The organism is Petrimonas mucosa, from assembly GCF_900095795.1.
In the GTDB taxonomy this organism is placed as follows: Bacteria; Bacteroidota; Bacteroidia; order Bacteroidales; family Dysgonomonadaceae; genus Petrimonas; species Petrimonas mucosa.
The window spans coordinates 675,001-790,343 of record NZ_LT608328.1 but is presented as its reverse complement, the minus strand read 5'-3'; the positions used below and the strand labels follow the sequence as shown (position 1 = coordinate 790,343).

Annotated in this window: 81 protein-coding genes and 4 pseudogenes (2 of these 85 only partly in view); 49 read left to right on the top strand and 36 right to left on the bottom strand. The window is 49.9% G+C overall.

Annotated features, from left to right (window positions below; all coding sequences use genetic code 11):
* Both ruvB and queG read right to left on the bottom strand, forming a co-directional pair.
* Positions 1-442 carry the 5' portion of a Holliday junction branch migration DNA helicase RuvB gene (ruvB, locus tag ING2E5A_RS03105; RefSeq protein WP_071136147.1) on the bottom strand. 584 nt of this gene lie to the left of the window's left edge, so only the first 442 of its 1,026 coding nucleotides appear in the window; the start codon lies at positions 440-442; the stop codon falls past the left edge of the window.
* 35 nt (positions 443-477) lie between these two features.
* The gene (queG, locus tag ING2E5A_RS03100) at positions 478-1,413 is read right to left on the bottom strand and encodes a tRNA epoxyqueuosine(34) reductase QueG (RefSeq protein ID WP_071136146.1); all 936 of its coding nucleotides are present in this window, start codon (positions 1,411-1,413) and stop codon (positions 478-480) included.
* Positions 1,414-1,567: 154 nt separating this feature from the next.
* Between queG and ING2E5A_RS03095 the strand changes: the two genes are divergently transcribed.
* On the top strand, positions 1,568-3,019 hold the full coding sequence (locus ING2E5A_RS03095) for a lipopolysaccharide biosynthesis protein (RefSeq protein WP_071136145.1): 1,452 nt from the start codon (positions 1,568-1,570) through the stop codon (positions 3,017-3,019).
* Positions 3,016-3,723: an O-methyltransferase gene (locus tag ING2E5A_RS03090; RefSeq protein WP_071136144.1), complete on the top strand. Its 708-nt coding sequence runs from the start codon at positions 3,016-3,018 to the stop codon at positions 3,721-3,723. Before ING2E5A_RS03095 ends, ING2E5A_RS03090 begins: the two co-directional genes overlap by 4 nt.
* Here ING2E5A_RS03090 and rnr read toward each other — a convergent pair whose 3' ends face one another.
* The gene (gene rnr / locus ING2E5A_RS03085) at positions 3,724-5,868 is read right to left on the bottom strand and encodes a ribonuclease R (protein WP_071138165.1); all 2,145 of its coding nucleotides are present in this window, start codon (positions 5,866-5,868) and stop codon (positions 3,724-3,726) included.
* Positions 5,869-6,024: 156 nt separating this feature from the next.
* Between rnr and ING2E5A_RS03080 the strand changes: the two genes are divergently transcribed.
* From ING2E5A_RS03080 to ING2E5A_RS03050, 7 genes are all read left to right on the top strand, one after another.
* Positions 6,025-7,038 (top strand): NAD-dependent epimerase/dehydratase family protein, encoded by a 1,014-nt coding sequence (locus tag ING2E5A_RS03080; protein ID WP_071136143.1) that lies wholly within the window; start codon positions 6,025-6,027, stop codon positions 7,036-7,038.
* Between the two features lie 151 nt (positions 7,039-7,189).
* A complete protein-coding gene (gene dapB / locus ING2E5A_RS03075) occupies positions 7,190-7,912 on the top strand; it encodes a 4-hydroxy-tetrahydrodipicolinate reductase (RefSeq protein ID WP_071136142.1) in 723 nt (240 codons plus the stop codon).
* A 107-nt stretch (positions 7,913-8,019) separates the two neighbouring features.
* Positions 8,020-9,465 (top strand): signal peptidase I, encoded by a 1,446-nt coding sequence (lepB, locus tag ING2E5A_RS03070; RefSeq protein ID WP_071138164.1) that lies wholly within the window; start codon positions 8,020-8,022, stop codon positions 9,463-9,465.
* Positions 9,462-10,121 (top strand): WbqC family protein, encoded by a 660-nt coding sequence (locus tag ING2E5A_RS03065; protein ID WP_071136141.1) that lies wholly within the window; start codon positions 9,462-9,464, stop codon positions 10,119-10,121. Before lepB ends, ING2E5A_RS03065 begins: the two co-directional genes overlap by 4 nt.
* A gap of 314 nt (positions 10,122-10,435) precedes the next feature.
* Positions 10,436-10,711, top strand: coding sequence for a DUF4372 domain-containing protein (locus tag ING2E5A_RS03060; protein ID WP_071136140.1), 276 nt, complete (start codon positions 10,436-10,438; stop codon positions 10,709-10,711).
* A gap of 16 nt (positions 10,712-10,727) precedes the next feature.
* Entirely contained in the window at positions 10,728-12,257 is a 1,530-nt protein-coding gene (gltX, locus tag ING2E5A_RS03055; protein ID WP_071136139.1) for a glutamate--tRNA ligase, read from the top strand.
* A 23-nt stretch (positions 12,258-12,280) separates the two neighbouring features.
* Positions 12,281-14,368 (top strand): HD family phosphohydrolase, encoded by a 2,088-nt coding sequence (locus ING2E5A_RS03050; protein ID WP_071136138.1) that lies wholly within the window; start codon positions 12,281-12,283, stop codon positions 14,366-14,368.
* On the opposite strand, the gene ING2E5A_RS03045 is transcribed toward ING2E5A_RS03050, so the two are convergent.
* The 4 genes and pseudogenes from ING2E5A_RS03045 to ING2E5A_RS15945 form a co-directional block, all read right to left on the bottom strand.
* Entirely contained in the window at positions 14,357-15,346 is a 990-nt protein-coding gene (locus ING2E5A_RS03045) for a TlpA disulfide reductase family protein (protein ID WP_161941942.1), read from the bottom strand. The two genes, ING2E5A_RS03050 and ING2E5A_RS03045, sit on opposite strands and share 12 nt — an antisense overlap.
* A 2-nt stretch (positions 15,347-15,348) precedes the next feature.
* A complete protein-coding gene (gene guaA / locus ING2E5A_RS03040) occupies positions 15,349-16,869 on the bottom strand; it encodes a glutamine-hydrolyzing GMP synthase (protein WP_071136136.1) in 1,521 nt (506 codons plus the stop codon).
* 72 nt (positions 16,870-16,941) lie between these two features.
* Positions 16,942-19,185: a GH92 family glycosyl hydrolase gene (locus ING2E5A_RS03035; RefSeq protein WP_071136135.1), complete on the bottom strand. Its 2,244-nt coding sequence runs from the start codon at positions 19,183-19,185 to the stop codon at positions 16,942-16,944.
* A gap of 408 nt (positions 19,186-19,593) precedes the next feature.
* Positions 19,594-20,308, bottom strand: a pseudogene (locus tag ING2E5A_RS15945) (IS110 family transposase).
* A 371-nt stretch (positions 20,309-20,679) separates the two neighbouring features.
* Here ING2E5A_RS15945 and ING2E5A_RS03025 point away from each other — a divergent pair.
* The 5 genes from ING2E5A_RS03025 to ING2E5A_RS03005 are packed head-to-tail and all read left to right on the top strand — an operon-like array spanning position 20,680 to position 27,289.
* Positions 20,680-22,044 carry a PD40 domain-containing protein gene (locus tag ING2E5A_RS03025; protein WP_161941940.1) on the top strand — a complete coding sequence of 455 codons (1,365 nt, stop codon included), beginning with the start codon at positions 20,680-20,682 and terminating at the stop codon, positions 22,042-22,044.
* Between the two features lie 11 nt (positions 22,045-22,055).
* Positions 22,056-22,538 carry an NfeD family protein gene (locus tag ING2E5A_RS03020; protein WP_071138163.1) on the top strand — a complete coding sequence of 161 codons (483 nt, stop codon included), beginning with the start codon at positions 22,056-22,058 and terminating at the stop codon, positions 22,536-22,538.
* Positions 22,539-22,565: 27 nt separating this feature from the next.
* Positions 22,566-23,558: a flotillin-like protein FloA gene (floA, locus tag ING2E5A_RS03015; protein ID WP_071136133.1), complete on the top strand. Its 993-nt coding sequence runs from the start codon at positions 22,566-22,568 to the stop codon at positions 23,556-23,558.
* A 10-nt stretch (positions 23,559-23,568) separates the two neighbouring features.
* Complete coding sequence (locus ING2E5A_RS03010) at positions 23,569-24,435, top strand: nucleoside phosphorylase (protein ID WP_071136132.1); 867 nt, start codon at positions 23,569-23,571, stop codon at positions 24,433-24,435.
* A gap of 55 nt (positions 24,436-24,490) precedes the next feature.
* Positions 24,491-27,289: a M16 family metallopeptidase gene (locus ING2E5A_RS03005; protein WP_071136131.1), complete on the top strand. Its 2,799-nt coding sequence runs from the start codon at positions 24,491-24,493 to the stop codon at positions 27,287-27,289.
* A 66-nt stretch (positions 27,290-27,355) separates the two neighbouring features.
* Here the strand turns inward: ING2E5A_RS03005 and ING2E5A_RS03000 are convergent, their stop codons facing one another.
* The 7 genes from ING2E5A_RS03000 to dut all read right to left on the bottom strand — a co-directional run bounded on the left by ING2E5A_RS03000 (position 27,356) and on the right by dut (position 35,825).
* Positions 27,356-29,566, bottom strand: coding sequence for a heavy metal translocating P-type ATPase (locus ING2E5A_RS03000; protein ID WP_071136130.1), 2,211 nt, complete (start codon positions 29,564-29,566; stop codon positions 27,356-27,358).
* 83 nt (positions 29,567-29,649) lie between these two features.
* Entirely contained in the window at positions 29,650-30,168 is a 519-nt protein-coding gene (locus ING2E5A_RS02995) for a helix-turn-helix domain-containing protein (RefSeq protein ID WP_083373401.1), read from the bottom strand.
* Between the two features lie 38 nt (positions 30,169-30,206).
* Positions 30,207-31,442, bottom strand: a complete 1,236-nt coding sequence (locus ING2E5A_RS02990) for a nucleoside permease (protein ID WP_071136129.1) — start codon at positions 31,440-31,442, stop codon at positions 30,207-30,209.
* Between the two features lie 41 nt (positions 31,443-31,483).
* Complete coding sequence (locus tag ING2E5A_RS02985; RefSeq protein ID WP_071136128.1) at positions 31,484-32,806, bottom strand: murein hydrolase activator EnvC family protein; 1,323 nt, start codon at positions 32,804-32,806, stop codon at positions 31,484-31,486.
* Positions 32,803-33,648 carry a DUF4292 domain-containing protein gene (locus ING2E5A_RS02980; RefSeq protein WP_071136127.1) on the bottom strand — a complete coding sequence of 282 codons (846 nt, stop codon included), beginning with the start codon at positions 33,646-33,648 and terminating at the stop codon, positions 32,803-32,805. The genes ING2E5A_RS02985 and ING2E5A_RS02980 overlap by 4 nt, the downstream gene beginning before the upstream one ends.
* Positions 33,645-35,375 (bottom strand): tetratricopeptide repeat protein, encoded by a 1,731-nt coding sequence (locus tag ING2E5A_RS02975; protein WP_083373162.1) that lies wholly within the window; start codon positions 35,373-35,375, stop codon positions 33,645-33,647. Before ING2E5A_RS02975 ends, ING2E5A_RS02980 begins: the two co-directional genes overlap by 4 nt.
* Before the next feature lie 15 nt (positions 35,376-35,390).
* A complete protein-coding gene (gene dut / locus ING2E5A_RS02970; protein ID WP_071136125.1) occupies positions 35,391-35,825 on the bottom strand; it encodes a dUTP diphosphatase in 435 nt (144 codons plus the stop codon).
* 176 nt (positions 35,826-36,001) lie between these two features.
* Here dut and ING2E5A_RS02965 point away from each other — a divergent pair, with 176 nt between their 5' ends.
* The 13 genes and pseudogenes from ING2E5A_RS02965 to ING2E5A_RS02905 all read left to right on the top strand — a co-directional run bounded on the left by ING2E5A_RS02965 (position 36,002) and on the right by ING2E5A_RS02905 (position 55,282).
* Positions 36,002-36,727 carry a hypothetical protein gene (locus ING2E5A_RS02965; protein WP_071136124.1) on the top strand — a complete coding sequence of 242 codons (726 nt, stop codon included), beginning with the start codon at positions 36,002-36,004 and terminating at the stop codon, positions 36,725-36,727.
* A gap of 38 nt (positions 36,728-36,765) precedes the next feature.
* A complete protein-coding gene (locus ING2E5A_RS02960) occupies positions 36,766-39,639 on the top strand; it encodes a helix-turn-helix and ligand-binding sensor domain-containing protein (protein WP_083373161.1) in 2,874 nt (957 codons plus the stop codon).
* Positions 39,640-39,849: 210 nt separating this feature from the next.
* The gene (locus ING2E5A_RS02955; RefSeq protein ID WP_071136123.1) at positions 39,850-42,906 is read left to right on the top strand and encodes a SusC/RagA family TonB-linked outer membrane protein; all 3,057 of its coding nucleotides are present in this window, start codon (positions 39,850-39,852) and stop codon (positions 42,904-42,906) included.
* A gap of 90 nt (positions 42,907-42,996) precedes the next feature.
* Positions 42,997-44,535, top strand: coding sequence for a RagB/SusD family nutrient uptake outer membrane protein (locus ING2E5A_RS02950; protein ID WP_083373160.1), 1,539 nt, complete (start codon positions 42,997-42,999; stop codon positions 44,533-44,535).
* Between the two features lie 21 nt (positions 44,536-44,556).
* A complete protein-coding gene (locus tag ING2E5A_RS02945) occupies positions 44,557-45,369 on the top strand; it encodes a LamG domain-containing protein (RefSeq protein WP_161941938.1) in 813 nt (270 codons plus the stop codon).
* 2 nt (positions 45,370-45,371) lie between these two features.
* Positions 45,372-46,739, top strand: coding sequence for a glucoamylase family protein (locus ING2E5A_RS02940; protein WP_071136120.1), 1,368 nt, complete (start codon positions 45,372-45,374; stop codon positions 46,737-46,739).
* A gap of 22 nt (positions 46,740-46,761) precedes the next feature.
* A complete protein-coding gene (locus ING2E5A_RS02935; protein ID WP_071136119.1) occupies positions 46,762-49,056 on the top strand; it encodes a glycoside hydrolase family 3 N-terminal domain-containing protein in 2,295 nt (764 codons plus the stop codon).
* 124 nt (positions 49,057-49,180) lie between these two features.
* A pseudogene (locus ING2E5A_RS02930) lies at positions 49,181-49,555 on the top strand (PaaI family thioesterase); the annotation flags it as partial.
* Positions 49,552-50,625: an isochorismate synthase gene (locus ING2E5A_RS02925; protein ID WP_071136117.1), complete on the top strand. Its 1,074-nt coding sequence runs from the start codon at positions 49,552-49,554 to the stop codon at positions 50,623-50,625. The pseudogene ING2E5A_RS02930 and the gene ING2E5A_RS02925, both read left to right, overlap by 4 nt.
* A 7-nt stretch (positions 50,626-50,632) precedes the next feature.
* A complete protein-coding gene (gene menD, locus ING2E5A_RS02920; protein WP_071136116.1) occupies positions 50,633-52,309 on the top strand; it encodes a 2-succinyl-5-enolpyruvyl-6-hydroxy-3-cyclohexene-1-carboxylic-acid synthase in 1,677 nt (558 codons plus the stop codon).
* On the top strand, positions 52,306-53,127 hold the full coding sequence (gene menB, locus ING2E5A_RS02915; protein ID WP_071136115.1) for a 1,4-dihydroxy-2-naphthoyl-CoA synthase: 822 nt from the start codon (positions 52,306-52,308) through the stop codon (positions 53,125-53,127). Before menD ends, menB begins: the two co-directional genes overlap by 4 nt.
* Before the next feature lie 12 nt (positions 53,128-53,139).
* Positions 53,140-54,204: an o-succinylbenzoate synthase gene (locus tag ING2E5A_RS02910; protein ID WP_071136114.1), complete on the top strand. Its 1,065-nt coding sequence runs from the start codon at positions 53,140-53,142 to the stop codon at positions 54,202-54,204.
* The gene (locus tag ING2E5A_RS02905) at positions 54,185-55,282 is read left to right on the top strand and encodes an AMP-binding protein (protein ID WP_071136113.1); all 1,098 of its coding nucleotides are present in this window, start codon (positions 54,185-54,187) and stop codon (positions 55,280-55,282) included. Before ING2E5A_RS02910 ends, ING2E5A_RS02905 begins: the two co-directional genes overlap by 20 nt.
* On the opposite strand, the gene ING2E5A_RS02900 is transcribed toward ING2E5A_RS02905, so the two are convergent.
* Genes ING2E5A_RS02900 through ING2E5A_RS02890 form a run of 3 tightly spaced genes read right to left on the bottom strand, consistent with a single transcriptional unit; the run spans position 55,241 to position 60,356 of the window.
* Positions 55,241-56,656 (bottom strand): THUMP domain-containing class I SAM-dependent RNA methyltransferase, encoded by a 1,416-nt coding sequence (locus tag ING2E5A_RS02900; RefSeq protein ID WP_231960426.1) that lies wholly within the window; start codon positions 56,654-56,656, stop codon positions 55,241-55,243. The genes ING2E5A_RS02905 and ING2E5A_RS02900 overlap by 42 nt on opposite strands.
* A gap of 41 nt (positions 56,657-56,697) precedes the next feature.
* The gene (locus ING2E5A_RS02895; protein ID WP_071136112.1) at positions 56,698-58,230 is read right to left on the bottom strand and encodes a glycoside hydrolase family 10 protein; all 1,533 of its coding nucleotides are present in this window, start codon (positions 58,228-58,230) and stop codon (positions 56,698-56,700) included.
* Positions 58,231-58,274: 44 nt separating this feature from the next.
* Positions 58,275-60,356 (bottom strand): cation:proton antiporter, encoded by a 2,082-nt coding sequence (locus ING2E5A_RS02890; RefSeq protein ID WP_071136111.1) that lies wholly within the window; start codon positions 60,354-60,356, stop codon positions 58,275-58,277.
* Between the two features lie 128 nt (positions 60,357-60,484).
* Between ING2E5A_RS02890 and uvrA the strand changes: the two genes are divergently transcribed.
* A complete protein-coding gene (uvrA, locus tag ING2E5A_RS02885; RefSeq protein ID WP_071136110.1) occupies positions 60,485-63,280 on the top strand; it encodes an excinuclease ABC subunit UvrA in 2,796 nt (931 codons plus the stop codon).
* 4 nt (positions 63,281-63,284) lie between these two features.
* On the opposite strand, the gene ING2E5A_RS02880 is transcribed toward uvrA, so the two are convergent.
* The 4 genes from ING2E5A_RS02880 to dgt form a co-directional block, all read right to left on the bottom strand.
* On the bottom strand, positions 63,285-63,680 hold the full coding sequence (locus tag ING2E5A_RS02880) for a DUF2752 domain-containing protein (protein ID WP_071136109.1): 396 nt from the start codon (positions 63,678-63,680) through the stop codon (positions 63,285-63,287).
* The gene (locus ING2E5A_RS02875) at positions 63,649-64,212 is read right to left on the bottom strand and encodes a GYF domain-containing protein (protein WP_071136108.1); all 564 of its coding nucleotides are present in this window, start codon (positions 64,210-64,212) and stop codon (positions 63,649-63,651) included. Before ING2E5A_RS02875 ends, ING2E5A_RS02880 begins: the two co-directional genes overlap by 32 nt.
* A gap of 15 nt (positions 64,213-64,227) precedes the next feature.
* Complete coding sequence (locus ING2E5A_RS02870) at positions 64,228-64,626, bottom strand: hypothetical protein (RefSeq protein ID WP_071136107.1); 399 nt, start codon at positions 64,624-64,626, stop codon at positions 64,228-64,230.
* Positions 64,627-64,888: 262 nt separating this feature from the next.
* Positions 64,889-66,217 (bottom strand): dGTP triphosphohydrolase, encoded by a 1,329-nt coding sequence (dgt, locus tag ING2E5A_RS02865; RefSeq protein WP_071136106.1) that lies wholly within the window; start codon positions 66,215-66,217, stop codon positions 64,889-64,891.
* Between the two features lie 152 nt (positions 66,218-66,369).
* On the opposite strand from dgt, the gene ING2E5A_RS02860 reads away from it, so the two are divergent.
* From ING2E5A_RS02860 to ING2E5A_RS02840, 5 genes are read left to right on the top strand one after another with little or no spacing between them, the layout of a single operon-like run.
* Complete coding sequence (locus ING2E5A_RS02860; RefSeq protein ID WP_071136105.1) at positions 66,370-68,298, top strand: amidophosphoribosyltransferase; 1,929 nt, start codon at positions 66,370-66,372, stop codon at positions 68,296-68,298.
* Positions 68,295-69,260, top strand: coding sequence for a PhoH family protein (locus tag ING2E5A_RS02855; RefSeq protein WP_071136104.1), 966 nt, complete (start codon positions 68,295-68,297; stop codon positions 69,258-69,260). Before ING2E5A_RS02860 ends, ING2E5A_RS02855 begins: the two co-directional genes overlap by 4 nt.
* Positions 69,261-69,289: 29 nt before the next feature.
* Entirely contained in the window at positions 69,290-70,234 is a 945-nt protein-coding gene (locus ING2E5A_RS02850) for a phosphoribosylaminoimidazolesuccinocarboxamide synthase (protein WP_071136103.1), read from the top strand.
* Positions 70,235-70,261: 27 nt separating this feature from the next.
* Positions 70,262-70,999: a bifunctional demethylmenaquinone methyltransferase/2-methoxy-6-polyprenyl-1,4-benzoquinol methylase UbiE gene (gene ubiE / locus ING2E5A_RS02845; protein ID WP_071136102.1), complete on the top strand. Its 738-nt coding sequence runs from the start codon at positions 70,262-70,264 to the stop codon at positions 70,997-70,999.
* Positions 70,999-71,757, top strand: coding sequence for a shikimate dehydrogenase family protein (locus ING2E5A_RS02840; RefSeq protein WP_071136101.1), 759 nt, complete (start codon positions 70,999-71,001; stop codon positions 71,755-71,757). Before ubiE ends, ING2E5A_RS02840 begins: the two co-directional genes overlap by 1 nt.
* Positions 71,758-71,864: 107 nt before the next feature.
* On the opposite strand, the gene ING2E5A_RS02835 is transcribed toward ING2E5A_RS02840, so the two are convergent.
* The gene (locus ING2E5A_RS02835; protein ID WP_143102493.1) at positions 71,865-72,239 is read right to left on the bottom strand and encodes a hypothetical protein; all 375 of its coding nucleotides are present in this window, start codon (positions 72,237-72,239) and stop codon (positions 71,865-71,867) included.
* A gap of 275 nt (positions 72,240-72,514) precedes the next feature.
* On the opposite strand from ING2E5A_RS02835, the gene ING2E5A_RS02830 reads away from it, so the two are divergent.
* The gene (locus ING2E5A_RS02830) at positions 72,515-74,947 is read left to right on the top strand and encodes an ATP-binding response regulator (protein WP_143102494.1); all 2,433 of its coding nucleotides are present in this window, start codon (positions 72,515-72,517) and stop codon (positions 74,945-74,947) included.
* A gap of 2 nt (positions 74,948-74,949) precedes the next feature.
* Here the strand turns inward: ING2E5A_RS02830 and ING2E5A_RS02825 are convergent, their stop codons facing one another.
* The gene (locus ING2E5A_RS02825; protein WP_154670013.1) at positions 74,950-76,299 is read right to left on the bottom strand and encodes a sigma-54-dependent transcriptional regulator; all 1,350 of its coding nucleotides are present in this window, start codon (positions 76,297-76,299) and stop codon (positions 74,950-74,952) included.
* Between the two features lie 170 nt (positions 76,300-76,469).
* Here ING2E5A_RS02825 and ING2E5A_RS02820 point away from each other — a divergent pair, with 170 nt between their 5' ends.
* Complete coding sequence (locus ING2E5A_RS02820) at positions 76,470-77,642, top strand: M24 family metallopeptidase (protein WP_071136097.1); 1,173 nt, start codon at positions 76,470-76,472, stop codon at positions 77,640-77,642.
* A gap of 20 nt (positions 77,643-77,662) precedes the next feature.
* Here the strand turns inward: ING2E5A_RS02820 and ING2E5A_RS02815 are convergent, their stop codons facing one another.
* From ING2E5A_RS02815 to xerA, 9 genes are all read right to left on the bottom strand, one after another.
* Positions 77,663-78,379 carry a hypothetical protein gene (locus ING2E5A_RS02815; protein WP_071136096.1) on the bottom strand — a complete coding sequence of 239 codons (717 nt, stop codon included), beginning with the start codon at positions 78,377-78,379 and terminating at the stop codon, positions 77,663-77,665.
* 4 nt (positions 78,380-78,383) lie between these two features.
* Positions 78,384-83,078 carry an efflux RND transporter permease subunit gene (locus tag ING2E5A_RS02810; protein ID WP_071136095.1) on the bottom strand — a complete coding sequence of 1,565 codons (4,695 nt, stop codon included), beginning with the start codon at positions 83,076-83,078 and terminating at the stop codon, positions 78,384-78,386.
* A gap of 10 nt (positions 83,079-83,088) precedes the next feature.
* On the bottom strand, positions 83,089-86,169 hold the full coding sequence (locus tag ING2E5A_RS02805) for an efflux RND transporter permease subunit (protein WP_071136094.1): 3,081 nt from the start codon (positions 86,167-86,169) through the stop codon (positions 83,089-83,091).
* A gap of 25 nt (positions 86,170-86,194) precedes the next feature.
* The gene (locus ING2E5A_RS02800; RefSeq protein ID WP_071136093.1) at positions 86,195-87,247 is read right to left on the bottom strand and encodes an efflux RND transporter periplasmic adaptor subunit; all 1,053 of its coding nucleotides are present in this window, start codon (positions 87,245-87,247) and stop codon (positions 86,195-86,197) included.
* Positions 87,248-87,278: 31 nt separating this feature from the next.
* A complete protein-coding gene (locus ING2E5A_RS02795) occupies positions 87,279-88,790 on the bottom strand; it encodes a TolC family protein (RefSeq protein ID WP_071136092.1) in 1,512 nt (503 codons plus the stop codon).
* Between the two features lie 48 nt (positions 88,791-88,838).
* Complete coding sequence (locus ING2E5A_RS02790; RefSeq protein WP_071136091.1) at positions 88,839-92,531, bottom strand: golvesin C-terminal-like domain-containing protein; 3,693 nt, start codon at positions 92,529-92,531, stop codon at positions 88,839-88,841.
* An 18-nt stretch (positions 92,532-92,549) separates the two neighbouring features.
* Positions 92,550-93,443, bottom strand: a complete 894-nt coding sequence (locus tag ING2E5A_RS02785) for an ABC transporter ATP-binding protein (RefSeq protein ID WP_071136090.1) — start codon at positions 93,441-93,443, stop codon at positions 92,550-92,552.
* Positions 93,444-93,755: 312 nt separating this feature from the next.
* Positions 93,756-94,085 (bottom strand): GNAT family N-acetyltransferase, encoded by a 330-nt coding sequence (locus tag ING2E5A_RS02780; RefSeq protein ID WP_177223637.1) that lies wholly within the window; start codon positions 94,083-94,085, stop codon positions 93,756-93,758.
* A gap of 113 nt (positions 94,086-94,198) precedes the next feature.
* On the bottom strand, positions 94,199-95,041 hold the full coding sequence (xerA, locus tag ING2E5A_RS02775) for a site-specific tyrosine recombinase/integron integrase (protein WP_071136089.1): 843 nt from the start codon (positions 95,039-95,041) through the stop codon (positions 94,199-94,201).
* 258 nt (positions 95,042-95,299) lie between these two features.
* Here xerA and ING2E5A_RS02770 point away from each other — a divergent pair, with 258 nt between their 5' ends.
* A complete protein-coding gene (locus tag ING2E5A_RS02770; RefSeq protein ID WP_071135803.1) occupies positions 95,300-95,857 on the top strand; it encodes a hypothetical protein in 558 nt (185 codons plus the stop codon).
* 527 nt (positions 95,858-96,384) lie between these two features.
* Positions 96,385-97,068 carry a 5'-nucleotidase gene (locus ING2E5A_RS02765; RefSeq protein ID WP_083373159.1) on the top strand — a complete coding sequence of 228 codons (684 nt, stop codon included), beginning with the start codon at positions 96,385-96,387 and terminating at the stop codon, positions 97,066-97,068.
* Positions 97,069-97,295: 227 nt separating this feature from the next.
* Here ING2E5A_RS02765 and ING2E5A_RS02760 read toward each other — a convergent pair whose 3' ends face one another.
* The 3 genes from ING2E5A_RS02760 to ING2E5A_RS02750 form a co-directional block, all read right to left on the bottom strand.
* On the bottom strand, positions 97,296-97,484 hold the full coding sequence (locus ING2E5A_RS02760) for a hypothetical protein (RefSeq protein WP_071136088.1): 189 nt from the start codon (positions 97,482-97,484) through the stop codon (positions 97,296-97,298).
* Positions 97,485-97,638: 154 nt separating this feature from the next.
* Positions 97,639-99,033, bottom strand: coding sequence for a group II intron reverse transcriptase/maturase (gene ltrA, locus ING2E5A_RS02755; protein ID WP_154669989.1), 1,395 nt, complete (start codon positions 99,031-99,033; stop codon positions 97,639-97,641).
* A gap of 283 nt (positions 99,034-99,316) precedes the next feature.
* Entirely contained in the window at positions 99,317-100,516 is a 1,200-nt protein-coding gene (locus ING2E5A_RS02750; protein WP_083373158.1) for an IS1380 family transposase, read from the bottom strand.
* Between the two features lie 72 nt (positions 100,517-100,588).
* Between ING2E5A_RS02750 and ING2E5A_RS02745 the strand changes: the two genes are divergently transcribed.
* The 12 genes and pseudogenes from ING2E5A_RS02745 to ING2E5A_RS15880 form a co-directional block, all read left to right on the top strand.
* Positions 100,589-100,903 carry a 5'-nucleotidase gene (locus ING2E5A_RS02745; RefSeq protein ID WP_197678514.1) on the top strand — a complete coding sequence of 105 codons (315 nt, stop codon included), beginning with the start codon at positions 100,589-100,591 and terminating at the stop codon, positions 100,901-100,903.
* Positions 100,903-101,553, top strand: coding sequence for a restriction endonuclease subunit M (locus tag ING2E5A_RS02740; RefSeq protein ID WP_071136085.1), 651 nt, complete (start codon positions 100,903-100,905; stop codon positions 101,551-101,553). Before ING2E5A_RS02745 ends, ING2E5A_RS02740 begins: the two co-directional genes overlap by 1 nt.
* The gene (locus tag ING2E5A_RS02735) at positions 101,534-103,039 is read left to right on the top strand and encodes an Eco57I restriction-modification methylase domain-containing protein (protein ID WP_071136084.1); all 1,506 of its coding nucleotides are present in this window, start codon (positions 101,534-101,536) and stop codon (positions 103,037-103,039) included. The genes ING2E5A_RS02740 and ING2E5A_RS02735 overlap by 20 nt, the downstream gene beginning before the upstream one ends.
* Positions 103,040-103,116: 77 nt before the next feature.
* A pseudogene (locus tag ING2E5A_RS02730) lies at positions 103,117-103,377 on the top strand (KilA-N domain-containing protein); the annotation flags it as partial.
* Entirely contained in the window at positions 103,377-105,986 is a 2,610-nt protein-coding gene (locus tag ING2E5A_RS02725; protein WP_231960425.1) for a GIY-YIG nuclease family protein, read from the top strand. The pseudogene ING2E5A_RS02730 and the gene ING2E5A_RS02725, both read left to right, overlap by 1 nt.
* A 608-nt stretch (positions 105,987-106,594) precedes the next feature.
* On the top strand, positions 106,595-108,175 hold the full coding sequence (gene istA / locus ING2E5A_RS02720; RefSeq protein WP_161941936.1) for an IS21 family transposase: 1,581 nt from the start codon (positions 106,595-106,597) through the stop codon (positions 108,173-108,175).
* On the top strand, positions 108,138-108,893 hold the full coding sequence (gene istB, locus ING2E5A_RS02715) for an IS21-like element helper ATPase IstB (RefSeq protein WP_071138159.1): 756 nt from the start codon (positions 108,138-108,140) through the stop codon (positions 108,891-108,893). Before istA ends, istB begins: the two co-directional genes overlap by 38 nt.
* A gap of 194 nt (positions 108,894-109,087) precedes the next feature.
* On the top strand, positions 109,088-109,318 hold the full coding sequence (locus ING2E5A_RS14945) for a beta propeller repeat protein (RefSeq protein ID WP_083373156.1): 231 nt from the start codon (positions 109,088-109,090) through the stop codon (positions 109,316-109,318).
* Between the two features lie 78 nt (positions 109,319-109,396).
* A complete protein-coding gene (locus ING2E5A_RS02710; protein WP_083373155.1) occupies positions 109,397-110,422 on the top strand; it encodes a restriction endonuclease in 1,026 nt (341 codons plus the stop codon).
* A gap of 357 nt (positions 110,423-110,779) precedes the next feature.
* Complete coding sequence (locus ING2E5A_RS02705; RefSeq protein WP_071136080.1) at positions 110,780-112,672, top strand: AAA family ATPase; 1,893 nt, start codon at positions 110,780-110,782, stop codon at positions 112,670-112,672.
* A gap of 172 nt (positions 112,673-112,844) precedes the next feature.
* Entirely contained in the window at positions 112,845-114,728 is a 1,884-nt protein-coding gene (locus ING2E5A_RS15655; protein ID WP_071136079.1) for an IS1634 family transposase, read from the top strand.
* A 44-nt stretch (positions 114,729-114,772) separates the two neighbouring features.
* A pseudogene (locus tag ING2E5A_RS15880) lies at positions 114,773-115,051 on the top strand (transposase); the annotation flags it as partial.
* A 103-nt stretch (positions 115,052-115,154) separates the two neighbouring features.
* On the opposite strand, the gene ltrA (ING2E5A_RS02690) reads toward ING2E5A_RS15880, so the two are convergent.
* Positions 115,155-115,343, bottom strand: the end of a protein-coding gene (gene ltrA, locus ING2E5A_RS02690; RefSeq protein WP_154669989.1) for a group II intron reverse transcriptase/maturase. It continues 1,206 nt past the right edge of the window; only the last 189 of its 1,395 coding nucleotides appear in the window; its start codon lies beyond the right edge, outside the window; the stop codon is at positions 115,155-115,157.

The following is a 115,343-nucleotide window of genomic DNA, read 5'->3' as shown; positions in this document are numbered from 1 at the left end:
AGCGGGCACTCGGACCTTTATCGATCATGATATCGATCCGATAATCTTCCATTGCACTGTATAGGTACTCCTCCACTACGGGCGACAAACGGTGAATCTCATCGATAAACAGCACGTCGTTTGTCTCCAGCGAGGTGAGAATCCCAGCCAGATCCCCGGGCTTATCCAGTACGGGACCAGATGTGACCTTAAAACCCACGCCCAGCTCATTGGCAATGATATTTGAGAGGGTGGTTTTCCCCAGCCCGGGAGGTCCGTGCAACAGGACATGATCGAGTGATTCGCCGCGCATACGCGCCGCGCTTACAAAAACTTTCAGATTTTCAACAAGTTTATCCTGCCCGTTGAAACCGTTAAAAGTAAGCGGACGCAACGCATTCTCATATTCCCGGTCACTCTCCTGGAAACTTCTGTTTAGATGTATGTCGAATGGCTCCTGCATAGTTGAATGTGCAAAAGTAGCTAAAAATAGTGAGTTCAGGAAATCTCGCCTCCCGATTCTCTGGAACATTTCCAGGCCTCGAGATTCCTTTTCAATCCACTGAATTTCGCTCTCTTTACGGCAGATTTGCTGAATATCTTGCGATAGGTATCTTCATCCATCTCCTGCAGACTCTCGTAATCGAGCGACAGGAACTGCTCGGAGGGGTGGAATTCCGGCGTGGTGTGCGGACGGGCATAACGGTTCCAGGGACAGACAAGTTGGCAGATATCGCAACCATACAGGTTATTGCTCATTCGAGGAATTATCTCGGGCGAAATCTCGCCCTTGTTCTCGATGGTCTGGTAGGATATGCACTTACGGGCATTCACCCATTTCGGTTTTTCGATTGCTCCGGTGGGACAGGCATCCAGGCATCGGCGACACTTTCCGCAGTGTTGAGATAGGGGGGAGTCGTAATCGAGTTCGAGGTCGACAATCAGTTCACCCAAAAAGAAGTAGGATCCTTTACCGGGAATGATCAGCAAGGTATTCTTCCCCACAAAGCCCAATCCGGCACGTGCCGCCCAGAAACGCTCCAATACGGGGGCGGAGTCTGAAAAATAGCGTCCGGAGACCCCGGGAGAACGACCCTGTATGAATTCTAAAAGCCGGCTCAACTTCTTCTTCACCACGTCGTGATAATCCTCACCGTAAGCGTAATAGGCAAACCGGGGAGCATCCTCATGCCGGAACCGGTGAGGAAAGTAGTTCAACGCAACCGAGATGATCGATTTTGCCCCGTCGACCAATAACCTGGGGTCCAACCGCTTCTCGATATTCCGTTCCAGATAGCTCATTCCTGCATGACACTCCTCAGAAAGCCATGCCATGTAACGCGCTTCCTCCCCACTCTCTTCGGCCCGGCAGATGCCGCAGGCATCAAAACCGAGCGAGCGTGCATACGCTTTTATCTCCTCGGAAAAAGTCATTGGAAAGAGATTTAAACTTAGTTTATTGAACCCCTCTTATCAGGATCAAATGTACAAAAAAGAGGGAATAAGCAGGCAATGGAGAGGGTAAAAAGAGCTTTATCCCGCTTTTTGATCCAAAAATTAGCTATTTTTGTACAGTTAAATCACCGGTATGGCCGATTCCGCACTAAAAAAGAAGACAACCGATTCCCTTTTCTGGAGTTTTCTCGACAAATTTGGGCAACAGATACTCAACTTTGCCAGCATGTTGATCTTGATGAATATCGTTGCTGCGGAGGAGTATGGTCTGGTAGGTTCGCTGGCTGTCTTTATCGCGTTTTCGTCCATTCTGATCGACAGTGGGTTCGGCCGGGTTCTACTGAATCGTAAAGAGCTGCACGAGGGCGACTATGCCACTGTCTTTTACTTTAACGTTTCGCTGAGCATAATCCTTTACCTGCTCTTTTTCATTTCAGCCCCACTGCTGGCAAGGATGTTCCATGCCCCTGCCATCACAAACATTGTCCGGATCCTATTCATATCGCTTATCTTCAATGCATTTGGCCTGATTCATCAAACCTTGCTCACCAAAAATGCAAATTTCAGAGGACTCACCCAGGTGAACACGCTGGCACTGCTGCTTTCAGGGGTAACGGCGGTCGTCATGGCCATCGCAGGATACGGTGTATGGTCGCTGGTCGCCCAGACGCTGCTCTACGCTTTTTTCCGCTCCCTCTTCCTCTGGTCCTATTCCCCCTGGCGGCCCACCGCACGATTCAACTGGAAGAGCCTGAGATCGTTCTTTGCCTTCGGCAACAAGCTGCTGGCAACGTCAGTAATTACTACTACGGTGAACAATATCTACCCGAGCCTGATCGCAACATTCTATCCGATGAACCAGGTGGCCTACTTCAACCAGGCGAAAAAATACCAGGAGATTCCCTTCCTTACACTGGGAAATGCATTCCGGTCGGTAGCGATGCTTATTCTGTCGGAAATCAACGAGCAGCATGAACGGTTAAAGAGAGTGGTCAGCAAGATCATCAAATCGATCGCATTCCTCGCCTTCCCCATCGGATTTATCATGATCGCCATTGCAGAACCTGTCTTCTACCTGCTTTTCAAGGAGAAGTGGCTACCTGCAGTCCCCTACTTCCAGATCCTCACCTTTGCGGGAATGCTCTCCCCTTTCATCCATATCTTTCAGGAGCTCTTCATAGCAAAGGAGAATGCCCGCTATTTCCTGGGAATTGAGCTGATCAAGGGAGTGATACTGGTAGTATTGATTCTCCTTCTTTTTCCACACGGCATCGCCGCCCTGGCCATCAGCTGGATCATCTATACGGTTGTCTCGCTCCTGATCTCCGTGATATTGGCGGGGAGAGTGATCCGGTACACCCTGCTGCACCTGATTAAAGATATCGGTCCCTACCTGGTTCTGGCGGCAATCAGCTCTGCTGCCGCCTACCTCACTACCCGGAAGATCGACAACAATGCGCTTTTCATACTATTCAACCTGGTTATTGCCCCTCTATTATATATCTTCATCTGCAAGCTCGTCAAGCTGGAGATGTTGAAAGAGATTGAACATTGGTTTGAAAAAAGAAAACAAGAGAAGAGATGAAGGATTTTTTACTCTATGTCCGTTTTGCGCTCGACTATGCACTAAAGAACAGGACGTTGTCTCATATCAAACAGTATAGTCGCTGGTATACCGATAAGAAATCGGGCGATTCTACCCTGAGTCGCCGCTTACCCTGGATGACCTACGATGCTGTTGATTTTCTTTCGCGGATATGTCACCCCGATATGGAGGTTTTTGAATGGGGATCGGGCGGATCTACCCTCTTCTTCGCCGCGAGGTGCAAAGAGGTGCACACCGTAGAGCATGATCCGGATTGGCGGGGTTTTCTCACTAAAAAGATGGAAAAGCTGCATGTTATGAATGTAAATATCCGGGAGATTCCGGGAAGCAGGATTGATGATTTCAACGAAAGGGATTATCGCAATCCCGACGATTTTGTGTCGAACGACAGGAAATCGGCCGGCCTCTCGTTCGAGGAGTATGTCAAAGCAATTGACCCCTTTCCTGAAGAACACTTCGATCTGGTGGTGGTGGACGGCAGGGTGAGGAACTGCTGCATTAAACGGGCCATTCCACATGTAAAGAGAGGCGGCTACCTGATTGTGGATAACACCGACAGGAGCTATTATCTGGCTCCCTTCCCAGAACTTCAGGATGCAACAAAATGGGAAAAGACCGAATTTCAGGGTCCGGTCTTTTTTCAGCATGCGTTCACCAGAACCTCATTTTTCAAAAGGCTCTGATCAGGCCAGCACGAAGTCCAGCTGCTTCCTTTCGAGGTTGGCACGTGCAACCTGAATGGAGAGTGGTTGACCAAGGCGGTATTCGCGCTTGGTACGTCGGCCTACCAGCCGGTAATTCTTCTCGTCGAGTTCGTAGAAATCGTCGTCCAGTTCGCGGATCGGGATCATTCCCTCGCACTTGTTCTCGTTGATCTCCACGTAGAGTCCCCACTCGGTAATGCCCGATACCACACCGTCATACACCTTACCCACCTTGTCAGCCATAAATTCCACCTGCTTATACTTGATGGAATCGCGTTCGGCATTGGCAGCCACCTGCTCCATGTCGGACGAGTGCTTGCACTCCATCTCCAACTCTGACTGGTCGACAGAGCTGCCTCCATTGAGATAACGCTCCAGCAGCCGGTGCACCATCATGTCGGGGTACCTTCGGATCGGGGAGGTGAAATGGGTATAGTAATCGAAAGCCAGACCGTAATGCCCCACGTTCTTGGTAGAGTAGACCGCTTTCGACATGGTGCGGATGGCAATCGTCTCGATCAGGTTCTCCTCGGGACGTCCCTGCACCTTGTCCAGCAACGAATTGATACTCTTCGCCACCTCCACCTTGCTCCCTTCTGTCTTTATCTTGTGTCCGAAGCGGAGAATAAAGGTATTCAGGGTATCCAGCTTCTCGGAATCGGGAATATCGTGGATGCGGTAGACGAATGTTTTTGCATTCTTGTTTTTCGGCACCTTTCCTATCGATTCCGCCACCGTCTTGTTGGCCAGCAGCATGAACTCCTCGATAAGGTGGTTCGCTTCTTTCGACTCCTTGAAATAGACACCCAGCGGTTTACCTTTTTCATCGAGGTTGAACTTCACCTCATAGCGCTCAAAATTGATGGCTCCATTGGCAAAACGCCTTTCCCGCATCTTCTGTGCCAGGTCGTTCAGTACCAGGATTTCCGACGAGAAATCGCCTTTACCGGTCTCAATTACGGCCTGGGCCTCTTCATAGGTAAGCCTGACATCGGAATGGATAACGGTACGGGTAATGCGCGACTTTTTAATCTCCGCATTCTCGTCGAGTTCAAAGATTACCGAAAAACAGAGCTTGTCCTCCTTCGGTCTGAGTGAACAGAGAACGTTACTCAACCTCTCGGGCAACATCGGGATGGTCCTGTCGACAAGGTAGATGGAGGTTGCCCTCCTCTCTGCCTCCCGGTCAATCAGGTCGCCCGGTTTCACATAATGGGTTACGTCGGCAATATGTACGCCCACCTCCCACAATGTGGGTGAAAGTTTACGAAGCGACAGGGCGTCATCGAAATCTTTGGCATCGGCCGGATCGATGGTCAGCGTAAATACATTTCGGAAATCCTCCCGTCGCGCAATCTCCTTCTTGTCGATCTTGTCGGGAATCAGTTCCGCCGCTTTCTCCACTTCGGCGGGATAGCTGTACGGTAATCCGTATTGCGCCAGGATGGCATGCATCTCGGTGGTATTGTTACCCGGTTTGCCCAATACGTCGATCACTTTGCCAACCGGATTGTTGGCTTTTTCGGGCCACTCCACAATCTCCACCACAACTTTGTCCCCATTCTTGGCACCGTTGAGTTCATCCATCGGAATAAAAATATCGTTGGCCAAAAACTTGCTGTCCATCACCAGGAAAGCAAAATATTTCTGTACCTCCAATACCCCCACAAACCGGGTCTGGGCGCGTTCCAGAATCTCAATCACCACACCTTCGGTGTCTGCATGTTTCCTCTTGGCAAGCAACTGAACACGGACCCGGTCGCCGTTCATTGCATGCTTGCTGTTCCGTTCGGGAATATAGATGATGTTTGCATCGTCATCGGGAACAAAGAAGTTCTTACCATTGCTTCGTCTCTCAAAACGGCCTTCAAGAATCAATCCGCGGTTATTTATCTTGTATCTTCCGCGAGAAGTCTCCAGCAATACGTCATAATCGCGTAGCCGGTCGAGGACTTTTATCAATACGCGCCGCCCCTCTTCTCCCCGGATGTTAATCGCAGCGGCTATCTGCTTGTAGTTAAACTGTTTCTCTTTATTGGCAGTCAGGAAATCGACAACAAGCTGTTCCAGCTCTTTCTTCTTCGGCTTTGACACCGATTCCGCAACTGATGTTTTTTTACTCATGTGATCAATATTGTTTCTCATATCAAATATTAAACAACGAAAAGCCGTTTTAGTTAGAACAAGGAGAGAAAAAATTATTCTTTTCCTCAGGTTGTTGAGCTCAAGCAGCTGAATCAACAGGAGAATGATTAAATTTGCAATTGAATTTTGAAAGGAATGGAGCAGAAAAGAATACTCATTACCGGAGCGAGCGGATTTATCGGTAGCACGGCTGTTGACAAGGCGTTGCAACTGGGTTACGAAACCTGGGCCGGGATCAGGGCGAGCAGCAGCAGGACCTATCTGCAGGACGAGCGTATAAAGTTTATCGATCTCAACTACGGGGATAAGGAGAAACTGAAAGGGCAACTCCTGGAGTTTGCAGGGAAATATGGACGGTTCCACCATATCGTGCACAATGCCGGAATAACCAAGGCTCGTCACAAAGCAGATTTCGACAGGGTTAACCATGAGCAGGTCCGCAATTTCGTGGATGCACTGATTGAAACCGATACCCTCCCCGACCAGTTTATCTTTATGAGTTCGCTGAGCATTATGGGGGCAGGCGATGAAGCAAACTATACACCGTTCAGGCACGACGCTCTCCCCAACCCCAATACGGCCTATGGGAAAAGTAAGTTGAAAACCGAAAATTACCTGAAGGGATTGCCCGACTTTCCCTATCTCATCCTTCGACCCACCGGCGTTTACGGACCACGCGACAGGGATTACCTGATCCTGATGAAGGCCGTAAAGAGGGGGTTGAGCGTGGGTGTCGGATTCCGCAAACAGATACTCACGTTCATTCACGCCGAGGACCTGGTGAAAGTAGTTTTCCGGTGCATCGAGAGGGGCATTATCCGAAAGGAGTATTTCGTGGCCGACGGGGAAAACTATACAGGTTCTGAATTCAATGCCATCGTGCAGCAAGCCTTGCAGAAGCGACATCTCTTCAGAATCACCCTGCCGTTATGGCTCGTAAAGCCGGCTGCACTCCTCAGTGAAACCTTCGCGGGGCTGACGGGCAGAACCTCCACATTCAATACCGATAAATACCGGATCATGAAGCAGCGGAACTGGTCGTGCGACATCACCCCACTTCAGCACGATCTCGACTTCCAACCCACCTACCGGCTGAAAGAGGGGGTTGAAGCTACCGTAAAATGGTACAGGGAGAAAGGTTGGCTCTGAGTTTGTGCCAGGAGGGGACCAACAGCAGCTGCAATTTAAGAACAAATAACTGCCTCAACCCTTCCGAACAACTTTTTTTTATACCTTTGCAATAGCCAGCAACGTACGCTGGACGACGGAAAAGGAAAACAATAAACCGGAAGATAACCATATGAAGATTGCATTGATCGGTTACGGAAAGATGGGCCGCGAGATCGAAAAGATTGCCCTGGAACGGGGACACGAGATCGCCTGCATCATCGATGTCAACAACCCCGAAAAATTTGACTCTCCCGAATTCAGGAGCGCAGACGTCGCCATCGAATTCACCTCTCCCGAGAGCGCCCTGCATAACTACAGAAAGGCTTTTGCGGCCAACATCCCCGTAGTATCCGGAACAACCGGATGGTTGGAGCGGCTGGATGAGGTAAAGGCTGCCTGTGAAAACGGGGGACAGACCTTCTTCTACGCTTCAAATTTCAGTTTGGGCGTAAACATCTTCTTCGCCCTCAGCAACTATCTGGCCAGGATCATGAACCGGTTTTCCGATTACGACGTGAAGATGGAGGAGACACATCACATCCATAAACTGGATGCGCCGAGCGGAACAGCCATCACCCTGGCCGAAGGTATTCTTGAAAACCTGGAGCGCAAGGATAGATGGGTACTCGACAAGGCGAACGGCAATGACGAACTGCAGATTAAGGCATTCCGGGAAGGGGAAGTGCCCGGCATTCATACTGTCGTCTACGAATCGGATGCCGACATCATCCGCATCACCCACGATGCCAAAAGCCGGAAGGGATTTGCCCTTGGCGCTGTCTTAGCCGCCGAGTTCACGAAAGGGAAAAAGGGGTTCCTGGGCATGAACGACATGCTCGACCTGCAATCCTGACCCAACTGTTCAACACAACTGCAAAATCATTGATGAAAATGAAAAAAGAGCGCTACGACAACAACAACACTTCGCACACCTCTTCCCGGGCAACTCTGAAAACGCGCATTTCCGCTGCCGACAAGCACCAATGGATATGGTTCGGCGTATGGACGCTCATCACCCTGCTCTTTACTGCCTGGGCCGGCATCCTGTGGATCTTGCTCTTCACTCTGCTTTTTTTCGACATATATATCACTAAATTCGTGCCTTGGTCGTGGTGGAAAAGAGCCAGGAACAAGACAGTACGGAAGACGATGGAGTGGGTGGATGCGATCCTGTTTGCACTGATAGCGGTTTACTTCATCAACACCTTTTTCTTCCAGAACTACCAGATCCCGACCTCCTCACTCGAGAAGTCGCTGCTGGTGGGTGATTTTCTTGCGGTCAGCAAAATAAGCTACGGACCCCGCGCACCCATGACCCCCCTGTCATTCCCGTTGGCCCAGCATACGATGCCACTAATCGGAGGCAAATCGTACATCGACAAGCCGCAGTGGAAATACCGGCGACTGAAGGGAGTCGGCGAGGTAAAACGCAACGACATCGTGGTGTTCAATTTCCCAGCCGGAGATACGGTTGCCCTCAACCAGCAGGGTGTCGACTTCTATACCCTCTCCAAATATAACTCCAATGGAAGCGCAGGAATACGTTCCGACCGGAGAACATACGGCGAAGTGGTCTTTCGGCCGGTAGACAGGCGCGAGAACTATGTGAAACGCTGTATCGGCCTTCCGGGTGAAACCATCGAGCTGCGCGACGATAGCGTCTTTATTGACGGGAAACTGATTCCCAGTCCGGAACTATCGCAGTTGACCTATATGATCCACACGGACGGGACGGTTATTTCGGAGCAGATCTTCCAAGAGTTGGGTATCAACAAGGATGACTATCTGATACCGAATAGCTATGGACAATTCTCTCTCAAGATGCAGGATTTGACCGGCATCGACAGCCTGACCATGGCCCATTCCGGACTGCAACGGCGGAACGGCAACAACGGCAGGATCTTCTACAACATCCCGTTGACCAGCTCCATGGTTGCAAAACTGAAAGAGAAACCTTTCGTATGGGAGGTGATTAAAGAGGTGGAACAGCCCGGATCCGGTTATTACTACCCCGTCAACTATCCCACCAACTGGACCCGCGCCGACTTCGGACCGCTATGGATTCCGAAGAGAGGGGCCACCATCACGTTCGATACCGATGTGGCGTTTAAAGCGGCAGCATACGAACGTTGTATCAAGAATTACGAAGGTAACGATTTTGCCTTCCGCGACGGGAAAGTATATATCAACGGGGAGCAGGCGGATGCATACACCTTCAAGATGGATTACTACTTCATGATGGGCGACAACCGGCACAACTCTGCCGATTCGCGCGTATGGGGGTTTGTCCCTGAAGACCATATCGTAGGCCAACCCATGCTGATATGGCTCTCGCTGGAGAAGGACAAGGGATGGCTGAACGGAAAGATCAGGTGGAACAGGCTCTTTAGAAGCGCAAAAAAATGATCTCTCCCAAAAATCGTCGTCTGCCGGTACCCGCTCCCCCTCCCGGAGGATCGGGTACTCTTTTGCTTTCAGCCCTCTACTTGGCACCCATCGAATACTACTCGCATCTCTTTCATGCCAGGAAAGTAGTTGTCGAACTGCACGAGAACTACCAGAAGCAATCCTACCGGAACCGATGCAACATTGTGGGGGCAAACGGTTTGATGCCGCTCAGTATCCCGGTGGAGAAGCCCTCAGCCGCAGAGTGCCGGATGAAGGATATCCGCATTGCCGACCATGGCAACTGGCGACACCTGCACTGGAATGCGATCGTTTCGGCATACAACTCCACCCCCTTCTTCGAATATTATGCCGACGAACTGCACCCTTTCTACGAAAAGAGAATTGAATTTCTCGCCGATTTCAATCTTCAACTGCACCAGCTCATCTGTAAATGGCTGCGAATTGATACCCCATTCGAGCTCTCCTCGGAATATGTAGCCGAAGTGACCGCAGATGTGAATGATTACAGAGAGGCCATCCATCCTAAACGGCCTTCCCGATTCACTATCCGCCCCTATTACCAGGTGTTTGGCCGGAAACTGGGGTTTATCCAGAATGCAAGCATCATCGACCTGCTGTTCAATATGGGCAATGAAGCCAGGTTATGGCTGTGAAGCCGTAAACATTTTTTAACTATATTTTGCATCAAACCTCTTTTAAATAATAAAATTTAATTATCTTTGCAAAATATTTATTGATTGCTGCTTCTATATAGTCGTTCCTTAAAAGCGTATATTTATCAGATATTCAGTAAAATAACCTCATAAACAGTTGTGTTTTTTTGCAATATTTTGTATCTTTAGGTCATTAGTGTCCACTAAAAATTAGAAAATGTTCTTTGAAATTATTGATATACTATACTTTACAGGACTTTTTTCGGCGTGACGATTTGAATTTTTATTTTTGTTCTTTTTATTATGAAGGAACAATGAACAAAGGCAAATTCGTGTATGCTCAGATTGTAGAATTTTTACCTCAGCGAGTTTTTGACACCATTGTCTTAAAGTATGATGGTAACAGATATGTAAAACATTTTACATGTTGGAATCAACTTCTTGTAATGGTGTTCGGGCAACTTACCAACCGTGACAGTTTACGTGATTTGATTGTGGCAATTGAATCTGAACGCAAGAGACTGTTTCCTGTGATCGAAACAGTCTCTTCTTTTTTTATATCTCTTGCTCATTTTTTCTTACCTTTGTAGGCTCAACACCATAATTATGAACAGAAGAACAAGAGTACGTTTCGCCCCCAGCCCCACAGGGCCGCTTCATATTGGCGGGGTTCGCACCGCACTATACAACTACCTCTTTGCAAAACAGCAGGAGGGTGATTTTATTCTCCGGATTGAAGATACCGATTCAAACCGGTTTGTACCCGGTGCCGAAGCCTACATCCAGGAAGCTTTCGACTGGCTGGGATTACCATTTGACGAGAGTCCCGCCAAGGGAGGAAAATTCGGACCCTACCGGCAGTCGGAACGAAAAGAGATCTACAAGAGGTACGTCACGCAATTGCTTGACAACAAGCTGGCTTACATCGCCTTCGACACCCCCGAGGAGCTGGAGGCAAAACGTAATGAGATTCCCAATTTTCAATACGATGCCTCTACCCGGCTTCAGATGAGGAATTCACTGACACTGCCGGCTGAGGAGGTAGCGCGGCTGATCGACAGCGGCACCCAGTATGTGGTACGCATAAAGATCGAACCGCAGATCGACATTACCGTAAACGACCTGATCCGGGGTGAGGTGGTGATCAACTCGTCGGTGCTCGACGACAAGGTGATCTACAAATCGGCCGACGAACTGCCTACATACCATCTGGCCAACGTGGTGGACGACCACCTGATGGAGATCACGCACGTTATTCGGGGTGAGGAGTGGTTACCGTCTGCCCCCCTTCATGTATGGCTTTACAACAGTCTCGGCTGGGCAGAGACCATGCCGGCGTTTGCACACCTGCCGCTTCTCCTCAAACCTGAGGGCAACGGGAAGCTGAGTAAACGCGACGGTGACAGGCTCGGGTTCCCGGTCTTTCCGCTGGAATGGAGAGATCCTAAATCGGGCGAGCTATCATCTGGATACCGTGAAAGCGGCTATCTCCCGGAGGCGGTCATCAACTTCCTGGCCTTTCTGGGATGGAACCCCGGCACGGAACAGGAGATCTTCTCGCTCGAGGAACTGGTCGCAGCCTTTTCGTTCGAACGGTGTAGCAAGAGTGGCGCCAAATTCGACTTTGAAAAGGCCAAGTGGTTCAATCACAAGCATATTCAAGCCAGACCAAACGAACAGCTGGCAGAGATGTTCCAACCTGTTCTTGCCGAAAAAAATATCTCCTGTGACATGAGCTACGTGGCCAATGTTATCGCGGTGATGAAGGAGCGGATCAATTTTGTGAGAGAGCTATGGGATCAGGTTTCATTCTTCTTCATTGCACCGGTTTCATACGATGAGAAGACGGTCAGGAAACGGTGGAAAAAAGAGAGTCCGGCGCAGCTCAACGAATTGATCGGTCTACTGGAGAGTATTGATGACTTCTCTGCCGGGAATCAGGAGAAGATCGTGAAGCAGTGGATCGAGGAGAAGGGCTACCACCTCGGCAACATCATGAATGCTTTCCGGTTGGCCCTGGTGGGCGAGAGCAAGGGTCCCCAGATGTTCGAAATCTCCTCGTTATTGGGCAGGCAGGAGACCATCGATCGCCTGAGAAGAGCCATAGAGATGATTCCGGCACCGGAAGACCAGTAACTAATCAACAACAAATCGAACGTATGAACCAGAAATCAAAAAGAAAATTCAGACTGAAAACCCACATTTTTGTCCCGACCCTCTTTATCCTGGCAATTGCGCTGGTCACACTGCTTTTTCCCCGCCAGGGAGATTTCAGGTACTCATTCAGTGAAGGAAAACCTTGGCAATACGGTCTTCTGACCGCTCCGTTCGATTTTCCCATCTATAAACCGGTGGAACAGTTGAAAGCCGAACGCGACAGCATTCTCCGCTTTTACGAGCCCTATTACACCATCGACGAGGAGGTTGAGAAAAATGCCATTGCCGAGTTTGATGCCGACGTCAACCTGAATACCAAACTGAGCAACCTTCCCCCGGACTATATCCTTTACCTCAGAAACGGCCTGCAAAAGATATACCGGTCGGGGATCATGCGCTCGGACGATTACGACAAGATCTTCGCTTCTGAAACACAATCCTTGCGGCTGAAAAAAGGGAACCTGGCCGAATCAAAGAGTGTGGAGATGTTCAGCACCATCAAATCGGCATACGAGCAGCTTCTCGACAATACTCCCAAGGGAATGGACGTTGAACTGATCCGGATGGCGGATATCAACCGGTATCTCCGCGAGAACATTGTCTACGATGCATCCACGTCGGAAAAAGCAAGGGAAGAATTTATCCAGCAAGTATCCCCCTCTTCGGGGATGGTCCAGGCAGGAGAGCGCATCATCGACCAGGGAGAGATTGTCAATGCACAGACCTACAAGGTGTTGAACTCACTGAAGCGGGTAACCGAGGAGCGGAGCGGACGAACCGGCAAAAACGGCTGGATGATTTTCGGACAACTTATACTGGTTCTCCTTCAGTTTGGAGCCTTTTATGCATTTCTGCTCTTTTTCCGTCCGAACGAGTTCCGCAACAGGAAGAATGCCACTTTCATGATGCTGGTAATCAACACATTCGTCGCACTTACGGCAATCACCTGCCAACTCAACCTCTTCAACGTCTATATTATACCCTACGCCATCGTCACCATCCTGATACGCACCTTTATCGACTCCCGCACTGCCCTGTTCGCCAGCCTGATCACCATTGTCCTCTGCTCGCTGATGGTACCTTTCCCCTTCGAGTTTATCGTGATACAGATCGCAGTGGCCATGGTGTCGATCATCATGCTGAAAGAGCTTTCAGAGCGTTACCAGTTGATTCGCAGCTCATTCTTCATATTGCTGGCCTATAGCTTGATGTATATCGGGTTGGTCATGCACCAGGAGGGAAACATCAACAAGATCGATCCGGTTGTTTTCATCTATTTCTTCATCAACTTCATCTTTATCCTCTTTTCCTATTCGCTGGTATACCTTATCGAAAAATCGTTCGGTTTCATTTCGGGAGTAAGCCTGATCGAACTGTCCAATATCAACAAGCCATTACTGAAGGAACTATCGGAAAAGGCTCCGGGAACTTTTCAACATTCGTTGCAGGTCTCCAACCTGGGCATGGCCGCCGCAATGAAAATCGGAGCCAATGCCTCCCTGATAAGAACCGGTGCGCTCTATCACGATATCGGGAAAATGGTCAATCCCGCCTTCTTTACCGAGAATCAATCGCCCAGAATGAATCCGCATGCGGGACTCCCTTTTGAAGAGAGTGCCAGGATCATTATCAACCACGTGAAGGATGGGGTGAAGATTGCACAAAAAAATAACCTGCCGAAGCAGATTATCGACTTTATCGAGACACATCACGGAACGAGCGTGCCCAAATATTTCTATATCTCCTGGAAGAATGCCAATCCCGGAAAAGAGATCAACGAAGAGCTGTTCCACTACCCCGGCCCCAATCCTTTTTCGAAAGAGACCGCCATCATGATGATGGCCGATGCGGTGGAGGCTGCATCAAGAAGTCTGCCCGAATACAGCGAAGAGAGCATCCGAAATCTGGTGGAGACACTGATCGACTCGCAAGTGGCAGAAGGGTACTTCAAACTGGCCCCCATCACTTTCCGCGACATTGCAATGATAAAGGAGGTCTTCCAGCAGAAACTCCAGACCATCTACCATACGCGTATCGCCTATCCTGCGCTGGAAAACCCGGCTCCATCCAAGCCGGAATCAGTTGAGTAGCGCCTCGATCTGCGGTATCAGCCGGCTCACCTCGATGCTTTTCGCAACAATTACCCCTTCCGGGTCAATCAGGTAGCTTGTCGGTAGCCAGCGTACCGCATACGCTTTCAGCTCGTTGCTGTTCCATCCACCCTCGGAGATTACCTGCTGCCAGGCCAGGCCATCCTTTTCAATAGCATTCAGCCAACGGCTTCTCTCCTCATCGATCGATACCCCGACAATAGTGAGGTTCTTATCTTTGAACCGTTCATGGAGTTCAACCAGTGTGGGGCTCGCTTTCCGGCAATCGGGACACCAGGAGGCCCAGAAATCTACCAACAGATACTCTCCCCGCAATGAACTCAGTGAGAGCGTATCACCCGAAACGGTCGGGAGTGCGAAATCGGGAGCGACCTTTCCGGGAAGTACATTTTCCAAACGGGCCAGGTTCTCCTCCAGCTCCTTCATGTATGAGTGGCTGTTCAATGAGGCTGAGAGCTGTTTGCGGATAAGTTTCAGCCTCTCATAATCATATTTGTAGATATTTCGGTTCAGAAAATAGAGTGCCGCCGAAGATGCCGGATTGGCCAGCAGGAGGCTGTCGGGACTCGCTGTTCCTTTCGCCATCACGGGTAACATCCGGTGAAACATCTCCGCCTCTTCCGATCCCTTGAGGAGTGCGACCTCCCAATCGTCCGTCACCTCCAGATCCAATGGACCATTATCCAGGAAAAGCTGGATCCTTTTCGACTTTTGTGACGATGTTATCGTATAGACTGCAGGTTCAGCCAGAATACCCGTAAAGATGAATCTCCCTTCCGATATCTCTGCGGAATCGAGGTCGATATATTTCCTGTTCTTATACTCCTGCAGGTAGACCTTCCCGGTAAACCCGGCCGGAACCGTCCCTGTAAGCGTGAAACCGTCACTCTTTCCGGTCGGCCGGCACGCCATGATCGACAGTGCGATCAGAAGAATATATGAGATCCTTTTCATCATGCCTATTCCCATTCTATGGTTGCCGGCGGTTTCGACGAGATATCGTAGACCACACGGTTCACCCCTTTTACCTTATTGATGATCTCGCTCGACACCTTTGCCAGGAATTCATACGGAAGATGAGCCCAATCGGCCGTCATGGCGTCGGTTGAGGTTACGGCACGCAAAGCAACGGTGTTTTCGTATGTCCGTTCGTCACCCATCACTCCCACCGATTGCACCGGCAGAAGAATGGCTCCAGCCTGCCACACCTTGTCGTAGAGCCCGGCATCCCTGAGGTTCGAGATGAAAATATCGTCAGCATCCTGTGCGATACGCACCTTTTCCGGTGTGATATCGCCCAGGATCCGGATACCCAATCCGGGGCCGGGGAAGGGGTGGCGATAAATCAGATGCGGCTTCATGCCGAGCTCCAGTCCAATCTTCCTCACTTCATCCTTAAAGAGCAACCGCAACGGTTCGCACAGTTTCAGGTTCATCTTCTCGGGAAGACCTCCCACATTGTGATGGCTTTTGATAACGGTTCCAGTAATGGAAAGCGACTCGATGATATCGGGGTAGATCGTCCCCTGTGCCAGCCACTTGATCTCTTTCAGCTTACCGGCCTCCTCCTCGAAGAGATCGATAAATCCTTTTCCGATAATCTTCCGCTTCTGTTCAGGGTCGGTCACCCCTGCCAACTCCCGGTAGAAGCGTTCACGGGCATCTACACCGATCACGTTCAGTCCCAGGTGCTCATAATTCTCAAGTACGGTTTCGAACTCATTTTTGCGCAGCAGTCCATGATTGACGAAGATGCAGGTCAGATTCTTTCCTATTGCCTTGTTCAGCAAGACGGCAACCACGGAGGAATCCACCCCCCCCGAGAGGGCCAGGATCACCTTGTCGTCTCCCAGCGTCTCTTTCAGTTCAGCTACGGTTGATTCAATGAATGAGGCGGGCGTCCAGTCTCTCCTGCATCCGCAGATGGTGAGGAAATTATCGAGAATCCTGGTTCCCTGCTCCGTATGAAATACTTCGGGATGGAACTGCACCCCCCAAGTCGGTTCATCCTTTACCTTGTAAGCGGCGATCTCCACCTCTTCGGTGGAAGCGATGACCGAAAAATCTTCCGGAATCCGCACGATAGTATCCCCGTGCGACATCCACACTTGTGAAAGTTGCGGGATATTCCCCAAGAGCAGATCTTCCGGCTCCTTCACGCTCAGGTGGGCTCTCCCATATTCACGGCTATCGCTCTTCTCTACTGCCCCACCGGATGAGTAGGCAATCCACTGTGCCCCGTAGCAGATACCCAATACCGGATAGTTGCGCCGGATCTTGCGGAGATCGGTTTTGAAGGCTGTCTCATCATTTACCGAGAACGGGCTTCCTGAAAGAATTACACCTTTCACCGTCTCGTCTTCGAACGGAAATTTGTTGAAAGGGACAATTTCGCAATAGGTATTCAGTTCACGCACCCGACGACCGATAAGCTGTGTTGTCTGGGAACCGAAATCGAGGATAATTATTTTATCGTGCATTCTAATCGAGCATTTTTATTGTGCGATGCAAAGATACAAAAAGTATGGAAAAAACAGCAGGCGCCTCCGGCGTCATTCACCCAGGCCCCACTCCCGGTTGGGCCTGTTTCCCATGACAAAGACCAGCCTCCCGCCCGCGGCAATCTCCTCATGCTCTATCCAGCTCCTGTCCAGTGCCTTTCCGTTCAAGGTAGCCGACTGGATATATTTGTTCTCAGGAGAGTTGTTTAGGGCTTCAATCTCAAAGATCTTTCCGTTGCCGAGATCAATCTCGACACGGTCAAAAAAGGGAGAGCCTATGCTGTAGCCGGGGAGTCCTGGCGTAACGGGATAGAAGCCCATTTGCGAGAAGACCACAAACGACGACATGCCTCCCCCATCTTCATCGCCGGGCAATCCCATCAGATCGTTTCTGAACCATTGCCTGATCAGGTCCCGGATCCGTTTCTGCGTCTTCCAGGGGGCACCGGCATAGTTATAGAGATAGGGAATATGGAGCGACGGCTCGTTTGCCATTGAAAACTGTCCAACATTCCCCGTATGGTCGGGCAACTGGGCAAAGAATTCATATTTACTTTTTCCCAGGGGTTCGGCAAACATCTGGTCGAGGTTCCTTATAAATTCATCCGCCCCACCCATCAGGTCGATCAGGTCGGGAATATTGTGCTGCACATCCCAGCGGTAAACCCAGCCGTTATTCTCCCCGTAATAGCCTCTGGCTCCCATCCCGCCCGAGAAGCGGTAATCGAAGGGTTGAATAAAATTACCGCTGTCGTCCTTGGGATGGAAAAACTTGGTTTCGGGATGAAAAAGGTTCCGGTAATTGAACGAACAGTTCATGAAATAGTCATGCTCTTCTGTCCGCCCCAGCTCCCTGGCCAGTTGAGCCAGGCACCACTGATCGTAGGCAGTGCCCAGTGTAACGGCAACAGGCTGTCTCCGCTCGAAGCCGTGAACCTCGGGGATGGTCTCCTCCTCACCCTCCCGCAACGCGGGAATATACCCATGCTCTCGATAGAACCGGTCGAGTTCGCCTGCCGGCTTGCCCGACCATGGTGCAAGCGTCTTCTCCATAACGGCACCCTTGCCGGCAAGGTAGGCCTTTTCCAAATCGAAATTGCCCAACCCCTTCATATGGGCATCCAATACCGAAGCAATCCCGTGATTGGAATTCATCCGTCGGCTGTCGCCCGTGATTTCCGGGAATGTAGGCATCCAGAAATGTTCCATTTGCCCGGCCATCAATACAAAAGAGTTCAGGATATCCTCCTCCCGCTTCGGGTCGATAATCACACGCAGGGGATGGTGCGCCCTGTATGAATCCCAGATCCAGTCGTCGGTATAGAAAGGACGTCCCGAATCGACATGCACCTTCCCGTCAAAGGCGCTGAAGTAACGTCCATCCTCCGAAATGGAGACGGGACGCTCAAAAGTGCGGTAGAGGGATGTGTAGAATACCACCCTGTCATCCTCTGTTCCTCCGGAGACCTTGATCTTCCCGAGCTCGTCGTTCCACAACTTCCGACCCTCCTTCCTGACACTCTCCAGACTCTTCTCCGCCACCTCCCTCTCCAGGTTTTTCCTGGCCTGGACTTCATCGATAAATGAGACACCATAGCGCAACACCACTTTTCCAAGGTTGGAAGGGAAATGCATCACCAGGCTGGCATTCCGTCCAGACACGGAGGTCTCCCCTGTCAACTCGTTATTCTTCAGTGCGGAGACACTTAGCGGAGGCTGTTCAGGAAGCAGGTAGAGATAAACTTTCGTATTATTCTCTATCAGTTGATACCCCGATAATGCCGTTCCGTCCCAGGAGAGTTCTCCTCTTCGGGAGTTGAGCACGATCCCAATCTCGTCACCCTCCTCAAAACTGAGTTCGTAGATGGCGGACTGGCGAGAGAGTCCATACTCAACGGCAACACCCTCCTCTTCCAGATAGACGGAATAGGAATAGGGGGTTATCTCTTCATTGTCGTAATGGTAGGCAATCACCGGTTTCAGCCCATGATCCTTCCGGGAGAAGGGACTCAGGTTGAATGCCGAGCTCCCCCGGTGACTGGTAACGATGATGGGAAGACCCTCCAGCAGATCACCGGTAAAGTCTCGACGCTCGGGATAGACCCTCAACATGCTGTAGGGCATGTGAACGGTAGGAAAGGTCGGGACAAGCAGATGACTGATATTTCCCATATAGGGATTGACATAGTCGACCGGCTCCATTGCCGGTTCCTTCAGGCGTGACGTGCAAGAGAAGAGCAGGCAGCCTGCAAACAACAAGCTGACGGCAAAGATCCTGTTCAATGATTGTTTCATATTATCTTTCCATTTAAAATCCCAATAAAATTGGACAATTCATTTTAATTAACTTTTAAATTTTATCTTTGCATCAGGGTGTTAAGAGGAAACAGGCTCTGCCGGGGGGCAACCTGTCAGCAATAAGCACCCTGACGGTATGCAGTAATGCTACTTTAGGAGGTGGATATTCTGCCTCCTTTTTCAGTATTACTGACACTGTCCATATGGCTAAGAAAACCCGATCCTACATCCTACGGTAAACAATCTTTCCACAGCAGACTACCCGGCCTTGCGGCGGGAGCTGCAAATTCCTGTATCAGTTTACGATAGGCGGGGGTCACATACTAATTTAAGCAGACTTCAAAGCTGCAATAATATGACAGTGTTTCCCCCGTGGAAAAATTGCTTACACTGTAGGATTGTATGTTAATTGACAACGCACGGCACATATTCCTGTCCATGTTTGAGCACGAAAAATATCCTGTTCACCAGTTTACGGGCTACCTTGACTATGGCCTTCTGGGCATTCATCCGTTTACGGTATCCCTCATAGGCCAATGTCATTGCCGGATCTTTCCTTATGGCTATCCATGCAGCCTCGATTATGTAACAGCGCAACATCGCGTGCTTGCGAACCGTGATGTTGCCGTCGCCCTGACTTTCCCCGCTGGAGTGGCACATGGGAATCAGTCCGATGTAGGAAGCCAGTGCGTCGGCGCTGGAAAACCGGTGGATATCGTCTATCTCGACCGCCAACGACATGGCGGTGGTTATCCCTATTCCCGGAACCGATGCAAGCCAGTTTCCCGCAATCAACCGCGTCGGTCTTGCGTAATTTCTCCTTGCTCATGGTCGGCACATCAGCCGGATTGACAACGATGTTGTTGATCCCTAATCCTGTCAGATTCTCGTGTATCCAGAACCCGCAGAATCCCGCTTCGTAAACCGAATGATAATCCGCTCCCGGATAATGGGTTGTCAAAAACTTGTGCAGCGATTCCGGACTCGGATCCTGCCTGAACTTCTTCAGAACAGAATGTTGGGATAACACTGCCACCGACCAACTTTTCAAATGGGCGTCGATTCCTACGTAAATATTTTGCCATTTGAAATCTAATTTGTTACTTTGTCCTCTGTTCATAAGCTATATTGTTTAAGTTAAGATTGTTATCTCTCAAAAACAAAGTTAACTAAAATGATATAGCTTTTTTACTGGACTACCTATCCGTCTTTTACAATTTCAAACATAGGAACTGATTTTTATGCTGAGACCACAATCGCTATACCGACCGACGACAAAGATAGGTAATTTTCTGTCAACCTGCTGACCGGGAGTGCTTCAGATTTAAAAAGTGGCTCTCCTGGCCCGATTGCGTTTATGTAGATTATATGGACAATCTGAGCCCATTTTACAAATTATTTTCCTATCTTTGGTGATTATATTTAAGACTGAGAATGAAAGTAGACCACCGATTATATTCATTGATTCTTTTATTTGTTCCCGCTCTTTTAATGGGCCAATCGGTCGATGATGCAAAACGATGGTACAATGAGGGGAATATTGCTGCAGCGAAACCTGTTTTCGAAGCCGAGCACCGGATCAACCCCGGCAATGCCCAGCTTAACCACTGGCTCGGCGTGATTGCATTTAACGAAGGCGAGTATCAAAAGGCACTTCAACACCTTGAAGTGGCATCGCAGAAAAACATACCGGAATCTTACCTTTACCTCGCTCGACTCTACACCATGATGTACCGGTTCGAGGATGCGGAAAAGGAGTTTGCCAGGTATGAGAGAGCCAACCGGAGAAACAAGGAGGCACTTGCGTCGCTTGCCCCACACAAGGAGTATGCAGAGAGGCTGAAACGGCTGATCAACCGCACTGAGGATGTTCAGATCATCGACAGCGTGGTTGTTCCGAAATCCGATCTTCTCTCGGTCTACAAGCTGAGCGCATCTGCCGGATCGTTACAGCCGATGAGTGCATTTTTCGAGGATCAGCCCAACAGCAACCAGGTTCTTTTTCTCAATGAACGGGGCAACAAGATCTACTATCCGAAAGAAGATGCTTCAGGTGGCAGCAGCCTCTACACCATGGAGAAGCTGCTGGATAACTTTGGTAATGAGAAGCGGCTATCTGAATCGATCAACCAGGAGGGAGACCAGGCATACCCCTTTGTCATGCCCGACGGGCTAACCATCTATTTCGCCTCTACGGGCCATGGATCGCTGGGCGGATACGACCTGTTTGTCACCCGCTACAACCTGAACTCCAACACCTACCTCACGCCCAACCAGCTGAACATGCCGTTCAACTCCCCCTTCAACGATTACATGATGGTCATCGACGAGGAGAAAGGGATTGGCTGGTTTGCCAGCGACAGGTTTCAAGCTAAAGATTCAGTCTGTATCTACACATTTATCCCCTCAACCGGCGTCACCCTGCTGGAGAGTGAGGATGCATCCTATCTGGCAAACCGGGCACGGATATCCTCAATAAAAGATTCCTGGAAGCCGGGGGCAGACTATGCCGCGCTGCTGAAAACCGCACTTGCCACTGCCGGGCAGCAGGTGATAAGCAGTGAAAAGAGGGAGTTCACATTTGTCATCAACGACACAAAAACCTACTATAGGCTCTCCGATTTTAAAAGCAACATTGCCAGATCGCTCTTCTCGCAAGCCATCAAACTGAGGGCACGTCTCTCACAACTCGAGGAGGAGCTCTCTGAAAAACGGCAACAGGTTGCCGCCGGATCCAATGCATCCTCACTGGCTGCTTCCATACTGGCTCTGGAAAACGAGACCGGGAAACTCTACAGGGAGGTGGAATCATTGGAATTTAGGGCGCGCAACGAAGAGATCAGAAACAACTATTAATGTGTAGCACCATGACTTTCAATTTAATCATTGTCGCCATTCTGGTAGTTTTGGGAATTCTGCTTCTGCTCATCGAGTTTTTCCTTCTGCCGGGAATCAGCATTGCCGGAATTGGAGGTGCGCTCTTTATGGTAGGCGGAGTTATCTATGCCTACATCTACCTGGGTTCCACAGCGGGCAACGTCACGCTGGCCCTGTCACTCTTTCTGCTCGCACTCTCGTTTGTCTGGCTGCTCAAATCAAAATCGCTGCAGAAGATAGCACTTACGGCCGACATTGAAGAGACGGTAGACAACAGCAACCTGAAAAGTCTCCGCCCCGGAGATACCGGAATAACACTCTCCCGTCTCAATCCCATCGGCAAGGTGATGATCGGTGAAGTCACGGTCGAAGGAAAATCATTCGACGGGGAGCTTATCGACGAGGATACCGAGATCGAAGTTGTGCGGGTTGAATCGTACAACGTCACGGTTAAAAGGCGAAACGGTCAATAAACTTAATCATCAAATAAATTTATTATTATGGAATTATCTTTTCCTCTGATTATCCTGATCGCATTGATTGTAATCTTTGTTCTGATCTTTTTTCACTATGTACCGTTCTTCTTATGGATCAATGCCCTCTCGGCAAACGTCCATATATCTCTAGTTCAACTCTTTCTGATGCGTTTGCGCCGGGTTCCGCCGCACACCATTGTTTATGCGATGATTGAAGCTCACAAGGCGGGGCTGAAAAATGTCACCCGCGACAACCTGGAAGCGCACTACCTGGCCGGCGGACACGTCGAACAGGTTGTCCACGCCCTGGTTTCGGCATCAAAAGCCAACATAGATCTCCCTTTCCAGATGGCCACGGCCATTGATCTTGCAGGCCGCGATGTATTGGAAGCCGTAAGGATGTCGGTAAATCCCAAGGTGATCGATACCCCTCCAGTTTCGGCAGTAGCCATCGACGGCATTCAATTGATAGCCAAGGCACGCGTAACAGTCAGGGCCAACATCAGACAACTGGTGGGAGGAGCCGGTGAAGAGACCATCCTTGCCCGTGTAGGTGAAGGTATTGTATCCTCCATCGGTTCGGCCACATCACACAAATCGGTGCTCGAAAATCCCGACTCCATCTCTAAACTTGTATTGCGAAAAGGATTGGATGCCGGTACGGCATTCGAGATACTCTCCATCGACATTGCGGATATCGATATCGGCAAAAATATCGGAGCTGTTCTGCAGATGGACCAGGCACAAGCCGACAAGAATATCGCCCAGGCACGAGCCGAAGAGCGACGCGCCATGGCAATCGCCCTGGAGCAGGAGATGAAGGCAAAAGCACAGGAAGCCCGTGCAAAGGTAATTGAGGCGGAAGCCGAAGTACCCAAGGCGATGGCCGAAGCATTTCGTAACGGCAACATGGGTATCATGGATTTCTACCGCATGAAGAATATCCAGGCGGATACTGAAATGCGCGACGCGATAGCCCGGCCACAAAGCGGAACAAAAGAGGAGAACGCCAAATAAGTAGTGAGCCATGAGAATAATCCCCAATTCTGAATTCATTGTCAATCCCGATGGCAGTGCTTTCCATCTTCATATCCAGCCTGATCAGCTTGCCGACAAGATAGTGATGATGGGCGATCCCGACCGTGTGACGCTGACCGCCTCATTTTTCGACACCATCGAGTGCGATGTGCGCAGCAGGGAATTCCACACGATTACCGGCATCTACAAAGGGAAGCGTCTTACTGCACTCTCACACGGCATCGGCACCGACAACATCGACATTGTGATGACGGAGCTGGACGCATTGGCCAACATCGATTTCCAGACCCGGACGGTGAAACCGGAATTGAGACAATTGACCATGATCCGCGTGGGCACATCGGGTGGAATGCAGCCGCACTGCCCGATCGGCTCCTATGTGGTTTCGGAGAAATCGATCGGCTTTGACGGGTTGCTCCACTACTATGCCAACTCACAACAGGTGAGGGAGGAAGATTTCGAGGAGGCTTTCCAGAAACATGTGAACTGGTCGCCCTACCACTGTTCACCCTATGTGGTGAGCGCCGACGAGGAGTTGGTAGAACGTATCGGATACGACATGATCCGAGGAGTAACAATTTCAGCCATTGGGTTTTACGGACCACAAGGAAGACACGTAAGGCTTCCACTGGCCGATCCCGATTTGAATGCAAAGATTGAATCGTTCAGGTACCGGGACTACTCCATCACCAATTATGAAATGGAGAGCTCGGCCATTGCCGGCCTGGGCAAGATGATGGGACACAAATGCATGACCGTCTGTGCGATCATAGCCAACCGGGTAGCACTGGAATCAAATGCAAATTACAGAGGATCGATAGAGGACCTGATAAAGGTTGTCCTGGAGAGAATTTGATACTAAAAATCATAAATTCAAGGTATTGAAAGACCAATTATTCAAAAGATCAACAATGAAAAAATTTCTATTTTTATCGCTGATGCTGCTGGGAATAGCAGCAATGGCGCAGCAGAATTCACCGCAGCCTGTCGACCCGAACGTTCGTAAAGGCACGTTGGAGAACGGGCTCACCTACTACATCCGTCAGAACAAGCTTCCTGAAAACCGGGCAGATTTCTATATCGCCCAGAAAGTAGGGTCAATGCAGGAGGAGGACAATCAATCGGGACTGGCCCACTTCCTTGAACACATGGCGTTTAACGGAACAAAAAACTTCCCGGGCAAAAACATGCTCAACTACCTGCAAGACAATGGAATAAAATTCGGAACAAATATCAACGCCTACACTTCGTTCGACGAGACTGTCTACTTCCTGACCGATGTACCCACAACCAACAAGAACCTGGTCGACTCGGTGCTGCTGGTCCTGCACGACTGGTCTTGCGGCATTCTGCTGGAGGATGAGGAGATCGAGAAGGAACGGGGTGTAATCCGGGAAGAGTGGCGTACCGGCGGTGGTGCACAGTACCGGTTATGGAAAAAGATGCTTCCCGTCATGTACAAAGACAGCAAATATGCCAACCGGTTACCGATTGGCAGTATCGATGTGATCAACAACTTCAAGCCGGAGGAGATCCGCGCCTATTACAAGAAGTGGTATCGTCCGGATTTGCAAGGAATTGTTGTAGTGGGCGATTTCGATATCGACAAGATGGAGGCCAGGGTCAAGGAGCTTTTCAGCCAGATTCCGGCTCAGGAGAACCCTGCCACCCGCGAATATTACCCGGTTCCCGACAACGATGCACCTATCGTCTCCATCGCTACCGACCCGGAAGCGACACGTACACAACTGATGGTGTTCTACAAGCATGATCCGATTCCTGATGAGATCAAGCTGTCGCAGGCCGGTCTTGTGCTGAATTACATCAAGGCGGCTGCAACAAGCATGATCAATGAGAGGTTCCAGGAGATGATACAGAAACCGGACGCACCTTTCACTTCAGCCTACGCATATGACGACGATTACTTTGTGGCAAAGACCAAAGATGCCTGGACGGTTGCCGGCAGCTCTGCCGACAACAAGATCAAGGATGCAGTTGCCGCAATGATCCGTGAAACTGAACGGGTAAAACGGTTCGGATTTACCGAATCCGAATACGAACGTGCCCGGACCAATATCCTGAAGCAATACGAGAACAGCTTCAACAACCGCGACAAGGAGCGGAACAGCCACTATTCGCAGAGATATGTGAACAGCTTCATCAACAACGAACCTATTCCGGGCATCGAGTATGAGTACAACATGATGAACATGATTGCACCCAACATCCCGGTTGAGGCCATCAATCAGACCGTTGCCCAGTTGATCGGCGACAAGAATATTGTCATTTCAGTATCGGGACCGGAAAAGGAGGGGTTGCTCTATCCTACTGAAGAGGAGCTGATCGAAGTGATCAACCGGGTGAAGGGAGAGGAGATTGAAGCCTACGTAGAGGAGGTATCGAATGAGCCTCTTATTGCGGAGCCACCCACACCGGGCAGGATTACCAGAATTACCAGGGACGAGAAACTGGGTGCTACCGTCTGGACACTTCAGAACGGCATGAAGGTGATCCTGAAATCGACCGATTTCAAGGACGATCAGATAGTGATGACCGGAACCAGTGCCGGCGGATACTCCCACTTTGCTGTTCAGGACCCCATCAACTCCCGGATGATGAATAACGTCATCACGTTGGGCGGGGTGGGCAATTTCAGCGCAACTCACCTGAGGAAGGCTCTTGCCGGGAAAACAGCATCAGCACGTCCGAGTGTTACGCTGACCACGCAAAACTTCAACGGTTCATCCTCCATCAAGGATTTTGAAACGATGTTGCAGCTGGTCTACCTCTATTTTACTGCCCCACGCAGTGATGACGACGCTTTCCAGTCGTTCCTGCAACGCATCGAGACGCAATTGAAGAACCAGGAGGCAGACCCGATGGTCGCTTTCAGCGACGCAGTCACAAAATCGATCTACGGTGAAAACCCGCTGACAAAGCGGGTCAAGGTGGAGGATCTTGCAAAGATCGACTACAAACGGATCATGGAGATGTACAAGGAGCTCTTCCGCAATCCGGGCAGTTTCGTCTTCACCTTTGTCGGCAACATCGATGAAGCCAAGGTCAAACCGGTGATCGAACAATACCTTGCATCGCTTCCCGGTAAAGCTGAAAAAGGGGAGTTTGTCCCTGTACCGATGGATTTCGTGAAAGGAAAAACGGACAACAAGTTCCAGCGCGAGATGCAGAACCCCAAAGCATCGGTCTTCATCGGCGCCTCCGGCAAGCTGGAGCGGAATCAGAAAAACATCCTGTTGATGAGCATTTTCGACCAGATCCTCGATATCGTTTATACCGAAAAGATCCGTGAAGATGAGGGAGGAACTTACAGTGTCTATACACAGGGCGGCATCTCCCGCTATCCCAAGGGACAGAGCACGCTACAGATCATTTACGATACCGATCCCGCCAGGATGGAGAATCTCAACGCCATAATTCACCGCGAGCTGAAGTCGATCGCCGAGAATGGTCCCCGTACGGAGGATTTCAACAAGGTGAAAGAGTATATGGTGAAGCAGCATAATGAAAACCTGAAAGAGAACAGATACTGGATGAATGTGCTCAATGCCAACTATTTCTATGGAGAGGACAATCACTCCAACTACCTGAACCTGCTCAACGCCATTACGGCAGACGATGTGAAGAACTTTGTAAAGGAGTTCCTCTCACAGGGCAACGAAGCGGTGGTGGTGATGCTGCCGAAGGAATAAACGGCCACAAAGGTTAACATCGATATCTTATTCGTCCGGCCGTTTCGAAACAGCCGGACGATTTTTTTATCTCTTCCACTTCAACCGCAGGCTGTTGCCGACCACGCTCACACTGCTGAGTGCCATGGCAGCGCCGGCAATCATGGGGTTGAGCAGAAAACCGTTGAAGGGGTAAAGAATTCCTGCAGCAACCGGAATGCCTATCAGGTTGTAGACGAATGCCCAGAACAGGTTCTGCCGGATCGTCATGACCGTTTGTCGCGACAGGCGTATCGCCTGGGGTATCTTGATCAGATCGGAGGATACGATGGTCATCTTTGCCACATCCATCGCGATATCGCTCCCCCGCCCCATCGCAATACTCACATCAGCCTGTGCTAGGGCTGTACTGTCGTTGATGCCGTCGCCCACCATGGCTACCACCTTTCCCTGTTGTTGCAATTGTTTCACAAATTCCGACTTTTCATGCGGTAACATCTCAGCCTGGAAATGGCCGATACCGGCCTGCTGGGCTACCGCTCCAGCCGTATTCAGGTTATCGCCCGTAAGCATGTAGAGTTCTACCCCCATCGCCCTCAACTGTGTAACAGCATTCGCCGACGATGGTTTTATCTTGTCGGAGATGGCCAACAGGGCCAGCACCTTCCGGCTGTCCGAGAACCAGATAACCGTTTTTGCAGATCTGCTCCACCTCTCGGCCTTCTCCTCCAGCCCAACCGGCACGGGAATCCCATTTTCGCTCAACAGTTTCCGACTCCCTGCCAGATAGGTCTCGCCACCGTAGAGACCAGACACCCCCTTTCCGGTAATGCTTCTGAAACCGGTAACGGCTTTCGGCGGTTCACCAGAGAGATGTTCGGCAATAGCCTCAGCCAACGGGTGTTCCGATTGCTGTTCCAGACTGGCCAGCAGCGGCTTGACCGTCTCGTCGAGCCACAGCTCGTCCGTCACCTGCGGCTTGCCCTCAGTTACTGTTCCGGTCTTGTCAAGGACAACTGCATTCACTTTATGCGACAACTCAAGGCTCTCTGCGTCTTTTATCAGGATACCCTTTTCGGCTCCTTTACCCACGCCTACCATGATGGCTGTGGGCGTAGCCAGACCCAGGGCACAGGGACAGGCAATGACCAGTACGGTGACAAATGAGAGTAATGCGTGAGTAAGCCCGTTCTCGTTCCCCGATAGCAGCCAGACAACAGCCGAAAGCAACGCAACCGCGATAACCACCGGCACAAAGATCCCGGCAATCTTGTCCACCAGCTTCTGAACAGGTGCCTTGCTGCCTTGCGCATCCTCCACCCGCTGGATGATCTGGGCAAGCAACGTCTCTTTCCCTACCTTGTCGGCCCGAAACCTGAAGCTTCCCTTTTGATTGATGGTACCGGCATATACCCGTTCACCGGGCTCCTTGCGGACAGCCATCGGTTCACCGCTCAGCATACTCTCATCCACAAACGACTCACCTGAAATTACAGTACCGTCTACAGCTATCTTCTCTCCCGGTTTTACCACCACCAGGTCGCCTGCCACCAGCTCTCCGACCGGAATCTCCGACAGCTCATCACCGTTTCTCAACACGGTCACCCGTTTCGGTTGCAATCCCATCAATTTTTTCAATGCCGAGGAGGTATTTCCCTTCGCCTTCTCTTCCAATAACCGACCCAGCAGAATAAATGCGATGATAACGGCAGCCGCCTCGAAATAGAGATGGGCTTCCACTCCCCGACGCTCCCAAAATTGAGGGAAAAGCAGGTTGAACAGGCTGAAAAGGTAGGCAGTGCCTGTACTTAATGCTACAAGTGTATCCATGTTGGCAGACCGCTGTCCGAGTTGCTTCCAGCCGTTAATGAAGAACTCCCTCCCCAGCCAGAAGACCACGGGAGTTGTAAATAGCCACATGACAAGACCTGCATGGGGCATCTGCATGAAAAACATCCCGATCACCACCACCGGCAGGGCAAGCAACAGTGCCCAGATACTCTTCCGCTTCAAGGCGCTGTACTTCTCCCGGTGCATCGTCTCGAGCCTGTCGGGCTGAGCCTCATCTTCGACCATCAGGTCGTACCCGATAGAGCGGACCGCCTGCTGTATTGCAGCCAGATCAATCTTGTCGGGCTGATACTCCAGTGTCACGGTAGCATTTGCAAAATTTACCGCCGCATAATTTACCCCTTCGAGTGATTTAATCTTGTTCTCCACGCTTACGGCGCAACCGGCGCAACCCATCTGTAACACGGGAAAACGTCTTTTGACGGAAGGAACAGTAGAAATAGCCATAGTTGCATCTTTTCGTTACAATGCAAAAATAGCGGTAAATGTTCGGAAAAATGTTATGGATTTTTGGAACAGATTTGTAAGATTTATATTTTGTCGAGCGGCTTCCGTTTTACCTCTCCGATCCGTTTGAAATGACTGGGGGTAAGGCCGGTCACTCTCCTGAACTGGTTGCTCAGATAGGCAACACTCGAATAGTTCAAACGGTAGGCGATCTCGCTCAGGGTGAGTTCGTCGTATACCAGCAACTCTTTGACCTTCTCGATTCTTTGTGCAATGAAATATTTCTCAATGGTGGTCCCCTCTACCTCCGAAAAGAGGTTGGAAAGATAACTGTAATCATATGCCAGTTCACTGCTGAGCAGGTCGGAAAGGTTGGTGCGCATCTGCCCCTCCTTGTGATGAACCAGGTCGATGATTATACCCTTGATCCTCTCTATGATACGACTTTTCCGGTCGTCGATCAGATCAAAACCCAGCGAGATCATCCGCTCCCTTACCCTCTCCTTTTCCGCTGCCGAGAGCTCCCCCTCCAGCCAGACCTCTCCCAGCTTGACCTCCTTCACGTCAAATCCAAGCTGCTCCATCTCGTTGCGTACAACCATCACGCAGCGGTTGCAGACCATATTTTTGATATGGAGTCTCACTTCAAAGGTTCCGGTTCATGTCTGTAGTTGAAGAAAATCATGAACAACAGGGCAATCAGCACCGAGTAGCCAGCGAAGAGATACCATGAGTGGGGCCACCCAACCAGGTCCACAACTTTTCCTGCAGCATAGGAGCCGACAAAGGCCCCAAACCCGTTGGTCATGATCATGAATACTCCTTGGGCGCTCGACCGGATAGCGGGCTCTGTAACCTTTTCGACATACAACGAGCCCGAGATGTTGAAGAAATCGAAAGCTACACCGTAGATCAGCATCGAAAGAACCAGCATCCAGACGCCGCCTCCCGGGTCTCCAGCACCCAACAGACCGAACCTCAACACCCAGGCAAACATGCTGATCAGCATTACGGTCTTGATGCCGTACCGCTTCAGGAAGAACGGGATGAGCAATATACAGAGTGTCTCCGACATCTGCGAAAGTGATATGAGAATGTTGGCATGCTCCACACCAAAGGTTCCTGCAAATTCCTCTATGTTCCCAAAATGGTTGGTCAGGTAATCGTTGGCAAAAGCATTGGTGATCTGCAAGGCGATACCCAGACACATGGAGAAAATAAAGAATGTGGCCATCTGACGGTGTCTAAACAGGGCAAAGGCGCGCAATCCCAGGCGGTCGACAAGTGACGACCTGTCGGCACTGCGGTTCACCTCGCAGTTGGGCAGGGTGAAGGCGTAGAGTCCGAGAATCAAGGAGAGCAGTGCCGAAAAGTAGAGTTGGTAAGATGTTTTGGAGAGCTGCACCCCGTCGATCCGGATCAGGTCGACAGCGATCATCGAAACGATAAATCCCACGGTTCCCCAAACCCGGATGGGGGGAAATGTCCTGACGGTATCATACCCCTTCGAACTCAGCGACGTATATGCTACGGAGTTGGACAAGGCGATAGTGGGCATATAGAACATGACCGACAGTAGCACAAAAGTATACAATGGAGCATATTCCGTCTGCGGTGCGGCCAGGAAGAGAAACAGGCCTGCTATCAGGTGGCAGAGGCCCAGCAGTTTCTGCGCCGGAATCCAGCGGTCGGCAATTATACCCATCACCCCCGGCATAAATAGCGATGCAATCCCCATCGTGGCGAAGAAACTTCCTATCTGTACGCCCGAAAACTTCAATCCGCCTCCCAGATAGGCACCCAAAGATATCAGCCATGCACCCCATACGGCGTACTGGAGAAAGTTCATGACGATGAGTCTGATTTTGATGTTCATGTTATCGTTATGTAGTTTAAAAAGTTATTCAATGATGATGATTACCGTTTCAGCCAAGGAGCCGGATCCAGTTTGGTAGTTTTCTGCCACAATTGAAAATGCATGGTAGCCACTCCCGTATCCGGATCGGTAAAAATTCTTCCCAGGTGATCGCCTGCTTTCAACTTATCGCCAGGCTTCACGAACAGGTCGTAAATGTTGCCATAGAAGGTGTAGTAATCGCCGTGACGTACAATCACACAGGTGTTGTAGCCGGGAACAGAGAAGACTTTCGACACCTCTCCTTCAAACACTGTACGGATAGCCGCCCCTTGTTGTGCCTGTATATCGATTCCGTTGCTGTTGGTGGTAATGTTCCACTCGCTATGTTTCCGTTGACCGAAACTGCCAACAATAGAGGCCGTACCTGTAACAGGCATCGGCAATTTTCCCCGATTGGCAATAAAGTTCCGGGAAAGGTTGAATGTCTCGTCAGCGGCAGCTGCCTTCTCAATCTTTGGTTCAGGTTGTTTGGCAACCGGTTTGGCAGGCTTGGCGGCTGTTTCCCGTGAAGTGGACTCCTTTCCCGTTTCACGACGTGCACGGGCAGCGGCAGCATCGGCCTCCCGCTTACGTCTGGCTTCCGCCTCCCGTTCCTGACGGGCTACCTCTTCGGCAATCAGTTTCTCTATCTGTAGATCCAGTTTGCGCGCCTGTTGCTGTTTATCCTGAAGAATCTTCTGCAGTTCCCGCTGTTTTCCCTTTGTCGTTGCCATTTCCGATTGACGAAGCTGCTCCTCTTTCTGTAGACGCATCTGCTCGGCCTTGAGGGAATCCAGCACTGCCTGCTTACTGGAGCGGGCTTTGGCCAATTCATCTTTTCTGGCACCCAACAGGAGGTTCTGCTGCTTGATCTCTTCAGCTTGACTCCTTCTCCACCTGGAGTAATCACGCAGATACTGCATCCTGCGCAACGACTCGCCAAACGATTTTCCTGAAAGGACAAAGAAGATCTCGTTCTGCCTGTAGCGGCTGGCCTGCATTACACGAATCGCTTTTGCATAGCTCTCCTGCTTCTCTTTCAACTCCTCGTTCAACCGCCTGATCTCCAATTCCAGTCTCGACTGCTCTTTCTCCAGGGCTGCAATCTCCTGATGCTGCAGTCTCATCATCTCTTTCCGGGCAGCAATCTGTTTATTGATAAGATTGATACGCTGAAGGATTGTCGTGGCTTCCTTCTTTACATCGAGAAAGAGCTTGTTGGTATTCCTGATCTCCTCCTGAAGCAGCTTCTGCTGTCTCTGAAGCTGGTCGATCTGCGGAGTTTGTGAAAAGAGGCCAGAAGCAAACACCACGAATAATCCTATCGCAACCGTTTTTTTCATCGATTGGCTGTCAACATTTTAATTACATCCGCAAGAGTTGCCCGGGTATAACTTCCGGGAACTGATATCTGGAGAGTGAAATCCTCGTCGAGCGTAATGCCTGAAAACTCCAGCCCAACATTCATTTTTCTGTTGGCAGAGACCAACACTATATCCATCTTATGGGGAAAAGGCCGATCGGGCGCCTTCACAAATTCATCATATTTCCAACTCATCGAATAGTTCTTTTCCGGTTCCATCAGGTATGCCAGTGCAACACGGTCATTTCCGTCGATCGTGAAACCGTACTCGATTCCCGATCCGTCATCTGCCGATTTCAGCAGATAGTGCATATCGGAAAGCTGACCGGTAGAAAAGTATTCGTAATCCGAGTCAACTAGATCCATCTTTCCCGAAATAAACACCCGATTGGTCAACAGCGATTGCAGCGTATGGAAATCGAAACCGACGGGATAGATCCTCCTCACATCCCCGATTGCCTCTTTCACATATCGCTTGTTCATCCTGTCCAGCAAAACTATGGTGTCTCGATCGGCATATAGCCGTATCATCTCTACTCCAAACAACGGCTGAATGGATAGCTGTATCGCCTTGTCTTTCACAATCTTCAGGTTCGCCTTGGAGCTCAGCGATCTGGTTCCCGATGAGAGCACCAGGTTGAGTTTCGATGAAAATGTGCTGAAAATAAATTGATTTTCCAAAATATCGGCAAAGAGATCCACATCCACCTTCTCTTCAACCGGCGCAGCGGCTACAATCCTCTTTTTGGCCCTGCACGAATGCAGGCCAACCACAACAACTAACAATCCGAGCAGAAAAATGATCGCTTTTCTGTAGTTCATTTCCGTATATACTCCTTCTTTCTGATTTTTTCGTTCAATGTTCTGGAATCGCTCCCCATCTCACGGGCTCTCTTCCATTGTTCCACCGCCTTGTCGATATCTCCTGTCACGGCAAGGACATCGCCATAATGTTCGAAAACTTCTGCCGAAAGCTCATCTTTCCCGTATTCAATCGCTTTTTCGATATAGATTTTCGCCATGGTATAGGCACCCTGCTCAAAGAGAATCCAACCGTAGGTATCGAGATAGGTGGGATTTGTGGGCTCAGCCTTGATGGTGATCCCGCTCATCTGTTCAGCCTTGTCCAGGTTCTTCCTTTCCAGCGACAGGTAATAACTGTAATTATTCAACACCGGCAGGTTTTGCGGGTTCAGCTTCAGCGCCTTTTCATAATTTTCGTAAGCGGCCTCGTTGTTCTTCAGGAAATGATGGATATCGCCAATCTGTCCGTAAAAGTCCGATTCAAGCATTGGGCTTTGAAATTCGGCACTCTCCAGACCCTGCTCATATGCGGCCAATGCCTCCTTGTATCTCTTCTGCTGGAACTTGGCCAATCCCAAGTAGAAGTAGAACTGCGGGGCGGTGGGTATGTTTTCTATCCCCGCCAGGGTAATCTCAACCACCTTATCGAGGGCAAGCGTGTCGGGCAGGACAATCCGTAGCATCTGCTCGTATCCCGCAGGATCGGCAGGATTCTCCCGGGTGTAGATCTCGAACTGCTTCATCGCCTCCTCCTTGTTTCCCTGCAACAGCAACAGGTCGCCATACATCATGTTGATGCGGGTATTGTTGGGATGCTGCTCGAACAATTTCTGGAAGAGCGGATTGGCTGCCACGATATCCTGTTGATTCTGACGCAGTATGTTGATGTAGCGTGCCAACAGCTGAAGTTTCGTATCCACCTCCATCTTGCTGCTGGTGATCGCTTTCTGCAACTCCTCCACGGCTGCCGACTTGTTGTTGATCTTTTCGTAGTAATTCACCATGGAGAGAATCAGTGAAGGCTCATCGGGATCGATATGTGATGCCTGGATATAGTATTCCAGTGCCCTCTCCGGCTGATTATCCTGCAGGTAGAGATCCCCCATGATAAGCTTGTAGCGGATGTTATCCGGATTCTTCTCAATCACCGACCGGATCTCGTCGAATGCCTTCTCCTTCTGGTCCATCATGTTATACAGACGGAACTTATTGAAGGTTATGCCATCCGAAACCCCGGTATATTTCTGCAGCGAGTCGAGCGACTGGATCGCTTTCTCCAGATCACCGTTATCGCCGTATGCGTTGGCGAGGTCAAAGTAGAGTTCCACCTTCTCGGGATAACTCTTCAGCAGATGGGTATATATTTCGATAACCTCCTCCTTCAAGTCAAGCTCTTTGCAGACCCCTCCAAGAATCATGTTGTAGTAATAGTTTGCCGGATCATACTTTACAGCTTTCCGGAAAAAATCCAACGCCCTTTTTTTCTCCTCCAGGCTGCTGTAGTAAGCCCCCAGTTCCACCAGAACCGAGGCGTTGGTGGAGTCGATCGAATAACAGTGCTGGAGCAGATCGAACGACTCGGCATACTTTCCCTGAGTTTTGGCATTGACCGCTTCGTAAAAGTAGTAGTCGAACTTTCTCCGGGTAGCCTCGTCCAGGATCAGGCCCACTTCCTGCGAAAAGAGTTTGCACGGAAAAAGCAGGAGCAGTACGATGATGCTGCTTGTATATCTGTTGTATTTCATTATTCTCGATGTGATTTATTTCCTCCCTGTGTGTCCAAAACCACCGGCACCCCTCTCCGTCTCATCCAGGTCGTCCACCTGTTGCCATTCCACCCGGGCATGCTGTGCAATCACCATCTGACAGATACGTTCACCGTCGCTGATAACGAAGTCTTCATCCGACAGGTTGACCAAAACCACACGTATCTCTCCACGGTAATCGGCATCGATCGTCCCTGGGGAATTGACGATGGAGATACCATGTTTAACTGCCAGACCACTCCTGGGTCGGATCTGGGCTTCATACCCTTCCGGAAGCTGTATATGGATCCCGGTAGGAATCAGTGCCCTTTGCAACGGCTTCAAGGTGACCGGACCGTCGATATCGGCCCGTAAATCCATGCCGGCAGAAAGGGCCGTAGCATATTCTGGCAGTGGATGTTTCGATTTATTGACAATTTTTACCTGCATAGTATCCTAAAGAGTAGACCACAATAAAGGGTTTTGTTTAAATCTGCGAATTTAGTCATTTATACGAAAATATTGATCGATTTGATAAAATTTAAGGGAAACGGAGCAGCTGGAGCAAGTTAATTTTCAAGATAATTGTTTTCATGGAGTGAAAAAATAGATATCTTTGTAACGCTATGAGCCAGCATGACGATTTATTGAAGAATTTACGCCAGACGCTCAGCGAACAAGGGATTGAATCGTTTCACGTACTGGAAGACCTGGTCCCCATTGAAGAACAGATGGAGTATTTCCGCTACTTCGACAGGTTGAGACGGGAAAATGCCCCTTTTGTACGTGATGAAGAGATAGCTATCCTCTTTTCTGCCGACGCAACCATCGAGAGAAAGAAAAAAAGTTTGTTGCGTCTGGCTTCCATTCCGGACGTAGGCGCCTACCGGGCAATCGAAACCTATCACAGCAGCCCGCTTGAGCCGGAACTGGCCAACTGGTCGTCAATGTCACTGATCGGCAGCCGGATAATCTTAAGTTCCGACCTGTCCGGTCAGCAGCAGATCTATGTCTCCTCCGGTCTGGGCGGTCACGAGAAGAAGCTTCGGTTTTTCGCTCTTTTCACCACCATGGACCGCACCCCCTTTACCGATCTGCAAAAGGAGATTGTGGATCGGGAGTTCCGCTTCCAGCTTCAACTGGCAGACGTGGAAATCGAAAAGTTCGAGATGAAAGAGAACTATTTCACACTACTGATGCTCTTCCCGCTGGACTCTGACGTACGCTCATGCATCAACGCCGCTGTAAGCGAAATAAACCAATACGGCAATTTCCTCGACCCGAAATTTCTGTTTACCAACGTGAAGATACTCTCGGAAAGCGAGATAAGGCAGTTGCTGGAGAAAAAATAACCAACCGGTAGCGGTGGGGATTATTGTCGCACCGAGATATGAAATTGTTGTTTACCAAAAGATCCATGCTGTTGCTCGTTGCGACAGCCATCTGCAAGCTTTGCTTGGCACAGGAGGTGTCATTCGTCCCTCCGGTATTCAACTATACAACCCATAACTACAGGGCAGGCAACCAGAACTGGGCAGTCGCACAGGGGCGCGACCGGGTGATCTATGTTGGCAATGAACATGGACTGCTCAGTTTCGACGGGGTGAACTGGCAACTGAATCCGCTACCCAACCATCTGTCGGTCAAGTCACTCTTTATCGATCACACCTCACCCGAGGAGAGGATATATGTGGGCTCATTCGAAGAGTTCGGCTACTTTCAGAAGAACGGGAAGAATGAACTTTGCTACCACTCGCTCAAACCGCTGATCAGGGAGTTCACACTCTACAACGACGAGGTCTGGACAATTCACAAGTTGGGAAGTAAGCTCTTCTTCCAGACCTTCTCCTCCTATTTCGTCTACGACGAATCGGACAATACGCTAAAGACAGAAAAACCTTTTCCCGCACCTCTCTACTTTTTCAAGGCTGGCGAAGAGCTCTACGCCCAGTTTATCGACGACCACTTTTATCGCTACGACGGTAAGCAGTTCCAACTGCTGCTGACCAGGGAGCGGCTCAATAACGACCATGTGGTGTCGGTGCTGCTGTTCAACAACATCCTGCTGCTGACCACTGAACGGAGCGGAATCTTTAGCCTTGATCCCGCCACCGGCGAGCTGATCCGCCTGGCGACTGAGGTGGATCGTGAACTGCAGAGCGAGACTGTAAACCGGGTCACCCGCCTGTCCGATTCGGTCATGGTAATAGGAACCCTGAAACATGGCCTCTATGCCTTGAGAACCGACGGCACCCTGCTCTGGCAGCTCAATCGGAACAATGGCCTCTACAACAACACCATACTGGGCCTATTTACCGACGACGACAGCAATCTTTGGGCTGCACTCGACAACGGGATATCGCACATCCGCACCCATTCGCCTCTCTCCTTCTTCGAACCGAAAAATATCCATATCGGGATGGTGGAGGATATCCTCATACGGCAGGAGGAGCTCTACCTGGCTACCAACCAGGGGATCTACACATATGACAACCAGCGGCAGGGGATGTCGCAGCTGCCCGATTTCAATATCCAGTCGTGGTTCATCCGGGAATTCGACAACCAGATCATTACCGGCAACAATAGCGGAACCGCCTTTGTGGTGAACAACCGGAAAAAGGAGCTCCCCGAGACGGGAACCGGTGGTACCGACATCCGGGCGATGCGGGTCCACAACCGGGAGATCCTGCTGGAGTCTACCTATACCTCACTTCAGGTTTATCTGCGCAACAGCTCCGGCCAATGGAGCTACAGCCATAAAGTGGAGGACTTCTTCGACCTGATCAACCAGGTGGAGCTGGATCATGCCGGCAACATCTGGGCGGGTCACATGTACAAGGGGGTCTACCGGCTGAGGCTCGACGAGGCGCTACGCAAAGTGGTCCAGCAGGAGTTTTTTACGAGACTCGACAGTACTGCTGAGGCAACACGCCCTATCCGCACCATGAAACTGATGGGGCGGATGGTATTTACCGATGGCGCCGCCTTTTATACCTACGACGATATCGCCCAGCAGATTGTCCCGTTTGGGATCCTGAACCGGGAACTGCCTCAACTGACCGATACCAGGAGCATCGTGTCGATCAACGATACCGCATTCTGGTTCTTGCGGCCGGAGGAGTATACCCTGGTAAAGTTCAGTGGTGGGGAGTACCGTATCGCCGACAGGATCCCGTTTGCCATCCTGAACAATCCCCCCAACGCCGGACGGGGCAACATATTCGTGAAGGAGCACCGCCTCTCCTACTTCTGCCTCAACGGAGGTATCGGTCGCTATGACCACTCCTACCGGCCCCGGAGCAACCCGCCCAGACTGGAGCTGTACCGGATCGAGAGTTACAACCGCAACAGCGATACAATAAGGCTGTTGCCGGTGAATGGCCGGAACGTGATCGGCTTCTCCGAAAACAACCTCGCCTTCACCTTCCGTTACCCCGATTTCAGCTACAAACGGTTCACCGTGGAGTGTTTTCTGGAGAGTTACGACAACCGCTGGAGAACAACCTCCACCGATCTGACCATCACTTATCCCAACCTGCCGGCCAACACCTACCAGCTGCACGCCAGGGTGCTGAACGATATGGGTGAGGTGCTCTCCACCCTCAACGTCGATTTCGAGATCAGGAATCCCTGGTACAAGAGCACATTTGCCCTGCTGGTCTACTTCGTAATGGTAGGACTATTGATTGCCTTCCTGATCCGCGAGTATATCCGGATGGTTATCCGGCGCAAGAACAAACTGTTTGCCCAACAGGAGAAGGAGCGACTGGCGCAGCTGGATCGCCAGGAGAAGCTGATCGCCGAAATGAAGAGCGAGAAGCTACGGAACGAACTGATCTACAAAAGCAAGGAGCTGGCCAGTGCTACGCTGATGGTTATCAACCACCAGGAGCTGCTCAACCAGCTGAAAAAAGAGATACTTGAGCATGTCAGGTCTGGAAAATTTTCCCGGGCCGGCGGTATCAGCCTCATCAAAATGATCGACAGCAATCTCCCGGACGAGGATGAATGGGCTATATTCCAGGAGAATTTCGACCTGATCCACGAAAGTTTCTTCCGTAAACTGACCGAACGGTATCCCGAACTGACACCGGGCGACCTCCGGCTCTGCGCGCTGCTCCGTCTCAACTATACATCCAAGGAGATTGCCAAGATGCTTAACCTGACCCTGCGCGGCGTGGAGGCGGCCCGCTACCGTCTACGCAAGAAACTGAACCTCGAGGAGGAGGAGAATCTGGTCTCATTCATGATCAATTTCACTTGAGCAGTTCGTTTTATAGTATCAAGTACACTTATTTATCAATTTTATTTTCTGAATTTTATCCATCATTAAAGTAGTAGAAAAGTACCCTTTAAAAACATGTTATACAACATGACGTAATTTTAGAGAGGTGTTTTGTAGATGGATTCGCACCCGGATGACATTAATTTGTCATCAAATTCCGACATGTAAACAATTTAAAGCGTTTAATCCATGAATTTAAAAGGAAACTTCACTCTTTTCCTTCTGTTGTTCTGCGCAACGATCTTCGCGCAGCAGCCGGTTACGGTTTCCGGTACGGTGACGGAAGGAACCAGCGGCGATCCGGCCATCGGGGTCACCGTGCTGGTCAAAGGGACCAATCTGGGTACCGTAACGGATATCGATGGAAAATATCTACTGAATAACGTGCCTGCCGAGGCCACCCTTGTCTTCAGCTATATCGGCATGCTTACCGTGGAAGAGCCGCTCAATGGCCGCACCACGGTAGATATGGTGATGCACGAAGATGTGCAGGCGCTGGATGAGGTGGTGGTGATCGGTTACGGAACTGCAAAGAAAAGAGACCTGACCGGGTCGATTGTGAGCGTCAGTGCCGATCAGATCGCAGACCGCCCATCGGCCAACCCGCTGGCGTCGCTCCAGGGGAAGGTTGCAGGGGTTCAGATCGTGAATACCGGACGAGCGGGACAGGATCCCGAGATCCGTATCAGGGGGACAAACTCGATCAACGGATACAAGCCGCTCTACATCGTGGATGGACTCTTTTCCGACAATATCGGCCATATCAACCCGTCTGATGTGGAATCGATGGAGATACTCAAGGACCCCTCATCGCTCGCCATATTTGGGGTACGGGGTGCAAACGGGGTGATCATCATCACCACAAAAAAGGCAAAAATGGGGCAAACCATCGTCAATCTGAACAGCTCTTTCGGCGTGAAAGAGATCTACGACAGGGTTGACCTGACAACGGCAGCCCAATTCAGGGAACTGTATGATGAGCAGAGGAGGAATCAGGGAGCCCAGCCCTACGACTACACCCGTTGGAATGCCGATACCGACTGGCAGGATGAGATGTTCCGATCTGCTTTCATTACAAACAACAATATCAGCATTACCGGGTCCACCGAACGGAGCCGGTTCTATATGGGATTGGGCTATACGGGTGAAGAGGGTTCCATCCAGACCGAGAAATTCTCAAAAATCACAGTCAACCTCAACAGCGAGTATAATGTTAACGACTACTTGAAATTCGGGTTCCAGGTAAACGGGGCAAAGAGCAAGACTCCCGACGCAAAAGGGGTGGGATCGATCGTCAGGGCAGCTCCCATCACCCCGGTCTTCTACGACTATACCGACCCGGCAACAGGCAAGACAGAACGTCTGCTGCACACCATGCCCGATTTTCAACGTGCCCAACTCTGGAATCCGCTGGTTGAGACCTTTATCCGTGGCAACCACAACCTGGGGGTGAACCACCGTGTTGCGGGGAACATCTACGGCGAGGTGAAATTTCTGGAGCACTTCACCTACAGGACAACGTTGTCGCTCGATTTCGCAATCAACGAAGCACGGGCTTTCTCGCCGGTTGTCTATTTCTACAATCCCGATATTCCGGGCAAGGAAAACGCCCAGGACCGGCAATCCGTATCGCAGTTGAAATCGACAGAGTACGCCGCACAGGGCGATCATATCCTGACCTACCAGGATACATTCGACGATCTCCATTCGTTGACAGTAATGGGCGGGATAACGACCAACTATCGCGAGTTCTCGTTGCTGGAGGGCGACCGTAGCGAGCTGCTGGACAAGATCTACTTCTCGGTACCCAATGACAATCAGGACAAATGGTGGTTGACCTCACTCAATGCCGACGGAGCGAGGAATCAGTATGACAGCAACAAGAATCACCAGTGGAGACGATTTACCATGTCTTACCTTCTGCGCGCGTTGTACAGCTACGACAACCGCTATTTGCTGAACGGTTCATTCCGCCGCGACGGTTCATCGGTATTTCGCGGCGTGGGAAATACGTGGGAGAACTTCTACTCTTTCGGTACCGCATGGGTGGTCTCTGAAGAGGAGTTCATGAAAGGGCAGCACCTTATTGACTACCTGAAGCTCAAGGGATCCTGGGGAGTACTGGGAACTGAAAATACCGGAACAAGCCTCTACCCCACCTATCCTGAACTGACTTCAGTGGGAAGTGCCATATTTGGTCCGAACGAAAACATCATTCCGGGTTACACGAAGATCTACAATGTCCAAGATCTGAAGTGGGAGAAGACCTACTCGTGGGAGGCGGGGGCAGAAATAGCCCTGTTCAACCAGCGGCTGAGGGTCGAACCGGTATACTACAACAAGCGGACTAAAGATATTATTGTACTGCTCGATTCGCGAGGAGGTGCCTTCAACTCGCTGGAGAACCTTGGCGATATTGAAAACAAGGGGTTAGAGCTGACCGCCTCGTGGAGTGACAAGATCGGGGAGTCTGATTTTTCCTACTCGGTAGGGGTCAACCTCACCACCATCAACAACAAGGTTATCTCCCTCGGTAGAGACGAAGGCGATGCCATTTATGAAGGCATGGCAAGAACGGTTGCCGGATACCCCATTGCCTACTTCTACGGCTACCGGGTAAAAGGGGTCTATCAGAACAACGAAGATATCAACCAATCGGAGCCAAACACCCTCTTTGCCGTTAAACCGGGCGACCTGAAGTTTGAGGATGTAAACGGTGACGGGGTGATCGATCAGGACGACCGTACCATGATCGGCAAGCCCACTCCCGACTACACCTATGGTCTGAACATCAACCTGGCCTACAAAGGCTTTGATCTTGGTGTGGACATGATGGGCGTATACGGGAATGAGATATACCGCGACTGGGACACCTCGTCGTTTGCACAGTTCAATTACCTGACCAAACGGATGAAGAGGTGGAACGGCGAGGGAACATCGAACTGGGAACCGATCCTGGATCCCGGCAGGGCTATCAACCGTGCCTATTCGAGTTACTACATCGAGGACGGGAGCTTCTTCCGCCTGCGAAATATCCAGCTGGGGTACACCCTCCCAAAATCTTTACTGGAAAGGATTCACATGAAATCGTTGCGGATATATACCAATGTACAGAACCTGAAGAGCTGGCACAAGAACAGCGGGTATACCCCGGAAATCGGAGGTAGCGCTGTCAGATCGGGGGTTGATGAAGGCACCTATCCGATGCCGGCAATCTATACATTCGGCCTGAACCTGACATTCTGAACAACAAATCACCGGGAGGCAGAGAGGCTTCTCCAACTCAAGGAATCTGCATAGGCCTTACCGGATCAACCAAGATAAAAAACAACTCGTATGAAAAATAGCGTAAAAAAAAGATTAACCGGCTGCATTATGGGATTATTGGCCATTGGGCTGATCGGGTGCAGCGACCTGCTGGATCAGGAGCCGCAGGGAAAATGGGTCGACGGGGATAATCCTGGCGGATCGTTCCAGACAGATGTCTTTTCGCTCTATGCCCGCATGAAAGGGTGGGCAATAACCGGAGGCATTCCTGCACTTGCGGTACACAGCATCCGTAGCGAGGATGTGGAGAAGGGAAGCACCCTTTCCGACGGCGCAGATGTGGCCTCCATGTATGATGATTTCAATTACAATGCCTCTGACGGCAACCTGTCTAGTTACTATTCGGGGAATTATGCCCTCATCCACACGGCGAACACCATCCTGGCCGATATCCGTGAAGCGGAAGAGAGTGGTGTTGAGTTGAGCGAGATTGACCTGGCCTGCAGGGGCGAAGCTTACTTCTTCCGGGCATTTCTCTATTTCAACCTTGTGAGGGCGTTCGGTGAGGTTCCGCTGATCAATTTCAAAATCAATGATGCAGCAGAGACCAACATTCCCAAATCGACAGTTGCAGAGATCTACGCCCAGATCGATGCCGATCTGGATGAAGCGGAGGCCCTGTTGCCTGAACAGTGGGAATCGAGATACCTGGGACGCGTAACCTGGGGTGCTGCCCGTGCCTTGCATGCCAAAACCTATATGCAACGAAACGATTGGAGCAACATGTTAAAGGCTGCAACCGACATCATCCAGTCGGGCCTCTACGACCTCAACACTCCATTCAACAGAATCTTCCGGGAGAGTGGAGAAAATACCAGCGAATCCATTTTCGAACTGCAGTGCACCGCTACCACGGCGCTACCCGGCAGCACCGACATTGGAAGCCAGTATGCACAGATACAGGGAGTAAGAGGTGCCGGAGTGTGGGACCTGGGTTGGGGATGGAACTGTCCAACACCCATATTGGCCGACGCTTTTGAAGAGGGCGACCCGCGAAAGGATGAGACGTTGCTCTATTTCCTGAAGCCGGGAGAAGATCCCAATTCCATCCAGCCCAACTCCCCTTATGGAGAGAAACCGGTGGCCCAGGAGGTAATGAACCGATATTACAACAAGAAAGTATATACTGATCCGGCCAAGCGTGCCCAGTTCAATCGGTTCGGCTACTGGATGAATATCCGCATTATCCGCATGGCAGAGATCTACCTGATTGCTGCCGAGGCCGCCAATGAACTGGGACAGACCGGTGATGCCATGGAGTATCTGGAGATGGTCAGGGCCCGCGCCCGGGGAGGAGACGCTTCGGTTTTACCCAAGGTAACCACCATGAATCAGGCCGAAATGCGAGATGCGATCCGCCACGAAAGAAGAGTTGAACTGGCCATGGAGTGGGACCGCTTCTATGACCTTGTCCGTTGGGGCATTGCCAGGGAGGTACTCCATGCCGCCGGAAAAACGAACTATCAGGATAAACATGCGCTGTTACCTCTGCCACAGGCTGAGGTGGACAAATCTAACGGTGTATTGGTACAAAACCCCGATTATTAACAAAAAAAGATGTTCAAGAGTATGAAAACAAAAAGAGCCCTATACCTAATTCTGCTGTTAACCGTTTTGGGGTTGGGAGCCCACTCCTGTTTCCAGGATCTGGATCAGAATCCTCCTTTCGACTATCCGGAGGAACCTCCCAAGCCGCCCATCAGCGAGGATGGACAACTGTTCCACATGGCGTTTGAAGACAATTTCCGGGATGCAAGCAGTAACAAGGAACTCACGGTAATCGGCACCCCGGGCTTTTCGGAGGGAAAGGTAAACAGAGCCTATTCCGGAGCAACAAACAGCTACCTCACCTTCAGGTTATCCGATATGCCGGCCCAGCTGGGTTCTGCTATCACCGTCGGCTTCTGGTACAAGGTGAACGCCAATCCCGACAGAGCAGGGATCGTTGTGGTCAGCCCGCCATCGGAAGGTGCGCCTGCAAATGCACAGAACAACAGAACCTCCGGTTTTCGGATATTCCGGGAAGATGCCGGAGGAAAACAGCGCATCAAGGCCAACGTAGGTAACGGTACGGCTGACAGCTGGCTCGACGGAGCAGAAAAGGCAGACATCGATCCCGCCATCGCCCCCTGGAAATATATAACACTGGTAATAACCACAGGCAAGGCTCTTTTCTATATCGATGGAGAGGAGGTGGCCTCGACCGACCTGTCCGCAATCAGCTGGGCGGGATGCGACATCTTATCGATCGGATCGGGGGAACCTCGCTTTAACGAATGGGGACATCTGTCGGACAACAGCCTGATAGACGAACTGCGGATCTACAACAGGGCACTGACTGCTGCACAGATCAAGGAGATTATTAATCACGATTCAGAATAGCCATGAACAGGATATTGATGGCGGGAATCATTCTGGTCGCCCTTCTGTCGGGATGTTCCGACAGGAAAGGTACAGAGGATGCTCCGCAAAAGGAAAAACGACCTGCCGCCTTTGCTTCAGACGGGGAGCTGCTCGACTTCATCCAGCAAACCCACCTCAACTACATGTGGGAGGGAGCCGAACCCACCTCGGGACTTGCGCCCGAACGGATCCATATGGACGGAATCTACCCTGAGAATGATGCGGATGTGGTGACCACCGGCGGCAGCGGATTCGGTTTGGCCGGATTGGTTGTAGGTATCGACCGGGGATTCATCCCGAGAGAAGAGGGGGTAGCCCGGTTGCACCGGATTGCCGATTACCTGGCGGCGGCAGACCGGTTCCACGGTGTCTGGCCGCACTGGCTAGTCGGCCCTACCGGGAAGGTGAAGCCCTTCAGTCCGAAAGACAATGGTGGAGATCTGGTGGAGACCGCTTTCCTGGTACAGGGGCTGCTTATCGTACGGGAGTATTTCAAGGACGGCAACGAACAGGAGCAGGCACTGGCCGACAAGATCGACACCCTCTGGCGTGAGGTGGAGTGGGACTGGTACCTCAACGGGAAGGATGTGCTCTACTGGCACTGGAGTCCCGACTACGGCTGGGAGATGAACTTTCCGCTGGAGGGATACAACGAGTGTCTGATTACCTATATCCTGGCCGCCTCATCCCCCACCCACCCCATTCCGGCAACGGCCTACCATAACGGCTGGGCACGTGGCGGCAACATCCGGAGCAGCAGCATCGCCTATGGATATCCACTGATTCTCAAGCACAACGGTGCGGAGGAGTATGGTGGTCCCCTCTTCTGGGCACACTACTCCTACATCGGACTCAATCCGAAGGGGTTGAGCGACCAGTATGCCGACTACTGGGAGCTGAACCGGAACCAGACACTTGTCAACTACGCCTATTGCGTACAAAATCCCAAGGGATTCAAGGGGTATGGCGACAACTGTTGGGGACTCACCGCCAGTTATTCGGTGGAGGGCTACTCCGCTCACATGCCGATGATGAACGACCTGGGGGTGATCACCCCCACGGCAGCCCTCTCCAGTTTTCCCTACACGCCCGACGAATCGATGAAGGCACTGAAACATTTCTATTTCGAACTGGGGGAGACCATCTGGGGGAAATATGGGTTTTACGATGCCTTCAGCATTGAAAGGGATTGGTACCCCAAACGGTACCTGGCCATCGACCAGCTCACCATCGCCCCGATGATCGAGAACCGGCGCAGCGGGTTGCCCTGGCAACTCTTCATGGGTGCCCCCGAGATCAGGGAAGGGCTGGGCAGACTCGGTTTTAACGGATATCAAACTCAGGAGTAAATCACCATTAATCGGACGATCCATGAAAAGGATAATCTTCTCAATGGCGGGTGGACTCGCGGCGATCCTATTCGCCGCCTGCGGGTCACATCCGACGGGAGCTGCCGGCAACGGCGGCTGGAAAAGTTACAGCGGCGACAGAGAGGTGGAACGGCGGGTAGATTCGGTGTTGAAACTGATGACCCTGGAGGAGAAAATCGGACAGCTTACCCAGTTCTCGGCCAACTGGTCCATCACCGGACCGGTCATGTCGGACGACTTCCAGCCATACCTGGAACAGGGGCTGGTGGGCAGTATCTTCAACGCCACATCGGTAGAGGGAATCCGCCGCATGCAGCAGGTGGCGGTAGAATCTTCCCGGCTGGGCATCCCCATCCTCTTCGGTCAGGATGTGATCCATGGCTACAGGACCATCTTCCCCATCCCGCTGGCTGAAGCCTGCTCGTGGGACCTGGAGATGATGCGCCGAACAGCGGAGATCGCCGCCATCGAGGCAGCTTCCGACGGCATCAACTGGACTTTCGCCCCGATGGTGGATATCGCCCGCGACGCCCGTTGGGGACGGGTGATGGAGGGAGCCGGTGAGGATCCCTACCTCGGCAGCAAGGTGGCCGAGGCACGTGTTATCGGCTTCCAGGGAGGAGGAGACGGGAAGGCGCTGGGCGAACTGCAGACAGTGCTGGCCACCGGCAAGCATCTGGCAGCCTACGGTGCTGCTGAATCGGGGCGGGACTACAATACCGCCGAACTCTCCGAACATACCCTGCGGAACGTCTATCTCCCGCCCTACGAAGCAGCGGCAAAAGCCGGCGTTGCCACCTTCATGGCCTCCTTCAACGATATCAACGGCGTGCCGGCCACGGCCAACCGCTGGCTCCTTACAGAGATCCTGCGCGGGGAGTGGGGCTTCAACGGTTTTGTGGTGAGCGACTACACCGGCATCAATGAACTGGTGCCACACGGCGTGGCTGAAGAGGAGAAACATGCTGCCGAGCTGGCGCTAAACGCCGGCGTGGATATGGACATGACCGGTGCCACCTATATCAAATACCTGAAGCAATCGGTCGAAGAGGGAAAAGTCTCTGAAAAAAACATAGACAACGCGGCCCGCCGGATCCTGGAGATGAAGTTCCTGCTGGGACTCTTCTACGATCCCTACCGTTACCTCGACGAGGAGCGGGCAAAGCGGAACACGCTGACGCCGGAGTTTCTGGAGACGGCCCGCAAGGCGGTGGCTGCTTCGGTTGTCCTGCTCAAGAACGACAACGGGGTACTCCCGATCGGCCGGGAGCGGGCGGTCACCCTCGCCCTGGTGGGTCCGCTGATGAACGATTCGGTCAATCTGAACGGCGAGTGGGCCGGGCTGGCCGACCGCAACAAGAGTATCCCCATCCTCCAGGGATTGACCGAGAAATATCGGGGGAGCAGTGTCAGGCTGCTCTACGCGGAGGGGGCAAGTCTCACCGAGACCTCACCTGCAAAGATTGCCGAAGCAGTAGCAGCCGCACGGCGGGCAGATATTGTGATCGCCGCAGTGGGCGAGAGTTATCACTGGTCGGGTGAGGCAGCCGTGCGAACCGATATCCGGTTGCCGGAGGCCCAGCGGCAGCTGCTGGAGGCCCTCAAGGCGACAGGCAAGCCGATTGTCCTGGTCAACCTGAGCGGCCGCCCACTCGACCTCTCCCGGGAGGATGAGACGATGGATGCGATCCTGCAGGCCTGGTTCCCCGGCACCCAGGGCGGACATGGCATCGCCGACGTGATTGCCGGCGACTACAACCCCTCGGCCCGGCTGGCCATCTCCTTTCCCCGCAATATAGGACAACTGCCCATCTACTACAACCGGAAGAGTACCGGCCGGCCGGTGGACCTGAACGATGAGCGGGTCGACTACAGGTCGAGCTACCTCGACTGCTCCATCACCCCTCTCTATCCTTTCGGTTACGGACTCAGCTACACCACCTTTACCATCAGCGACGTGAAACTCGACAAACCCTCCATGAAGGCGGAGGGCGACCGGATCACCGTGACGGCAACCGTCGCCAACAGCGGCGACCGGGAGGGAGAGATGGTGGTGCAACTCTACGTACGCGACCTGATAGGAAGCACCACCCGGCCGGTGAAGGAGCTGAAAGGGTTCCGGAAGGTGCCGTTGAAGGCGGGAGAGAGCAGGGAGGTCACCTTTGAAATCAACTCCGACGACCTGGCCTTCTACGGCAGCGACATGCGAAAGAAGTGCGAGCCTGGAGAGTTCAAGCTCTGGGTAGCCCAAAGTTCAGACGACAACGGCCTGGAGGCCCAATTTTCGGTGGAGTAATATAGCTTTTAATATATCTTTAATTGTCCATGTAAATGATTTCACTATTTTTGTAGGTTACAAAGTAAAGATCATGGACGATAAATATCAGGAGATCCAACCTGAAGAGATCAATGGTGCCAACCGGGGAACATTGATGGATACACTGGGTATCCGTTTTACCCACCTCTCCCCCGGCCGGTCAGAAGCCATAATGACGGTTACCAGAAACGTTTGCCAGCCGTTCGGCCTGCTCCATGGAGGGGCTTCGCTGGCCCTTGCGGAATCGGTGGCGGGACAGGGTTCACTAATCCTTTGCAGTCCCGACGAAGCAGCTGCGGGCGTTCAGGTTAGCGGTAACCATGTCTCGCCGGCGCGTGAAGGAGATCGGGTGAAGGCAGTAGGGACCCTCATCCATCAGGGGCGCTCCACACACATCTGGAACGTGGATATCTTTACATCGGCAGGGGGACTGGTCTCAACCGTCCGTGTGGTGAACACCATAATCAAAAGACGATGATTGGAGAGGAGAAATCCCTGACGCTGGACAGATTGATTGAACGGGATGCCTGCTTTGCAATCTACCGGCTGCCCGGTGAACCGACACCCCGGTTTGTAATGCAGGGCGACCGGCATCCGTTGTTGCTGAACGACATCGGAGCGTTGAACCGACAGCAGGGGTTCGTGATGGCGCCTTTCAGGGTAACCGACTCATCTCCCCTTATCCTGATCCGGCCCGACTTTACAGATCTTGACAATGTAACGATTCCATCGGCGGGAGAAAATGGGGTCAAACCGGTGGAAAAAGATGCAAAGAGATACAGGAGAGCCGACTACAACCTGCTTTTTCATCGTTTTCACAAACCGCTACTCTCCGGTGAGATTGAAAAGCTGGTGCTCTCAAGAAACAAGAGAATAGAACGGGAGGAGACCTTCTCTCCCGGCAAGAGTTTTTTCAAGGCTGCCGAAAAATATCCCCGCTCTTTCGTCTACCTGCTTCACACACCGCAGAGCGGGACCTGGCTGGGAAGTACCCCCGAGATTCTGCTGGCAGGTTCACACAACAACTGGCAAACCATATCGCTGGCAGGGACACGGTATCCCAACTCGGGAAACGTGTCGTGGGACGACAAGAACCTCCGTGAACAGCATCTTGTTACCTCCTATATCCTGAAACAGTTGACATCCTTCCATATCTCCCCGGAGATTAACGGACCCTATACCATCAAGGCGGGTGCCCTGGCTCATCTGAGAACCGACTTCAGTTTTTCCCTGCCAGACAAGGCGGTGATCGGCTCCCTGCTCAAGGCGCTCCACCCTACTCCGGCCGTCTCAGGCCTTCCCAAGGAGCAGGCTTTCCAGTTCATCACGGAACACGAGGGGTACGACCGGCGCTACTACACCGGGTTCCTGGGCATGCTGGATCCGTCGGCTGAAACAACCCTCTACGTCAACCTCAGGTGTATGCAGATAGGAAAGAACCACCTTACACTCTATGCAGGCAGCGGATTGCTCGCCTCCTCCACCTGCAGGGAGGAGTGGAAGGAGACCGAACAGAAGCTCAAGACAATGGCAAGCATCGTAAAATAGAAAGGAAATGTATTCTGACAAGAAGAGCGTATTATTATTGCTGGCGCTGCTCAAGGCGCATGGTGTCACCTCGGTCGTGCTCTCCCCCGGTTCACGCAACAGCCCGTTGATCCACTCCTTTGTCGCGGACGGCGACTTTACCTGCTATAGCGTGGTAGATGAACGAAGTGCCGGCTTCTTTGCCCTGGGGGTGATCATGGCACAACGAAAGCCGGTGGCGGTCTGTTGCACCTCTGGTACCGCAGCACTCAACCTGGGTCCGGCCGTAGCAGAGGCCTATTATCAGCAGCTGCCACTGCTGGTGATCACAGCCGACCGCCCACAGGCCTGGATCGGGCAGATGGATGGGCAAACCATTCCACAGGCGGGAATGTATGGTCCACTGGTTCGCCGCTCGGTACAGCTTCCGGAGGTGAAGGACGAGGAAGAGGAGTGGCACTGCAACCGGCTGATCAACGAAGCGATCCTGAGCCTGGGCTGCAATGGTTCTTCCGCTCCTGCACACATCAATATACCCCTTTCCGAACCGCTCTTCACCTTTACGGCTGAAGAACTCCCGAAGGCAAGGGTGATCCGGCAGCCACAACCGGAGTTACGGCTTTCGGCAGATCAGCAGGAAGAGTATCTGGACCGTTTTGCCGGCTACTCCCGGAAAATGGTGATTGTAGGGCAGTTGCCACCCGGCCACGGGCTTACGCATGTGCTGCAACATCTGGCCGAACAGCAGCACGTTGTGGTACTGGCCGACCGGCTCGCCAACCTTCCCGCGGGGCCGACCGCCCGCTACGATGCACTGCTGCGAACCGGTAACCGGGAGGAAGAGCAGGAACTGGTACCCGAACTGGTGATCACGCTGGGGGGCCACATTACCTCCAAAAGCCTGAAGCAGTTTATCCGCAAAGCTCCTCTTCGGGAACTCTGGCACCTCTCCCCATCTGGAGAGGTGACCGACACCTTCCGGCGGCTGACCGATATTGTCCGTTGCGATCCGGCACATTTTCTGCAACGGTTGGCATCAATGGCCCCTCAAGGAGCGTGTACCCAATTCCTGGAGTCGTGGAAGAGTCATGTTGCAAGGATCAGCGCGCCAGAGCCGGCCTATTCCGATCTCTTTGCGGCAAAAAGGTTTCTTGAGCAGCTTCCCGTGGGGGCAGCCCTCCACCTGGCCAACAGCAGTTCGGTCTATCTGGCTCAACTGTTCGACCTCCCTGCCGGCGTGCAGCTCTTCTGCAACCGGGGCACCAACGGAATTGAGGGGTCACTCTCAACGGCAGTAGGCTACGCAGCCGTATCGGAAGAGCCCACCTTCCTGCTGACGGGCGACCTCAGCTTCTTCTACGACATGAACAGCCTCTGGAACCAACACCTCTCCCCCCGACTCCGCATCCTGTTGAACAACAACGGGGGAGGCGGCATCTTCCACACCTTGCCGGGACTCGACCGGTCGGCAACAGGTGACCGGTACGTGGCGGCGGCACATACTACCGAAGCCCGCATATGGGCAGAGCAGATGGGATTCCGGGTGTTGACCGCACACAACGAAGAAGAGCTGGAGCAACATTTGCCTCTCCTGATGAACAGTGAAGGGGATAGACCTGTTTTACTGGAAGTGTTCACTTCGATGGAAGAGAACAGCCGGCAGATCGCCACTTATTACCAACAACTCAAATTGAATAGAATATGACAAAAAGAGAATGGAGACCAATCAAGGAGTATGAAGATATCCTGTTTGATTTTTATAACGGTATCGCCCGCATAACCATCAACCGCCCACGTTACCGCAACGCTTTCACCCCGACAACCACCTCCGAGATGAGTGACGCCCTGCGTCTCTGCCGCGAAATGGAAGAGGTGAGCGTGGTGGTGCTCACCGGTGCCGGCGACAAGGCATTCTGCTCGGGTGGCGACCAGAACGTGAAGGGCAAGGGTGGATATATCGGCAAGGATGGCGTCCCGCGCCTTAACGTGCTGGATGTCCAGAAGCAGATCCGCTCCATCCCCAAACCGGTAATCGCCATGGTAAACGGTTACGCTATCGGCGGCGGCCATGTGCTCCACGTGGTTTGTGACCTTACCATCGCCTCCGATAACGCCATTTTCGGCCAGACAGGCCCCCGCGTGGGCAGCTTCGACGCCGGCTTCGGCTCCTCCTACCTCGCCCGCATCGTGGGTCAGAAAAAGGCCCGCGAGATCTGGTTCCTCTGCCGTCAGTACAACGCACAGGAGGCGCTCGAGATGGGACTGGTAAACAGGGTGGTGCCTTTCGACCGACTCGAGGATGAGGTGGTGGAGTGGGCCGAGACCATGATGCAACATAGCCCGCTGGCATTGAGAATGATCAAGGCAGGCCTCAACGCAGAGCTCGACGGTCAGGCTGGCATTCAGGAGCTGGCAGGCGATGCCACCATGCTCTACTACCTCACCGAGGAGGCACAGGAGGGAAAAGCGGCCTTCCTGGAAAAACGGAAGCCCGACTTCAAGAAATTTCCCAAACTGCCCTAAGCCAACAACCCTATGTTCACGATCGGGATCACTCCTCACAAGCTCCGCTTCAAGAAGCCGGCCGGGACCTCCCGCGGCATCTATCACGAGCACCGGGTTTGGTATGTCGTGTTGCAAGACGCGGAGGATCCGGCGCATATCGGCATCGGCGAGTCTGCTCCATTGCCCGGTCTGAGCAGCGACCATGGCGACCGCTATGAGGAGCGGCTCCGCCACTTCTGTCGCCTTGTCGAAGAGCAGCAACAACTGGATACCGAACTGCTGCGGCCCTATCCCTCTATCCTCTTCGGGCTGGAGAGTGCGATGCGACACTACCGGCAACGTTCATGGCAACTTTGGGAGACCCCTTTCAGCCGGGGCGAAGAGGGACTTCCCATCAATGGACTGGTCTGGATGGGCAGTTTCGACAACATGAGACAGCAGGCCGAGAATCTGCTGCAAAGGGGATTCCGCTGTATCAAGCTGAAGATCGGGGCAATCAGTTTCGAAGAGGAGCTGGAACTGCTGCACTTTATCCGTAGAAGCCATCCGGAGATAACCCTCCGGGTAGATGCCAACGGAGCCTTTTCACCCGAAAATAGTGAAGCGATACTTCACCGGCTGGCCAAACTGGATATCCACTCCATTGAACAGCCCGTCAAAGCCGGCCAGCATGGAGTGATGGCCAGGATCTGCAAAGCATCACCGCTGCCCGTGGCACTCGACGAGGAGCTTATCGGCATCTGTCGGCCGGACGAAAAAAGGCAACTGCTGGAGACGATCCGTCCTCACTATATCGTATTGAAGCCCACGCTGCACGGTGGCATCACCGGATGCAGCGAATGGATAGCACTGGCCGGCGAGCTGGGTATCGGCTGGTGGATCACCTCCGCCCTGGAGTCAAATATCGGACTCAACAGCATCGCACAGTGGTGTGCCACCCTCGACAATCGGCTGCACCAGGGACTCGGTACCGGCTCTCTCTACCTGAACAATATTCCCCTTCCTCTGGAAGTGAGGGAGGAGAATCTGTGGTTTAACCCCTCGGGATCTTTTCCCGATAGTAGCCTGATGCTGCATGGAACAGATCACGATTGAGGATATCTGTTATCAACGGGAAGCCTTTCTGGCCGAAACCTTGCCCCCGTTTGCCGGAGTGTCGCTCTTCCATCGCCGGCTGGCCCTCTTCCTGAAGGAGTGGTACTCCCCCTCCCCACTGCTTACCCTCAATACATCAGGCTCCACCGGCAGACCGAAAACGATCACCGTACGCAAGGAGCAGATGTTGCAGAGTGCTGCGATCACCTGTGAGTTTCTGGAGCTGACAGCAGGCATGACCGCCCTGTTGTGCCTGCCCCTGGAGTATATTGCAGGGAAGATGATGGCGGTACGGGCCATTTATGGGGGACTCAACCTGCTGGTGACGGAACCGTCGGGATATCCATTATCGGATATCTGCCGGCAGACGGAGTTTGCCGCCATGGTTCCATTACAGGTCCACAACTCCCTAGGCAGGGAGGAGGAGCGGGTTCGGTTAAGCAGGATCGGCAGGCTGATCATTGGAGGCGGGGCTGTCGATTCACAGCTGGAAGAGGCACTGAGAGCATTTCCCAATCCCATCTACTCCACCTATGGAATGACCGAAACGGTATCGCATATTGCGCTGCGCAGGATCAACGGCAAGGAGGCCAGCGACCGGTATACCCCCCTGCCGGGTGTCGGTGTAACGCTGTCTGAAACGGGCACCCTGGTTATCAATGCTCCACGCATATCAGACAGACCGGTCATCACCAACGATATTGCCGAGATGGGTCCTGACGGCACCTTCCGTATCCTGGGGCGAAGCGACAATGTGATCAACAGCGGAGGCATCAAGATACAGATCGAAGCGGTGGAGGAGCTGTTAAGGCCACACATCGGCACTGCTTATGCAGTCACTTCAGTGCCCGATCCGAGACTGGGCGAGGCGATGGTATTGCTTGTCACCTCCCCGTCGGAGACCTCGACGGTGAAGGATATCTGTGCCCGCCATCTTCAGCGCCGGCAACAACCACGGCACATTTTCACGGTGGAGAAGATTCCCCAGACAGGCAACGGTAAAACCGACCGGGCTGCGGCAAAGAAGATGGCAACCCTATTGTCGCTCTCTTCCCTTGCCGGGAGATCGGCGCAATGAGAACTTTTTCCTTCCAAGCCCCTCATCCTTTTGCCGGGGAAACTTATCATCCTTCCCGTATGAACGTTTCACGCCCTTTGTCTTATCGCCGAAAGAGCGTTTTTGCGGAAGAGATTTCCCGTCACCTGCACTCTTCGAACGCCGGTATCCCTCCCTTGAATTCCGTTCGTAGTGATCGGGAGCTACACGCTCCTCCCTCTCGCGAGGTTCAGCCTTTACAATATGCTCGCTCCGTTTTCCCGAGAAGATCTCATATTCGCGCATCTCACATTCCAACGCTCCGTTAAACAGGAAAAACCGCCTGGAATGTTTCAGTCCGATACTGTCGAAGCACTCTTTCCGATAGCTCAGTATATAGGCCCTATATCCGGTAAAGAGATGCTTCAACCGCTCACCGATCATGCCGTACAGCTCCGTAAGCTCATCCACCTTTATCCGTTCGCCGTAGGGAGGATTTGTAATCAGTACACCCTTCTGGTCCGGCGCCTCGGAATATTGCTGAAGAGACTGTACGCTCAGGTCGATATACTTCTTCAGCCCGGCATTCCGGATATTTTTCTCGGCAATTGCGATCGCTTTTGGCGAAATGTCGGAACCTACGATCCGGTAGCGGAACTCGCGGGAACCACTGTCGTCGTTATAGATATCACTGAAAAGCTCCTTGTCGAAATCGCCCCACTTCTCGAACCCGAAGCGTTGCCGGTGAATTCCCGGCGGGATCCCGAGAGCGATCATCGCCGCCTCGATCAGCAGTGTGCCCGACCCGCACATGGGGTCGACAAAGGTGGATTCTCCACGCCAGCCCGATTTCAGGATCATGCCCGCAGCCAACACCTCGTTAAGCGGCGCTTCGGTCTGTGCCACCCTGTAACCCCGCTTGTGGAGCGACTCGCCCGAACTGTCGAGCGACAACGTACACTTGTTATGAGCGATATGGATATTGAAGACCAGATCGGGATTGGTCACACTCACCGAAGGCCGTTTTTCATACTTTTCATTAAACCAGTCGACAATGGCATCCTTCACCTTGTAGGCCACAAACTTGGAGTGGGTGAAAATATGGGAAAAGACAACCGCATCTACCGAAAAGGTCTTGTCGAGCGACAGGTAATCTTCCCAATCGAGCTGTTTCAGGGCATCGTACACCTCGGTCGCATTTTCAGCCTTGAAGCTGTAGATCGGCTTCAATATCCGCAATGCCGTACGGCAATGGACGTTTGCCTTGTACATCAGGGCCTTGTCGCCAGTAAAGGAGACCATCCTTGTTCCTATTTCCACATCGTTGGCTCCCAGGGCGATCAGCTCCTCGGCCAGGACATCCTCGAGTGACGCCAGGGTTTTGGCGATCATGGGATAATTTTCCGATTGAATCATTCTTCTGTTTCCAAATAAATTAGCAGAAACGGTTTTAAACATCAAAGCACGACCTTGATCTTTGCCCCTTTTCCTTCGTTCTTAAATGCATCTAATGCGGTCACTACATAGGTATACCGGTTGCGTCCCCCTTCGTAGGGCAAGAGGTAGAAGTTGTCCGATGTCACCGCCACAATCTTCTCTGCCCGACTGATATCGATCTTCTCGCCGGCATCGAACCGATAGATCACGAACTCTCTTGCCGCTTCAGGATTGTTTGGATCTTTCCGCTCTTCCCAGGTTAGGAAGTGCATATCCTCGGTAAACACCTGAGCCAGCCGCTTCACCTTGCCGGGAGCTCCCTGGTGCAGATGGGTATAGGGCGGGATAAGCGCCTTGGCACGGTGGGCACCCCTCTTAAGCTGATCGGCAACCCCTCCGGTATTCTCCAGGATCTGGTAGCCGTACCAGTAGCAGTTACCCTGCACAAACGGCATCTCCCGCGATTGGCGGATCTTGACATCCAGTTCATTCCTCTTCATGCTGCGCTCCAGATCCTGTCCGATGTAAAGCGGCTGCCCGAAGTTATTATCGTTCCACCATCTCAGCAGTGTGGTGTAATCTGCCCGATCATGTCCGATCTCCCAATAGAGCTGGGGAAGGTTGTAATCGATCCATCCCTTTTCCACCCATAGCTTGATGTCGGCATAGAGGTCGCTATAATTCTCCAATCCGTTGGTGTCGCTTCCGGAACCGTCGGGGGTGTTGCGCTTGTTACGGTAGATGCCGAAAGGACTTATGCCGAAACGGACCCACGGCTTTGTTCCGGCAATGGTATACTTGAGCTGCCGTATCAGCAGGTTGACATTGTTGCGTCTCCAGTCGTCCCGTTGTCCGGGTGAGAAACCTTGAGATGCAGCGTATGCATTGAAACTTCCATCATCCGGAAACGGAGTTCCGGCAATGGGATAGGGATAAAAATAGTCGTCCATGTGAATCGCATCCACATCATAGCGGGAGACGATATCGCGTACCACCTCGCAGATAAAACTGCGGTTTTCGGGTAAACCCGGATCAAAAAAAAGCTGGTTTCCGTATTGAACGAACCTTTCGGGATATTTCCAGTAGATATGACCGGGGGCAAGCTGGCTGCTGATGTTTGATTTCACCCGGTAGGGGTTAAGCCAGGCATGCAGCTCCATTCCTCGCTTGTGGCACTCCGCGATAAGGAAAGCCAGCGGATCGAAATCGGGATCATCGGGCGCTTTGCCCTGTATTCCGGTCATGAAACGGCTCCAGGGTTCAAGATTCGATTTGTAGAAAGCGTCCGCTTCGGGACGGACCTGGAATATCAACGCATTGATACCGGCTTCGTCGAACTTACGTACCATCTCGGAGAGATAGTGCTTCATGGCCGCACTGTTCATCTGCTGATAGCGTGACTGACCGACGGTCTGTACCCAGACCCCCCTGAATTCACGCTTGGGAAACGGATCCACGCCACGGGTGACAGGCTGCCTTGACACACCGCAGCCAAACATCAGGATTGTCGTGAAAAGGGTCGCGGCAATCCTGAGAAACTTGCCTGTAATCATCGATAAGGATATAACTGAATCAAATGGTCGCTTCATCGTCTCACTTAAAAATTGGAAGGGACAAACAGGGAGTCGTCGCTCTCGAGCAGTCCCCTCATCGTTCTCTGTTTGGGATAGATAACTATGCGGCTGTGGTGAGGAAAACGCTCCTCGAGTCGGGTAGGCAGATTATCCAGAATGGACATGTGCGAAAGATATCCCTGGTGAGCCGAGACAAAAATAATCATATCTCCCTCCCTGATATGGTCGCCGCACGAGAGTGGATCGTGCCAATCGACAAACGTCTTGAAAGAGAAGAGGCTACCGCTATTCTTTTTGGCTGCGATCACAGCCTGTGTATCGGGATGTCCGAGGTGGAGGATGGGCACCGAAAGCTCCTTCGACAACTCCACCACTTTTTGAAGCCAGAGATCGAATCCGATCTCCCGTTCTACAAGCGGAGGTGAAACCACCACAATGCGCTTATGGGTGAAGAGTTCGTGCTCGATATGACAGATAAACATGTTCCTGTCGATATTCTTGATAATAAGATCTACCTTGTCGCCCAGCAGCTTTTCCAACATTCCGGTCTTTCCCGGCCAGCCCAGGATCACGATATCGCACATCAACTCACGTGCAGTACGTACAATCCCGCTGGCAGCGTTGTGGTCGATGGTGGTGACAATATCAACGTCGATATCGGCGGCCACGGCATTCTGCACAAACTCCTCGAGCTGTTTCCGGAAGCTGACAATGTTCTTCTCTGCCTCCTCGTTATTGGGAACCACACCCAGCAACGAGACCGAATTCACCGACTGCCGGTCTTTCATCAATAAGGCCAGTTCAACGTGGTGTCCGATGTTTGAGGGATTGGCAATGGGAACCAGGATCTTCTCCTGTGCAAAGGCTCCCAGATCGGAATCTGACAACGGAGCATTCTCCTGACTGATGGCAAGCTCTTTTGCCGACTTCTGGGTGACAAGCGAGGCAACGATGCAGGTAAGCAGAATCAGAATAATCGTCCCGTTCAGGATATATTCATCCAGGATACCGGCATTGTACCCGACGATAATGACCGCAATGGTAGCCGCGGCATGGGAGCTGCTCAATCCGAAGATGATATTCCGCTGTATTGCCGAGTACTTGAAAATCACCTGGGTGAAGAAGGCTGCAACCCATTTCCCGGCAATGGCCGTAACAGTAAGTGTCAAAGCGATCAACAGGGTGGCAGGTCCGTCAAAAACTACCGACACATCCACCAACATGCCGACTGAAATCAGAAAGATGGGAATGAAGAGGGAGTTACCGAAAAATTCGATCCGGTTCATCAATGCCGAAGAGTGCGGAATCAACCTGTTGAGGGCCAAACCTGCCGCAAATGCACCAATAATCGGCTCAATCCCGCCGAGCTCCGCCAGAAAACCGCAGAAAAAGACCACAAACAGCACAAAGATATAGTGCAGGTACTTCTCCCCTTCGGCTTGCTGGAAAAACCACCTGGTGATCCGCGGAATAAGCAGAAAAACAATAGATGAGAAGGCGACCAGCGATATCAGCAACCTCACTAAAAACGCGAGATCCAGCCCCCCGTCATTTCCGGAGAGGACCAGCGCAAGAATGATCAGTACGGCCGTATCGGTCAGGATGGTACCTCCAACCGTAATGGCTACGGCCTGGTTCTTGGCAACCCCCATCCTGCTGACGATGGGGTATGTAACCAGCGTGTGTGTGGCGAACATGCTGGCGGTAAGAAAACTGGCACTCAGGTCATATCCCAGCAGGTAGTAACAAACCGGGAATCCTACCGAGAGGGGGAGGATAAAGGTAAAGAGACCAAAAACGAGACTTTTGTTCTTGTTGGAGATAAATTCATTCAGGTCGAGTTCCAGTCCGGCAATAAACATGATGTAGAGCAGGCCGATGGTAGAAAACATCGACACGCCCTGATGGTTGTTGTCGACAAGATTCAGCCCGAACGGACCAATGATCACCCCGGCCACAATCAGTCCGATGATGCTCGGCACATTGAAACGTTTCAATAGAAGCGGGGCAAGCAAGACTATTGCCAATAACACCGCAAAAATTAGAACGGGATTGGTGAACGGCAATGCAAACTCATGCGTCATATCCGAAAAAAAATCGTTCATCGTGGTGTCATGCTGATTTTTCCAACGTTCGTGATCTGCAAAAATAGGGAAAATATTTCTGAATATTGATTAACTCCCCTTTTTTGTCGCTAATAAAGTCTTTATATTTGCAGGTTGAATTCCAATTTATGAGCAACGAAAAACAGATAGAACTCAAGGGGGTGCGAGTCAACAACCTCAAAAACATCGATGTGGTTATCCCCCGGAACAGGTTCACCGTCATCACGGGTCTCTCCGGATCCGGAAAATCATCCCTGGCATTCGATACGTTATATGCCGAAGGTCAACGCAGGTATGTGGAGAGCCTTTCGGCCTATGCCCGCCAGTTTCTCGGCCGGATGAACAAACCAGAGTGCGACTTTATCAAAGGAATTCCACCTGCCATTGCCATCGAGCAGAAGGTGAATACCCGAAATCCCCGTTCGACGGTTGGCACATCCACCGAGATTTATGAATACCTCCGGTTGCTTTATGCCCGGATAGGGAAAACCATCTCGCCCGTTTCCGGCAATGAGGTGAAAAAACATACCGTCAGCGATGTGATCGCCAAGATGCTGGAGTACCGGGAAGGTACACGGATGGCCGTACTGTCACCCATCCAGTTGCGAAACGGAAGAACATTGCCCGAGCAACTGGATATCCTGATGAAGGAGGGTTTTTCGAGGGTCGATGTGGGCGACACCTTTTACCGGATCGACGAAGTACTGGCTCAGGAGAAAATGCCGGATGTACGGGATATCCTGCTGGTTATCGACCGGTTATCCTGTTCGGGCGACAAGTCGGTCATCAACCGGCTCTCCGACTCGGTGGAGACGGCCTTTATCGAGGGAAGAGGCGAATGCATCATCCGGTTCTGGACTCAGGAGGGGATTGAAAGCTTCACCTTCTCAAACCGTTTCGAGGCAGACGGCATCACCTTCGAAGAGCCGTCGGAGCTGATGTTCAACTTCAACAGTCCCGTGGGAGCCTGCCCCAAATGCGAGGGGTTCGGGAAAGTGATCGGTATCGACGAGAACCTGGTTATTCCCGACAAAAGCCTTTCGGTTCAGGAAGAGTGCGTTCAATGCTGGAAGGGAGAAAAGATGGGCGAGTGGAAGAGAGAGTTTGTATTCAACGCCTATAAAGCCGATTTTCCCATCCATCGTCCATACTTCGAACTGAGCGATGAAGAGAAAGATATTTTGTGGAACGGGCGGCACGACCTCGGTATCTACGGGATCAACGATTTTTTCCAGATGCTGGAGGAGAACCTCTACAAGATCCAGTACCGGGTGATGCTGGCACGATATCGGGGAAAGACCAGCTGCCCCGTCTGCAAGGGTGCCCGGTTGAAAAAGGAGGCTGTATACGTGAAGATGGGAGGCAAGAGCATCAACGAACTGGTTCTTATGCCCATCACGGAGTTGAAGCTCTTCTTCGACGACCTTGTGCTCGACGAGACCGACGCAGCCATCGCCCAACGGCTGCTCACCGAGATCAACAACCGGATCCGCTTCCTGATCGATGTCGGGCTGGGATATCTGACGTTGAACCGTTTATCCAACACCCTTTCGGGCGGTGAGAGTCAGCGGATCAACCTCGCGTCATCGCTGGGCAGCAGCCTGGTGGGCTCGCTCTACATCCTGGATGAACCGAGCATCGGACTCCATTCGCGCGACACCCACCTGCTGATCAAGGTCTTGCGGCAGTTGCAGCAACTGGGCAATACTGTTGTCGTGGTTGAACACGATGAGGAAATTATCCGGGCGGCCGACTACATCATCGACATCGGTCCCGAAGCAGGACGAAACGGCGGAAGGATCATGTATCAGGGCAACCTCTCCGAGCTCGAGAAAAAAAGCAACAGTTACACCGTGAAGTACCTGACTGGCGAAGAGAAGATCGAGGTGCCGAAGCAGCGCCGGAGGTGGAACAGCTACATCGAGGTGAAGGGTGCCCGGCAGAATAACCTGAAGAATATCGACGTGAAGTTCCCGCTGCATGTCATGACCGTGGTCACGGGTGTCAGCGGTTCGGGAAAATCGTCGCTGGTGAATGATGTGCTGAGCAACGCCTTGCACAACCACTACAAGGGGACTGCATTGGAACAGGCCGAATTCAACTCCCTTTCCGGCGATCTGAAGCTGGTCAGCTCGGTGGAGTTTGTCGACCAGAACCCGATCGGAAGATCCACCCGCTCCAACCCGGTTACCTACATCAAGGCGTACGACGAGATCCGCAAGCTCTTCGCCTCCCAGCCGCTTGCCAAGCAGATGGGATACACCCCGGCACATTTTTCCTTCAATGTGGAAGGCGGCAGATGCGACGAGTGCAAAGGCGAAGGCACCATTACCGTGGAGATGCAGTTTATGGCCGATATTCGTCTGGAATGCGAGTCGTGTCACGGCAAACGTTTTTCAGCCGAGGTCCTGGATGTGGAGTACAAGGGGCTCAATATCCACGATGTGCTGGAGATGACCGTCAATCAGGCCATCGAGTTTTTTGGAGCACAGAAGGGAACCACCGAAAAGAAGATCACCAAAAGATTACAACCGCTGCAGGACGTCGGGCTCGGATACATCAAGCTGGGGCAATCTTCATCGACACTGTCGGGCGGAGAAAACCAGCGGGTGAAGCTGGCCTACTACCTGGGTGAGGAGAAGTCGTCTCCCACTCTCTTCATTTTTGACGAGCCGACCACCGGACTCCATTTTCACGACATCAAAACGCTGCTGAAGGCGTTCAATGCACTTATCGAACGGGGACATACGGTCATCATCATCGAACACAACATGGATGTGATCAAGTGTGCCGACCATATCATCGACATTGGCCCTGAAGGGGGGAAAGCGGGCGGTTACATCGTATGTGAAGGAACACCTGAGCAGGTGGCGATGTGCAAGGAGTCGCACACCGGCAGGTTCCTGAAGGAGAAGCTGAGCTGATCCTCTACAGGTTCCTGGCCACCCAATAGAGCAGGATGAGAGAAACCACAATGATCGCGGCCCGTTTACCGAAAAGGAGTCTCGCCAACCCGGGAAACCGTCTATTGCCGTTGAAAAAGGCCAGGTAACCACCGAGCAACAGATAGGGTAGGAGGAAGAGAATCAGCCCATTTTCCGAAAATGCACTGCTCAGTTCCAGGTGAAAGAGATGATGTAGCGCACGTTGCGTGCCACACCCGGGACACTCATATCCGGTGACCACCAGGAAAAGGCAGCGGGGAAAAACCGCCGCCTCCTCCGGGTCGAAACGGTAGAGCAGAAAAGCGGCTGCCGCCAGCAGCAGGCTAACGACAGCTCCAATAACCGGATTAAATTTCGTATCCCGATCCACTGAACACATCGGTTATGCCGGACATCGACACACCAAAAGCGATAATGAGGATGACGGCAACAATCCAGAGAATCACCCAGGCAATCCCGATCCACATGGCAATCTTTGTCCATTTTTCCGCCTGATTGGAGGCCTCCAGCGAACCGGCATAGTCACCGCGGAGATAAAGGGATTCCACTTTCGAAGCATTCACAATCCCGATAATCCCCAATAGACTGAAGATACAGCTGCAGAGCAGAAACGGAAGGATGGTTGCCAAGATCGACTCGATCAGCCAGGACTTGGGCATCGGCTGTTGCGGCGACGGGGCGGATCCGTAACCGGGCCTCACCGCTGGCGGTGTCACCGGTTGCGGCGAATAGAAATCCCTACTCTCTTCAAACAGCAGACTCAGTTCGGGTATATCCGCAGCACGTGTCCATTCGCTCATTCCCTGCGTCCACACCAGCGTCTCCTTTTTGATATTTTCACTCTTCAACTCCTCCGGAGTGAACGTGCCTTTCTGTTTTCCTTCGCTGTCAATGTAAAAGTAACGGTTCATAATGGTAATAATCTTTTATTTGTAATCTTCAGGCGTGATATGTATTGTTTTCACTACGTTTCCTACAGAATCGGTATAAATGTAATCAATCCGGACATCATTTACCGTGAAAATCCTCAGGTCGGGGTTCAACCTGAATGCCTCCCTGATATTGGTCCGGGTCTGTTCTTCAACCGCCTCCATCAGCGATTGTGGATCATCGGTATTCAACAGCCGGTACCGGTACTGAAATAGATTCTCCTCCGTCACGTCAGCTCCCAGGAACAACGTATGGTTGTCGAGCTGAACCGGGGCGGTACTGTTCATATTTTCAGCCATTTTCACCAGTTGCCGGTGCAACTTGTCACCACCGGAACATTGAATAAACAACAGGGGGAATATCAGCAACGGAAAGAGGATGAGCTTGCTCTTCATAATGTAAAATCTTGAAACAAAATTAAAAAAGTTTGTGGAGGGTAGAAAATATTTTGCTACTATTTTACATCGGGAGTGGATGAATCCTGAAATAATTTTGGCAGGATATCTCGCGACACCCTGCCAAACATGTTAACCTTAAATCTAATACTATTATGAAAAAACCACGTTGCAAATTTATAAAAATAAAACAAAAACACCCAAATATTTTCAATAAAAAATCAATAAAGAATATTTGCTTACAATTTGTCAACAATTCGGATCAGATTGCTGGCAATCCCATTCCGGTTATCTTCCGGTAGAGATCGAGCGCATAGATATCTGTCATTCCCGATACATAATCAACGATCGCCTGTATCCGGGAGTAGAGATCGTCCGCTTCTGGCTCATATTGCTCGGGGATCCTCCCCAGTAGCAATTGGGAATAGGTGTGCGTGGGATTCTGTATGGCATCGGAGAGCTTTTCAAGCAGAAAACCGATGATCCGGTATCCGGCCAGTTCAATATCCAAGACATCTTTCGAAGAGTAGATATTGGCGACTGCAAAGTCGGAACATTGCCGGTATGCCTGTTGCGCGTTTTCGGAGATACTTTTTATCAAGGTTCCATTGAATTCGCCCGACAGGATCGCCTCTTCATGCTTCATAAAGGCTTCTGAACATTCGTTTACCAGCAATCCGATAACACTAGAACGCAGATAGGCGATCTGCTCGTTGAGATCGCTCACGAAATTGAGGTTGTCGAATCTCCGTTGCCGCTTCTCCCCTTCAAAGAAATCGAGAAAAAGATCTTTCGCCTTATCGGTAGAGATCAGTCGCAACTTGTGGGCATCTTCAATATCCATGATCTGGTAACAGATATCATCGGCCGCCTCAACCAGATAGACCAGCGGGTGGCGCGCATACCTGACCGGTGCATCATTGAGGCAGGGTATTCCCAGCTCATCTGCTATCGACCGGTAATCGGCCTCTTCCGAAGCAAAAAAACCGAACTTGTTTTTACCTCCGCTCAACTGCGACGAATAGGGATACTTCACTATGGATGCTAGGGTAGAATAGGTCAATGCAAAGCCGCCCTTGCGACGCCCCTTGAACTGATGCATCAACAGCCGGACAGCATTGGCATTCCCCTCGAAACAGGTAAAATCGCTCCATCTGCCCCCTTCCCGCTCCACCTGCTCCCGCAGCACCGATCCTCTCCCCTCTGAGAAAAAGGTGGAGATCGCCTTCTCTCCCGAGTGTCCGAATGGGGGATTGCCCAGATCGTGAGCCAGGCAGGCAGCAGAGACAATGGCTCCCATCTCTTCGAAATGGGCCGGTGAATCGGGATATCTTTTACGGAGCGCCCGAGCGGTATTCTCCCCCAGCGAGCGCCCGACACTAGAGACCTCAAGACTGTGTGTCAGCCTGTTATGCACAAAAACACTCCCGGGCAGCGGAAAGACCTGTGTTTTGTTCTGCAATCGCCGGAAGGGCGACGAAAAGATCAACCGGTCATAGTCACGCTGATATTCCGTCCTGTCGTGTCTTTTTTCGGATCGGTAGGCCTCCATTCCGAAACGTACCGAAGACAACAATCGTTCCCAATTCATCTTACAACTCCTACTTTTCTCGCAAAGATAAGACAAAGTTTCTTAGCAGCCCATTGGCTTCTCCACTCCCAAAGCAAAAATTAACTTCAAAGAGCACCATTATTTTCTCAAATAGCCTTAAATTTGTACCTCAATTTCTGAAAGGTTCATCAATGACTGACATCATCAAGCACGAGTGCGGTATCGCCATGATCCGCCTCTTGAAACCCCTCGACTATTATCAAAAAAAATATGGAACGTGGCAGTATGGCCTCGACAAGCTCTATCTGCTGATGGAGAAACAGCACAACCGGGGACAGGAAGGTGCAGGCCTGGGTGCGGTAAAGCTGGAAGCGTCTCCCGGCAACGAATTCATTTTCAGGGAGAGGGCACAGGGGTCAGGAGCCATCTCGGAGATCTTCGGGAAGGTGCACGATTCGTTCAGAGATTTCACTCCCCAACAACTTCAGGATATCGACTTTGTAAAACATTCGGTGCCGTTTGCAGCTGAGTTGTTTATCGGCCACCTGCGATACAGCACCACCGGGAAAAGCGGCATCACCTATGTCCATCCGCTGCTTCGGCGCAACAACTGGGCTTCTCGCAACCTGGCGCTGGCTGGAAATTTCAACATGACCAACGTGGACGAGATGTTCGAGCAGCTGCTCTCCGAGGGGCAGCATCCACGCGATTACGCCGACACCTTCGTGATGCTGGAGACCCTTGGCCACTATCTCGACCGGGAAGTGCAGTACCAGTATGACAAGATCGACAAAACAGGATTGAGCGGCCCGGAGATTAGTCGCCTTATCGAGGAGAAGCTGGACATACCATTTCTGCTGAAGCGGGCCAGTAAGTTATGGGATGGCGGGTATGCCCTTTGTGGACTGATTGGCTGTGGCGACACCTTTACCTTGCGAGATCCGTGGGGAATCCGTTCGGCATTCTACTATCACGACGATGAGGTTGCAGTGGTGGCATCTGAACGGCCCGTCATCCAGACGGCATTCAACCTGAAAAAAGATGATATCCGTGAACTACAGCCCGGTGAAGCCTTTATCGTGAAGCGGAACGGCACCATAATGAACCGGCAGATCTTGGAACCAAAAGAAAAAATAACCCCCTGCTCCTTTGAGCGGATCTATTTCTCGCGGGGGTCTGATTACGATATCTACCGCGAGAGGAAGAGACTGGGCGAACTTCTTGTGCCCAAAATTGTTGAGACAATAGGGAATGATTTCGACAACACCGTCTTCTCGTTTATCCCCAACACGGCCGAGGTGGCCTACTTCGGCATGCTGGAAGGGTTGGAAAAGCGCTTCAATCAGAACAAGGCGATCGAGCTGCTCGAGAAACGGGATGAGTTGACTGCCGAGGAGGTGGAGAAGATACTCTCCAAAAGGGTACGATCGGAAAAGGTGGCGATCAAGGATATCAAGCTGCGCACATTCATCGCGCAGGGCAAATCGAGGAACGACCTGGCAGCCCACGTTTACGACATTACTTACGGATCGTTGAAGCGGGGAAAGGACACGCTGGTGATTATCGACGACAGCATCGTGCGGGGAACAACCTTGAAACAGAGCATTATCAAGATTCTCGACAGGCTGGATCCAAAAAAGATAGTCATTGTCTCCTCTTCGCCGCAGATTCGCTATCCCGACTGCTACGGTATCGACATGTCGCGCATGAGTGAATTCATCGCATTCAAAGCGGCGATCAATCTGCTGGAAGAGCGGGGCATGCAGCACATCATCCAGGATGTATATGAGAAGTGCGTTGCCCAGAGCCGGAAGAAGAAGGAGGAGATGGTCAATTACGTGAAAGAGATCTATGCACCCTTTACTGAAGAGGAGATCTCGGACAAGATTGCCGAGATGCTGACCGACAAGGATATCAAGGCGGAGGTGAAGATCGTGTTCCAGTCGATCGAAGATCTGCATAAGGCGTGTCCCAATAATACGGGCGACTGGTACTTCTCGGGCAACTACCCCACTCCGGGCGGCAACAGACTGGTGAACAATGCATTTATCAACTATGTAGAAGGGCAGGAGAACAGGGTGTATCAATATTCGTTGAACTTTTCAAACGGCACTAAATGATAGAACGCATCGTCATCCTCGAAAATGTGGATCCGGTTGTATTTTTCGGGATTAACAACAGCAACGTACAACTGCTGAAAACGCTATTCCCGAAACTTCGTATCGTAGCCCGCGGCAATGTAATCAAAGTGATCGGCGACGAAAATGAACTGAACACATTCGAAGAGAAGGTGCACGAGTTGGAGAAGTTCAGCATCGAAATGAACCTGCTGAAGGAGGAGGATATCCTGGATATCGTGAAGGGAAAGGCTCCAACGGTTGTAAACCAGGACAACCTGATCATCCACGGGTTGAACGGCAAGCCGATCCTGGCCCGGACAGCCAACCAGAAGAAACTGGTGGACGCATTCGGCACGAATGATCTGGTCTTCGCCATCGGCCCCGCCGGCTCGGGAAAGACATACACAGCCATAGCGCTGGCAGTAAGAGCTTTAAAAACCAAACAGGTAAGAAAGATCATCCTCAGTCGCCCTGCCGTTGAAGCAGGTGAAAAGCTCGGATTTCTCCCTGGCGACATGAAGGAGAAGATCGATCCCTATCTTCAACCCCTTTACGATGCACTGGAGGATATGATTCCCCCCTTGAAACTCAAGGAGTATATCGAAAACAAGATTATCCAGATCGCACCGCTCGCCTTTATGCGCGGACGCACACTGAACGATGCGATAATCATCCTCGACGAGGCGCAAAACACCACCAAACAGCAGATCAAGATGTTTCTTACCCGGCTGGGACTGAACGGGAAGATGATCGTCACCGGCGACGTGACGCAGATCGACCTGCCCACCTCCCAGCAGTCGGGCCTGACCCACTCGATGAACCTGCTGAAGGGGATCAAGGGGATCTCCACGGTAGAGTTTAACAAAAAAGATATCGTACGCCACAAGCTGGTTCAACGGATTGTGGAGGCATACGAGAAGGAGGTGCCGGAGCATCAATACGGCAATGAGAAAAAGAGATAATATATCGGACATCGAAAAATATTGTGCATATGCCAAACGCCCTTACAACAACCAATTACAACTTCCCCGAACAAACCAGTGTTTACCACGGAAAGGTCCGTGATGTATACAGCATCGGCCAGGACAGGCTGGTGATGATTGCCACCGACAGGATCTCGGCATTCGACGTCGTACTGCCCAAGGGAATTCCCTATAAGGGACAGGTTCTCAATCAGATTGCCTCAAAGTTTCTCGATGCAACCGCCGACATCGTCCCCAACTGGAAAATTGCATCGCCCGACCCGATGGTTACCGTTGGCATTCGGTGCGAGCCGTTCAAGGTGGAGATGGTCATCAGGGGCTATATCACCGGAAGCGCATGGCGTGAATACCAGAAAGGAGCTCGAACGCTGTGCGGGGTAACGCTACCCGAGGGGTTGCGTGAAAACCAGAAATTCGAAAAGCCGCTGATTACACCGACAACCAAAGCCGATGAGGGGCACGACGAAAACATCTCGAAAGAGGAGATCATTGCCCGTGGAGTGGTCAGCCGGGAAGATTACGAACAGCTGGAACAGTACACATACGCCCTATTTCAGCGCGGTACCGAGATGGCTGCAAAGAAAGGGTTGATCCTGGTCGATACCAAATATGAATTCGGGAAAAAAGATGGCAAGATCTACCTGATCGACGAGATCCATACCCCAGACTCCTCCCGCTATTTCTACAGCGAGGGCTACGAAGAGCGGTTCGAGAGAGGCGAGGAACAGAAGCAGCTATCGAAGGAGTTTGTCAGAAAATGGCTGATGGAGAATGGATTTCAAGGTCGTGAAGGAGAGAAGGTTCCCGAAATGAGTGAAGCGTACTGCAACACTGTTTCTGAAAGGTATATCGAGCTCTTTGAAAAGATCACCGGCGAGAAGTTCGTCAAGGCAGACACAACCGGTCTGGAGGCCCGGATTGAACGGAACATCCTCGATTTCCTGACGAAATAGAACACCATATCTTTAAAACGACACAAGATGGCCTATAACGTAGAAAAAGTTCAGCCCTACCAAACCGAAGCATCCAAGAGGGAGCAGGTGGAAGCCATGTTCAACCGGATTGCACCCAATTACGACAAACTGAACCGGTTGCTCTCGCTGGGTATCGACAACTACTGGCGCAGGGAGTCGATCGGTGCATTGAAACCCTACCACCCCAGGCTGATCCTCGACGTGGCCACCGGAACGGGCGACTTCGCCATCCTGGCAAACGAGATACTGGATCCGGAGCGGATCGTAGGCATCGACATCTCCGACGGGATGATGGCCGTTGGCAGGGAGAAGGTGAAACGGAAGGGGATGGAGCAGACCATCACCTTCGAACAGCAGGATTCTGCCGCCCTCTCCTTTCCCGAAGCATCGTTCGATGCAGTAACCGCCGCCTTCGGCGTCCGCAACTTCGAGAATATCGATAAAAGTTTCGGCGAGATCCTGCGGGTACTCAAACCGGGGGGGGTGTTCCTGTTTCTCGAACTGACCACGCCCGAAAAAACCCCGATGAAGGAGCTCTTCTCCCTCTATTCGAAATATGTGATGCCGCTTCTTTCCAACAGCGTGGCAACCGAGCAGCGGGCCTATCGCTACCTGCCCGAGTCGATTGCCGCCTTTCCGCAAGGCAGGGAGATGATGCTGATCCTGAAGAAGAACGGCTTCCGGAACATCCGGTTAAGACGGTTTACGCTGGGAATTGCAACACTCTACATCGCGGAAAAATAATGGTACGCACCTACGGACTGATCGGCTTTCCCTTAAAACACTCCTTCTCGGCGAAGTTCTTTACTGAAAAATTCGCACGCGAAGGCATCGATGCGGAATATCTCAACTTCGAGATCGAAGATATCCTGCAGTTACGTGAAGTGATTCTCTTCAACCAGCACCTGTACGGACTCAACGTCACCATCCCCTACAAGGAGAAGGTGATCCCTTTTCTCGACAGGATAACACCCGAAGCGGAACGGATTGGTGCTGTAAATACCATCAAGATTGAGCGTGAGCCCAGAAACATGTACTTCTACCGCCTCACCGGATATAATACCGACTATATCGGATTCAAGAATTCGATAGAGCCGCTGATCCGCCCGGAACTTCACAGGAAAGCGCTCATACTGGGAACGGGAGGCGCATCGAAAGCAGTGAGAGCGGTCTTCGACGAGATGCATATCGGCTGGAAAGAGGTATCGCGAACGGCAGCAGCCGGCAGGTTTACCTACGGTGAACTGGACGAGGCGATCTTGCGCGAATACACGATCATTGTAAACTGTTCCCCGGTAGGCACCTTTCCAGATGTGGAGGTGTGCCCCCAAGTACCCTACCATCTCCTTACCCCCGCTCACCTGCTCTACGACCTGGTCTACAACCCGGCCGAGACCCTCTTTCTAAAAAAGGGGAGGGAACAGGGCGCCACCGTCAAGAACGGCGCCGAGATGCTGGAGTTGCAGGCACTTGCAGCCTGGGAGATCTGGGGTAGCAAGTAAAAACTCACCGCATCGATCGGTATCGAAGCGGTGAGCCGTTGTGCTGACCCATTGCCGTTTGCAACGAATCAGGAACGTGTGGACAGTGTAGTGTTTGCCAGATTGGCTCAGGGAAGTTCCTGCAACTCTTTCTCTTCTTCAACTTCAATGTTCAGGACCGGTTTCTCCCAGACAATTTCCACCCCTTCGTTGTTGAAATAGAACACCTTGGATGACTGGTCCACCTTGCTTGTCGCTTTTACTTTCGTCACCTGCTTCTCTGCGTTGTACTTGAGTGAATCGACGGTATAGGTCTCACCCAAAGCATTGACGGCAGCCTGCACTTTTTCGTTCAACTCCTCAAATTTGATATCGGTAAACCGATCATCTTCGAGGAGGAGTTCCCGGACGGAATCCTCCGTTACCGTGGCTACACCCTGTGCTACGGATATTGCAAATAAACCTGATATGGCCATCGCCATCGACACAATAACTTTTTTCATAATCTTCCTTTTTTAATAATTCTCGATAATCCTTTTTTCTTCTTACCTGTTTAATTAAACAGCATCAACTATAAGACAAATACCGTGCAGGAAAACCCCGCGCCTGCTCATCACCTACTCATTTTACAATGACACAACATATTACACAAACATGACCCGCACCGCCACCCTACACCGGATGTGTGGAACAGGTGTGGAAAGTGTGGAAAATCTCCACACCCGATTACCAGGTTGTCAAAAAAAAATCCCTACTTTTGGAGAAAAACTGGCAGCCCATGAAGAAAGGAGCGGACTACTCGCTGGAGCGTCGGATCGGGGTGAAGATCGGGTTACTGCTCCTGATCGTCATCCTTTACGTTGCAGGGATATTCATCTACTCCCTGAGAATGAAAAGAGATCTGGATGTTCAAAAGGTGGAGATTGCCTCAGCCAACGAACTGTTGGCACAAAGCAACCGCCTGGTGCTTTCCGTTCAACAGGCGCAGGAGGTGCTAAACCAATACCTGATGCATCCTAAATCGACGGTTCTACAACAGTACGACTCCATTTCGGCAACCATTCCGGTTCAGATAGCCCGGCTGAAACAGCTGGCATCGCAGCGTGACCGGGAGCTCTACCTGGAGAGCATGGATTCGTTGCTGAACGAAAAGAGGAGGATTGTCAACCAGTTGACTCTCCAGTTCCGCTCACAAAGTCCGATCAGGGAGATCAACAGGAAACTGGAGAGATACAATGACCTGGTTCTCGATTCGGTAGTGGTCACGACCAACGAAGACACCACCCTTGTGGTAAAGGATAAGAAAGGGTTGTGGACCCGCCTGAAAAAGCTGGTCAATCCAAACCGGGTTCCCGACACCATCATCAGCGTAACCCGGGTGGAACAGGAAACCCGGCTCACCTCCAGGATAGATACCGCCGTATACAGTGACCTGAAAAGCGTCACCCAGGTTGCTTCGGAACACTATTCAACCCAGTTGTCAGGTATAGAAAAACGGGTACGTGAACTGATCCTTGCCGAACAGAACATCTCCCTGCAAATCTCCCAGCTTTTGAGCCAATTCTACAACGAGGCTACTGCTGTTTCGCAACAAGGCATAGAGAGTAGCGAACGGCTCACTCTCAGAATCTTCACCTTTGCTGTTGTCATTGGCTCCCTGTCACTGATGCTGATCCTGGTCATTATCCTCCTTATTGCCGACGACCTGAAGCAGGGTCAGCGGGCCCGTCTCGATCTGGCCAGGGAGAAACAAAATACCGAATCATTGATGGAGAGCCGCCATCAGCTGCTCCTTTCCGTGTCGCACGACATCAAGACTCCACTCAGCTCCATGATGGGATACATGGAGATGTGGCAGGATGAGCATATCCCGGAAAGTATCAAAAAACAGTTACGGTCGGCACTTAACTCCGGGAAACATATCCTGAGCATGCTCATGAATCTTCTTGAATTCTCCAGGCTTGAAAGAAATGCAGGCGAGTTGCACCTCAGCCGCTTCAACCTGTCGGAACTGCTGGAAGAGATTATCCGGCTGTTCAGGCCGCTTACGGAAAACAAAAAACTGGATATTGAACTCGAAGAGCTGATTGAGCCGCCTTGCTACATCGAAACGGACCATACGGTGCTCAGACAGATATTGATCAACGTCGTCTCCAATGCAGTCAAATATAGTGTGGAAGGAGGAGTAACCATCCGTTCATACTACGAAAACGGACTGGTATTCAGCATTAGGGATACCGGCATTGGGATGAATGAAAGCGATCTCCGGGAGATATTCAAGCCATTCTCCCGGATAGAAAACCCGCTGAAGGCCGAAGGAAACGGCTTCGGAATGTATGTTACCCAGGGGCTTGTCCATTTGCTGAACGGCGAGATTACCGTTCGATCGGGAAAAGGGGAAGGGACCTGTGTCACTATAAGACTGCCGCTTCATCCCGTGGAAGCACCGGCAGACGAAAACGGCAAAGGGTTTCATCCGCCGCTGAAAAACTACCGGAAAGTCCTTCTCTTCGAAGATGATCTCCCGTTGGGGAATCTGATCAGGGAGTTCTTGCAGCGACGAGGATTCAAGGTGAAGGTCTGCAGTGACAGTCGCGACATTGAGGGATTTGTCAACCATCTGTCGCTGTTTAACATTGTCTTCACCGACATGCAGATGCCAACCGTCACTGGAAATGAGATTCTGGAGAAAATCCGGAAAGTGAACGCCAGCATCCCGGTCTGGCTGATAAGCGCCCACGGCGATTACAACGGCAAAAGAGCCCGTTCGGAAGGATTCAGCGGTTTCATTACAAAGCCTGTCAGGCTGGAAAGGCTTGTCGACATTCTCTCGGGAGAAGGAGAAGCCATGAAGGAAGAGCCACCCCCCTTGAACGGGAAATTTCCTCAACTTGAAGCACTGTTCGGTGATGATGCCATGACGATAAGGGAGATCCTCTCCTCTTTTGTGAACACCCTCTATAGAGACACCGGGCGACTCGAAGTATCCATCCGGGAATCAGCCTTCCGCGAAGCCCAGGAGATTTGCCACAAGATCCATCCTTTTGTCTGTCAGCTCGGCGCCCGCCATCTGTGCGATGCACTGATCAGGATGGATTCGCTCCGGGGAGAGGAAGAGACGGCCTATCCTGCATGGAGAGAGGAGCTTTCGTCAACCATCCGGCAACTCAGGACCTTTGCCGACAATATACGGGAAGAGTACCTTTCCTGATACTACAGCCCATACTTGCGGAGCTTGTTGTAAAGTGTCTTCCGGTCTATACGCAAGAGAAGGGCTGCCCTCGATTTGTTCCCTCCGGCCTTCTCCAGCGCCTGCACGATCTTTTCTTTCTCCTCTTCTGGAGAAACGGTCAATGCAACATCCTCCCTCATATCTGGCTCAACAGGCTTTTCCCGCAAAAGCGGCAAATTTTCCATCGTGAGACTATCCCCGTTGGAGAAGAGGACGGCACGGCGAATGACATTCCTCAACTCCCGCAGGTTACCTGGCCAGGAGTATGCCTCCAGACGGGAAAGGAGTTCGCCCGAGATCTGTTTGACCTGCTTGTCGAGTTCAACATTTGCCTCAGCCACAAAATGTTCTACATATAGTGGAATATCTTCTCTACATGCCCTTAATGGGGGTACCTCGATGATAAATTCATTGAGCCGGTGAAAGAGATCTTCCCTAAAACGTCCCAATGCAATCGCTTTCTCCAGGTTTTCATTGGTTGCGGTAATAATCCGCACGTCGACCTCCAGATCGGAGGTGGTTCCTACCGGTCTGATCTTCTTCTCCTGCAGTGCTCTGAGCAATTGCACCTGAACGCCATGCGGCAGGTTTCCCACCTCATCCAGAAAGAGCGTGCCGCCGTTTGCTTCCGCAAAGAAACCGGTCCGATCCTCAATGGCCGATGTAAAAGCGCCTCTCTTGTGCCCGAAGAGTTCACTCGGCGCCAGTTCCATGGAGAGACTTCCGCAGTCGACAGCAACAAAAGGAGCCTTGGCACGCAGGCTCCGGTCATGTATCATCCTTGCCGCATGCTCCTTTCCAGTACCGCTTTCTCCGATGAGCATTACGGCCATCGAGGTGGGTGCAACCGTGTTGATAAACGAGTACATCCGTGTGGAGAGGGGACTCCGTCCCTCAACGGTCCTTCTGACGCCGTTCTCTCCTCTCTTCGTCTGGCGGCCTCCTCTTTCACTATTTTTTTCGCTCTTCCTGCCCCTGAGGGCAGCCTCGATCTTCTCCGCCAGTATCGATGGATTGATAGGCTTTTCCAGAAAATCAAAAGCGCCCAGCTTTATCGCTGAAACCGCTGTCTGGATCTCTCCATATCCGGTCATGATAATGACCGGGAGCGAGAGATCTCTCTCGTTCATCCAGGAGAGCAGCATGATGCCGTCACCGTCCGGCAGGCGCAGATCCGACAAGACAATGTCGTATGCCGAACGGGATAGGGATTCCTGTGCCGATACCATTCCCGTGCACCACTTCGCCGAAAAGCCGTTCTTCTCAAACCACTTCTGAAGCATGGTTCCAAAAGGGATGTCGTCTTCAACTATTAAAATCTTTCCATTCACGTAAGCAAGAATTGACCTCGTAAAGATAGTTTTTTATTTTTTATCTGCTCTTTACCGCCGGCTACTTTTAAAAAACCGCAGATACAAAGGCAGGGATTAAGCTTTTTCCAAGTGGAGGGTTCCGGTCACGCAAGAATTGAGTATATTTGAGGTCTGAAAAGAGATGCTTCATGAATGCTATACACGATAATGAATATGGGCGGCGACTCTCCCGGCTGCAACAGACCATCCGCAACCTGCAGGCAGATGCCTGTATCATCTCCACTTCGGTAAACCAGTTTTATCTGCTTGGTCATATTTTCGACGGCTACATCTATCTCCTGCCCGACGGGGAACCGCTCCTCTTTGTAAAGCGGCCCGCCGGTATTACAGGTGGCAGGGTCAATTATATCCGAAAACCGGAACAGCTCCCCGAGCTCCTTAGCCAAAGCAGGATAGAATTGCCTCAAAGGGTACTGGTGGAGTGCGACAGTATCTCTTATAGCGCCATCTCCAGGCTCCAGAGTGCCCTTGGGATGCCTGAGCTGATAAACGTTTCGGGAGAGATCCGCCGTATCCGCAGCATAAAATCGGAGTATGAACTGGAGCAGCTGCGCCGTTCTGCCGATATCCACGCCGCGGTCTACCGGCAGATCCCGCATATCTACCGTGAAGGGATGACCGACATACAATTCCAGATCGAACTGGAACGGGAGATGCGCCTGGCCGGCTCGGCAGGAATTTTCCGCACATTTGGCGAGAACATGGAGATCTTTATGGGAAGCATCCTTGCCGGAGAGAATGCCCAATCGGCCTCACCATTCGATTTTGCACTGGGTGGAGAGGGGTTGTCGCCACTGCTTCCGATTGGCGCCAATGGCACTAAACTTATCCCGGGAACCACCTTGATGGTGGATATGGCGGGCAACTACACTCCCTGGATGAGCGACATGACCCGGACATTTGCAATAGGCGAGGTGCCGGAGATAGCCCACAGGGCACACCGTCTCTCCATCGACATTTGCAACGCCATCGCCGGAACAGCCAGGCCAGGTACACCCTGCGCCGATCTCTACGCCCTTGCCGAAGAGATGGTAAAGAAAAATGGTCTTGCCGACTTCTTCATGGGAACAAAACAGCAGGCCAAGTTCGTGGGGCACGGTATAGGGTTGGAGATCAACGAACCTCCTGTGCTGGCACCCCGGTCGAAGGAGCTCCTGGAGTGCGGCATGACGATTGCCGTGGAACCCAAATTTGTCCTTCCAGCCATTGGAGCAGTAGGGATAGAGAACAGCTATATCGTCCAACAAAACGGACTGGAGAAGATTACCCGCTACGAAGAGGAACTGACCTCCCTCTCATAGAGACCCGCCCTTTAGGACACTTATACAAATTTCTCCCGCCGCTGCAGGTTGAGGAAGCCGATCATCAACCAGACAACCGCCCCTATCACCAGAAAAATCCTGCTCTTCAGGATGGTGTTCTGCCAGATCAGGGGATGGATTTCAGATGGAGTGGCAAACGGATTCAAGAAGATATTCCAGTAGGAGAGGGAGAGCTGCCTGTTGCCTCTCATGAAGATGAAGAGGGCAAGGCCGAGAACGATCATGATGACGGCGGTCCCGTTCCCGCTCCGGGTAATGGTGGAGAACATAAAGGCCAGGTTTCCGAAAAAGAGCATCGGGAAAAGGAGCTGGAATGCCATCTCTGAGATGTTGACCGGATAGAGCAGCAGGCGGGCAACATATCCAAAAAGGAGCAGGATGAAGAAGTTGGCCACATACATCATCAACATCCGTACCCCCCACACCTTGTAGCGATAATTGGGTATGCCGAAAATGATCTCCAGTATCCGGTTATCCTCATCATTCTGGATGCCGAAGACCACCGGATAGAAGATCAGCAGCAGACAAGGAAACAACAACAGGTTATAGACGGAACCTTCGTTGATCTCCACCCTGTTCCACGCCTGCTGAAACATGAAAAAGGCGAAGAAGAGAAAGGCCGCCAGCAGGAACCAGAAGAACTTTCCGGCAAAAACAACTTTCAGGTTATACCGGATAACCCGGATGATCATGTCACTATACTCTTTTACACTCATAACGTCAGATATTTTTAAGCAGACAGAGGTAGGCATCCTCCAGGTTGGCCTCCACCCTGACCGCACCCGGATAGGGCTGTTCCACCGAGATGTAACGTACCTGTATCCGGTCGTCATGCTGGATATTATGAACCACCAACGACTTGTCCAGCACCTCCTCGAACGCCTCCTTGTCGATCAGGAACTGCCACACCTTGCCCTCAGCCATACCCACCATCTTTTCGGGTACACCGAAATATTTCAATTCCCCCTTGTCCACCACCACAACCTGGTTGCATGAACTGGAGATATCTTCGATGATGTGGGTGGAGAAGATGACGATCCGCTCCTTGCTCAACTCTACCAGCAGGTTCCTGAAGCGGATCCGTTCACGCGGATCGAGTCCGGCGGTAGGTTCATCCACCACCAGGATACGTGGCAGGTTCAGCAGTATCAGGGCAATTCCGATGCGCTGTTTCATCCCTCCCGAGAAAGATCCGATCTTGTCGTTCCGCCGCTCGTACATGTGGACCGATTTCAGCACATACTCAATCCGCTCCTCCCGCAAACCGCGGCTGGTCAACCCTTTCAATATGGCCTGGTAATCGAGGAACTCCCAGGCGGTCATGTTTTCATACATCCCAAACTCCTGAGGCAGGAAACCGATCAATCCCTGCAGCTCCTCCCTATATTGGCGAGTATCCAGCCCGTTGATCCAGATGGTGCCATAGCTCTGGTCCAGAATCCCCGTAATGATGCGCATCAGGGTAGACTTGCCGGCACCGTTGGGTCCGAGCAGCCCGAACATGCCGGTTCTGATCTCGAACGAGACGCTACGTAACGCCTTGAATGGCCTGCGCCGTTTGCCGATCAGTGGAACAGAGATCACCATACGGAAATAGGAGCGTCTCAGACCCGCGAACTGTCCGGTAATTCGCTCGATATTGATGTTCCTGGCGTAGATGTATTGCGACGAGACATAGATGGCAATCCCCAATCCCCACAGGGCGCCGATCACCAGTACCATCGGCAGGTTGTCCAGTTTCCGGTAGAGTCCCCAGAGGATCAGCGGGGGTAGTATCCAGAAAATGAAGCGGTTCAGATACCTGACCCATCGGCCCTCCTCGAACCGGTAGAAGAGGAAACTGCGCACCTTCCGCCAGAGAGTGAGTGTTGCGGCATAGACCACGAAAGAGAAGAGGAAACCCCATGTCTTGCTTTCGAGATAGAAGTAGGTGAAGTAGAGGCCAAATCCCCAGAGGAGAAAGAGCCACGCTGCAGGGAGGATATCCCTCAACGAATGCCACTCACCGCTCAATCCGAGCCTGCGGCGGATATTGCGTCCGCTGTTCCATTCACGGATAAACCGGCCCGGGCGCTCATAGATCTTCACCAGGCTGCGTACCTCGATCCGGATCTCCTGATCCCGATCCACCACATCAGCCTTGGCGCTACGCAGACTGGACTGGATGAAATAGGTGACACCGGGTATCAATATGACCAGCAGCGTAACATAAAGAATCTGGTAGAGCAATCCGCCCGCGTAGAGGAAGACGACAGCCACTCCGGCCACAAAGAGCAGGAGATGGAGAATCTTCATCTTTTGCGCCAGGGTCCGGTACCAGCGCAACGCATTCTCCAGGCCCGTGTAGAGTGTGGGAATGATCACCAATGTCAGCAGGGTGGAGAAGGCAAGTCCACCAATAACGGTGATGCCAAACGGCGCTCCGATCGCCCCGGCATATTCGGTATCGCCCATGGCCATCGGCATCATGGCAATGATGGTAGTAATGGCGGTGATCAGGATAGGACGCATGCGCGATATCCCTGCGGTCATCAACGCCCGTTCACGCCGGAATCCCCGTTTGCGCAACAGGTTGGTATAGTCGATCAGGATAATGCCGTTGTTGACCACTACCCCCAACAGGATGAGGAACCCCATCAATGTGTTGGCGTTCAGCAGGCTGTTGCCGGTCAAGTAGAGTGCGAGCAGCGAGCCGATGGCAGCCAGGGGAATGGAAAAGAGGATGACCAGAGGGGTGGTAACCGACTCGAACACCATGGCCAGGATCATGAAGATCAGCAGGAAGGCGGCAAAGATAAGAAACTTGAAATCGGCAAACTGGTCCTCCTCGTGAATCACTTCGATGGCCACACCTGCCGGCAGGTTGTAGTTGGCAATCAGTTCGTCAATATCGCTACGGTATCCTTCTAGCAGTGATTTGGACTGCTCGATGTTGCGCTGGAAGCTGTAACGCACATCCAGTTGCTTGTCTTGGTTGACACGGATGATGCGGGAACGGCCAAAACCCTTGTTTACCGTTGCAACATCCTTCAGGCTGTGCAATCCTCCGCTGCTGTTCATGATCTGTACAGCCTGCAGGTCATCGATTGTCTTTTGCCGCAGCCGCTCCAACTCCTCCTCTTCAACCGTGCGGTCGCGAATGATGATATCGAATGACTCCTCACCCACCTTGAATGTGGTTCCCGATGAAAACTCCCGATTCAGTTCAGAGAGACCGGTAAGGATATTGGCACGGGTAATGCCGTAAGAGGTGAGCAGTATCTGGTCAAAATTGAGCGTAATCTCGGGCTGACGGCCGGTAAAGGAGACCCGGGTGTTCTGGATGAACTCCTGCTGCTCCAGCTGGTAGCGGATATCTTCAGCCACCAGTTGCATCATCTCGTAATCAGAACCTTTGATTACAATCCGCTCCTGATTCTCGCCGATACCCAGCAGATTCATGAAGCCTACCATGCCGCCCAGACCGCCGCCATTTCCCTGTCCGCCGCCAGTGGGATCGGAGACGACAATCTCGGCACCTCCCACGTTGGGGATTCTCGACTGCACATCGGCCTTGATCTCCGTAATCTTCCGCTTTCCGATCTTCTGGAACTCCTCCTGCAATATCAGTGTCAAGTTGGCCCCCTCCTCGTTCACCCGACTCACCAGATCTTTCTTCTCCGGGATATCCTCCAACCGCTCCTCAATCACCCTCACCACATTATCGGTACTCTCCAGCGTACTACCGGCAGGCATGGTGACACGGATATTGAACCGGTCCGAGCTCACCTCCCGGTTCTGCTTGACAGCGGTGGAGAGCGACATCATCAGGACAGCGAAAAGGAGAACAAGCGCTCCGAAAATGGTCTTGCCCGGGTTCCTCAGGCAGCTCTTCAACAGCACAAGGTAGATCTGTATCGGCCGTTGCAGCAGCGTCACCTTCTCATAGAAGACGGTGCTACTTCTCTTGCTGCGCAGGATCAGATAGGCCGCCATCGGGACAAACAGCAGTGCCACCAGCAGCGAGACCAGCAGGGTGGAGATGATGGATATGCCAATATGGTTACCCATCAGTTTCAACAGGAAGTTCTCGGAGAATATGAAGGGGAGGAAGATGATTACGGTGGTCAATGTTGCCGCCACGATGGAACGCCACACCTCCCTGGTTCCCCGGGTGACCGATTGATCGGGTGCAAGTCCCGATCCCGACAGCCGATAGATATTCTCCAGTACCACTACGCTGTTGTCGAGCAGCATGCCGACAGCCAGTGCCATCCCTACCAGGGTCAGGCTGTTGATCGAGATTCCCGCCCAATAGAAGAAGCTGAATGCCGTATAGACCGAGATGGGAATGGAGAGGGCAATGAAAAAGACCAGCCGTACATTCTTCAGGAAGAACCAGAGTACCAGGATGGCCAGCAGCCCGCCCGTCAAGGCCAGGTTGATGATTTGGTTGATGTTCTTCTCCATCGTTTCGGCCATATTGGAATCTACCACGATCTCCACATCGTGGAGCTTCAGCTCTTCATTCAGTTGTTCAACAGCACGGAGGGTACGGTGCGAGAGATCGATCAGGTTTGCCTGCGCATCGTTGACCAGCGATACAGATACGGCCTCCTTTCCATTGACACGGCTATAGGAGGTCTCCTCCTTCAGGTCGAAAAAGATGGTGGCAATATCCTTTAGCAATACAGGACCCGGGGCAACCACAATGTTCTCCAGCTCCGACACCTTTGTATAGGTAGAGTGCACATGAACGAAATATTGGCTCTCCTTCTCCTTCACGGTACCCACAAAGACCTTCTCCCTGGCATTGCTGCTGAGCAAGCTGCTGAGTCTGGAGGGAGTGATGTTCAACGCCTTGGCGGCATCCTTGTCCAGCTGTATCTCGATGGCCCGTTCGCGGCCTCCAAAAACCTGGACGGCTGCAATCCCATCGATATTTTCCAGCTCCGATACGATCTCCTCATCCACTATGTTGCGCACCCGGTCGATGCCCCCCGAACCGCGCACCTGAAGCGACATGAAGGTGCTGTTCGCCCGCGAGAGGTCCATCTTCTGCACGCGCACGGTAAAGCCCTCCGGGAGGGATGGGGCAATCTCCTTCATCTTCTCCTCCAGCCTGAGCGAAGTGGTTTTGAAGTTCACATTGTTTTTGAAGTCGATCCGGATGGAGGACTGCCGGCTACTGACCTCGGACTCTATCCTGTCGACACCTCCAACGGAACTGATGGCTCCTTCGAGCGGAATAACCACCTCCGACTCCATATAGGCCGGATCCACATCCTGCTGTGCGCTCACCGAGACATACAACACGGGCAGTTCCGCATTGGGAAGCAGTTCAACCGGCAGCTGTTTGTACGAAACATACCCCAACAGGGTAGATGCGATAAACAACATGCAGATTGTTACTCTTCTGTTCAAAAGGAAATCCATGCGCTATATCTCAATTACTTCTTAATTTTTTTACTCTCTCTTTCATCTGCTCGAACAGGTAGTAGACGCAGGGGATCACCACCAGGCTCATCAGGGTGGATGTAACCAGTCCACCGATAACGGCCACCGCCATGGAGGAGCGCATCGCAGCTCCCTCCCCGAAATCGAAGGTCATCGGCAGCAATACCAAAATTGTGGTGAGGGTGGTCATGATGATGGGGCGGATACGCTGTTGTCCCGCCTGAACAATCGCCTCGGTCAACCCCACCGTCCGCTTCAGCTGGTTGATCCGTCCAACCAGCAGGATCGAGTTGTTGATGGCAATACCTGCCAGCATGATAATCCCCATCGCACCCATAACATTCAAGGGGGTACGGGTGATCAGGAAGAAGAGGAGCGCCCCTACCAGTCCGAACGGCGTGGTCAGCAAGATGGTAAAGGGGTGCAGGAGCGATTCATACTGTGAGGCCAATACCATGTAGACCAGCACCACCGAAAGCATCAGGGCAAAAAGGAGACTCTGCATCGATTCGGCCCGCTTCTCCTCCTCACCCGTCACGGTGATGGAATAGCCGGGTGAGAGCCCGATATCGGCCACTGCGGTACGGATCTCCCTGGCCATCTTGTCGAGCGACCGGCCGGCATCCATATCGGCCACAATCTTGTTGATCCGGTTCTGGTTCCTGCGATAGATCTCTTTGGGGGCCTGGGAGTGGGTGATGGTTGCAATCTCGTTCAGCCTGAACTCCTGGTTCCCGTTCCGGATAACCAGTTCCCCCAACTCCCTGCGGGTGATGTCCGGCACTTTGATGACAATATCCCGCATCTCGCCCTTATAGTCCATTTTTCCCACGTCATGCCCCTGCAGCTGTTGCTCCAGCTGCTGAACAAGGGTATTTGCCGATATGTTATGGATTCCGGCCATGGTGCGGTTGATGTTGATATTGAGTTCTGGCGCACCGTCTGCCATCGACGACCTGACATTGTAGATCCCCTCCACCGATGCCATCCGCAACAGTACATCCTCCGTCAGGAAGGCGATCTCTTCCAGATCTTCACCTTTCACCTCCACCACAATGGGAGCCTCTGCCTCTCCCAGGAACGTTCCAAGAGAATGATTATCCTGTTTGAAGGTAAGTTCAAGACCCTCGATACTTGCCGTCGCTTCAGCGAATCGGGCTATCAGTTCTGCCGGCAAGAGCTGGCTCTCATCAGAGAGGATCACCTTCACCATGGCCGTATGCTCCCCTTCAAATACCGCATTGTCTGAGGATCCCTTCCCGATGTGGCTGTAGATGACCGCCAGGCTGTCGCCGCTAATCTGATGCAGCAGGTACTCCAGGTTGGAGACTACGGCATCGGTGCGCTCGAGCCGGGTCCCCTCGGGAAGCTTGACCGATATGGTGAAATCCCTGCCCTCGGTACGGGGCAGAAACTCGGTGCCCACAAATGGAATGAGGAGTATCGAGATGATCAGCAGAGCCGCCGAACCTCCGATGACCCACCAGCGGTAGCCCAGAAACTTCCGCAGGTAGTCACTGTACTTCCTGAACTGCACCGATTCCGTTTCGCCCCGGTCATTTTCCCGGCCCGTCAAGCGGTCGTAGAGTACGGGAATGACCATCAAGGCCACGAAGAGTGACGAAAGCAGTGCGAAGGTTACAGTCCAGGCCAGATCCTTGAAAAGTTCACCCGATGCACCGTGCAGGTAAACGATGGGTATAAAGACAACGATGGTGGTTACCGTGGAGGCGATAACCGCTCCGGCCACCTCGGTGGTGCCGTTGATGATCGCCTCTCTCCGCTCCAGTCCCTGTTCCCGGTTCCGGAATATGCTCTCGATCACCACGATCACATTGTCGATCAGCATCCCCGCTCCCAATGCCAGGCCACTCAGGGTCATCACATTAAGCGTGAGTCCGTTGAAATACATCATGGTAAAGGTGGCAATGATCGAGATCGGGATCGAGAGGCTCACAATCAGGGTCGTGCCCACTCGTCGTAAAAAGAAGAAGAGGACCAGCACGGCAAGCAGCATGCCCAAAAGAGCACTGTTGATCACCTCCCCGATGGCCTGTCTGATAAAGATACCCTGGTTGCTGATCACCTGGAACCGATAGCCCGGCAACGCCTGTCTGATCGTTTCCAGCTGGGCGGTAATCAGTTCAACCGCCTTCACCGTGTTAAACTGTGTCTCCTTGTAGACCGACAGGCCGATGCACCGCTCGCCGTTGATCCGCACGATGTTGTCGGGACGTGCATTTTCAAACTTGACGGTAGCCACTTCCCGCAGGAAGAGCGGAGCCTGCCCCCCGTTGCCCGATCCGCCAGAGGCAGCTTCAACCGGTTTATAGCTGATGATCAGGTTCTCGAAATCTGCTTCCGAGTGAAACAGCGAGGAGCTTTTCACCAGGTATTGCAAGCCCATCTCACTCACCCGGCCCCCCGATATGCTCTGGTTATTGGATTCGATCCTGGAAGCAATCTCCTCCATGGTGATGCCGAAGGCACGGAGGGTATAGGGATCGGTTTCGATGGTCAACACCTGTCGCTCCTCACCCGACAGAGAAACCTCGGCAATGCCCTCCAGGCGTATCAGTTCGTTCCGTATATAGCTGTCGGCCATCTTCCGCAGCTCCGCCATGTCGGTTATCGACTGGTGCGACATCGCGATCAGCATGACCGGTGCCGTATTGGGATCATGCTGGGTGATGTTGATCGATTCAATATCTGGATTTTGCGATAAAGGGGCCATCGCTTTCTGAAGATCCAGAAAAGCTTCATCCATATCCTTGTTCTGCAGGTACTCTACCGTAACCCGCGCAGATCCTGCCCGGATCACCGAAGAGACCTGGACCACATCGCTCTGCCGGATTGCCATCGACTCGATATTCTCGATAAACATCTTCTCGATCTCCTCGGGTGGACGCTCACCGGCCTCCAGTTCGACAAAGAGACGCGGTGTATTCATATCGGGCAAGAGATCCACGCTGAGCCTGTCGTATGAGATCTTCCCAAGCAGCAGGATCGCAAAGACGATCATGCTGATGGTAACTGGATTTTTCAGTGCGAATCGGAGTAAATTCCTCATTTGCGCTATCGTGTTAAAGGGGAGACTATTTCAATACTTTCACGCGACTATTTTCACGCAAGGTCTCATATCCCCGGATAATCAGGTTGTCATTTTCATTCAGACCCTGTGTCACCTCCACATTCTCCTCATCCTCGAGTCCGGTCTGGATATCACGCAGGATCGCCGTATTTCTCTCCACCACATATACAAACTTCCGGTTTCTCCGGGAGATGATCACCTCTTTCGGGATTACAATGGCACTGTCGGCCCTGTCTACCACGATGTCGGCCTTCACAAACATGCCGGGACGCAGTTTCAACTGGCTGTTATCGATCAGTATCTTTCCCTTGAATGTACGTGTTTCGGTACTGATGGCGGGCGACAGTTCACTGATGACACCTTTGAGCGTATCCTGGAGCAGGGTGTAATGGGTAATGTGTACCGGCTGGTTGGCCTGCACATACCCGATGGCACTCTCCGGCAGATTGATCTCCATGTACATGTTGGAATAAGACATCAGGCCAACCATGGGGCTTCCCTGCGACACCCTGCTCTGCGGAGTATAATGGGGCAACGAGACGATGACACCGTCGAAAGGTGCCTTCACACTCATCTTCTCAAGGTTGAGCATCGCATTTTCAAGGTCGTACCGGGCATTGGTGACCCGCACTTCCGTATTGCGCATCTCGCTGAGGGTAACCCCTCCCTTTTCATATAGGGCCTTCTGTTTGCTCTGCTCCTGTTCCGCAATCTCGAGACTCAGCTTTCTCGATTCCAGGGCTATCCCGTTCTCATACTCCTTGTCCTCCAGGCGGATGATCAGCTGTCCTTTCCTGACAACGTCGCCCAGCTTGAAAGGTTTACCGGTGGAGGGGTTGGTCTGCAGGTTATAATAACCGCTCATCTCGGCATTCAGTTCCACACTGTAGGTCGCCAGCGCAGTTCCGGTCGTGTTGATCAGCTTGCTGATCGAACTTCGCTTCAGCTCCTTTACGGAGACAGGCGTCTCAATCTCGGTCTGTCCACCCTGGGGTTGGTTCCCGCACGCTGCCAGCAAGGCTACCGCTATCAAGGGCAATATGTTTCTGTAATTCATTCGGCTATATTTTTCAGGTGTATCCTTAAACTCAATTGGACGTGCCTTTCCATCCCCTGATGGGCACAATAGGTTCTTCTTTCTCAAAGTCATATAGGGTCAATATTTTCAGGTTGAGGAGTTCGATCTTGTAGTTGATGAGTGCCTGTGCATATGCAATTTTCCTGTTCGACAACTGGGTCTGGTACTGGTTGATCTCCATCCCGGTGAGATCGCCCTCCCTGTACCTCGTCAGGTTCAGATCGTAGGTCAGCTGGGCATTCCGAACGCTCTTCTCCGCAATATCTATCTGCGAACGGAGATTCTCCAGCCTTCTCCAGGTCTGTCTCACATCCAGTTCAATATCGATCTGCTGGTTCTCCTGTTCAAGTTTTGCAATTGTCTGGGCCACTTTTTGTGCATTGACCCGGGCCTTTTTCTCGCCCCAGTCGAAAATCGGTATGGCAAAACTGATGGCCACACGGGGATTCTGGGTGGGGTTGTCATACATGCTGCCAAACCTTTCGTGGTCGCCAATGATACCCACCGACAATGAGATATCGCCCCGGAACTCATTGAGACTCTTTGTCCGGATCATCTGCAGTTCCGCCAGTTCAATGTCGATCTCTCGCTGTCTGATCTCCATTCTGGAGTTCAGGCCGCTCTGCACCGCCTGGAGCAGGTCGATCGCCAACGGGCTCACATCGATCTCCACCGTCACATCGAAATCTTCATCCAGATCCATTCCCAATGTCTGCTTCAACTGGTCTTTCGCATTTTCAAGTGCAACAATACGCTCCTGTACGGCAGATTGCGCATTGGCAAGATTAAGTTCCGCCTGGTATAGCTCCTCTCTTGCGGCCAGGTCGGCCTCCACCTTGTTGCGGATGATTTCATAACTTTGTTTTGTATTTTCCAGCTCCTCCTTGCTAATGGCCAGGTTGTTCTGGGCCATATAGACCGAATAGAACTGGTTGGTGATGCTCCGTTCGGTATTCAACCGCTGCAGGGCGTAGCGGATGCCGGCGTTTTCGTAGTCGAACTCGATCTCCTGCAGCTCCATCTTCCGTCGGTTGTAGGTGAATATGGGCTGGTTCAGCCGCAGATAGAGGTCGTTGCTGAATGCCTTGTTCTGGTTGCGCATACCCTCCACGATCGACTTGTTATCCTGCCATCCAAACGTATTGATGAGCGAGATCTCCCCGTCGGTCATCAGAATGGGTTGAGAGACCATGAATGTCCCGCTGGTGTTGAATGTTTCGTTGGTATACCACTGGGAGAGACGGTTGTCGAATCTCCTCGACTTGCTGTAGTTGACCGGATTGAGGTCGAGTGAAAAGCGTGATTTCAACGAAGCCTGCTGGGCAAGAAGGTTGTACTGGTACCTTTCGAGGTTGAGTTTCGCTGCTTTCAGGTCGGGGTTGTTCTCTTCCGCTATATCCAATGCCTGTTCGATGGTCATTGGCGACTGCGCGGAGGCAGGCGAGAAGAGCAGACTTGCCGACCAGAGCGCCAACAGGCAAACAAGTCCTATTTTTTTAAACCGTTTTATCTCCATAATCATCTCTTTTTCTGTTCACATCTATCTGATTGGAATCAATACCTGGCATGGTCAATGCCGCCTGACAATCTTGACCGCATCGGCCGTTACTGTCCGCAGCTTAGTGTCACAACTCAAGACAACATCTACCGTATCCTTGCTGAAGAAATAGCTCCCCAACAGGCTCCACCCCTCCTCAGAACGTTGCAGGTTGATGTAGCCATCCTCCTCGCTGCCGTCGTAACGGATCTTGAAATGGTATTCGGCATCCCTTCCGGCAGCTCCGCGACCGCCCCTTCCCCTTCCCCGGCGCAACTCATCCGGCTTGTAAACCCAGTAATAGAGGTCGTACTGCCCCGACTCGGGTACCGGAATTCTCCAGGTGGCAGTCTGGGTTCCGCTTCCGCTCCTCACCACATAGGCTGAACGGATATGGGTACCGTAATATTTATCGTTGGTGGTCAATGTCCATCTAAGCGGAGGTCGCCAGTTGGAGACTCCCGAATAGGGGAACGAGTCATCTTCCATCCGGTCGAGCCATTGTGGCAGCAACCCCACCACCTCGGGTGCCGATAAGCTGAAGAGAGTGCTGTCTTCATTGTCGACGATCACCTCACCGGGGAAAATGAACGAGGCGTTTTCCACAATGAAATCCCCCTCCTCGTCAACCGTTTTGTTCCGTTCGCGGATGATGTTGGTTACCGGGAGCATGATGGTGGCAGGCAGGTTTGCAGATATCAGGGTATTGACCTGAATACTGCGGGGCGCCTCCTCCCATACGGAGACCAGGCTCTTCGTTTCATGCGCCTTGATGGGCACTTTCCTTTTTGCCCTCGGGTCATAGATTGCCCCCTGCCCTCCCCCGAAGTTGATCTCTACGTTGACCACGCCATCCTGATCAGAATCATTGGTGATCTGCAGTTTAACCACAAAGACTTCAGCGTCGCGGTTGGTGATCTGGATCACTTCCGGTGTCCAGATCAGGTAAACGGGAAGCGCCGTAGGGTGATGCCATGCTTTAAGGGGAGTATGCAGATCTGCATCGCCAATCGCTCCCAAGGTATCGAGCAGGTTCTCGAACCGCAGGTTGGTGAACAGGTTTCGCTTCAGTAGGGCACGTAGCGAATCCCTGAACTCCTTGTATCCCACGTTCCGTTCGGCATGGGCAAAGAGATAGTTGGCCTTCAGGGAGATGACATTATCCAGCAGATCCCGGTGCTCTACATCCGTTAGCAACTCCCGGAAGGGGTATTGTGCCATCAGGAGGTTAGCCTTTTCGTTGTTGCTGATACCGTTGGTCTGCCGTATCCAGTTGTTTACATCCGACCGGTCCTGCAGGTAGAGCTCGATCAGCCTGTTTGAAACCGGCCATTCGGAAGAGAATATGTTATACCTGAAGTTGTAGAGCTGCGGGAAAATAAAATAGGGATTGGGCTTTGTGGAGACATTCACCGCACCCCGTTGCTGTGACCAGTCGGGGGCACTCTCCTGCCGTTCAAACAGTCTCAAGAACCTGTTGAACACCCGCATGCCTGCATCTTCATCGCTGATCTCCTGCCCGCTTCGTTGTGCCCGCCGTTTTTCGTCACGAACACCCTTTACCACATCGGCTTCATTGAGCAGGCTACCCTTTTCGGGGAAGAGCACCATTTCGGGCTGCATCACCTCCTGGGCTTGCGTCCAGGTGCGCATGTAGCTGTGAAACTGGACGGGAACCTCCACCAGCGAGAAGCGGTTGAAGGAGTAGTCGAGGGCATAGTTAACCTCGATAGAGCGCCTTCTTTCCCGGATCATTGCGGGAATGGTGTCGGTGATGGGGGCCAGCACATCGGAGAAATAGTCGTGTCCCTTCAGGTACCACACGCTGTAGAGCGTCTCGTCCACCTCCACGCTCTTCTGTTCATAATCTCCAATAATCAGCGTGATGGATGGGGTCGGGAAATCTGTTTCATAGACGAAAAGAGAGTCGTAGGTCACCTCGGTGCGGAAGGCCATATTTCCCCTCCCGGTCGGATTGCCCCTGCCAGGTGACGGGAAACGGTCCCTGGGCATGCTAAGCGAATCGCTGTCGCTCCGTCGTCGCGGCATGCCTCTCTCCCTGGCTCCCGGTGTTCCCTCAAAAGCGGGTGGACGACGCTCGCCGCCCATTCTAGCCTCGCCGGCCGGACGTTCTCGTTGTGGTCTCATCTCTCCTCCCGCTCTCATCTCTCCTCTCGGCCGCATAGGCCGATTTGCGGTCGTATCTGCACCCATACCAGGTCGCCTTACAGATCTTCTCTCCATTCGCAGTGAATCGCGGCGGGGCTCGACAGGAATCCGCCTTGCGACCGGCCACTTCATCGTTCCCTGCGAGAGGGCCTTCAACCCGTTGATGGTTTTCACCTTCAACCTGAAATGGCTGAAATAGGCCTGTTGCCAGTCGGGATTCTCACTGCTGTAGGAAGTTCCCGGGCGAGGATACCAGTAGGTTTCAGGCGTGAAAAGCAGATAATTTTTCCCTTGGAAACTGTACCGCTTATCTATCTTGAACATCCCGTTTGCCCGCTCCTCCAGCAAAATCTCGTCGGGAATATCGAGGTAGCAAAAGTTCTCATCGATCGTTCCAGAATATTTCAGTTTAAAGCTGACCGAATCACCAGCTGCCAGTTCACGTCCGAAATCGATCTGCAGGATCTGATGGTCACGTTTGAAATTCAGTGGTTGGTCACCTTCGGCCACCTCACTCACCACCAGTGCCGGATTCAGACAGAAGGTAAATTCAGCAGCCCGGTTCAGTGCAACTCCCCGTATCTCCACTTCAGACGAGATCTTCCCTGGATGCTGTATCAGGTTGATATCGTATCGGTCTACCACCATTCGGGGATTTCCTACATACCGGTTGTTCACCTCAGTATAGAGCTGCCGCCGGTTTGCCGCATTCAGGATACCCTCCACATGATTGAAAGAGGCCCATATTCCTCCGGCGAAAAAGAGAAACGAAATCCAGAGCCAGCGATATTTTCCCTTCGTTGAGTTTGGGAGCCGCCTGAAGAGGAAAATGGAGATCGAGAGGAATCCCAGGCCGAACAGGAGATAGATCATCCGGTGATTGATCAGCGTCGACCAGTTGGAAAAACCTACAATGGTTGATTTTACCAAAGGCAGGTTATATACCATATAGTCGAAGAGATAATAAAACTTGTCACCGATATAAAAGAGGGTCAGTGCAATGTAACCCAACAGAAAGACAAAGGTGATGGCCTGGCTTTTCAAGACAAGCATCAGCGCCACGGAGAGCCCGAAGATATAGATCAGTGTGGGGATGCAGATCAGCAGAAAATAGGTGAGATAGGCCTTCCAGTCTATCGTCACCCCAGAAACGATATTGAAGATGACCACCAGCAGGATAACCAGCAGATCCAACCGGATGAAGACCGACAGGTTGCCCAGAATCTTGCCTGCCACATATTCCGCATTGCTCAATGGATGGACATAGAATACCTCGGAGGTATCCAGTTTTTTATCGGCTTTCAGAAATTCAGAGGAGAGGAAGACGGCAACAATAGCCTGTCCCGTATTGAGAAACATCAGGTTGATATAGGGAATATTGGCCGGTAATGCCTTCATCAGCCAAAAGCCACCGCTATCCTCCGAGATCAGGGCAATAAAATTGAAGAGACAGAGCAACAGAAGGGCCAGAATCAGGAAGATACGATAGAACCAGCTCCGCATCAGCAACTTGCTCTCATATCTCGCAACAGAATGTATATTGTACAACGCCAGCATCCTCTATTGTTTCAGTTTTTAATCCTCCATCCAACGGTTCAGTTTCTTCTCCATGAAGTAGACATAGGCATGTTCGAGATTGGGAGGATAAGGCTCCGCATCGTACCCCTCAATCTCGTCTGCAACAACCTGGATCTCCCACCCGGTACCCGACGGTATGGTGGTGATTACCGGATATTTCTTGTCGATAAGGGGTAACTCGTCGCCGCTGATTTTCATTCGCCACACCTTTCCTTCAGCCTCCCGACGCATCTCCTCTGGCGAACCGAAAAAGGCGATCTCCCCCTTATTCATCAGAGCCATGCAGTTACATGTACTGGATATGTCACCCACGATATGGGTAGATAGAATGATGGTCACGTTCTGTTCACTGATCTTGGCCAGGAGATTGCGGAAGCGGATCCGCTCTTCCGGGTCGAGCCCCGTGGTGGGCTCATCCACAATGATCAGCCGGGGATTATGGATCAACGCCTGTGCAATGCCCAGGCGACGTTTCATTCCACCCGAGAGCCGTGAAGCATATCTTTCACGGACATCGAAGAGTCCGACCATCTCCAACATCTCATCTACGGCCTGCCGCCGTTTCCTTCCGTTATGCATGCCCGATAAGCGTGCTGCATAATCAAGAAATTCGTAAGTCTTATATTTGGCAAAAAAACGAAAGTCCTGGGGTAGATAGCCTAGAATTCCACGAACCTGCTTGCGCTCTTTCAGCAGGTTGTAACCGAACACATCCACCTCTCCCGAGGTGGGTTCCATCAGGGCAACAAGAATACGCATCAGCGTCGATTTACCTGCACCATTTGGGCCCAATAGCCCAAACATGCCGGTTGGGATCTCCATATTGATGTTGTTCAATGCATGGTTCCCGTTCGGGTAGATCTTATTCAGTGACCTGATTGAAATGCTCATCGTTACTTCTTCAAGGGTATCGTTCTATGAAAACCGATCAAGGCTCAATAACACAATTTAAATAACTTTGCTATCGAAATAGCAACAAAAATAACCAGATGTTATCTGGTTAACAAATCAAATAGACAAACGCAGCTATTCTATCGACGAAATCAATGAAAAGCAAAACAAAAAAACTTCTCAACCCACAAGAACTATTGCCAGAAAAGGGAACGGCCCCCCGATGAGAGAACGGTACTCCTTTCACTTGTGCAATCTCCTGCTCCACCCTTCTTCCCTACGGATCAACTTTAGGGTATTGTGTATCGCGCCCTATTGCGCCCTGGTCATTAAACCGCCATTTTTAATCGGTCTGGTTTTTTTGAGGGCTAATATACGATAAACGTCAGTTCCAGGCGTCAAACTTATATTTCCCACGTACTCATTCATATATTCAATGGCAAAATAGGTCTTTGGATTTTGAGTATCCACCATTTTCTTAAAGTTCCTGGCATTCTCAATTGTAAATGGTTTTGGAAATCCATCACGTAAATTAATACTAACCCTCTCGTTGTTTGCATAAAGTGCCATTTTCTCCAAATCAGAGTCCATTAATTCTCTAATGATTACATCTCCGCACTCTCCAATTATTACTTTTCCCATATCCTTTTATTTTGTTTGATGAGTAGTTTGTTATCCATAGCTATATTCGACTGATAATGAAAGTTGAGTTTGAAAAAAATAGGGGATTCAGGCTCAATGACCTGCATTCAGCATCAAAGCAGATCGAGCGGGCTTTTTATTTTGGATTTCGCGATGTCGGTAACATGGGTATAAATTTCGGTCGTATTCACCGATTTGTGTCCGAGCAATTCCTGGATATACCGGATATCCGTACCGTTTTCCAGCAGGTGGGTAGCAAAGCTGTGGCGCAAGGTATGAGGAGTCACTTTTTTGGTGATGCCCGCTTTTAAAGCTGCATTCTTGACAATGACCTGCACGCTCTTTTCGGAATAGACACCCCCTCCCTGCCCCTCTATCAGGTATTCCTCCGGTTGATATATCTTGTAGTAATGCCTTAAAGATTCCAGTAACAGAGGGGAAAGCATCACCACACGGTCTTTTCCTCCTTTGGCTTTTCTAACCAGGATAATTTTATTTTTCGAATCGACATCGGTTAGTTTCAGGTGAAGCAGTTCGTTTAACCGCAGTCCGCATCCATATAACAGCTGTACGATACATTTATGCTTCAGGTTGGTCACACTCTCCATTAACCGGCTCACCTCCCGGGCAGTCAGGTAAACCGGCAGACTTTTGTTCTTTGAGCGCGGATACAGGTGTTTGAGGTTGAGTTGTCTGTTGAACATGGAAAGATAAAACTTGTCTATTGAAGCCACGATCAAACGTTGATAAGATGCTCCGATGCGATGTTTCTCAATTTTCCAGTATATATATTTCTCAATTTCCGTTTCCGTTATCTCCAGCGGATGGCTATATTTCTTTTCAGCCAGCTGTAGAAAACTCCTCACCGCACTCTTGTAATTTTTTATGGAGCTGGGACTGTATCGTTGAACAATCATTTTTCGTTCAAACTCCTCCAATAAATCCATTGTTTTCATTGTATTCGATTTTGTGAAACATTCGTATATGCAAAAATATAAAAAAAATTAATTAAAACATAACAAACATAAATACAATATGATATAAATGCAAAATATTTTAATGTTAATATATATAAGCGAATGTTATAAATCGGGTATTTACGAAAGTTGTATATTTATTGCGTAAACAACACGTTAGCGTTCATACCAAAAGACCGAGCAATTAGACAAATAAAACTTTAATTTTTAACATTTATATTTAAACAAAAGCAAGAAATGAGAAAACTATTTTTACTAATCACTTTAACGATTAGTTTGACAAGCTTTGGACAGGAAGTAACCAACGATTTGAGTAAAGTATTTAGAATAAATGCCTTAAACCCTGGACTAGAATTTGAGATGCCGATTTCAAATAAATCGACTATTGCAATAAATCCAGGAATTGGAATTCATGGTAGTTATATGCACCTTGAGTATGATTATTTGGTAAGTGGAGTAACATATTATATTTCGCCGTTTTTGGACTTGTCATACAAAAAGATTTACAATCGGACTAAAAGACAATCAAAAGGGAAAAATTTAAATTATAATTCAGGAAATTATTGGGGATTAAGACTCTTAACCAACTTCAAAGAAATTGAATCAAAAAATATTTACCGAATTGACGATATAAGTTTCGACTTTGGACCAACTTGGGGAATACAAAGAGCTTATGGAAAGATGCACCTACTTTTTGATATGGGACCTGTTTATTATTTCGACACAAAAGGTAACAGTGGATTTTTCCCAATTATGTTACAATTGAACCTTGGATTCAATGCAAAGAAATGGTAAACTATGACTGAAAAATAAAAGTACGAAACGCTAACATTTTGTATAGTGCATAGGGCGGATATGCTATATTTGAATCTTTTGCGCTTTCTTCAACTCCGCCGAAGCGCAGCTTCGACGGTTAGTCAAATTGTAGCTGTCAAACCTGCGCTTCGGCTACTTAGCGGTTTGACAGGAAAGTGCTTTCTGATGCCCTACGCACCATACAATTTACCGTTCTCCCGACATCGCCTTCGGCTCGTCGGGAGAACGGACGGAGGATTACATCCTGCATTCTACTCCTCGCCTAACGGCGACATCGTAGAACACAGGATTTGCGAGATTACAAGGGATAGTGGATATCCCCCCCCCGCAACCTCGCAAATCCTCCGTCCGTTATCGGTCAGTGTAAAAAAGCCGAACCGCAAATGGCACATTTGGTTTTTGCCGACACACGAGCCAACGCTCAAAAAACCAAAAGAGCCATTTTTTGCCAACGCACGGACAGACGAACAGACATAAAAAAGTAAATTTGACGAGAAAAAAAATAAATGGGATTAGACTTTTCAAAAATATTAGTAGTTGGTGTTTCTTCTAGAGCATTATTCAATCTTGAAGAAGAAGAAAGAATATTCAAAGAAAAAAATGTACGGGGTTTCCGTGAATATCAATTTGCCAATGAGGATAAATTACTTGAAAAAGGAACAGCCTTTCCATTAATAGAAGCACTGCTAAAACTGAATAAGCACGTTGACGCCAAATCACCAATTGTTGAAGTGGTTATTATGTCTAAAAATAGCCCTGAAACTGGTTTAAGGATTCTAAAATCCATTGAGCATTATGGATTACCTTTTACTCGATGGGCATTTTCAGCAGGTGAACCACTTGCACCATTTATAAAAGCATTCAATATTGACCTCTTTTTATCTAAAGACGAGAAAGACGTTCAGAAAATAATTGATTCGTCAAGTTGTGCAACAGCTCTAGTTTATGACCCTCCTGAGCATTTTACACCTGAAACAGACAGAGTTAAGTTTACCTTTGATGCAGATGCAGTAGTGTTTTCGGAAGAATCAGAAATCATTTATAAAACACAAAATATTGAAGCCTTTCATCAACACGAAAAAGAAAAAGAAAATGTACCATTAAATGATGGACCATTCGCTGCTTTATTAAGAAAGTTATCAGATATTCAAGATCAATTGCCAGTTGAAAAAGAATTATCTCCTTCTTAAAAATCTCATTTAAAATTCCCAACTCAAGTTAATAGTTTTCAAAGCGGAATTTCTCTTTATTTTCTTTTCATCTTCACTGTTTCTTGCACGTTTAACGTGTTGATTTACTTTTTATGGTGGCGTTTTTATATATATTAACATTACCACTCTTCCAAGGCATGGCAATTCCTTGTCATAAACCCTTTTACGACACGAAAGATGGCGATGGACGATTAAGTGAAAATCCGTCATCCGGTCATCGTTGTCGTTATTCGCTGCTCAAAATCACGCCACCCCGCTTTTCGGTAATACTCCTTAGGCATTTTTACCGTGACCTGCCTGCCGGATTTCACCACTTTACCCGGCACTCGGATAAACCATTCTCGGAAGGTAGAGTGCTCTTGGCGCCAAACCCAAAAGTCGCCCCGGTATCGCATGAGCACCGATAAACTGTAGGCAAATGACGAAAGTTGCCAAAGAATATCGTTTACCCAATCGAGTAGGATGCAAAGATAGGTAATTACTCCTAACTCTGCTATCCTCTCACACCACCCAACGTACGTCTCTCGTATTAGGCGGTTTCTTCAATGTTTAACCGTAATTGGCCGTTAAACTGTAAAGTCCCGTTTTCTTGAACCATTCAAGGTTCATTCCCTCGTGTGCAGCGTGGGTCATTGACAGTCTAAACCATCCCTTAGAACTTCCCGCCGTTGTCCAGCTCCGGTTCCAAGGAACGCCCAACTTGGTCAAGAACCTGGCTATGCCCAACGCCCGTTTGCATTGTTTTAAACGATAGCATCTTAATCTACGACGAAGCCAAGCTTCAAGGTTGCGAAGACGACTTTTCATCTTTGCGTGCTTGAAGTAGTTTAGCCAGCCTCGTAGAACGGGATTTAGCTCGCTTATTAACTGATCGAAGCTAATGCCCCTGTTGCGTTTGGTAAGCGATTTTAGTTTCGCCTTGAAGCGTTGTTCGCTCTTTCGGCTTAATCCTAAACTCCCGCCTTTTAAGATAGTATGGCCGAGATAATTGAGTTGATGAGGACGGACGATATGGCTCTTTTCCTTGTTTATTCTTAATCGCATCCGATTTTCGATAAACTTGGAGAGGCTTTGCATCGATCGCTCCGCGGCTGGTTCGCTTCCGACCATTATGATAATATCATCGGCGTAGCGTACAAAGCAGTGTCCTCTCCGCTCTAACTCCTTGTCCAGTTCGTCTAAGACGATATTCGACAACAGGGGTGATAGTGGGCTGCCTTGCGGTGTCCCTTTCACCCGTTGATTGGCCATCCCCCCGATTAGCATTCCTGCTCGAAGAAATTTACCTATCAACTTAAGTACGCGCTTGTCACCAACGCGAGTACTTAACTGCCAAAGCAATCGGTCGTGATTCACCTCGTCAAAGAATTTTGCCAAGTCTATGTCGATAACCCAATCCTTTCCTTCGGCCACGTATTCGCCCGCTTTACGTAATGCTTGATGAGCGTTACGCCGTGGACGAAAACCGTAGCTGTATTCGGAGAATATAGGGTCATAACGTTTCGACAGTACTTGGCTTATCGCTTGTTGTACCAAGCGATCTTTGACCGTGGGAATACCCAGTTGGCGTTTCCCGCCATCAGGCTTCGGGATTAATACCTCTTTAACTGCCGTAACTTGGTATGTGCCTGTCATTAACTGGCGTTGAAGTTCTCGGTGGTGGCTGTTAAGCCAATCTCTAAGTTCGTCAACGGTCATCCCGTCAATGCCCGCACTTCCCCTGTTACTGATTACTTGCCGCAATGCGGCATCAAGATTCTTTAAGTCCGTTATATCACTCATTAAATCTTGGGTTAAGGCTCGTTCCTCTTTGCAACCTGACAACCACTCGTCCCGTACCAAACCGCTTCCTGAACTGAATACGTCAGTCCCCTTCACCTTTTGGCCACGCTCCCATTCGTCAAAAAGACTCATCTGTAAGTTCCCGTGTTTACCTGGGTTCATAATGGTCGTTACAATTTACAAAATAACTGCTCCTTAATTGAAAATTCAGCCCTTCCCTGTATTGACGTTACTCAATATTTATAGCGGTACTATGGCCTCTGCTGACTTCTCTGCCCCTTTCGGGTTAGAGACCTCCTACGTTAAGTGCATTATCTTCCTGTTAATACTACTGCATTTACTACCCCGGGTTACGGACGGCTTTAGGGCGTCTGTGTTTATTGCCACATTACCCCCCGGGTAAGCCTTAGTATGCAGTTTCTGTTCGTTAGTACCAACTTTTGTTTTAGGCTTCTTTCAGGTTATACCTCGCGGTAACACCCTTGCCATCAACTAACGGTTCTCGCCAAAATAAGCCCGCTCGGGACTTTAACCCTATAGATAATGAACATGCATAGCAAACAAAATCATGCGTGATGGTTTTTCCCGCACAAAGCGAGTTTTTGGTTTGCTCGATCCAATTCTCACTCTCTGATCGGGATCCATAAAGGGTATGGAGCTGCAAGGCATCCAATCCTTTCAGGTTCGAGCAATAGCAAAAGTACTCATACTCGGGTACAAATTGTTTTTCGCCAAAATAATCGACTTCAACCATTTGCTTTATGATGCGCACGGCATAAAACATGCGGGGATTCCTCCAACCGCTACATTGATGTGTAAACTGACAGGTCGCCGTCCGTGGGCCAATCGGCTGCCAAGTCTGCCCGGCAAGTAAATCTTTCAGGTTTTTCAGCTTTACTTTCACCAAATATTCATGTTTACCGTCTTCTAACAAATTAAATAATCCACCATTGAAAAAACCGCTGTCGGCCCTGAAAAACACCTTCTCCACCTTTTGGGGAAGAGCGGCCAAGGTTTCTTTGACAAACTCACAAACTCCGTTTGAGGTGTAAGCTGAACCCGGGCGGAGCCATGAATTGACAAGCAGTTTCATCTCCGTGACAAAACATAAGATGGGGTGATAGCTTTTCGAACCCTTCTTATGCGAGTTATAACCCACCTCAGCCCCTTGTTGGTTGCCGTAAACGGTAAATGTGCTTGAGTCGCAATCAAGTGTCAAGCGGCTTAAACCGCAACGGGAAACTTGCATGCCTGTAAAACCCAACAACAGCTCGTGAAGCGAACGGGCGCCCCTTTCACCCAAACCTGTCAAATGGCGGCGTATGGTGTCCTCGTCAATGTTCTTGGGTAACTTCAACAAGCGGGCAACCAAGGCGTCAAAGGTGAAGTTTTCAATCCGCTTCAAACGGTGAACACCGCACAACGATGCCAACAGGATACTTGAGAGTATTTGGGCTGTGCTGAAACGGCTTGCATTGTGGCGGATGGTTGGGAAAAGATGTTCCAACCGACGATAAATGCCGCAATGGTTGATAAAATCAGAGGTTACGCTTAACCCTGAATATGACGTTAATTGTTCTGAACTGAACTCTTTCTTTACTGAACTGGCAGTAAATGAGATTTTTTTACTATTTTTGTATTGCATGTGTCGGGTGAGTGTTATTTTTTATTTAACACCTTAAAGATAAATACTTTATCTGACACATGCAACTTTTATTTGAGACTTTTAGGTCCTTTAAGAATTGCGATTGTTACAGCAAGAAATTCACCTAGTCATATGCGAGTAATAAAAACTTTGAGAAGTTGGAACGTTTACGTTGACGAAGCGTACTTTTTAGGAGGGTGGCCTAAGGCTCCAGTTCTTGAAGCTATTGGCACACACATATTTTTTGATGACCAAGACAGACATTTGGTGGATTCTCAAACTAAGGTACCTTGTGGAAAAGTGCTATACAAATCGGATTCAATCTTGAAAAATTTTGAAACAGAAATGATTGTAAACGCTAAAGACACAGAAAAAGTAGAAAATTAATGAGCCAAGTAAAATCCAAAAAACGAGTTACAGACCACGGTGAAGTGTTTACAAACGAACGTGAAGTAAACGCTATGCTCGATTTGGTAAAACACGAAACGGAACGCATTGACTCACGTTTCTTAGAACCTGCTTGCGGTAATGGCAATTTTTTAGCAGAAGTTTTGAGACGAAAATTAGCAGTGGTGGACAGCCGATACAGCAAAAGTCAAGTGGAATGGGAACGCTATGCTGTAATCGCTGTTTCAAGTATATACGGTGTGGATATTTTGGAAGATAATGCTCAGGAGTGTAGAGAGCGACTGTATAATATTTTTAACGAACGATATATTTCTTTATTCAAGGACAAATGTAAAGACGAATGCAGAAGGAGTGTTAAGTTTTTATTGAGCAGAAATATTCTGTGGGGCGATGCTTTGGACTTTACAAATCCAATAACCAAGGAGCCGATTATATTTTCGGAATGGAGTGCGGTAAATGGCTCTATGCTGAAACGCAGAGATTATATGTTTAAATTTTTAGTGGAAAAATCGCACCAATTTTCTTTGTTTAATGATGAAGGCAACGCAGCAGCCATTGACGAACCTGTAAAGGATTTTCCGCTTATTCATTTCTTAAAATTAGGAGAAGATGATACAAACGAACTATAACCCTGACGTACTCTCCTGTCTTGCCAATTTGAGCAATGACGAAGTATTTACGCCACCCGGTTTGGTGAATGATATTTTGGACTTGCTCCCTGCTGAGTTGTGGAGCAACCCAAACGCCAAATTTTTAGACCCTGTTTCTAAAAGTGGTGTGTTTTTGCGTGAAATGGCTAAGCGACTAATGCACGGTTTGGAAACCCAAATTCCCGACAAGCAGGAACGCATTAACCATATTTTTAGCAAACAACTCTATGGAATTGCCATTACCGAACTTACCAGCTTATTAAGCCGCAGAAGCGTGTATTGCTCCAAAACAGCCAATGGTAAATACTCTATATGCGAGACTTTTGATAATGAGCAAGGCAATATCTATTACGAACGTATGCAACACACCTGGCAAAACGGTAAATGCACCTATTGCGGAGCCAGCCAGGAAGTGTATGACCGAGAAGATGCTTTGGAAACCTACGCTTACAATTTTATTCACACAGACAAACCTGAAAAAATATTCAATATGAAATTTGACGTTATCGTTGGAAATCCACCTTATCAAATGAGTGATGGCGGTGGTCGTGATTCAGGTGCAATTTCACTTTATCACAAATTTATTGAACAAGCAAAGAAATTGAATCCAAGATATCTCTCAATGATTGTTCCTGCAAGATGGTACTCAGGCGGCAAAGGACTTGATGAATTTAGAGATGAAATGCTGAAAGATAAAAGATTAGCTCAAATTCACGATTTTCCAGAAACATCTGATTGTTTTCCTGGTCTAAATATTCGTGGTGGTGTGTGCTATTTTCTTTGGGACAGAGAGCACAAAGGGGATTGTACAATTACAAATTACAAAAATGGTACAATTCTGAGCACTTCAAAAAGACCGTTATTAGAGCCAAAGTCTGACGTCTTTGTAAGATACAATGAAGCAATTGACATACTTAGAAAAGTTAAGAAGTTCAATGAAAAGACATTTGATGAAACAGTGAGTGCAAGAAAGCCCTTTGGACTTGATTCCAATTTTTCAGGTTTCAAAAAGAGTAAAACGGATAAGCATAATATCTTGCTATACAGATTTGGAGATAACGGATTTGTGAGCGAAGAACAAGTGATAAAGAATAAGCATTGGGTAAATGAAATAAAAGTCTTGGTTTCCAAAGCCAGTCCGGGCGGAGACTCATATCCTCATCAAATAATTAGTAAACCAATTGTCGCTGATAAAATGTCTTGTTGTACTGAGACGTATCTAGTTGTTGGCATTTATAAAAACAAAAAAATTGCAGAGAATGTGGCAAAATATATGCACACACGTTTTTTCCGATTTATGATGTCATTAATCAAAAACACACAAAATATTTCTAGGGGTGTATTTGCTTTTGTACCAATCCAAGATTTCAACGAAGAATGGACTGATGAGAAATTATTTGCAAAATATGGCATCACAGCGAGTGAAATTAAGTTCATTGATACCTTAATAAGACCAATGGAATAAAATGAGTAAAAAAGAATTTTTTCCGCCCCGACCATTGTCTGAAGCAAGATTTTCAGGATTAACGGATTTACAAAATTATGGCAAAAATTAACGTAAAGGACAAGGAAATTTCAATTATCAGCATTGCGGAGACTGATTTTATATCGATTACAGATATTGCTAAGTATAAAAATCCAAACAACGCAGATGATGTGATCAAAAACTGGATGCGTAACCGCAACACCATTGAATTACTTGGGTTGTGGGAAACCATCCATAACCCGGATTTTAAACCCGTCGAATTCGACGGGTTTAGAAGAGAAGCGGGACTAAACAGTTTTGTTTTGACACCTAAAAAATGAATAGCCAAACAGCAGATGCAAATTTTGCAAGAATTAGAAAACAGAAAATTATTGAAATGAGTAAAAAAGCATTTTTCCCGGCACGCCCCAACACTAATCCAACTATTTACGCTTATGAGTTGGTAGGTGTGGACACGCACAAAGGTTTGCTAAAAATCGGCTATACCGACCGTGATGCACAAACACGTATCAAAGAGCAATTAGGCACGGCAGCCATTCCATACAAAATTGTATTTGAAGAATCGGCAATGAAGCGCGACGGCAGTTCCTTCATTGACCGGGATGTACATAGACATTTGCGTAAATTAGGATTTGCAAACCCTGAGGGAGAGTGGTTTCAATGTACTTTAAATGATTTACGCAGAGCGATGTGGGAAATCAAAACAGGAGAAAGAACAGAAGAAAACCGTGTGCATACATACAGTATGCGTCCGGAGCAGGAAGCAGCCGTAAATAAAACATTTATTTATTTCAAAAATTATAAGAAAGAAAATCCCAACAAACCACCTCATTTTCTATGGAATGCTAAGATGCGTTTTGGAAAAACCTTTACCACTTACCAGTTGGCTAAAAAAATGGGGTGGAAAAAATTGTTAGTGCTAACCTTCAAGCCTGCAGTAGAAAATGCTTGGAAAGAAGATCTATTGTCTCATGTGGACTTTAAAGGTTGGCAGTTTATATCCAAACAATCAGATGAACTTACGAGCGAAAATATAGATAACAATAAACCTTTGGTTTGTTTTGGTTCCTTCCAAGACTATTTGGGAACACAAAAAGATGGCAGTATTAAAGTTAAAAACGAGTGGGTTCATAAAACAGAATGGGACTGCATTGTATTTGATGAATACCATTTCGGGGCTTGGCGGGACAATGCGAAAGACCTTTTTGATAGAGACAGCGATGCTGAAAAAGAAATGGAAGAATTCAAAAAAATAGAAAAAGAAGGGTTTGCTGAAGATAAAAAAGCCGATGTATTAGAAGGTATACTGCCCATCAAAGCCAATCACTTTTTGTATTTATCCGGAACACCCTTTCGGGCGATAAATTCAGGTGAATTTATCGAAGAACAAATTTACAATTGGACCTATTCTGATGAGCAACGAGCTAAGGAAAACTGGGATGAATCCAAAGGACCGAATCCGTATGCGTCCTTGCCGAGAATGGTAATGCTCACGTATCAACTTCCAGACTCCATTCGCCAGATTGCAATGCAAGGCGAGTTTGACGGATTTGACTTGAATGTTTTCTTTTCGGCCGAAGGAGAAGGAAGAAATGCCCGATTCAAATACGAAGACGAAGTACAAAAATGGTTAGATTTAATCCGAGGCGCATTTAGCGAAACTACCGTTGACCATTTGAAAATGGGAGCCAAAAAACCGCCACTTCCTTTTTCACACGCACCATTGCTCAAAGTACTAAATCACACTTTTTGGTTTTTACCAACCGTTGCAGCCTGTAACGCAATGGCCAATCTATTGAAACAGAGACAGAATAAATTTTACCATGATTACAAAGTAGTAGTTGCAGCAGGAACGGAAGCAGGAATTGGCGTAGAAGCATTGCAACCAGTATTAGATGCAATGACAGACAATCCACTGGATTCTAAAACTATTACGCTCTCTTGTGGTAAATTGACTACAGGTGTTTCCGTAAAGCCGTGGACAGGTATCTTTATGTTGCGAAATTCTTCCAGTCCAGAAACGTATTTCCAAGCAGCATTCCGAGTACAAACACCGTGGGTTATTAAAAACCCAGACAGCAAATCGCCCAACAAAGAAGAAATACTGAAAGAAGAATGTTACGTTTTTGACTTTGCTCCCGACCGTGCATTAAGGCAAATTGCCGATTACAGTTGCCGACTTAATGTAAACGAATCAAACCCCGAAGCAAAAGTTGCTGAGTTTATCAACTTCCTACCAGTATTGGCTTATGACGGCAGTTCAATGAAGCAAGTGGATGCAGTGGGAATTTTAGATATGGCAATGAGTGGCACAACCGCAACGCTTTTAGCAAGACGATGGGAAAGTGCCTTACTCGTAAATGTGGACAATAACACCCTTGCCCGATTGATGGCAAACGAAGAGGCAATGAAAGCTTTAATGAACATTGAAGGTTTCAGGAATTTGAATCAGGACATTGAAACTATTATCAATAAATCAGAAGCAGTTAAAAAAGCAAAGAAAGAAGCCAACGACCGAGAACTGACCAAGAAAGAGAAAAAAGAACTTTCAGACGAAGAAAAAGAGTACAAGAGCCTAAGAAAGCAAATCCAAGAAAAGCTAATCAAGTTCGCTACTCGTGTACCTGTGTTTATGTATCTGACAGACTACCGAGAACGAAGTTTGAGAGACGTAATCACACAATTAGAGCCTGGGCTTTTCAAGAAAGTAACAGGTTTGTCAGTGAAAGACTTTGAATTATTGGTAAGCCTTGGCGTGTTCAACTCTGCTTTAATGAATGATGCTGTTTACAAATTCAAACGGTATGAAGACGCAAGTTTGGAATATATTGGAATCAATAAGCACGAAGGACAAGACGTAGGTTTGTACGACACTGTTTTGAGCAGAAAAGATTATGAAGAAAGTTTTGTAAACGAACCAGAATAGACAAATGCCAACGCTCAACAGCCACACACATTGCCAAGCCGCACAAGCCCACGCTACAACCCAAGCTTGGCAATGTGTGTGTCTGTCCAACCGCACCACCAAAACGACCGACAAACCAACGGACGAAGAAGAACACCGAACCGATAACAGGCGTTTGGCTCAATGGCGGGTGACGTGGTTAATTGAACATTCTACCTCGCATCAACTTTTGTGGTGTATTGACAGTTTTGAGCTCCGAAATCCGCCACTACGCCAAGCGCCAAAACGTTCTCCCGACATCGCCTTCGGCTCGTCGGGAGAACGGACGGAGGATTACATCCTGCATTCTACTCCTCGCCTAACGGCGACATCGTAGAACACAGGATTTGCGAGATTACAAGGGATAGTGGATATCCCCCCCCCCGCAACCTCGCAAATCCTCCGTCCGTTACCTGCTATGTTAAAAACGACAGTGCATAAAGACAACGACACGTTTTGACGGACTGACAATTTAACTTTGCGGGGAAACGGGGTGTATATATTAGTGTAAAAGTACCCCACATTTCAATCGAAAAGTATACCACTTACAAACTTGAACGGAACAACTTCGTTCATAAAGAATGATAAGTATGTATACAAAACAGGAGATTATAATTAGCAGCTTCCGCGATGGAAAAAGTCAGCGTCAAATAGCCCGTGATTTGCAAATTAGTCGCAAAACAATCAGGAAGTACCTGCAGGAACACGAAAAGGCATTGCAATCGGCAGTCTGTAAAGAAACAGCGCAATCGTGTAATCTATCCAGTGAACCGGTCTATAAAATGGCTACACCTCGTCTGAGGCTCAAATTAACACGCGAGGTGGAAACTGTCATCGATGAATTACTTGAAGACAACGAGCGTAAGCGTGGGCAAGGCCTGCGCAAGCAGATGCTAAAGAAAAAGGACATCCTTGAGGAACTTCACCGGCGAGGGTTTGACATTGGCTATACCACGGTTTGTAATCATATTGCGCGCAGGGAGAACCGGGTAGTAACCAAAGAAGCATTTATTCGCCAGGTTTATCAGGCCGGGGAAACCTGTGAGTTTGACTGGGGTGAGATCAAACTCTGCATTGCAGGGAAACGCAGGTCATTGCAACTTGCTGTTTTTACCTCCGCCTTCAGCAATTACCGCTATGCTTTTATTTACGAGCGGCAGGATACCCTGGCTTTCATGGAATCTCACGTGCGTTTTTTTAAAACCATTGGTGGCGTCTACCGTGAGATGGTTTACGATAATATGCGTGTTGCGGTAGCCAGGTTTGTCGGGCCGCATGAAAAGGAGCCCACCCGGTCACTGCTCCAGCTTCGGGGGCACTATCAGTTCAGGCATCGCTTTTGCAACATATGCCGTGGAAACGAAAAAGGTCACGTGGAACGGAGCGTGGAGTATGTCCGCCGTAAAGCGTTCGCCCCCAAGGATGCCTTTGCGGACATCCTGGAGGCCCAACAGTGGCTTGATGCAACGCTTAAAAGGCTCAATGCGGGGAAGCAGCAGGGAACAGGCAAGAGCGCCGACGAACTGTTCTCTCAGGAGAAGAACCTTTTGGGCAAGCATCCGGCCATGGAGCTTGTCTGCAGTGAACAGGTGCAGTTGCGGGTGGATAAATATGCCACCATCAGCTATCGCACCAACCGCTACTCGGTTCCCGATCACCTGGTGGGAGAGTTTGTCGATGTGAGTGTCCGCAGCCGCGAGTTGCAGGTGTACGTGCAAAACAAACGGGTGGCCGTTCATGTACGTAGTTACGAAAAACACTCCTGGAATGTGGAGATAGAGCATTACCTGTCAACATTCAAGAAGAAACCGGGCGCCCTGGCTGGTAGCCTGGCACTTGCCGGCAGCCATTACCTTAAAGGGCTGTACATGGATTATTTCCAAAGCGAACCCCGTGAATTTATCGACCTGCTCACATACTGCCGCGGGCAAATGGTGAGCCGTGAGAGACTCGAGGAATCCCTTAAGCGATTACTGGACACCGGCTGCCAGGGAATCAGCGTGGAAAAGCTTCGGGCCCTGCTGGGAAATAAACCCCGTGTAAACCCAACCTGGGAGCCGGAAGATACGATAAGTATCAAGGCCAAAGAACAACTTGCCGGCATCGCCGGGCTAATGCAAAAAACAAACTATGATGGACACTATCAACAGGCAAATAACAGCATACAGTAAAGAGCTCCGACTGCCTGTTTTCAGGCGTGATTACAAGGAACTGGCAACAGAAGCGGCCCGACAGGGGCTTGATTATGAAGCGTACCTGGTAATGCTCATGGAACGTGAATATGAACTCAGGCTTGAGAACCGGAAGAAAGCGCAAATAAGGAATGCCCGGTTCCCGTCTAAAATGTATCTTTCCGACCTTGAGCGTGACCAGTTACCTCCGGGTGCCAGGGAGAAACTCCCTTTACTGGAAAGACTGGACTTCATCCCGGCGGCCCGGAACGTGATCCTCTCCGGCAACCCGGGTACGGGCAAAACACACATCGCCATAGGGTTGGGGCTTAAGGCTTGCATGCAGGGGTATAAAGTGTTGTTCACCACAGTACACCGCTTGTTGACACAGTTACGTGAATCCCACTCCGGGCGCACACTGAAACAGGTAGAAGCCCAGTTTGAAAAATATGACCTGGTCATATGCGATGAGTTTGGATATGTATCCTTTGACAAGCAAGGCTCTGAACTGTTGTTTAACCATCTCTCCTTAAGAACGGGCAGGAAATCGACCATCATTACCACGAACCTCGGCTTTGACCGGTGGGAAGAGATCTTTGGTGACCCCGTCCTTACAGCGGCACTGGTAGACAGGGTAACCCATAAGGCATATCTTGTAAATATGTCCGGAGACTCATACCGGCTGAAAGAAACAGAAAAAATGATGAATGGAAAATGAAAATAACAGTCAGAATAAGAACGCCCGTTTCCCTGTTGGGGGCGGTACCGCCCCCAACAGGGAAACGGACTTGGAGATTAAATTAAAATGGTATACTTTTGGATTGAAATACTGGTATACTTTTGGGGTGAAATAAACAAACGGGGAAGCTGAAAACCGATTAGAGTAAGCACTAACAATTAAAACCATAAAATATGGGACAAATGATTAACAGGGGCAAAGAAATAATCCGTATAAGCCCCAAACAACAAAACAAACTTGAGTATTCCACCAATGACGGTAGGACTTGGAACACTCGTTATTCAGGCAGTTCTTATGGAGACTTCCAAGACTTGACAGACAATGGTAAAGAAATTTTGGGTCAAACAACAAAAGGTCTTTACTACTCTACAAATGACGGAAGAACTTGGAATAAGAGAAGCTAAAAGACATTATGTAAAAGCGGTGCAAGCACCGCTTTTACATTCGTCACTGACTTTACAAATAACTTTAAAAAGCACAAAATGAATTATTGGCTTCATAGAATTTCCCACGTAGCAGAGTTGTCTTATCCATTGTTAGACAAGGGATACCTAACAATTGGATTTTCAGATTTTACAAATAGTGAATTAATTGACAAGGTTTTAGCAAACGATTGGAATTATTTCAATGGACAGTTTCAAGAAATGTGGGGAACAGTTCCAAGAACAAGGCATAACCTTTGGAATTTTCTGAAAATGTCAAAAGGCGACATTGTAATAATCCCAAGTTGGGGCACTTTTTTTGTGTGTGAAATTACGGACGACAGACCTTTGTTAATAGGGGAGACTTTTTCAGAAGGACTTAAATCTTGGGGGGGCAAATCTGTTTCTACAAATGGAACGCACTTAATTTCTGAAAATGGAAAAGCATACGATTTAGGTTTTGCAAGACAAGTAAAAGTCCTTTATAGACAGATTTCAAGAGACAAGTTTGCAGATGCCAAGCTTACTTCAAGAATGAAAATAAGACAAACCAATGCCTCAATAAATGACTTGAAAACCAGTATTGAAAAAAGTATAGAAAATTACAAAGTCAATAAGCCAATTCATTTACACTCAATAATTATCGACAAAACTGCAAATCTTGTTTTAGATGCAATTAAAAATGAATTGAACCCAGACAAATTTGAGAAATTGGTTAAAACTTATTTTAAGACAATTGGAGCAAATGAAGTCTCTATCCCTGCAAAAAATGAGAGTAACAAAGAAGGTGATGCAGACATTGTAGCTGTTTTTGAAAATATAAAATTGATTATTTACACCCAAGCCAAATTTCAAAAAGGACAAATCAGTGAATGGGGAACAACTCAAATTTTAGATTATAAGACAAACAAAGAAAGTATAGATGATGGCTACAATAAAGTCGCTTGGGTTATAACGACAGCTAACACCTTCAATGAAAAGGCAGAAAATCTTGCCAAGGAAAATGAAATTCAACTAATAAATGGACTTGAATTTTCCAAAATGTTGTTGAATGTTGGGATTAACTTATTGAATACGAACCTATAATGACAAGAAACACAGCAGGTAACAGGCGTTTGGCTCAATGGCGGGTGACGTGGTTAATTGAACATTCTACCTCGCATCAACTTTTGTGGTGTATTGACAGTTTTGTGCTCCGAAATCCGCCACTGCGCCAAGCGCCAAAACGTTCTCCCGACATCGCCTTCGGCTCGTCGGGAGAACGGACGGAGGATTACATCCTGCATTCTACTCCTCGCCTAACGGCGACATCGTAGAACACAGGATTTGCGAGATTACAAGGGATAGTGGATATCCCCCCCCCCCCCGCAACCTCGCAAATCCTCCGCCCGTTGTGCGTCATGCTATAACGACACAGCTATCATCAAAATTGATTAAGTAAAAATGGCATCAACAACTCCAAATAAAAGAGCGATTGTAGATTTCCTTTGGGAATGGACAGAGAATCATGATGACTGGAGCAAACTTCTTATCAGCAAAATTGTAGCGACAGAAAACCCCCTTTCAACTGCTGACAGAGAAACAGTTTTCAATTACTTTCTCCAATCAATAAATCTTCATTCAGGTTTGCCTGCTTTGACAGTTTCTAAACCAACTTACACACCAACAACAAAGACGATTGAACTTGATTCACTTTCTGCAATTACTGGAGTAAACCGACTTGCAAAAAATCAAACTTTGAACTTTGCCAAGAACATCACAGTAATATATGGAGAAAACGGAACAGGGAAAACTGGTTACAGTAGAATTCTGAAAGCTCTTGGTTTCAGTTACGACAACAATAAAACAATTCTTTCAAATGTATATGCGGAAGCAGAGCCACAGTCAGCAACGATTAATTTCAAATCAAATGGCACTCCTAAAACTTTTATATGGAATGGTGCAAACAACGATTCCGAACTTGAAAACATTTCTGTTTTCAATAGTAATTGTGTCCAGTTCTCTATAAGCGACAGAAGTTTAATTGTTTCTCCAATTGGTTTTCATTTATTCCATCTTGTAAGTGATGAATTGAATGCTCTCTCTCAATTGTTGCAAAGAAAAATTGCTTCACATCCAACAACTTTGCTTTGGCTTGACAACCTGACACTAGGAACACCACAGCACACTTTTATTGAAACACTTTCAGCAACATCATCAGAACAAAAACTAACCGAACTCTCTGACTTCACACCTGCTCATGAAGATGCACTTACAGTAAAGGAAGCCGAACTTACATCTTTAAATAAGGCGTTTCTTCAATCTCAGATTCAAACATTGAGAAATCAAATTTCAGAAATTGATTCTATCCTTGTAAATATTGAGTCTGCTAAAACAAAACTCAATTATGCTAATTGGCAAGCACTTCTATCAATCAACAATGAAATTTTCTATTTAGAAAGCAAAACGCAAAAAGGATTAAAAGACTTAGCCGAAGAAAGAGGAATTGAATTTTATCAAACACCCGAGTTCAATTACTTTATTAGGGCAGCAGAGAGTTACATCAAAATAATTGACAAACCCGATTATCCAAAAGAAGACGACACTTGTATTTATTGTTTGCAACCGCTTGATGATTCAGCTAAAGAATTATTAAAAAGTTACAGGACACTTCTAAACGATAAGACACAAGAAAACCTTACAGAATTAAAAAAGAAAAAGAGAGAATTGATTGAACTTGTGAAACAAGTAGATACCAACCTTACTTTCCACCAACACACTTTCGGTACAGATGAAAACCAATCACCAGTTCAGCCGAAAGAAATTACCGACTACAATACCAATCTGGGCGCATTAAAAACAGCATTCATAACAGATGCAATTGTACAGGGTTCAACTTTTACTTATGATTATCAAACTATAATTACTTATTTAACTGTTAAGCGAAAAGAACTTAATGAATCTTTAACTAAAAAGTCAGAAGTACTTGCAAACCTTGAGACACGGGAAACAACTCTGAATAAAGAAATTGCTGAATTGAAAGACAGAAAATATCTTTCAGGAAAAGTAGCAGAAGTAAAAACTGCAATTGCAAATCACAAGATTGTAAAGACGCTAAATGCCAATTCATCCAGTTTCAATACAAACTCAATTAGCCGTAAAACTTCATCTGCAAGAGAAGAATTAGTCAGACAGGATTTTGAAGACATCTTCAAAAAAGAATTGACAGCTTTGAGAAAAGCAAACATAAAAATTGATTTGAGTTTTGGAACTGACCGAGGTAGTTCAAAAGTTTTTCAAAACATAAACCGTCATGCTTTGGCAGATATTTTAACCCACATTGCAGCACGATTATAAATAGAAGTTAAACTTACCCTCTATTTACGTTAAATCCGCTTGTTTTACGTCTGTTTGCTGACCATAAATTTTTGTATCAGGCTGATATTCAATGTCGGTTTATTTTAAAACACGAATGTAGTCCCCCATTTGATGTTGAAAAAACCGTTACCCTTGATTACTTTTGCGTTGTATGTTTTTCAAGACAAGCATAAAGCAAAAGGATGGGGGCCATGAGTATACCCATTACCGGTTGTGTGAGAGCTACCGGGAAGGCCGCTTCATCCGTAATCGCACGCTGCTCTCTTTGGGTGACCTGGAATCAGTTCTTCCACCTGAAAAGATTCCCTTTCTCTGTCAACGCATCAACCAGGTTTACCTCGAGGGCAAAACATTCATCATCTCTTCACTTCGCGATGACAAGGTGGAAGCCCTGTGCACGAAATACGTGGGACTACTCCATGAAGCGCAGAAAATAGAAAAGGCAAAAAAGAAGGCAGCCGGTATCGAGCAGGTGTACATTGACAGGACAACGAACAGTGATATCCGGGAGGTTGGTGGCGAATGGCTCTGCCTTCAAGCTTGCCGCCAATTGCTCCTGCCAGAGTATTTTGAGACTTTCGGCTGGGAGAAACAAGATATCGCCCTTGCTTTAACACAGATCATCGCCCGGGCTGTTTACCCCGCATCGGAGTTTAAAACCAGCCGTTGGTTGAAGGAGAACTCGGCGCTTTGTGAACTAACCGGTGTTGATCCTTCGGCCATCACCAAGGATAAGCTTTACCAGATGGCTCACCGGCTTTATGATGAGAAGGATGGCCTGGAACGTCATTTTTCCAACCGTACGAACGATCTTTTTTCCTTGGATGACAAGATCATTATCTATGATTTGACAAATACCTACTTCGAGGGAGCTATGCGAGAGAGCCGGATAGCGAAGTTCGGGCGCAGCAAGGAAAAGCGTAACGATGCCAGACAGGTGGTGTTGGCTGTGGTGGTCAACCCGGAAGGTTTCCTGAAGGAGTCACAAATCTTTGAAGGCAACATGACTGATCCTGAAAGCCTGCGACATGTTCTTGACAAGATGAAATCCCATCGGGGGAGATCCGATAAAAAGCAGGTGGTGGTCATGGATGCCGGCATCGCCACGAATGATAACCTGAAGATATTGAAAGAGGAATCCTTCGACTACATCTGTGTCTCACGGGGTAAACTCAAAGAATACCGTGCAACAAGCCTTTCCCCTGTGGAAATACGGGATAAATCCAACCAGCTCATCGAGATCAGTCAGGTAGAAGTGGATGGCGAAAGTGACAGCTTCTACAAGGTGAAGAGCTATAGCAAGGGTCTCAAGGAAGCGTCCATGGAAAACCGTTTCACGCGGGCCTTTGAATGTGGACTGAGCCAGGCAGCCGAAGCCCTGAAAAAGAAAGGAGGCACCAAAAAGCTTGAAAAGGTGTGGGAACGCATCGGCCGGCTAAAGGAAAAATACCCTTCGGTACACCGCCTGTATCAGATCCATGTGGAGCCCGACGAAAGGGGGATTCATGCCACATCCATATCCTGGGAGAGAATCGAGGCAAAGAGCGAATCAAGACATGGGGAATACTTCTTGCGTACTTCCCTGTCGGTACATGGAGAGGAGATCACCTGGCTGATTTACAACACTATAAGAGAAGTAGAGTCGACGTTTCGTTGCCTGAAGACTGATCTGAACCTGCGTCCCGTGTTTCATAAAACGGATGAGGCGACAATGGCTCATCTTCACCTCGGGCTGTTGGCCTACCAGCTGGTAAGCACGATCCGTTTCAAACTGAAACAATTTGGGATTACCCATGAGTGGAGAGAGATTGTCCGGATCATGAACACGCAGAAAATGGTGACAACGCACATGGTAAATACCGATGAAGAGTGTGTGTCGATTAGAAAATGTTCACTCCCTGAATCCAAAGTAAGAATCATATATAAGGTGTTGGGATACGATGAAAAACCATTTATCAGGAAAAAATCTGTAGTCCCCCAATTGAACCTTGAAAAAAATATATACGCAGGGATACAGGGAATTAGCTCCGGTTAGCTGCAATGTGGGTTAAAATAGGACGGGGTTTACCGAATGCTTACATAGAACCGGAGTCAGTGTTCGGCCAAACTAAATCCAACAAGCACTACAATAGGTTCAGACACTTTAACAAAGACAAGGTTTTGATGGACTTTGCAATCTTCGCTATCGCGTTTAACCTCGGAAAACTACACTTGAAGGGATTAGCCGATAAAGAAATACTCTATTTTTTGGAGAAATATGGGCAAAAAGGAGATATTATTCTGTTTTTTATAAAAATAGAGATCAACTCTAAAAGTTTCTCATCAATTAATAACAACAATCAGAAAATAGCAGCATAAAAAATAATCGAGTAGGATGCAAAGATAGGTAATTACTCCTAACTCTGCTATCCTCTCACACCACCCAACGTACGTCTCTCGTATTAGGCGGTTTCTTCAATGTTTAACCGTAATTGGCCGTTAAACTGTAAAGTCCCGTTTTCTTGAACCATTCAAGGTTCATTCCCTCGTGTGCAGCGTGGGTCATTGACAGTCTAAACCATCCCTTAGAACTTCCCGCCGTTGTCCAGCTCCGGTTCCAAGGAACGCCCAACTTGGTCAAGAACCTGGCTATGCCCAACGCCCGTTTGCA

Coding starts and splice junctions, on each gene's coding strand:
- queG (WP_071136146.1), bottom strand. CDS start 1,413: ATGACTTTTTCCGAGGAGATAAAAGCGTATGCACGCTCGCTCGGTTTT.
- ING2E5A_RS03095 (WP_071136145.1), top strand. CDS start 1,568: ATGGCCGATTCCGCACTAAAAAAGAAGACAACCGATTCCCTTTTCTGG.
- ING2E5A_RS03090 (WP_071136144.1), top strand. CDS start 3,016: ATGAAGGATTTTTTACTCTATGTCCGTTTTGCGCTCGACTATGCACTA.
- rnr (WP_071138165.1), bottom strand. CDS start 5,868: ATGAGTAAAAAAACATCAGTTGCGGAATCGGTGTCAAAGCCGAAGAAG.
- ING2E5A_RS03080 (WP_071136143.1), top strand. CDS start 6,025: ATGGAGCAGAAAAGAATACTCATTACCGGAGCGAGCGGATTTATCGGT.
- dapB (WP_071136142.1), top strand. CDS start 7,190: ATGAAGATTGCATTGATCGGTTACGGAAAGATGGGCCGCGAGATCGAA.
- ING2E5A_RS03065 (WP_071136141.1), top strand. CDS start 9,462: ATGATCTCTCCCAAAAATCGTCGTCTGCCGGTACCCGCTCCCCCTCCC.
- ING2E5A_RS03060 (WP_071136140.1), top strand. CDS start 10,436: ATGAACAAAGGCAAATTCGTGTATGCTCAGATTGTAGAATTTTTACCT.
- gltX (WP_071136139.1), top strand. CDS start 10,728: ATGAACAGAAGAACAAGAGTACGTTTCGCCCCCAGCCCCACAGGGCCG.
- ING2E5A_RS03050 (WP_071136138.1), top strand. CDS start 12,281: ATGAACCAGAAATCAAAAAGAAAATTCAGACTGAAAACCCACATTTTT.
- ING2E5A_RS03045 (WP_161941942.1), bottom strand. CDS start 15,346: ATGATGAAAAGGATCTCATATATTCTTCTGATCGCACTGTCGATCATG.
- guaA (WP_071136136.1), bottom strand. CDS start 16,869: ATGCACGATAAAATAATTATCCTCGATTTCGGTTCCCAGACAACACAG.
- ING2E5A_RS03035 (WP_071136135.1), bottom strand. CDS start 19,185: ATGAAACAATCATTGAACAGGATCTTTGCCGTCAGCTTGTTGTTTGCA.
- ING2E5A_RS03025 (WP_161941940.1), top strand. CDS start 20,680: ATGGGCCAATCGGTCGATGATGCAAAACGATGGTACAATGAGGGGAAT.
- ING2E5A_RS03020 (WP_071138163.1), top strand. CDS start 22,056: ATGACTTTCAATTTAATCATTGTCGCCATTCTGGTAGTTTTGGGAATT.
- floA (WP_071136133.1), top strand. CDS start 22,566: ATGGAATTATCTTTTCCTCTGATTATCCTGATCGCATTGATTGTAATC.
- ING2E5A_RS03010 (WP_071136132.1), top strand. CDS start 23,569: ATGAGAATAATCCCCAATTCTGAATTCATTGTCAATCCCGATGGCAGT.
- ING2E5A_RS03005 (WP_071136131.1), top strand. CDS start 24,491: ATGAAAAAATTTCTATTTTTATCGCTGATGCTGCTGGGAATAGCAGCA.
- ING2E5A_RS03000 (WP_071136130.1), bottom strand. CDS start 29,566: ATGGCTATTTCTACTGTTCCTTCCGTCAAAAGACGTTTTCCCGTGTTA.
- ING2E5A_RS02995 (WP_083373401.1), bottom strand. CDS start 30,168: ATGGTTGTACGCAACGAGATGGAGCAGCTTGGATTTGACGTGAAGGAG.
- ING2E5A_RS02990 (WP_071136129.1), bottom strand. CDS start 31,442: ATGAACATCAAAATCAGACTCATCGTCATGAACTTTCTCCAGTACGCC.
- ING2E5A_RS02985 (WP_071136128.1), bottom strand. CDS start 32,806: ATGAAAAAAACGGTTGCGATAGGATTATTCGTGGTGTTTGCTTCTGGC.
- ING2E5A_RS02980 (WP_071136127.1), bottom strand. CDS start 33,648: ATGAACTACAGAAAAGCGATCATTTTTCTGCTCGGATTGTTAGTTGTT.
- ING2E5A_RS02975 (WP_083373162.1), bottom strand. CDS start 35,375: ATGAAATACAACAGATATACAAGCAGCATCATCGTACTGCTCCTGCTT.
- dut (WP_071136125.1), bottom strand. CDS start 35,825: ATGCAGGTAAAAATTGTCAATAAATCGAAACATCCACTGCCAGAATAT.
- ING2E5A_RS02965 (WP_071136124.1), top strand. CDS start 36,002: ATGAGCCAGCATGACGATTTATTGAAGAATTTACGCCAGACGCTCAGC.
- ING2E5A_RS02960 (WP_083373161.1), top strand. CDS start 36,766: ATGAAATTGTTGTTTACCAAAAGATCCATGCTGTTGCTCGTTGCGACA.
- ING2E5A_RS02955 (WP_071136123.1), top strand. CDS start 39,850: ATGAATTTAAAAGGAAACTTCACTCTTTTCCTTCTGTTGTTCTGCGCA.
- ING2E5A_RS02950 (WP_083373160.1), top strand. CDS start 42,997: ATGAAAAATAGCGTAAAAAAAAGATTAACCGGCTGCATTATGGGATTA.
- ING2E5A_RS02945 (WP_161941938.1), top strand. CDS start 44,557: ATGAAAACAAAAAGAGCCCTATACCTAATTCTGCTGTTAACCGTTTTG.
- ING2E5A_RS02940 (WP_071136120.1), top strand. CDS start 45,372: ATGAACAGGATATTGATGGCGGGAATCATTCTGGTCGCCCTTCTGTCG.
- ING2E5A_RS02935 (WP_071136119.1), top strand. CDS start 46,762: ATGAAAAGGATAATCTTCTCAATGGCGGGTGGACTCGCGGCGATCCTA.
- ING2E5A_RS02925 (WP_071136117.1), top strand. CDS start 49,552: ATGATTGGAGAGGAGAAATCCCTGACGCTGGACAGATTGATTGAACGG.
- menD (WP_071136116.1), top strand. CDS start 50,633: ATGTATTCTGACAAGAAGAGCGTATTATTATTGCTGGCGCTGCTCAAG.
- menB (WP_071136115.1), top strand. CDS start 52,306: ATGACAAAAAGAGAATGGAGACCAATCAAGGAGTATGAAGATATCCTG.
- ING2E5A_RS02910 (WP_071136114.1), top strand. CDS start 53,140: ATGTTCACGATCGGGATCACTCCTCACAAGCTCCGCTTCAAGAAGCCG.
- ING2E5A_RS02905 (WP_071136113.1), top strand. CDS start 54,185: ATGGAACAGATCACGATTGAGGATATCTGTTATCAACGGGAAGCCTTT.
- ING2E5A_RS02900 (WP_231960426.1), bottom strand. CDS start 56,656: ATGATTCAATCGGAAAATTATCCCATGATCGCCAAAACCCTGGCGTCA.
- ING2E5A_RS02895 (WP_071136112.1), bottom strand. CDS start 58,230: ATGATTACAGGCAAGTTTCTCAGGATTGCCGCGACCCTTTTCACGACA.
- ING2E5A_RS02890 (WP_071136111.1), bottom strand. CDS start 60,356: ATGAACGATTTTTTTTCGGATATGACGCATGAGTTTGCATTGCCGTTC.
- uvrA (WP_071136110.1), top strand. CDS start 60,485: ATGAGCAACGAAAAACAGATAGAACTCAAGGGGGTGCGAGTCAACAAC.
- ING2E5A_RS02880 (WP_071136109.1), bottom strand. CDS start 63,680: ATGTGTTCAGTGGATCGGGATACGAAATTTAATCCGGTTATTGGAGCT.
- ING2E5A_RS02875 (WP_071136108.1), bottom strand. CDS start 64,212: ATGAACCGTTACTTTTACATTGACAGCGAAGGAAAACAGAAAGGCACG.
- ING2E5A_RS02870 (WP_071136107.1), bottom strand. CDS start 64,626: ATGAAGAGCAAGCTCATCCTCTTTCCGTTGCTGATATTCCCCCTGTTG.
- dgt (WP_071136106.1), bottom strand. CDS start 66,217: ATGAATTGGGAACGATTGTTGTCTTCGGTACGTTTCGGAATGGAGGCC.
- ING2E5A_RS02860 (WP_071136105.1), top strand. CDS start 66,370: ATGACTGACATCATCAAGCACGAGTGCGGTATCGCCATGATCCGCCTC.
- ING2E5A_RS02855 (WP_071136104.1), top strand. CDS start 68,295: ATGATAGAACGCATCGTCATCCTCGAAAATGTGGATCCGGTTGTATTT.
- ING2E5A_RS02850 (WP_071136103.1), top strand. CDS start 69,290: ATGCCAAACGCCCTTACAACAACCAATTACAACTTCCCCGAACAAACC.
- ubiE (WP_071136102.1), top strand. CDS start 70,262: ATGGCCTATAACGTAGAAAAAGTTCAGCCCTACCAAACCGAAGCATCC.
- ING2E5A_RS02840 (WP_071136101.1), top strand. CDS start 70,999: ATGGTACGCACCTACGGACTGATCGGCTTTCCCTTAAAACACTCCTTC.
- ING2E5A_RS02835 (WP_143102493.1), bottom strand. CDS start 72,239: ATGAAAAAAGTTATTGTGTCGATGGCGATGGCCATATCAGGTTTATTT.
- ING2E5A_RS02830 (WP_143102494.1), top strand. CDS start 72,515: ATGAAGAAAGGAGCGGACTACTCGCTGGAGCGTCGGATCGGGGTGAAG.
- ING2E5A_RS02820 (WP_071136097.1), top strand. CDS start 76,470: ATGAATGCTATACACGATAATGAATATGGGCGGCGACTCTCCCGGCTG.
- ING2E5A_RS02815 (WP_071136096.1), bottom strand. CDS start 78,379: ATGAGTGTAAAAGAGTATAGTGACATGATCATCCGGGTTATCCGGTAT.
- ING2E5A_RS02810 (WP_071136095.1), bottom strand. CDS start 83,078: ATGGATTTCCTTTTGAACAGAAGAGTAACAATCTGCATGTTGTTTATC.
- ING2E5A_RS02805 (WP_071136094.1), bottom strand. CDS start 86,169: ATGAGGAATTTACTCCGATTCGCACTGAAAAATCCAGTTACCATCAGC.
- ING2E5A_RS02800 (WP_071136093.1), bottom strand. CDS start 87,247: ATGAATTACAGAAACATATTGCCCTTGATAGCGGTAGCCTTGCTGGCA.
- ING2E5A_RS02795 (WP_071136092.1), bottom strand. CDS start 88,790: ATGATTATGGAGATAAAACGGTTTAAAAAAATAGGACTTGTTTGCCTG.
- ING2E5A_RS02790 (WP_071136091.1), bottom strand. CDS start 92,531: ATGCTGGCGTTGTACAATATACATTCTGTTGCGAGATATGAGAGCAAG.
- ING2E5A_RS02785 (WP_071136090.1), bottom strand. CDS start 93,443: ATGAGCATTTCAATCAGGTCACTGAATAAGATCTACCCGAACGGGAAC.
- ING2E5A_RS02780 (WP_177223637.1), bottom strand. CDS start 94,085: ATGGGAAAAGTAATAATTGGAGAGTGCGGAGATGTAATCATTAGAGAA.
- xerA (WP_071136089.1), bottom strand. CDS start 95,041: ATGAAAACAATGGATTTATTGGAGGAGTTTGAACGAAAAATGATTGTT.
- ING2E5A_RS02770 (WP_071135803.1), top strand. CDS start 95,300: ATGAGAAAACTATTTTTACTAATCACTTTAACGATTAGTTTGACAAGC.
- ING2E5A_RS02765 (WP_083373159.1), top strand. CDS start 96,385: ATGGGATTAGACTTTTCAAAAATATTAGTAGTTGGTGTTTCTTCTAGA.
- ING2E5A_RS02760 (WP_071136088.1), bottom strand. CDS start 97,484: ATGCGATACCGGGGCGACTTTTGGGTTTGGCGCCAAGAGCACTCTACC.
- ltrA (WP_154669989.1), bottom strand. CDS start 99,033: ATGAACCCAGGTAAACACGGGAACTTACAGATGAGTCTTTTTGACGAA.
- ING2E5A_RS02750 (WP_083373158.1), bottom strand. CDS start 100,516: ATGCAATACAAAAATAGTAAAAAAATCTCATTTACTGCCAGTTCAGTA.
- ING2E5A_RS02740 (WP_071136085.1), top strand. CDS start 100,903: ATGAGCCAAGTAAAATCCAAAAAACGAGTTACAGACCACGGTGAAGTG.
- ING2E5A_RS02735 (WP_071136084.1), top strand. CDS start 101,534: ATGATACAAACGAACTATAACCCTGACGTACTCTCCTGTCTTGCCAAT.
- ING2E5A_RS02725 (WP_231960425.1), top strand. CDS start 103,377: ATGAATAGCCAAACAGCAGATGCAAATTTTGCAAGAATTAGAAAACAG.
- istA (WP_161941936.1), top strand. CDS start 106,595: ATGTATACAAAACAGGAGATTATAATTAGCAGCTTCCGCGATGGAAAA.
- istB (WP_071138159.1), top strand. CDS start 108,138: ATGGACACTATCAACAGGCAAATAACAGCATACAGTAAAGAGCTCCGA.
- ING2E5A_RS14945 (WP_083373156.1), top strand. CDS start 109,088: ATGGGACAAATGATTAACAGGGGCAAAGAAATAATCCGTATAAGCCCC.
- ING2E5A_RS02710 (WP_083373155.1), top strand. CDS start 109,397: ATGAATTATTGGCTTCATAGAATTTCCCACGTAGCAGAGTTGTCTTAT.
- ING2E5A_RS02705 (WP_071136080.1), top strand. CDS start 110,780: ATGGCATCAACAACTCCAAATAAAAGAGCGATTGTAGATTTCCTTTGG.
- ING2E5A_RS15655 (WP_071136079.1), top strand. CDS start 112,845: ATGTTTTTCAAGACAAGCATAAAGCAAAAGGATGGGGGCCATGAGTAT.